This is a genomic window from Sphingobacterium sp. Ag1 (assembly GCF_000988325.1).
In the GTDB taxonomy this organism is placed as follows: domain Bacteria; phylum Bacteroidota; class Bacteroidia; order Sphingobacteriales; family Sphingobacteriaceae; genus Sphingobacterium.
Genome location: NZ_LBGU01000035.1, coordinates 1 through 115,343 on the forward strand (window position 1 = coordinate 1; position 115,343 = coordinate 115,343).

General features: G+C 39.5%; 102 protein-coding genes and 4 tRNA genes (1 of these 106 running past the window's edge). 57 read left to right on the forward strand and 49 right to left on the reverse strand.

The features are described 5' to 3' along the window. Positions 1–234: WG repeat-containing protein (locus tag AAW12_RS09915; protein ID WP_046673470.1), on the forward strand; the 234-nt coding region annotated here is incomplete at its 5' end. A gap of 76 nt (positions 235–310) precedes the next feature. On the opposite strand, the gene AAW12_RS09920 is transcribed toward AAW12_RS09915, so the two are convergent. Continuing rightward, positions 311–1,180: a DUF808 domain-containing protein gene (locus tag AAW12_RS09920; RefSeq protein WP_046673471.1), complete on the reverse strand. Its 870-nt coding sequence runs from the start codon at positions 1,178–1,180 to the stop codon at positions 311–313. A gap of 133 nt (positions 1,181–1,313) precedes the next feature. Between AAW12_RS09920 and AAW12_RS09925 the strand changes: the two genes are divergently transcribed. The 4 genes from AAW12_RS09925 to AAW12_RS09940 all read left to right on the forward strand — a co-directional run bounded on the left by AAW12_RS09925 (position 1,314) and on the right by AAW12_RS09940 (position 4,665). Continuing rightward, the gene (locus AAW12_RS09925; RefSeq protein WP_046673472.1) at positions 1,314–1,871 is read left to right on the forward strand and encodes a DUF4256 domain-containing protein; all 558 of its coding nucleotides are present in this window, start codon (positions 1,314–1,316) and stop codon (positions 1,869–1,871) included. Positions 1,872–1,902: 31 nt separating this feature from the next. Continuing rightward, positions 1,903–2,760, forward strand: a complete 858-nt coding sequence (locus AAW12_RS09930) for a DUF6265 family protein (RefSeq protein WP_046673473.1) — start codon at positions 1,903–1,905, stop codon at positions 2,758–2,760. 61 nt (positions 2,761–2,821) lie between these two features. Continuing rightward, positions 2,822–3,280, forward strand: a complete 459-nt coding sequence (locus tag AAW12_RS09935; protein ID WP_046673474.1) for a GyrI-like domain-containing protein — start codon at positions 2,822–2,824, stop codon at positions 3,278–3,280. 92 nt (positions 3,281–3,372) lie between these two features. After that, entirely contained in the window at positions 3,373–4,665 is a 1,293-nt protein-coding gene (locus tag AAW12_RS09940; RefSeq protein WP_231585246.1) for a chloride channel protein, read from the forward strand. Positions 4,666–4,725: 60 nt separating this feature from the next. On the opposite strand, the gene AAW12_RS09945 is transcribed toward AAW12_RS09940, so the two are convergent. The 3 genes from AAW12_RS09945 to AAW12_RS26245 all read right to left on the reverse strand — a co-directional run bounded on the left by AAW12_RS09945 (position 4,726) and on the right by AAW12_RS26245 (position 7,814). Next, entirely contained in the window at positions 4,726–6,147 is a 1,422-nt protein-coding gene (locus AAW12_RS09945) for an RtcB family protein (RefSeq protein WP_046673475.1), read from the reverse strand. A gap of 103 nt (positions 6,148–6,250) precedes the next feature. Next, positions 6,251–7,345: a slipin family protein gene (locus AAW12_RS09950; protein WP_046673476.1), complete on the reverse strand. Its 1,095-nt coding sequence runs from the start codon at positions 7,343–7,345 to the stop codon at positions 6,251–6,253. 407 nt (positions 7,346–7,752) lie between these two features. Further along, positions 7,753–7,814, reverse strand: a tRNA-OTHER gene (locus tag AAW12_RS26245). 546 nt (positions 7,815–8,360) lie between these two features. Between AAW12_RS26245 and AAW12_RS09960 the strand changes: the two genes are divergently transcribed. Further along, entirely contained in the window at positions 8,361–8,948 is a 588-nt protein-coding gene (locus AAW12_RS09960) for a hypothetical protein (RefSeq protein WP_231585247.1), read from the forward strand. 85 nt (positions 8,949–9,033) lie between these two features. On the opposite strand, the gene AAW12_RS09965 is transcribed toward AAW12_RS09960, so the two are convergent. Both AAW12_RS09965 and AAW12_RS09970 read right to left on the reverse strand, forming a co-directional pair. Then, entirely contained in the window at positions 9,034–10,287 is a 1,254-nt protein-coding gene (locus tag AAW12_RS09965) for an amidohydrolase (RefSeq protein WP_046673478.1), read from the reverse strand. Between the two features lie 76 nt (positions 10,288–10,363). After that, entirely contained in the window at positions 10,364–11,215 is an 852-nt protein-coding gene (locus AAW12_RS09970) for an AraC family transcriptional regulator (protein WP_046673479.1), read from the reverse strand. Positions 11,216–11,603: 388 nt separating this feature from the next. Between AAW12_RS09970 and AAW12_RS09975 the strand changes: the two genes are divergently transcribed. Genes AAW12_RS09975 through AAW12_RS09985 form a run of 3 tightly spaced genes read left to right on the forward strand, consistent with a single transcriptional unit; the run spans position 11,604 to position 13,767 of the window. Next, entirely contained in the window at positions 11,604–12,218 is a 615-nt protein-coding gene (locus AAW12_RS09975) for a hypothetical protein (RefSeq protein WP_046673480.1), read from the forward strand. Positions 12,219–12,232: 14 nt separating this feature from the next. Further along, entirely contained in the window at positions 12,233–12,586 is a 354-nt protein-coding gene (locus AAW12_RS09980) for a hypothetical protein (protein WP_046673481.1), read from the forward strand. Then, positions 12,571–13,767 carry an oxygenase MpaB family protein gene (locus AAW12_RS09985; RefSeq protein WP_231585248.1) on the forward strand — a complete coding sequence of 399 codons (1,197 nt, stop codon included), beginning with the start codon at positions 12,571–12,573 and terminating at the stop codon, positions 13,765–13,767. Before AAW12_RS09980 ends, AAW12_RS09985 begins: the two co-directional genes overlap by 16 nt. On the opposite strand, the gene recR is transcribed toward AAW12_RS09985, so the two are convergent. Next, complete coding sequence (recR, locus tag AAW12_RS09990; RefSeq protein WP_046673482.1) at positions 13,764–14,378, reverse strand: recombination mediator RecR; 615 nt, start codon at positions 14,376–14,378, stop codon at positions 13,764–13,766. The two genes, AAW12_RS09985 and recR, sit on opposite strands and share 4 nt — an antisense overlap. A 114-nt stretch (positions 14,379–14,492) precedes the next feature. Between recR and AAW12_RS09995 the strand changes: the two genes are divergently transcribed. The 6 genes from AAW12_RS09995 to AAW12_RS10020 all read left to right on the forward strand — a co-directional run bounded on the left by AAW12_RS09995 (position 14,493) and on the right by AAW12_RS10020 (position 23,237). Next, on the forward strand, positions 14,493–15,197 hold the full coding sequence (locus tag AAW12_RS09995) for a TIGR00730 family Rossman fold protein (RefSeq protein ID WP_046673602.1): 705 nt from the start codon (positions 14,493–14,495) through the stop codon (positions 15,195–15,197). A 211-nt stretch (positions 15,198–15,408) separates the two neighbouring features. Then, entirely contained in the window at positions 15,409–15,966 is a 558-nt protein-coding gene (locus tag AAW12_RS10000; RefSeq protein WP_046673483.1) for an RNA polymerase sigma-70 factor, read from the forward strand. 66 nt (positions 15,967–16,032) lie between these two features. Beyond that, complete coding sequence (locus AAW12_RS10005) at positions 16,033–17,172, forward strand: FecR family protein (RefSeq protein WP_053003609.1); 1,140 nt, start codon at positions 16,033–16,035, stop codon at positions 17,170–17,172. Positions 17,173–17,207: 35 nt separating this feature from the next. After that, the gene (locus AAW12_RS10010; protein WP_053003610.1) at positions 17,208–20,480 is read left to right on the forward strand and encodes a TonB-dependent receptor; all 3,273 of its coding nucleotides are present in this window, start codon (positions 17,208–17,210) and stop codon (positions 20,478–20,480) included. 18 nt (positions 20,481–20,498) lie between these two features. Continuing rightward, positions 20,499–22,049: a RagB/SusD family nutrient uptake outer membrane protein gene (locus AAW12_RS10015; protein ID WP_046673484.1), complete on the forward strand. Its 1,551-nt coding sequence runs from the start codon at positions 20,499–20,501 to the stop codon at positions 22,047–22,049. A 66-nt stretch (positions 22,050–22,115) separates the two neighbouring features. After that, positions 22,116–23,237 carry an acyltransferase family protein gene (locus AAW12_RS10020; RefSeq protein WP_046673485.1) on the forward strand — a complete coding sequence of 374 codons (1,122 nt, stop codon included), beginning with the start codon at positions 22,116–22,118 and terminating at the stop codon, positions 23,235–23,237. A gap of 558 nt (positions 23,238–23,795) precedes the next feature. On the opposite strand, the gene AAW12_RS10025 is transcribed toward AAW12_RS10020, so the two are convergent. Then, the gene (locus AAW12_RS10025) at positions 23,796–25,256 is read right to left on the reverse strand and encodes an exonuclease domain-containing protein (RefSeq protein ID WP_084823132.1); all 1,461 of its coding nucleotides are present in this window, start codon (positions 25,254–25,256) and stop codon (positions 23,796–23,798) included. 179 nt (positions 25,257–25,435) lie between these two features. Between AAW12_RS10025 and AAW12_RS10030 the strand changes: the two genes are divergently transcribed. Then, entirely contained in the window at positions 25,436–25,717 is a 282-nt protein-coding gene (locus tag AAW12_RS10030) for a GNAT family N-acetyltransferase (RefSeq protein ID WP_046673606.1), read from the forward strand. A gap of 66 nt (positions 25,718–25,783) precedes the next feature. On the opposite strand, the gene hutG is transcribed toward AAW12_RS10030, so the two are convergent. Genes hutG through hutH form a run of 4 tightly spaced genes read right to left on the reverse strand, consistent with a single transcriptional unit; the run spans position 25,784 to position 31,643 of the window. Then, complete coding sequence (gene hutG, locus AAW12_RS10035; protein ID WP_046673486.1) at positions 25,784–26,806, reverse strand: formimidoylglutamase; 1,023 nt, start codon at positions 26,804–26,806, stop codon at positions 25,784–25,786. After that, positions 26,803–28,821, reverse strand: coding sequence for a urocanate hydratase (locus tag AAW12_RS10040; RefSeq protein WP_046673487.1), 2,019 nt, complete (start codon positions 28,819–28,821; stop codon positions 26,803–26,805). Before AAW12_RS10040 ends, hutG begins: the two co-directional genes overlap by 4 nt. Before the next feature lie 4 nt (positions 28,822–28,825). Continuing rightward, complete coding sequence (hutI, locus tag AAW12_RS10045) at positions 28,826–30,025, reverse strand: imidazolonepropionase (protein WP_231585249.1); 1,200 nt, start codon at positions 30,023–30,025, stop codon at positions 28,826–28,828. A gap of 58 nt (positions 30,026–30,083) precedes the next feature. Then, on the reverse strand, positions 30,084–31,643 hold the full coding sequence (gene hutH, locus AAW12_RS10050; RefSeq protein WP_046673489.1) for a histidine ammonia-lyase: 1,560 nt from the start codon (positions 31,641–31,643) through the stop codon (positions 30,084–30,086). Between the two features lie 77 nt (positions 31,644–31,720). On the opposite strand from hutH, the gene AAW12_RS10055 reads away from it, so the two are divergent. The 6 genes from AAW12_RS10055 (at position 31,721) to AAW12_RS10080 (ending at position 38,567) form a co-directional block, all read left to right on the forward strand. After that, a complete protein-coding gene (locus AAW12_RS10055; protein WP_046673490.1) occupies positions 31,721–32,644 on the forward strand; it encodes a LysR family transcriptional regulator in 924 nt (307 codons plus the stop codon). A 122-nt stretch (positions 32,645–32,766) separates the two neighbouring features. After that, on the forward strand, positions 32,767–33,057 hold the full coding sequence (locus AAW12_RS10060) for an antibiotic biosynthesis monooxygenase family protein (RefSeq protein ID WP_046673491.1): 291 nt from the start codon (positions 32,767–32,769) through the stop codon (positions 33,055–33,057). A gap of 110 nt (positions 33,058–33,167) precedes the next feature. Continuing rightward, positions 33,168–33,674 carry an S-ribosylhomocysteine lyase gene (locus tag AAW12_RS10065; RefSeq protein ID WP_046673492.1) on the forward strand — a complete coding sequence of 169 codons (507 nt, stop codon included), beginning with the start codon at positions 33,168–33,170 and terminating at the stop codon, positions 33,672–33,674. After that, on the forward strand, positions 33,675–34,316 hold the full coding sequence (locus AAW12_RS10070; RefSeq protein WP_046673493.1) for a hypothetical protein: 642 nt from the start codon (positions 33,675–33,677) through the stop codon (positions 34,314–34,316). It abuts the gene before it with no gap. A gap of 256 nt (positions 34,317–34,572) precedes the next feature. Next, positions 34,573–36,756 (forward strand): bifunctional alpha,alpha-trehalose-phosphate synthase (UDP-forming)/trehalose-phosphatase, encoded by a 2,184-nt coding sequence (locus AAW12_RS10075; protein WP_046673494.1) that lies wholly within the window; start codon positions 34,573–34,575, stop codon positions 36,754–36,756. Then, on the forward strand, positions 36,756–38,567 hold the full coding sequence (locus AAW12_RS10080) for a glycoside hydrolase family 15 protein (RefSeq protein WP_046673495.1): 1,812 nt from the start codon (positions 36,756–36,758) through the stop codon (positions 38,565–38,567). The genes AAW12_RS10075 and AAW12_RS10080 overlap by 1 nt, the downstream gene beginning before the upstream one ends. Positions 38,568–38,659: 92 nt before the next feature. On the opposite strand, the gene AAW12_RS10085 is transcribed toward AAW12_RS10080, so the two are convergent. Continuing rightward, on the reverse strand, positions 38,660–38,929 hold the full coding sequence (locus AAW12_RS10085) for a hypothetical protein (RefSeq protein ID WP_046673496.1): 270 nt from the start codon (positions 38,927–38,929) through the stop codon (positions 38,660–38,662). Between the two features lie 184 nt (positions 38,930–39,113). Further along, entirely contained in the window at positions 39,114–39,692 is a 579-nt protein-coding gene (locus AAW12_RS10090; protein WP_046673497.1) for a hypothetical protein, read from the reverse strand. Positions 39,693–39,831: 139 nt separating this feature from the next. On the opposite strand from AAW12_RS10090, the gene AAW12_RS10095 reads away from it, so the two are divergent. Next, a complete protein-coding gene (locus tag AAW12_RS10095; protein WP_156167612.1) occupies positions 39,832–40,179 on the forward strand; it encodes a hypothetical protein in 348 nt (115 codons plus the stop codon). Between the two features lie 42 nt (positions 40,180–40,221). Here the strand turns inward: AAW12_RS10095 and AAW12_RS10100 are convergent, their stop codons facing one another. Next, positions 40,222–40,473, reverse strand: coding sequence for a hypothetical protein (locus AAW12_RS10100; RefSeq protein WP_046673499.1), 252 nt, complete (start codon positions 40,471–40,473; stop codon positions 40,222–40,224). A 397-nt stretch (positions 40,474–40,870) separates the two neighbouring features. Here AAW12_RS10100 and AAW12_RS10105 point away from each other — a divergent pair, with 397 nt between their 5' ends. The 4 genes from AAW12_RS10105 to AAW12_RS10120 all read left to right on the forward strand — a co-directional run bounded on the left by AAW12_RS10105 (position 40,871) and on the right by AAW12_RS10120 (position 43,324). Then, positions 40,871–41,371, forward strand: coding sequence for an RNA polymerase sigma factor (locus tag AAW12_RS10105; protein ID WP_046673500.1), 501 nt, complete (start codon positions 40,871–40,873; stop codon positions 41,369–41,371). A 79-nt stretch (positions 41,372–41,450) separates the two neighbouring features. After that, the gene (locus AAW12_RS10110) at positions 41,451–41,639 is read left to right on the forward strand and encodes a hypothetical protein (protein ID WP_046673501.1); all 189 of its coding nucleotides are present in this window, start codon (positions 41,451–41,453) and stop codon (positions 41,637–41,639) included. A gap of 215 nt (positions 41,640–41,854) precedes the next feature. After that, positions 41,855–42,328, forward strand: coding sequence for a PA2169 family four-helix-bundle protein (locus tag AAW12_RS10115; RefSeq protein WP_046673502.1), 474 nt, complete (start codon positions 41,855–41,857; stop codon positions 42,326–42,328). Positions 42,329–42,364: 36 nt separating this feature from the next. Next, complete coding sequence (locus tag AAW12_RS10120) at positions 42,365–43,324, forward strand: DNA topoisomerase IB (protein WP_046673503.1); 960 nt, start codon at positions 42,365–42,367, stop codon at positions 43,322–43,324. Between the two features lie 8 nt (positions 43,325–43,332). On the opposite strand, the gene AAW12_RS10125 is transcribed toward AAW12_RS10120, so the two are convergent. Continuing rightward, positions 43,333–44,538, reverse strand: a complete 1,206-nt coding sequence (locus AAW12_RS10125; protein ID WP_046673504.1) for an NAD(P)/FAD-dependent oxidoreductase — start codon at positions 44,536–44,538, stop codon at positions 43,333–43,335. Positions 44,539–44,663: 125 nt separating this feature from the next. Between AAW12_RS10125 and AAW12_RS10130 the strand changes: the two genes are divergently transcribed. From AAW12_RS10130 to AAW12_RS10145, 4 genes are all read left to right on the forward strand, one after another. Beyond that, the gene (locus AAW12_RS10130) at positions 44,664–45,419 is read left to right on the forward strand and encodes a Ku protein (protein ID WP_046673505.1); all 756 of its coding nucleotides are present in this window, start codon (positions 44,664–44,666) and stop codon (positions 45,417–45,419) included. Positions 45,420–45,516: 97 nt separating this feature from the next. After that, positions 45,517–46,143: a hypothetical protein gene (locus AAW12_RS10135; protein ID WP_046673506.1), complete on the forward strand. Its 627-nt coding sequence runs from the start codon at positions 45,517–45,519 to the stop codon at positions 46,141–46,143. 163 nt (positions 46,144–46,306) lie between these two features. Continuing rightward, on the forward strand, positions 46,307–48,475 hold the full coding sequence (locus tag AAW12_RS10140) for an ATP-binding protein (protein WP_046673507.1): 2,169 nt from the start codon (positions 46,307–46,309) through the stop codon (positions 48,473–48,475). A gap of 113 nt (positions 48,476–48,588) precedes the next feature. Continuing rightward, entirely contained in the window at positions 48,589–48,888 is a 300-nt protein-coding gene (locus AAW12_RS10145) for a hypothetical protein (protein ID WP_046673508.1), read from the forward strand. Positions 48,889–48,896: 8 nt separating this feature from the next. Here AAW12_RS10145 and AAW12_RS26495 read toward each other — a convergent pair whose 3' ends face one another. Then, positions 48,897–50,915, reverse strand: a complete 2,019-nt coding sequence (locus tag AAW12_RS26495; RefSeq protein ID WP_053003611.1) for a glycoside hydrolase family 43 protein — start codon at positions 50,913–50,915, stop codon at positions 48,897–48,899. 314 nt (positions 50,916–51,229) lie between these two features. Here AAW12_RS26495 and AAW12_RS10155 point away from each other — a divergent pair, with 314 nt between their 5' ends. Further along, positions 51,230–51,604 carry a hypothetical protein gene (locus AAW12_RS10155; RefSeq protein WP_139144937.1) on the forward strand — a complete coding sequence of 125 codons (375 nt, stop codon included), beginning with the start codon at positions 51,230–51,232 and terminating at the stop codon, positions 51,602–51,604. 104 nt (positions 51,605–51,708) lie between these two features. Beyond that, the gene (locus AAW12_RS26040; RefSeq protein ID WP_156167613.1) at positions 51,709–51,957 is read left to right on the forward strand and encodes a hypothetical protein; all 249 of its coding nucleotides are present in this window, start codon (positions 51,709–51,711) and stop codon (positions 51,955–51,957) included. Between the two features lie 58 nt (positions 51,958–52,015). Here the strand turns inward: AAW12_RS26040 and AAW12_RS10160 are convergent, their stop codons facing one another. Together AAW12_RS10160 and AAW12_RS10165 are read right to left on the reverse strand one after the other, a co-directional pair. Beyond that, positions 52,016–52,672: a response regulator transcription factor gene (locus AAW12_RS10160; protein ID WP_046673510.1), complete on the reverse strand. Its 657-nt coding sequence runs from the start codon at positions 52,670–52,672 to the stop codon at positions 52,016–52,018. Positions 52,673–52,682: 10 nt separating this feature from the next. Continuing rightward, a complete protein-coding gene (locus tag AAW12_RS10165; RefSeq protein WP_046673511.1) occupies positions 52,683–53,414 on the reverse strand; it encodes a hypothetical protein in 732 nt (243 codons plus the stop codon). A gap of 349 nt (positions 53,415–53,763) precedes the next feature. On the opposite strand from AAW12_RS10165, the gene AAW12_RS10170 reads away from it, so the two are divergent. The 3 genes from AAW12_RS10170 (at position 53,764) to AAW12_RS10180 (ending at position 56,871) form a co-directional block, all read left to right on the forward strand. Continuing rightward, positions 53,764–54,270, forward strand: a complete 507-nt coding sequence (locus AAW12_RS10170; RefSeq protein WP_046673512.1) for an RNA polymerase sigma factor — start codon at positions 53,764–53,766, stop codon at positions 54,268–54,270. A gap of 181 nt (positions 54,271–54,451) precedes the next feature. After that, positions 54,452–55,174 carry an SIMPL domain-containing protein gene (locus tag AAW12_RS10175; protein WP_046673513.1) on the forward strand — a complete coding sequence of 241 codons (723 nt, stop codon included), beginning with the start codon at positions 54,452–54,454 and terminating at the stop codon, positions 55,172–55,174. 362 nt (positions 55,175–55,536) lie between these two features. After that, positions 55,537–56,871 (forward strand): GH1 family beta-glucosidase, encoded by a 1,335-nt coding sequence (locus AAW12_RS10180; RefSeq protein ID WP_046673514.1) that lies wholly within the window; start codon positions 55,537–55,539, stop codon positions 56,869–56,871. A 5-nt stretch (positions 56,872–56,876) separates the two neighbouring features. On the opposite strand, the gene AAW12_RS10185 is transcribed toward AAW12_RS10180, so the two are convergent. Continuing rightward, complete coding sequence (locus AAW12_RS10185) at positions 56,877–57,509, reverse strand: hypothetical protein (protein WP_197084009.1); 633 nt, start codon at positions 57,507–57,509, stop codon at positions 56,877–56,879. A gap of 297 nt (positions 57,510–57,806) precedes the next feature. Here AAW12_RS10185 and AAW12_RS10190 point away from each other — a divergent pair, with 297 nt between their 5' ends. Beyond that, on the forward strand, positions 57,807–58,322 hold the full coding sequence (locus AAW12_RS10190) for a hypothetical protein (RefSeq protein WP_046673516.1): 516 nt from the start codon (positions 57,807–57,809) through the stop codon (positions 58,320–58,322). A gap of 142 nt (positions 58,323–58,464) precedes the next feature. Here the strand turns inward: AAW12_RS10190 and AAW12_RS10195 are convergent, their stop codons facing one another. Beyond that, positions 58,465–58,983 (reverse strand): VOC family protein, encoded by a 519-nt coding sequence (locus AAW12_RS10195; RefSeq protein WP_197084010.1) that lies wholly within the window; start codon positions 58,981–58,983, stop codon positions 58,465–58,467. A gap of 266 nt (positions 58,984–59,249) precedes the next feature. Between AAW12_RS10195 and AAW12_RS10200 the strand changes: the two genes are divergently transcribed. Further along, on the forward strand, positions 59,250–60,275 hold the full coding sequence (locus AAW12_RS10200) for a threonine aldolase family protein (RefSeq protein WP_046673517.1): 1,026 nt from the start codon (positions 59,250–59,252) through the stop codon (positions 60,273–60,275). 93 nt (positions 60,276–60,368) lie between these two features. On the opposite strand, the gene AAW12_RS10205 is transcribed toward AAW12_RS10200, so the two are convergent. The 7 genes from AAW12_RS10205 to AAW12_RS10235 all read right to left on the reverse strand — a co-directional run bounded on the left by AAW12_RS10205 (position 60,369) and on the right by AAW12_RS10235 (position 69,202). After that, complete coding sequence (locus AAW12_RS10205) at positions 60,369–61,085, reverse strand: MIP family channel protein (protein ID WP_046673518.1); 717 nt, start codon at positions 61,083–61,085, stop codon at positions 60,369–60,371. A 129-nt stretch (positions 61,086–61,214) separates the two neighbouring features. Continuing rightward, positions 61,215–63,431 carry a DUF4838 domain-containing protein gene (locus AAW12_RS10210; protein WP_046673519.1) on the reverse strand — a complete coding sequence of 739 codons (2,217 nt, stop codon included), beginning with the start codon at positions 63,429–63,431 and terminating at the stop codon, positions 61,215–61,217. A gap of 1 nt (position 63,432) precedes the next feature. Further along, positions 63,433–64,965, reverse strand: coding sequence for a YaiO family outer membrane beta-barrel protein (locus AAW12_RS10215; protein WP_046673520.1), 1,533 nt, complete (start codon positions 64,963–64,965; stop codon positions 63,433–63,435). Positions 64,966–64,969: 4 nt separating this feature from the next. Then, positions 64,970–66,406 (reverse strand): glycosyltransferase family 2 protein, encoded by a 1,437-nt coding sequence (locus AAW12_RS10220; protein WP_046673521.1) that lies wholly within the window; start codon positions 66,404–66,406, stop codon positions 64,970–64,972. Positions 66,407–66,445: 39 nt separating this feature from the next. Continuing rightward, a complete protein-coding gene (locus tag AAW12_RS10225; RefSeq protein WP_046673522.1) occupies positions 66,446–67,582 on the reverse strand; it encodes a HEAT repeat domain-containing protein in 1,137 nt (378 codons plus the stop codon). Then, positions 67,575–67,955, reverse strand: coding sequence for a PleD family two-component system response regulator (locus AAW12_RS10230; RefSeq protein WP_046673523.1), 381 nt, complete (start codon positions 67,953–67,955; stop codon positions 67,575–67,577). Before AAW12_RS10230 ends, AAW12_RS10225 begins: the two co-directional genes overlap by 8 nt. A 167-nt stretch (positions 67,956–68,122) precedes the next feature. After that, a complete protein-coding gene (locus AAW12_RS10235; RefSeq protein WP_046673524.1) occupies positions 68,123–69,202 on the reverse strand; it encodes an NAD(P)H-dependent flavin oxidoreductase in 1,080 nt (359 codons plus the stop codon). A 175-nt stretch (positions 69,203–69,377) separates the two neighbouring features. On the opposite strand from AAW12_RS10235, the gene AAW12_RS10240 reads away from it, so the two are divergent. Continuing rightward, the gene (locus AAW12_RS10240; protein WP_046673609.1) at positions 69,378–70,370 is read left to right on the forward strand and encodes a 2-hydroxyacid dehydrogenase; all 993 of its coding nucleotides are present in this window, start codon (positions 69,378–69,380) and stop codon (positions 70,368–70,370) included. A gap of 164 nt (positions 70,371–70,534) precedes the next feature. Here the strand turns inward: AAW12_RS10240 and AAW12_RS10245 are convergent, their stop codons facing one another. Next, positions 70,535–70,876, reverse strand: a complete 342-nt coding sequence (locus tag AAW12_RS10245; RefSeq protein ID WP_156167614.1) for a winged helix-turn-helix transcriptional regulator — start codon at positions 70,874–70,876, stop codon at positions 70,535–70,537. A gap of 115 nt (positions 70,877–70,991) precedes the next feature. Between AAW12_RS10245 and AAW12_RS10250 the strand changes: the two genes are divergently transcribed. Beyond that, positions 70,992–72,395, forward strand: coding sequence for an MFS transporter (locus AAW12_RS10250; RefSeq protein ID WP_046673526.1), 1,404 nt, complete (start codon positions 70,992–70,994; stop codon positions 72,393–72,395). 58 nt (positions 72,396–72,453) lie between these two features. On the opposite strand, the gene AAW12_RS25430 is transcribed toward AAW12_RS10250, so the two are convergent. The 6 genes from AAW12_RS25430 to AAW12_RS10280 form a co-directional block, all read right to left on the reverse strand. Then, positions 72,454–73,401 carry a hypothetical protein gene (locus tag AAW12_RS25430; RefSeq protein ID WP_053003612.1) on the reverse strand — a complete coding sequence of 316 codons (948 nt, stop codon included), beginning with the start codon at positions 73,399–73,401 and terminating at the stop codon, positions 72,454–72,456. An 82-nt stretch (positions 73,402–73,483) separates the two neighbouring features. Beyond that, positions 73,484–76,624: an error-prone DNA polymerase gene (locus tag AAW12_RS10260; protein ID WP_046673527.1), complete on the reverse strand. Its 3,141-nt coding sequence runs from the start codon at positions 76,622–76,624 to the stop codon at positions 73,484–73,486. 2 nt (positions 76,625–76,626) lie between these two features. After that, positions 76,627–78,126 carry a Y-family DNA polymerase gene (locus tag AAW12_RS10265; protein WP_046673528.1) on the reverse strand — a complete coding sequence of 500 codons (1,500 nt, stop codon included), beginning with the start codon at positions 78,124–78,126 and terminating at the stop codon, positions 76,627–76,629. A 2-nt stretch (positions 78,127–78,128) separates the two neighbouring features. Continuing rightward, positions 78,129–78,869, reverse strand: a complete 741-nt coding sequence (locus AAW12_RS10270) for an ImuA family protein (protein ID WP_046673529.1) — start codon at positions 78,867–78,869, stop codon at positions 78,129–78,131. A gap of 121 nt (positions 78,870–78,990) precedes the next feature. Continuing rightward, positions 78,991–79,725: a LytR/AlgR family response regulator transcription factor gene (locus tag AAW12_RS10275; RefSeq protein ID WP_046673530.1), complete on the reverse strand. Its 735-nt coding sequence runs from the start codon at positions 79,723–79,725 to the stop codon at positions 78,991–78,993. A gap of 12 nt (positions 79,726–79,737) precedes the next feature. Further along, positions 79,738–81,615, reverse strand: a complete 1,878-nt coding sequence (locus tag AAW12_RS10280) for a sensor histidine kinase (protein ID WP_046673531.1) — start codon at positions 81,613–81,615, stop codon at positions 79,738–79,740. Between the two features lie 502 nt (positions 81,616–82,117). Here AAW12_RS10280 and lgt point away from each other — a divergent pair. Further along, a complete protein-coding gene (gene lgt / locus AAW12_RS10285) occupies positions 82,118–82,936 on the forward strand; it encodes a prolipoprotein diacylglyceryl transferase (RefSeq protein WP_046673532.1) in 819 nt (272 codons plus the stop codon). 64 nt (positions 82,937–83,000) lie between these two features. Here lgt and AAW12_RS10290 read toward each other — a convergent pair whose 3' ends face one another. Beyond that, on the reverse strand, positions 83,001–83,669 hold the full coding sequence (locus tag AAW12_RS10290) for a response regulator transcription factor (protein WP_046673533.1): 669 nt from the start codon (positions 83,667–83,669) through the stop codon (positions 83,001–83,003). 338 nt (positions 83,670–84,007) lie between these two features. Between AAW12_RS10290 and AAW12_RS25435 the strand changes: the two genes are divergently transcribed. Continuing rightward, positions 84,008–86,035 (forward strand): ATP-binding protein, encoded by a 2,028-nt coding sequence (locus tag AAW12_RS25435; RefSeq protein WP_053003614.1) that lies wholly within the window; start codon positions 84,008–84,010, stop codon positions 86,033–86,035. A 99-nt stretch (positions 86,036–86,134) separates the two neighbouring features. On the opposite strand, the gene AAW12_RS10300 is transcribed toward AAW12_RS25435, so the two are convergent. The 6 genes from AAW12_RS10300 to rocD form a co-directional block, all read right to left on the reverse strand. After that, entirely contained in the window at positions 86,135–87,205 is a 1,071-nt protein-coding gene (locus AAW12_RS10300) for a phytase (RefSeq protein WP_084823135.1), read from the reverse strand. 13 nt (positions 87,206–87,218) lie between these two features. Next, positions 87,219–88,481, reverse strand: coding sequence for a right-handed parallel beta-helix repeat-containing protein (locus AAW12_RS10305; RefSeq protein ID WP_046673612.1), 1,263 nt, complete (start codon positions 88,479–88,481; stop codon positions 87,219–87,221). 149 nt (positions 88,482–88,630) lie between these two features. Next, positions 88,631–91,417: a TonB-dependent receptor gene (locus AAW12_RS10310; RefSeq protein ID WP_046673535.1), complete on the reverse strand. Its 2,787-nt coding sequence runs from the start codon at positions 91,415–91,417 to the stop codon at positions 88,631–88,633. Positions 91,418–91,623: 206 nt separating this feature from the next. Continuing rightward, positions 91,624–93,246 (reverse strand): tetratricopeptide repeat protein, encoded by a 1,623-nt coding sequence (locus tag AAW12_RS10315; RefSeq protein WP_046673536.1) that lies wholly within the window; start codon positions 93,244–93,246, stop codon positions 91,624–91,626. Between the two features lie 200 nt (positions 93,247–93,446). Then, entirely contained in the window at positions 93,447–94,412 is a 966-nt protein-coding gene (locus AAW12_RS10320; RefSeq protein WP_046673537.1) for an arginase, read from the reverse strand. 3 nt (positions 94,413–94,415) lie between these two features. After that, positions 94,416–95,675 carry an ornithine--oxo-acid transaminase gene (gene rocD / locus AAW12_RS10325; RefSeq protein ID WP_046673538.1) on the reverse strand — a complete coding sequence of 420 codons (1,260 nt, stop codon included), beginning with the start codon at positions 95,673–95,675 and terminating at the stop codon, positions 94,416–94,418. Positions 95,676–95,796: 121 nt separating this feature from the next. On the opposite strand from rocD, the gene AAW12_RS10330 reads away from it, so the two are divergent. Next, on the forward strand, positions 95,797–96,249 hold the full coding sequence (locus AAW12_RS10330) for an Lrp/AsnC family transcriptional regulator (RefSeq protein WP_046673539.1): 453 nt from the start codon (positions 95,797–95,799) through the stop codon (positions 96,247–96,249). A gap of 51 nt (positions 96,250–96,300) precedes the next feature. On the opposite strand, the gene AAW12_RS10335 is transcribed toward AAW12_RS10330, so the two are convergent. Then, positions 96,301–96,486: a hypothetical protein gene (locus tag AAW12_RS10335; RefSeq protein WP_046673540.1), complete on the reverse strand. Its 186-nt coding sequence runs from the start codon at positions 96,484–96,486 to the stop codon at positions 96,301–96,303. 207 nt (positions 96,487–96,693) lie between these two features. Between AAW12_RS10335 and AAW12_RS10340 the strand changes: the two genes are divergently transcribed. The 3 genes from AAW12_RS10340 to AAW12_RS10350 all read left to right on the forward strand — a co-directional run bounded on the left by AAW12_RS10340 (position 96,694) and on the right by AAW12_RS10350 (position 99,176). Further along, positions 96,694–96,936, forward strand: coding sequence for a hypothetical protein (locus AAW12_RS10340; RefSeq protein ID WP_046673541.1), 243 nt, complete (start codon positions 96,694–96,696; stop codon positions 96,934–96,936). Positions 96,937–97,019: 83 nt separating this feature from the next. After that, the gene (locus AAW12_RS10345) at positions 97,020–97,673 is read left to right on the forward strand and encodes an NAD(P)H-binding protein (RefSeq protein ID WP_053003615.1); all 654 of its coding nucleotides are present in this window, start codon (positions 97,020–97,022) and stop codon (positions 97,671–97,673) included. Positions 97,674–97,763: 90 nt separating this feature from the next. Further along, complete coding sequence (locus tag AAW12_RS10350) at positions 97,764–99,176, forward strand: alkaline phosphatase (RefSeq protein ID WP_046673543.1); 1,413 nt, start codon at positions 97,764–97,766, stop codon at positions 99,174–99,176. Between the two features lie 42 nt (positions 99,177–99,218). Here AAW12_RS10350 and AAW12_RS10355 read toward each other — a convergent pair. The 3 genes from AAW12_RS10355 to AAW12_RS10365 all read right to left on the reverse strand — a co-directional run bounded on the left by AAW12_RS10355 (position 99,219) and on the right by AAW12_RS10365 (position 99,504). After that, positions 99,219–99,291: transfer RNA gene (locus AAW12_RS10355), tRNA-Thr, on the reverse strand. Positions 99,292–99,324: 33 nt separating this feature from the next. Next, positions 99,325–99,397, reverse strand: a tRNA-Thr gene (locus tag AAW12_RS10360). A gap of 34 nt (positions 99,398–99,431) precedes the next feature. After that, positions 99,432–99,504, reverse strand: a tRNA-Thr gene (locus AAW12_RS10365). A 271-nt stretch (positions 99,505–99,775) separates the two neighbouring features. Here AAW12_RS10365 and clpB point away from each other — a divergent pair. Then, on the forward strand, positions 99,776–102,376 hold the full coding sequence (gene clpB, locus AAW12_RS10370; protein WP_046673544.1) for an ATP-dependent chaperone ClpB: 2,601 nt from the start codon (positions 99,776–99,778) through the stop codon (positions 102,374–102,376). A gap of 63 nt (positions 102,377–102,439) precedes the next feature. Here the strand turns inward: clpB and AAW12_RS10375 are convergent, their stop codons facing one another. Further along, on the reverse strand, positions 102,440–102,934 hold the full coding sequence (locus tag AAW12_RS10375) for a TlpA family protein disulfide reductase (protein ID WP_046673545.1): 495 nt from the start codon (positions 102,932–102,934) through the stop codon (positions 102,440–102,442). Between the two features lie 157 nt (positions 102,935–103,091). Here AAW12_RS10375 and purN point away from each other — a divergent pair, with 157 nt between their 5' ends. Further along, entirely contained in the window at positions 103,092–103,664 is a 573-nt protein-coding gene (gene purN, locus AAW12_RS10380) for a phosphoribosylglycinamide formyltransferase (protein ID WP_046673546.1), read from the forward strand. Positions 103,665–103,908: 244 nt separating this feature from the next. On the opposite strand, the gene AAW12_RS10390 is transcribed toward purN, so the two are convergent. Continuing rightward, on the reverse strand, positions 103,909–105,141 hold the full coding sequence (locus AAW12_RS10390) for an MFS transporter (RefSeq protein ID WP_046673613.1): 1,233 nt from the start codon (positions 105,139–105,141) through the stop codon (positions 103,909–103,911). Positions 105,142–105,232: 91 nt separating this feature from the next. On the opposite strand from AAW12_RS10390, the gene AAW12_RS10395 reads away from it, so the two are divergent. From AAW12_RS10395 to AAW12_RS10435, 9 genes are all read left to right on the forward strand, one after another. Beyond that, the gene (locus AAW12_RS10395) at positions 105,233–105,730 is read left to right on the forward strand and encodes a PaaI family thioesterase (RefSeq protein WP_046673548.1); all 498 of its coding nucleotides are present in this window, start codon (positions 105,233–105,235) and stop codon (positions 105,728–105,730) included. A gap of 40 nt (positions 105,731–105,770) precedes the next feature. Continuing rightward, a complete protein-coding gene (locus tag AAW12_RS10400) occupies positions 105,771–106,193 on the forward strand; it encodes a hypothetical protein (protein WP_046673549.1) in 423 nt (140 codons plus the stop codon). Between the two features lie 102 nt (positions 106,194–106,295). After that, positions 106,296–106,943: an SCO family protein gene (locus tag AAW12_RS10405; RefSeq protein WP_046673550.1), complete on the forward strand. Its 648-nt coding sequence runs from the start codon at positions 106,296–106,298 to the stop codon at positions 106,941–106,943. Between the two features lies 1 nt (position 106,944). Then, on the forward strand, positions 106,945–107,364 hold the full coding sequence (locus AAW12_RS10410; protein WP_046673551.1) for a c-type cytochrome: 420 nt from the start codon (positions 106,945–106,947) through the stop codon (positions 107,362–107,364). A gap of 208 nt (positions 107,365–107,572) precedes the next feature. After that, entirely contained in the window at positions 107,573–108,175 is a 603-nt protein-coding gene (locus tag AAW12_RS10415) for a TetR/AcrR family transcriptional regulator (protein ID WP_046673552.1), read from the forward strand. Positions 108,176–108,183: 8 nt separating this feature from the next. Continuing rightward, positions 108,184–109,509: a TolC family protein gene (locus tag AAW12_RS10420; protein WP_046673553.1), complete on the forward strand. Its 1,326-nt coding sequence runs from the start codon at positions 108,184–108,186 to the stop codon at positions 109,507–109,509. A 26-nt stretch (positions 109,510–109,535) separates the two neighbouring features. Beyond that, positions 109,536–110,693, forward strand: a complete 1,158-nt coding sequence (locus AAW12_RS10425; protein ID WP_046673554.1) for an efflux RND transporter periplasmic adaptor subunit — start codon at positions 109,536–109,538, stop codon at positions 110,691–110,693. Between the two features lie 38 nt (positions 110,694–110,731). Next, positions 110,732–113,902, forward strand: coding sequence for an efflux RND transporter permease subunit (locus AAW12_RS10430; protein ID WP_046673555.1), 3,171 nt, complete (start codon positions 110,732–110,734; stop codon positions 113,900–113,902). Between the two features lie 130 nt (positions 113,903–114,032). Continuing rightward, positions 114,033–114,644 carry an HAD family hydrolase gene (locus AAW12_RS10435; RefSeq protein WP_046673556.1) on the forward strand — a complete coding sequence of 204 codons (612 nt, stop codon included), beginning with the start codon at positions 114,033–114,035 and terminating at the stop codon, positions 114,642–114,644. 78 nt (positions 114,645–114,722) lie between these two features. Here AAW12_RS10435 and AAW12_RS10440 read toward each other — a convergent pair whose 3' ends face one another. Continuing rightward, positions 114,723–115,343: the final stretch of a hypothetical protein gene (locus AAW12_RS10440; protein WP_046673557.1), read on the reverse strand. It continues 741 nt past the right edge of the window; the window shows 621 of its 1,362 coding nt (coding positions 742–1,362); the start codon falls outside the window, past its right edge — the gene reads right to left on this strand; its stop codon occupies positions 114,723–114,725.

Genomic DNA, 115,343 nt, shown 5'->3' on the forward strand with positions numbered 1-115,343 from the left:
TTGATTTCAATTACCGAAGAACCCAATCTTTTCCTTGCAAGCAAAGGTGGAAAGTATGGGTATTTAGATGGTCAGGGAAAAGTTGCAATACCATTTATATACAGTGGAGCTACCTCGTTCAGTGATGGCGTGGCTTCTGTTTCATTAGCGGATTCGGACGATGTAATTTTGATTAATACAAAAGGCGAACGTGTGGAAATAGATGCTGCGGCAGAGGCAACAGATATAATTTAAACATCAGCAACCAAACAAGACAACAGATCTATCTGTTGCCTTTTTCGGTTGCTGATCATCAATGATCAGTATAAGGTTATTTTTTCTTTTTAAACAGCATTTTGCCGATCGTAAATAAAACCACCACAATTATGCCTCCACCTAGGCCAAATAACAGCTCTTTTAGCATGCTTGGCAGAGCGGGTAGCGCGTGATGTAAGAAATCAATATAATGCGCAAAAATTCCGCCTGAAACCAAAATTAAAGCAAATGTACCAACCACAGCCAATAACTTGATAACAAAAGGCAGTGCGCGGACTAAAAAACGACCTAGACTCGCTACAGGGCCTTTCTCACGGGAGGTTTTAATCAATTTATAACCAGCATCGTCCATCCGAACGATAAGTGCTACAATACCATAGACTCCAACTGTGGCTAAAAAAGCAACAACCGAAACCGTAATAATTTGTAAGGACAAGCTTTTTCCAAGAACTGTTCCTAAAGCGATAATGACGATCTCCACGGAAAGAATAAAGTCTGTCGTGATAGCCGATTTTACCTTCGCTTTTTCAACAGCAACTGAGTTTTCAGCAACGACAGTCTCTACTTTCGTTTCTTCTGTAGCATGTTTGCGGTGAAACAGGTATTCAATAATCTTTTCAACACCTTCAAAAGCAAGGTAGAAACCGCCCAAAATTAAAATATATTTGATGGCAATTGGAAAAAAGACGTTCAGTAATAAAGCAATAGGTACAATGATCAACTTATTGAGCAGCGAACCCTTTGTAATTGCCCATAAAACTGGGAGCTCACGTGAAGCCAAAAAACCAGTCGCTTTCTCTGCATTTACCGCTAAATCGTCACCTAAGATTCCAGCAGTTTTTTTTGTTGCGATTTTGCTCGCCACTGCTACATCATCCATCAACGCTGCAATATCATCTAGTATTGCAAATATTCCTGAAGCCATATTTATATAAAAATTGAACGTAAAAATATAAATTTAATTCAATTTTGAACTAAAGAATTTAATCCATTTGTAATATTAAGCTACATTACATTTGATTTAAATACGTAATTTTAATACCACAAGGACAACCGTTATGAAAAATTCACTTACACTGCAGGAACAGTCAATCCTACTTGAAACACTAAAACAAAGGTTTCAGAAATTTCCTAAAAGACATCCACAGATCAGTTGGGATGATGTCGCGCATAAATTACTTGAAAATCCCAAGAAATTATGGAGCTTGTTCCAAATGGAAAAGAGCGCTGGCGAACCCGACCTTATTCTGATTGATGCAAACAAAGAACAGTATGCTTTTGTGGATTGTGCTGAAGAAAGTCCCAAAGGAAGAAGAAGCCTCTGTTTTGACCAAAGAGCCATGGATGAAAGGAAAGAAAACAAGCCTATTGGGAATGCTGTGGACGAAGCTAAGAAAATGGGGACTGAGCTACTGAATGAAGAACAATATCGCCAACTTCAACAATTAGGTGAATTTGATTTAAAAACTTCCAGCTGGATACAAACACCAGATGCCATCCGCAAGCTTGGAGGTGCCTTATTCTGTGACCGACGTTACAACCAAGTCTTTACCTATCATAATGGCGCAATCTCCTATTATGCCGCACGTGGATTTCGCTGCATACTTTTTCTTTAAAAGTCCCTAACCTTCAAAATTTAAAACCTATATGAAAACAATTGTAATAGCCACCCTGCTCTTTTTCTGGGGAGCTGCCCAACCGCTTTTTTCACAAGTATCTTTTCCATCGTTCTTGGAAGGGACATGGAAGCTGGACAATAAGGAGCAATACGAACAATGGGATCGTATAAATGAACACGAATTAAAGGGACTTTCCTATACGTTGAAAAATGGGCAAAAGATCGTCAGTGAATACCTAAAATTGACCAAAATAAAGGATAAAGTTGTATACACAGCACTGGTCATCGGACAAAACCATGGAAAAGAAGTCAATTTTGAACTAAGTTATCAGGATAGTACCTATTCGTTTATCAATGAGGCCCATGATTTCCCCAATTACATTCGGTACACACCAGTCGCCACAAACCGACTTCACATTGTAGTGGAAGGAAAATCGGGAAGAGCCAGGTCTTTTTATGCGAGCAGAATTGCACCGACCACGACTGAAGGAAACCCAAATTACGATCAAGAGCTCGCAAAAAAATTGGGGGCTGATGATTATGGAATGAAATCCTACATCTTTGTCCTCCTCAAAACTGGCGAGAATAAAACAACAGACAAACAATTCATTAATGAATGTTTCAAAGGTCACATGGAAAATATCAATCGTCTCGTAAAAAATGGGCAATTGATTGTTGCTGGCCCATTTGGAAAAAATGACGACAACTTTCGGGGCCTTTTTATCTTAAATAACATGGCTTCAACTGATGCGGCAAAGCATATTTTAGAGAACGATCCAGCGGTAAAAAACGGCCTCTTAGAAGCTTCGTTTTACCCCTGGTATGGTTCAGCTGCCTTGGCAGAATATCTGTCCCAAGTAGATAAAATCTGGAAAAAACAACATTAGCTCTTTAGTCATGACATAGGGTTGTCATTGGCCGATCTAACTTTGGGGAAAACTAAGCGAAATGAATAATAAAATAATCCCTTCATTCAGTATAATAGGTCTTGCCATCCGTACAAGCAACCAAAATGGGCAGGCGGCGAAAGACATTCCAGAACTTTGGGCCCGCTTTTTTAAAGAAGATGTGTTGAGCCGTATTCCCAACAAGATATCCAGCGAACTCTATTGTATCTATACCGAATATGAAAAAGATCACACATTGCCTTATACGACTTTATTAGGCTGTAAAGTCAGCAATCTTGAAGAACTACCCGAAGACTTGGACGGTATTCATATCGCTGAAAACCATTACCGACATTTTACAGCAGAAGGAAATTTGGAAGATGGCATCGTTTATGAAACTTGGCAAAGGATATGGCGTTCGGATTTACCAAGAACGTATGCCGCAGACCTCGAAATATATGGCGAAAAAGCCCAAAACCCACACGATGCAAAGGTGGATATATACATAGGCATTCATTAGGGTCTTTATCGTAAAAAAACGTATGTGTTAAGGTATTTATCGTTTATTTTAAACTAAATAACCCTTACCTTTGTGCCGATTTAAAGAAAAACATGATGCAAGGCAATACGACATACAGAAAAAAAGTTGTTCGATATAGCTATCTAAAATTAATTGGAAGTTCAGCGCTCGTCAGTATCGTTTGTTGTGTATTGGCATACAGCCTCAAACACAGCACAGCTTATGTACAGGAAGAATTGTTTGAGAGTGTATCTTCCTGGGATGCCAAACTTTTTATTATTTTACCCAGCATAGGTATTACAGCGATTTACTTCTTACGGAAATACCTTTTTCAAAACAGAAAAAACAAAGGGATCAAAGAAATCTATACGACACTGGAAACAAGAAAAGACCATTTACCTTTTTTTAAGATTCCTTCACATTATATCAATGGTTTTCTAACGGTAGTTTTTGGTGGGTCAACCGGTGTTGAAGTTTCTACAGTTGTTGCATCAGCCACGGTGGGTAACCAAGCGTATAAGCGATTACATCCAGCTTGGGCTTACAAAACCGAGTTGATCTGCGCTGGCGTAATCGCTGGAGTCACCCTGTTGTTTGGAAGTGCATTGGGTGGTTTTCTTTTTGCTTTTGAGGTAATTGCACGCAGATATAACAAGACCTTGCTCATTAGCGGACTAACTTCAATGGCCGTGGCTTCCGTATTTGTTTATTGTCTTGACGCAAGTCCTTTGTTTACATTTGAGGTAAAAGCATGGCGATGGCAGGCGATCCCTTTTGTCGCTATTTTGGGATTGATTGGCGGGATTTTAGCATTATATTTTACTAAAACGGTAATTTATGCGAAGTCTTATTTTGCAGGCATAAAAAGTAATTTTATCCGTGTCAACTTGGGTGCAATCACCGTTGGAACGTTTATCTTTTTCTTACCGGTACTCTATGGCGACAGCTATCATGGTCTTGGAGAGATTCTAAAAAGCAGTCTGCATGATTCTGTCAATTTACTTTACTTTCTTCCGTTGATCCTGCTTGTTCTCTTAAAACCTTTTGTGGCTTCTCTGACGCTAGGTGCTGGTGGTGACGGCGGCGTTTTTGCTCCCAGTATTGTTACAGGTGCATTGTTAGGCGTTTTGTTTGCACAGCTTTGCAACCATTATCTAGGCACACAATTGGTGGTTATTAATTTTGCTCTTTTTGGTGCTGCAGCAATGCTTTCTGCGGCTATACATGCACCTTTCACGGCGATCTTTATTATTGCAAGCCTTGTTCCTTCCGGATATTTATTACTAGCCCCCCTGCTCATCAGCAGTTTTATTGCGAAAGCGCTAGCTAAAAAACTATATCCTTATAACGTATACACCTATAAGGAAGTGGCGACGGCCAGGTAATCAAAAGAAATTAAACACGAAAGCGGCTCAGACATAAATCTGAGCCGCTTTTTCTTGCCATTAGTCTTCTCTGCTCCCATCATCGGCCATACGGACAATCTTGGGCGAAAATTTGGCCACGACATCAACAAGATCTTTTTGTGAAGCCATGACAGTGTGGATGTCTTTATAGGCCATCGGCGCTTCATCCATCCCTGCTCCGAGCAGCATAACACCTTGATCTTTAAGCATCGCATGAAGGTCATGGGAAGATAAGGTTTTAATCGCTTGTGTACGGCTCATCAGTCGACCTGCCCCATGAGATGCCGATTGTATAGCATTCGACTCCCCTTTTCCGCGAACCAAAAACCCTGGTGTCGCCATGGAGCCCGGAATAATCCCCATTACCCCTTTTGCAGCGGGCGTCGCACCCTTTCGGTGTACAATAACATCTTGACCATTCCAAGTTTCCTTCCATGCAAAATTGTGGTGATTTTCAACTTTCGCCAACAATTCAGCTCCTAAAGCCAACGTGATCTTGTCATGGATCACTTCGTGGCAGGCTGACGCATAATCGCCAGCGAGATTCATGGCCAGCCAATACTCCTGTCCCTCATGGCTATCCAGGTCCAAATAAGCCAGATTTTCCGCTTGATAAGGTAACTTACATACGGATTTGGCCAGCTTGGTATAATGTGCTGCTAGGGTAGCGCCCATTCCTCTTGAACCCGAATGTGTCAACAAACCCAAATAACTGCCGCTATCAATGTTTAAAACCTCATCTCTTTCCTCAAATTCGACTATACCAAATTCCACAAAATGATTCCCGCCACCGGAAGAGCCCAATTGGGTCCAGGCTTTATCCTTCAAGGAGGAAAGCAAGCTGTTTTCATTGAATAATTTGTTTTCCAGTACAGCATGATCTACGCGTTCATGTTTCAGGTATCCATTACCAGCCCCAAATTTACTGTTGCGTAGAATAATATCTTTCAGCGTCATTATATTGTGCTCCACAAATGACCCCGGTAGATCAAAGATGGACAAAGCCATACGACAGCCAATATCGACACCAACACCATAAGGGATCACGGCATTATTTGTCGCCAGAACTCCTCCGATTGGCAATCCGTATCCTTGATGGGCGTCTGGCATCAATGCTCCGGCAACCGAAACTGGTAATTTCATGGCGATATTCATCTGTGCTTTCGCCCCTGTTTCAATTTCAGACGAACCGTAAATGGTATAATCCGCCGGGTTTTCGTTCAAGACAATTAATGACTTGTCAATTGCCTCTTGCCCAAGCAGAGCACTCGCTAAAATTCCGAAAACAGCATCATCAGAATAGCTGGTCGGATTTTCCAAAACAGCTTTAAACTTTTCAAGCATTTCTGCCCGCGTAAAACCGTGTCTTTTACTGTTGATCTTCAGCGCTACGCCCAAGCTATGATTTTCTTTATATCCCAAAGCAATTAAGTCATTGCCGTTTATTCTCTTATTTTCCATTTTCTTACTTTCTAATGTTATAGAGTAGCTTTACAACTTCTCCAAAGCAGGTAACAACAGCTCTTTACGTTGCTACCTGCACCTCTTTCAATTTAATAATCTTTTATTTCACAAACAATTGTTTGAGTTGGTCAACAATCTGTCCATTTCCGGAAACCGAAATCGTATTGATCTTTTCTGCGATCTTTTCGACATATTCCATTTCCTTCAACTTAAACAACATACTGTTTTCTTCCATCAGCTTCGCCGTATTCAACAAACTCCGTGTCGAAGCGGTCTCTTCGCGACGCATGATGCTATTTGCCTGCGCCCTCTTCTCTGCAATCAACACCTGGTTCATGATGTCCCGCACATCCCCTGGTAAAATAACATCTTTAACACCGCAGGTCAACAGTGTTAGTCCCAAGCTCGCAACCTGTTGTAATGTATTTTCTAAGATATAGCCTTGTATTTCAGTCTTCCGCTCCATCAGCTCGTCTAACGTCATCTGCCCGATATAGGACCGTAGGGTCAACTGCATCAACGAATACAATTGCTTCTCATAGTCTTTATTATTCAATAGTGCTTTGACAATATCCACAATCTGATATTGCAGCGTGAAATTGATTCTGATCTGTGCCTTATCTTTAGACAAGATCTCCTGTCCTACCACCTCCAAGGTCAAAACCCGCATATCAGCTTTTGAAATCGCTATAGTTTTTGCATTCTTCCACCAATAATACGTTCCCGACTTCAAGATATCCACAAACACACCGTCTACAAAAAGCAGGGCTTTCTCATTTGGTTCAATTTTATACTGACGTACATAATAGCTCAAACTCTGTTTCTCCAACAACTGACGATTTAAAGATGCCGGAACCTCAATCTCCGCAATGTCTTCCAGTTGAAATCTGCGTTCACGCAATTCCTTCCAAAAAACATGTCTGCCAGAGGCTAACGTCTTTTCGAAATTATTATTCAAAAAAACAAGACAAATCTCCGTATCGCCCACCTCAACGATGTCGACCAATTCACTAAAACCTGCCAACTGCAAAAGCACATCGATATTACGATCGGAAGGAAATGGATGAGTAGTTGTATATTTCTCCAGTTTTTCACCAAATCTCAACCAATAGTTACCGGATTTTAAAACACGGACCACCATATTGTTTTTAATAACCAATCCGATTTCTGCTGTAGTTATCTGTACTCTTTTCATTTGTATATTCTTTTAAATTTTCATTATTGCTATTATAAAACCTGCTATTTTTTATCCCTTGACCTCAAGCGGGATTCAAAAGCCCAAGTACCCGCTTTTAAAATCAAAAGTCGGTGAACAAATACCCCATCCTATTGGTCACGACTTTTTAGTATAAATTCAAATACCACATCTTAGGAATCTCAGGCCATCAATCAATTGCATAATCGCATGAAAACAGCGCATAAGCAGGATAAAAAGATAGCAAGCTTCTACCAAATGACCTTTTTAAAGAAGGTCTTAACTTTGAATGTCCGAATGGACAGTTCGGTGCAATACCCTTATGCTATTCCATCCGAAAATGGAAGTGGGATTCGAACCCACACGATTGAGCTGTTGTTCTACCCAGACTGAACTATCCTGATTGCTCAGGAGTAGGAATCGAACCTACGACCCACAACTATCTGCTCTGCTCTACCCTTGAGCTACCTTTTTACGGGAGAGGACTCGAACCTCTAACACGAGCACTTCCTTTCAACTTCTCGTTTTATCAGTATATTGATTCTCATAGAGAACAATACTAACCTGCTATACTGAAACAGGTGACCAGGATGCCACTGAAGAAGAAAGGCTTCTTTAATACTTCATCACAAAGTATATATCTTAAAGCTATTCGCTATAATTTCATCAAAGAACGTTTGTCATTGTTGACATTACAAATATCGTTGGGTTAATGCGCAGGGAATTTGCGTAAGAAAAAAAAGAAGTAAAAAAAAATTAGAGAAAATATAAAATGCTGTTATACAGCAATTAAAAATAAATAATTAGCATCAGAAATAAACAAGGGACTCTTAACTACGCAGATGTATTGCGTTTATACGCCACACGATCGGCACACGGAGCTTTGCTTTATTTCAACAAGAATGGGAAATAGGATTTTTTGGCAAATATGCTGTAGAAATATAGCGGTAATCCGTGATCGTGTTATGGGATTTATATTCTAATTTTACACCCAAATAAAAGACGATATCAAAAGATGAAAAGTTTACATGCAACAATACTGCTGTTTTACATGCTTGCGAGCTGTATAAATCCAACGAGAAACCATAAAAGCACTGCAGTGGAACATCCTGCAAAGCAGGTTTTAATCAACGACGGCACAGGCACAGCGAAGCAAAACACGACAATTGCTCAGCATCAGCAAGCGGAAGATTGGTTAAAAGAGATTTTTAAATGTAAAAGTTCTGCATCCGGAAAATATTGTTACTATCTGGACAAAGAAGATGCCTTATGTACCAAACGCTTTCAGGCGTTCTTAAAAGATGCCAATGAAATTTACGGGCCATCTAACCTCACAGATGAAGAACTGCCCAAAGCTGAAGCAGCTTACAAAGCTAAATGGGAAAAAATCTATCCCTTATATACAGCGGAAACCTGGTTATTTGGAAGAGGTAATGACGACGCATTGGATATCAAGGATGTTAAAATCGACAAAATAACGGAGAGCAAGTTTATCGTATTTATTGATTACGGCGATAATATCCGAACCAAAAACGAGGTTCAATTGGTCCATGAGCAAGGTTCTTATAAAATAGACTACTGCAAGACGACTTTCCTACATTAACCGTCATCCCTCCTAAAAAATGAGCATGCCAATTCCCCAGACGATAAATTGGCATGTCAAATGTTCTTATTATGTGCTATTTTAATCAAGCTTGTGAACTATTGTTCCATTTGACGAGATTTCCCTGATGAATAAGCCCATGGACGGTCGAGATCCGAGAAACTGCTTCTGCTGAACAACTCGCGTCGACAAAAAGAAGGCTAGCATCATCTCCTACTTTCGGCCATACCGAATTCCCGTGGTCATCAAGCGGGATTTTGCCATTGGTCGCATAACAAAGGCAACGAGATAGCTCGAATTCAGTTTCATAACCATATAATTGCGCGGCTAGATTGGCTTTCTGAAGCATATTCCCACTACCAAAAGTACCCCAATGATCCTGAACATTGTCGTTCCCAACAAAAACTTCCACTCCCGCCTTTTTCAATTCCCGAAATGGCATCAACATATTGCGGAAAGGAACCGAACTGCATATACCGACTTTCGCTTCTGCCAGTCGTTCGGCCATGTGTTCTAAGTCTTTTTTCGGCAGGTAGCCTAAGGCGAAAGCATGACTGATAAATGTGCGTCCCTGTAATGCGGGGTTTTCCAATGCTTTATCAATCAAATATTCCATAGTCTTAACACCTGATTCTCCACCTTCATGCAAGTGGATATCGATTCCCTTGTTATTGTCCAATGCAAGTCGAACCGTCAAGTCCATCGGTTTCTCGATACTGCCGTCAATACTAAAGGGATCCAAACCACCGATAAAATCCACCTGTTCCCATTTTGCAACTTCCTCCATTAGCTTAGCGGATTCTGTATAGAATAGACCATGTTGGGGGAATGCGACCAGTTCTGCAGCAAAGGAATACTTTAAATGTTCCAGTGCCTGTAACAGATGTTCCAATGACTTCGTCCCCGATGTTGGGTCTACATTAAAATGTGTACGCGCAAAATTAGTTCCGTAGCCCTGCAATAGCGCAATCAATTTTTCGGCACGTTCGACAGAGGTTTTCAACAATTCAGGGATGATGATCTGTTCCTTGGCAATCATATCTTTTACAGTCCTGTTTTTTGGAAATACCGCCTTCCAGGGCAGGCCGTATAAAGTTTTATCTAAATGAATGTGCATGTCACGGAATGGCGGTAAGGCCAATTTACCTTTCATGTCAAAGCCTTTTCCGTCAATCCCCGATTGCGCTGGCTCTATATTTTTTATTTTATTTGCCTCGATTTGAATATCAAATAATGCCGTTTTCGTAGCAACAATTTCTTCCTTCTCATAAAGAAAGCCTGTTTCTAGTAATACGTTCCTCAACAAATAAGTATCTTGATTTTGATTGATTTCATTCATGCTTAAATCATTTTCACCAAAGCTAAGTGATTTGGGACAATGATCCTTGTACGAATTATCACAGCTTGTGTATAAATTATGGCTGCGCTTTAAACTGACTTGGTGTCATATTTGTATGGCATTTAAAAAACTTGCTGAAGCTTGCATTATCGTAAAATCCTAGATCAAAGACAATAGCTTTGATCGTTTTATCCGAAATTTTAAGCAAGCGCTTTGCTTCCAATAACACGCGTTCCTGAATCAAAAATGAAGCTGACTTGTGTAACACCCGATTACTTAACACATTCAGATAGTTTGCGGATATATTTAGCTTCTCGGCATAAAAAGCAACGGATTTTTCACTTTTATACCATTCATCGATAAGCTGAACAAATTTTGCCACAATCGGATTATCCTGATGTTGTTCATAATCATGATAATTATCCTGAACGATCTTGCTAATCAGAAGGGCAATTACTTTAACGCGCGCGTAAATCAATTCCCATAGGATATGGTCGTCCGCTAGATCAGCTGCAATTGCTTTAAATTCTGCCAATAGCGACTGAAAGTGGATCGCTGAAAGATCAATGACCAAATGCTTTAGATAATAAGAAATAGGAAATCGCAATGCAGGTAATAAGCTTTCGAACCAACGTCTGCTGATCATGAGCTGCAATGCATGGGTCGAGTCGTCCATCTTCCACTGATGTACCTGACCTGGAAAAACGAGATGTAATTGATTACATCCAAGCGTAAAGTGATCGAAGTCTATGGTATGCGTACCTACAGACTCTTCAAATAATAAGAGAATAAAAAAATCATGTTTATGCGGTTCATTAATTTCCCGAGGACCAATAAGTTCGTGAAAAAGCAGGTCACAATCCGCAATAATCCCTTCCTGGAATTTTTGCAGATCTAGTATTGGAAAATGGTCGTTGGGTTGATACATAAACAGTATTCCAAAGATAGTATCTAAATATTAAAACAAAAAACAAAAGCTAGTGAGAGCTGGTAACAATACTAAAAATTACTTCCAACTTATGACCAGCTTCGTACTGTAAACACAGTGAGTCCACAGTAAGTCCACGTTGAGTCCACCTTTTTTATGTGCAATTACCGTGGCTTCATCGTACAGACATATTGCTTACAGTCCGAAGTTGATTACTAATAGGCTATCATTTTTTCTAACGAAGCCCTTAAGCTTGCCCGCAATTATTGACAGAAATTGTTACGATTATCATTATTGATTAATATCAAAAAAACGTTACCTTGAAATAGTTTATAGGGTCTGATTTAGGTCGAATGCCTATGGCTCATTTCCAACTTAAGATCGAAACATGCAAATTGAAATAGGGAGTATATTTTACGAAATAGTACTTTGGAATAAAGATTACATCCAGATTCTAGGTAGTTCATCACCCTATCGTGTATACGCTCCAGCGCATTGCGATGTTGCTTTCCTCAAAGAGTACATTAAGCTAAATCCTCCAGAAAGTAAATCCGAAGATTCATCCTATTCCTATCTGGAAGATCCCTACTACCTATTTGGAAAACCTTATTTGGTCAAGATTTATACGTCCGCAATGCTACCAACTGTTGAATTGACAGCAACGAGTATATGTGTATATCAAAAGAAGAACACAAATACCTTGAACTTACTGTACAAATGGTGCCAGGAATTACTCTTCCATGAAGTCGTCAAGCAAATTGCTTACTGGGAGGAGCAATTGGATATATATGATGTAGCAACAGTAACCATCCGCAAACTACCCAAAAGTGATTTTAGAATCGTTGAAGGTGGATTTCAATTTTCAAATCGACTCATTGATTTTAAAAAAGAACACATCAATCTAATTATTCTAAAGGCTTTCTGTAAATTTGCGGATAAGACCCGGAAGGAAACAGAAGCAATTTTCAATCTATATATCCCAAACTGGAGAGATCTTTATTAGCATATTATAATAAAATGGCAGAAATTAGCATCAGAATAGCGATAGAAAAAGACAGTTTAATCATACCGTTCACCGATCAAGAGCTCCTACCATTCGTCGACAAACATCAGAAAGAAATCAATGATTACGTTATCGATCAATTGGAAGATAAAGATGGCGGCCCGCATTTAAGTGACTTTAGCGTCAGCAGGCTAACTTTTTTTGCTGATCAGACAGGCGGCTCTTTTAGACTTCATTTTAAAATTGACCGTCAATTTTGCTGCAGTGATCTTTTATCTTGTCAAACGGATTATATAGACTTTAAATTCAATAAATCGAACAATACAATCACATTAACAGGAGGTTATATATCTTGGACAACTCAATAAAAGAGAGGCGAATACCCGAGCGTTATCAAGTTAATACAAGTTCATTTTCTTTCTATTGGTCGAGAGGTCTTGGCGTGGAATTGCTTCGCAAATTGCCGACTAAACCTTCGATCGCGGCTGCCGATCAATGTATACCTTTACTCGATCAATTTGACAATAGCTGCGACCAGCTTGTCGAACAGCTCCACCTAAAAATTGGTTTCCCTCAAGGTCAACAACTGCTCAAAGATGCACTTGCAGGAAAGCCTATTGATGCCGCGTACGAACCCCTATTGCAGAATTTTCTACAGACATTGGATCTCAGTCCCTCTTGGTTAGATTGGGATAAAATAGAGCAAGGCATTGGCCTCAGCCAACGTTCGGGCTTATCAGGACTTGTCGTATTACGGGACTATGTCCTCATGGGGGGCTATGAATCCAGTGCCATCAATAAACCCCTAATTTTTACAGGTGCGTTAAAAAAAGGTGCTGTCAAAAGGCTCACCGAAACGGTCACCTTTTGGGTTGACGTCACAGGTAACAATGCACTGAAAAAGGGTAATATCGGCATTGAGGCCATCCTACTTACCCGATGTATCCATTCGTATGCTCGGTTAAATATTCTAAAGCACGGTCAGTGGCAAACAGAAAAATGGGGCGTCCCTTTAAACACTTGGGATATGCTTGCGACCAACCTCGGATTCTCTCTTGTTTATCTAACAGGGCTAAAACGCATGAAATTCAATATATTGAAAAGCGAGGTTGATGGTTTATTCCATGTTTGGAAATTTATCGGGACATTGCTGGGCATTCCCACGCAATTGCTACCCGACACCGAGGAGCAAGCTATTGAAGCGTTGTATTATTGGACGATGACCCAACAATCAGGAGATCAGGATAGTTTAGCCTTAGCAAAAGCGCTCATGGAAGAGCCCATTAAAGCAGCCTACCCCACAAACAAATGGGGACGAAAGCTTATGCGTGAAATTCATCTCTACTACAATCATTATCTATTGGGAGACTATTCGTGTTCATTACTTGGTTTAAGGAAAACGGTACTCGGTAAAATCGCTTATGTGAATATCTTAAAAAATAAAAAAGCAAATCATATGATTACCGACAGCCTATGGCGACAACAACAGATTGACAAAGGAAGAAAGATACACGAGGCTGTGAAACAAATCTATCTGAAATACAATTAACCAACATTGCGCTCGTAAGGCACCCGTGTCGCAATGGACCGTCCTAAGGTCAGTTCATCCACATATTCCAATTCACCACCAAAGGCTATACCGCGGGCAATGGTTGTAATTTTAACATCAAACTCACGCAATTTGCGATATAAATAAAAAATGGTGGTATCCCCTTCCATTGTTGCTGAAAGTGCCAGAATAACTTCTTCCACCTCACCTCTTTGAATTCGATTGAGTAATCCCTCAATTTTTAGATCCGCAGGACCAATACCGTCCATTGGCGAAATTAACCCACCCAATACATGATATACACCTTGATAGGAATTTGTATTTTCAATGGCCATCACATCACGTGTATCTTCCACAACACAAATCAAGCTTTTATCACGTTTAAAGGAGGCACATATCTCACATATACTGTGATCCGAAATATTGAAACATTCCTGGCAATACTGAATATCTTCTTTCAAGCGATCAATAGCGGCTGTAAAACGGGCTACATCCGCATCGGATTGCTTCAGCAGATGCAAAACCAGTCGTAATGCTGTCTTTTGCCCTACGCCTGGTAGTTTTCCAAATTCAGCGACGGCATTCTCAAGAAGTTTAGAAGAAAAATTCATAATGCAAATGTAAGAATAATCAGAAAAAGTAGCTACTATTAAAAAAATAGCTATATTGTATTCCTTTTTGAAAAATTGGAATTTAGAATTAAATGTATAACGTTATATATGGACATTACAAAAGAAGATAAAATTATCCGCGCATTTGAAAACAAAACATGGCAGGAAATTAAAGTTAAGGACTCATGGCAGATTTTTAAAGTGATGTCAGAGTTTGTGGACGGATTTGAGAAATTGGCAAAAATTGGTCCCTGTGTATCGATATTTGGATCAGCACGTACGCCACGTGAACACAAATATTATCAAATGGCGGTCGATATTGCCAGTTTATTGACAGAACGCGGTTATGGTATTATCTCGGGCGGTGGACCTGGAATTATGGAAGCAGCCAATAAAGGTGCTTATGAATCCGGAGGAAAGTCTGTTGGTCTAAATATTGAATTACCATTTGAGCAGTTTCACAACAAATATATTGATCGCGACAAACTACTTGAATTCAAGTACTTTTTCGTCAGAAAAGTGATGTTCATGAAGTATTCTCAGGGTTATATTGTTATGCCAGGAGGCTTTGGAACCATGGATGAGCTTTTTGAAGCAATCACATTGATTCAAACCGGCAAAATTGCACGTTTTCCGATCGTGTTGGTTGGCTCTGAATATTGGAAAGGGTTGATGGACTGGGTTCAGAATACAATGATTCCTAACAAATATATCAGCGAAGAAGATTTGAAACTATACCGTATTGTCGATACTGCCGAAGAGGCTGCGGATCATATTTTCCGATTCTACGACAAATACTTGTTGAAACCAAACTTCTAAGAAGTACCTGTAAAAAAAGAGTACCTGAATCAACAGATACTCTTTTTTTTTGCCTATTTGCCCTCCCCTTGGTCTTTGTAAAATAGGTATTTAGCTGTTCAAAACCAGCTTTTACAGATTAAAGTTGCATTATTGCTAATTTAGTCCCTACATTTATAGCGCGATTCGCATTACACGTCGTTAACCGTAGAAAAACAAATTATTGTCTTGCATGAAAGATTTTGGAGGCCATTCAGATGAAGAGTTGATTGTATTGGTTCAACAAGACGATAGCTTAGCTTTCGAAGCTTTGTATGATCGCTATTGGAAAAAGCTTTATTACCAGGCTGCGCGCAAAACAAATTCGCTGGAAGACGCGCAGGAAATCGTACAAAACATCTTTACTTCGCTTTGGCTGAGACGCCATCAACTCCAAATTGAAAGCAATCTCGCCTCCTACCTCGCTGTGGCCGTTAAATACAAAGTCTTTAAATATCTGGCGCAACAATACAAGCAGGAAGCTTTTAAGTATGACACGGAATGGGTAGATTTTGATAACTCGACGGAAAATTGGCTTCAGTTTGAAGAACTTCGAGTTCGGCTGGATCAGCTTGTTTCGGAACTGCCCGAAAAATGCCAGCTTGTTTTCAAATTATCCCGCGAAGAAGGACTTACTTATAAACAGATCGCTGAGCACATGAACATCTCTGTGAAAACGGTCGAAACCCAATTAGGCCGTGCCTTAAAAAAAATACGCGCTGGTATTCAGCGCTTTCTGATTACTTTGTGATTTTTTTTCTCTTCTTGTCAGGGTATCAACCCAATCTAGGGACTCTATATATAAATAACCCTAAATATGGTTGATCATAATCAATTCCGGATAAAGCAATTGGCTTACAAATGGCTTCAAGGCACATGTACCCCTGAAGAGGAAGCCGAATTGCAAGAGTGGTATGAAACAAGTAATGGCGAACCTCTCCCTATTCCTGAGGGGCTGGCAACCGATGAACAACAACTCAAAGAGCTGTTATTTTCCAATATTAAGCAGGAAATCCAAGCGTCAAAAATCAGGCGAATTCCGCAACGGGTGAAGTTGGGTGGAATAGCTGCTGCTTTGGCACTGTTGTTTATATTACCCCTTTACCTTGTTAAAAGAACATCTGGAGATAGCCAGCAGGTAGCCGTGAAGATGCAACAACAGGTTCACCCGGGCATTAAGGCAGCCGTATTAACTTTAGCCGATGGAACTAAAATTGACCTTTCTGCCCAGCAACAGCGCGTTCTCCATCAGGATGAACAGGTGAAAGTCGTTACCACTGCTTCCGGAACCGTGCAATATCAATTTACAGCCAGCAGGAATACTGCTACAAGCCGTACCAATACCATTGAAACCCCGATTGGAACAGAGTATACGATCATTTTGGCCGATGGCAGTAAGGTGTGGCTAAGTGCTGGATCCGTGCTGACGTTTCCTGAATCTTTTGCGTCGAATAGCCGGGAAGTAAAATTATCTGGGGAGGGCTATTTTGAGGTCAGCCACGATAGCAAGCGCCCCTTCTATGTGCGATCCAATGAACAGACCATTCGTGTATTCGGAACTCATTTTAATGTACGCTCTTATCCAAATGAAAACAATAAAACCACACTTATAGCCGGTTCTGTACAAGTCTCGCAATTCGGTAAGTCAAAAATGCTGAAACCTGGTCAAGCAGCATTTACCACTGGCGGGAATCTTATCGTAGCAGAAGCCAATATCGAAGAAGCAATGGCCTGGAAAAATGGTTTTTTCTATTTCGAATCGACACCCATTAAAGATGCGCTTGCCGCCATAAAACGCTGGTATAATGTGGATATCGTGTATAAAGGAACAAATGAAAAGCGTGAACTGACAGGTAAGATAAAACGCAATTCAACTGCCCAGCAACTGGTTGAGACCCTCAACTTTCTGGATATAAAATGCCGATTGGAAAACAATAAAATTGAAGTTGAACTCTAAATTATCTAATATAAAACAAACTTACCCAACTAATTATGTATAAACTTAAAACCATCCAAGGGGCTGGTAAAAAGGCAAAACTATTTGCTGCTTTACTTGCTATCCAATGCGTTTCCCATGCAAATAATTTGGCGATGGCGAATGTAAACCAATCTAAAATCAAGTTACAAGACAAGGAATACACTTTGGCAAAGTTTGCTAAAGAAATCGAGCGTCAGAGTTCTTATGTGTTTCTGTACGATAACTCACAGATTAATGATAACCAAAAAATCCGCATAAACCATAAAGATGGTTCTATTGTTGAAATTCTGGATGACAACCTGAAAGAGCTGTCGTATTCATACAAAATTGTCAACAACACCATTGTCCTAAAAAAGAAAATAAATGACATACCTTTAAGAAACACGATCAATATACAACAGCTTGTCAAAGGGCGCGTTACCGATGGCGACGGTAAAGCATTAACAGGGGTCACCATCCGCAATATAACAACAGGTAAACAGACGGAAACAGACAGCAAAGGTGAGTTTTCAATTGAAGCGACTCCTACACATCAGCTCAGCTTTAGTTCAATAGGTTATGAGACTATCAGTAGTACGGTAGGTTCCAATAGTTACCTCAATATACAGCTAAAAACTGCCAACAACCAACTGGAACAGATCGTTGTGGTCGGTTTTGGAACACAGAAGAAAAAAGACATCACGGGAGCCATTGCAACCATGAGTACAAAAGGTATTGAAGATCGCCCTGTGACCCAATTAGCGAGTGCTATGGAGGGCAAAATGGCGGGGGTGGAAATTGTAAAATCTTCCGGACAACCTCAAGCTGGCTTCTCTATTCGCGTTCGCGGAACTTCAACAATTACTGCAGGTAGTAATCCATTATACATTGTAGATGGTGTTCCTACTGAAAACATATCGGAGCTCAATCCATCCGATATTCAAAGCATTTCTGTATTAAAGGATGCTGCTTCAGCCGCTGTCTATGGATCTTCTGGCGCAAATGGCGTTGTATTGATTACAACCAAAAGAGGAACAAACGGTAAGACACAGGTAAATTTCGAAACCTATCAAGGATTTTCAGCCATCAGAAAAAAGCCTAGTGTTCTAAATGCGGCACAATATAGAGAATTAATGACTGAGATGGGAGAAGCCTTGGATTGGTCGAAATATACCGCTGATACAAACTGGCCAGATCAGCTATTCCGCACCGGTCACAGCCAAAAATACCAGGCTTCAGTACGCGGTGGAGATGAAAAGACAGGGTTTTACATCTCGGGATCTTATCAAAAAGATAATGGTACGGTAATTACCAATACAGTTAATAAAGTCAATTTCAAGGTTAATTTGGATCATCAGATCAATAAAATCTTTAAGGTGGGGACCAGCTTATCTTACAACCGTTGGTACGACGTGGACATTACCGAGAACTCCCGAAATGGAGTCATCATGAACGCTTATCTAGGCTCTCCAGTAATCGGCATATATGGCGATAAAGGTGCTTTCACAGTGGATCCATTCTATACAGATCTTGACAACCCCGTTGCATTGGCAACAGGTAACGAGCACAGCTATATCAACAACAGATTTACAGGAAATGCCTTTGTGGAAGCCAATGTCCTACCTGGATTAAAATTCAAATCGCTGTTTGGGTATGAGAAATTTAACAACCAGTACCGCAGTTTTGTGGATCCGTTCCGCACGACAGAGGGTAGAAAATATAAAGGAATGGCGACGCTCCAGCAGCAGGACAATCAGTATTGGATGTCCGAAAATACATTAAACTATGACAAAACCTTTAGTGATAAACACCACTTTACAGGCTTATTAGGCTATATTACAACGAAAACACAAACAACAACCTCAAATATTGCTACGCAAAATTTTGCTAATCCAGCAATCCACACGGTCAATGGTGGTTCGATGATCACAGCGATGCCTACGGCAGTAGATGCCGCTGTATCCACTGTATCTGGCATCGCAAAAATTGGTTATGATTATAACGACAAGTACCTATTTACAGCAAATCTGCGGGCTGACGCATCATCTGTATTTGGCCCAAATAACCGCTGGGGCTACTTCCCTTCTTTCTCTGCCGGCTGGCGTTTATCCAATGAAGATTTCTTCAGTTCGCTGAAAAACACCGTAAACGATTTGAAAATCCGTGCGAGCTGGGGTAAAGTTGGAAATAGCCAAATTCCGGCCTTTGCCTATCTCGGTTTAGTCGACGTGACGGGATCATACAACATCGGCGATCAAGTTGTACCCGGTTATACGCCTGCTACCCTGGACAATCCCAATTTAAAATGGGAAACAACAAACCAGACCGATATTGGTGTGGATGCCAGTTTCTTTAATTCGAGATTGATATTTGGTGCAGATTATTATGCAAAAAGGACTGTAGGCCTACTTCTCAACTCAAGAGTTCCGTACAGTTCGGGCTATAGGACTGCGCTGAAAAACCTCGGCGACCTACAAAATAGAGGTTTTGAATTCGAATTGAGTAGCCGAAATTTCGTTCACGATTTCAAATGGAATACAACAGTAACATTCGGACTCAATCGCAATAAAGTCCTGAATATTGATGGCGGAACCTATTATGACGGAAATATCGATGGTCGGGGCAATAGTACGATTGCAAAAGAAGGCGTTGCATTGGGGTCCTTCTGGGGCTATATCGCGAAAGGTATCAATCCAGAGACCGGAGATATGATCTATCAGATGGCTGATCCGGAAGCAGGTCTCCAAACGAGTGATATGGCTATCATTGGTCATGCTACACCAAAATTCTCTTATGGCATGACCAACGATTTCAGCTATAAGAACTTCAACTTTTCCTTTTTCTTACAAGGTGTACAGGGAAATGATATCCTTAATGCGACGCGCATTTATACAGAAGGTATGTGGGAACCGAGAAACCAAAGTGTTGCCGTGTTAAACAGATGGACTGTTGATAACAAAAATAGTACTATGCCACGTCCAGATCTAAACAATACAGATGACAACTACAATTCACAAATTTCCTCCCGTTTTGTAGAGAAAGGTTCCTACCTCAGGGTAAAATCGATGACCTTGGCCTATACGCTACCTAAACAAGTGCTTGAAAGATGGAAGCTCAATAAGGTCCGCTTTTACGTGACGGGCGAGAATCTGTTAACATTCACCAAATACTCGGGTTTGGATCCCGAGGTAAGTATGTATGGTGGAACTAACCAGGAAACCGTGAGTGCCAATATGGCGCCGGGTATCGATTTTGGTACTTCGCCGCAGGCACGCACCTTTATTGTTGGTTTAAACCTAACTTTTTAACCTTTTAGCTTACAAAAAATGAAATCAACTAGATATACGTCATTAGCCATAGCCTTATTGACATCGCTTACTCTAAATTCCTGCAAAAAGTTTTTAGATCTTCAACCTACCTCCACGGTAACGAGCGAAAATGCCTATCTCACCGGAGACAATATTGAGAAAGCATTAAACGGAGCCTATAATTCTTTCATAGGCAATGGCACCCGTCCAGGAAGCAATGCCAATTATTATCAATGGGAAATGATTCTGCAAACAGATATTCGCTCTGATAATGCCCATGCTGCCGGTGGTGGGGAAATAGATTTTGCGCAAATTGACTATAATACCATTACCAATACCAATGAAATGGTACGCAGGGATTGGGAAGAACTGTATGGAGCAATCTCAAAATGCAATATCGTTATTGACAACGTTGATAAAGTCACAGATCCTACTTTTTCGGACGAACGACGCAAACAAATTCTTGGAGAAGCTTCATTTTTAAGGGCCTTCCATTATTATCAATTGGTCAAACTTTATGGTGGTGTGCCCTTGGAAAAACACTCCAACAGTACAGATGCAGAAGTATTACGCATCAAGCGATCAACTGTAGCCGAGGTTTATGATTTTATCGATTCGGATCTGCAAGTTGCTGCAAACAACCTACCCGATGGATTTGGGCAACCTTCCATTGACAAGGTCAGAGCAACAAAAGGGGCTGCAAATGCCTTACTGACCAAGATATGGGCACAACGCCCTGATCGAGATTACAATAAGGTATTGCAATACGCCGATGCAGTGATCGCTGGAAAAGGTGGTTACCAGCTCCTTCAAAACTATGCGGATCTTTTTGACGGCAAACACAACTATAATAGTGAATCTATCATTGAGATTCCCTACATCGCCGGCAGTCCAAATCTAAGCTGCTGGGGTGGCGCGTTCTTTTTCCCGGATCTTGATGAAAATGGCAAAATCAACGAAAACGAATGGCGCCGATATGGAACACCATCGAAAGATCTTGTCGAAGCTTATGACAATGCTGGCGACACCGAACGAAAGAACGCCAACATTTGGTTCTATTCAGTTCCTTGGGCGGATGAATTTTGGAATCCCTGCGGAGATGCTGCGACAGAAATCCCATTTAACGTAAAGCAAAAACATGCCAATAGCTTCCAAAGTGGCGATCATTTTTACCTTTTACGACTTGCGGACATCATTCTGCTCAAAGCAGAAGCTCAAAACGCACTGGGAAATACTTCAGGAGCAATAAATACCCTTAATGTCGTCCGTCATCGCGCAGGGCTCGCCGATTTATCCGGTATCAGCTCCAGTGCCCTAAAGGCCATCATTCTCAACGAGCGCCGATTAGAACTAGCTTTCGAAGGGCAACGGTGGGATGATTTAAACCGTTATGGTGTCACAGTAGATGTGATGAATAAATTAAATGAAATCAAATTTACATGCGATGACGGCAAACAGAGCAATGCCACGTTGATTAAGTATAATTTTAACCAAAATAGCCTGCTCCTTCCAATACCATTATTGGAACTGCAGGCAAACCCTAGCCTAACTCAAAATCCAGGCTATTAATTAGACCAAACATAGGCTGTTCAAAGGAGTATCCTTGAACAGCCTTTTTTACCAATACACTTTATTATGACTCGTTTTAAATCACTGGATATTTTCCGTGGGTTTACACTCGCGGCTATGATTCTCGTCAATAATCCTGGCAACTATCATCATGTATTTCCTCCACTTGAACATTCCATTTGGCATGGATGTACGTTTACAGATCTTATATTTCCATTTTTCCTATTTGCTGTCGGAAACGCTATGGCATTTTCCTTAAAAAACAGCGACCAGTTAGCACCCACACGATATTGGAATAAAATTCTCAAGAGAACAATCATCCTTTTTCTACTTGGTCTGTTTTTAAATATCTTCCCCTTTGCGGAATGGAATAGTCTTCACCAGCTCGAGTGGATTCCCTTTGCCAAGTACAGGTATTTTGGGGTGCTGCAGCGTATTGCAATCTGCTATTTCAGCACGGCAATGATACTATACTATTTTAGGGATAAAGGTGCTGCAGTTATTAGTATCTTCCTTCTACTCCTCTATTGGCTAATTTGCTATTACGGTAATCCAGCAGATCCTTATAGTCTGGATGGTTGGTTTGGAACGACACTAGATATCCGAATCTTTGGTGCTTCCCACCTCTATCACGGCGAAGGAACAGCATTTGATCCAGAGGATGTCTGGAGCGTATTTCCGGCCATCAGTCAAACGATATTCGGGTATATCACAGGAAAATACATTATTCAAAAACTGACCGGCAAAAGTGAGCTGATGAACCTATTTGTCGTAGGCCTGGTCTTTATTTTAGTGGGCTATCTATGGTCATTTGCTTTTCCTATTAATAAGAAAATCTGGACCAGCAGTTACTGCGTATTCACAACGGGTATTGCCATCTCTTTTCTTGGTATATTAATCTATCTCATCGAATTTCAAAACATCAGAGGGATATTTTATACTGTCTTTGACGACTTCGGCAGGAATACACTATTTATCTATTGTCTTAGCGGACTACTCCCTACGATTTGTTCATTTATTCTCATTGGGGATAAACATCAAAACCTTTGGAACTTTAGCTATCATTTCCTGTTTGATGATTGGCAAAATCAACAATTATCCTCCGCCCTATTTGCATTGCTATTTGTCGCTTTGAATTGGTTGATCGCATATTATTTACGAAAGAAAAAGATCTATATCAAAATCTAGGTCAAGGTATCTTTGGGTTAAAATAAGTGAATCTGAATTAGGAATAAAAAAAAGGGCCAAAGGCCCTTTATATATAAAGATATGGATAAGATATACCGCAGCTACTTTTAGAAAACGCCCCATCTTTGTTTTACTAATTCCGCTATTACAGTACGCTGACACTAAAGTAACTTAAACTAACTATAGAGAGAAAAAACTTAGGGGGACAAAAGGGGGACAAATATTAATCAATTGAAAACCAATAAATTGAAACATACACTTCAAATAAAAAAAACACTGATTTATTTTGAATAATCAAAATAAAAGTAATACTTCACCTAAAATTCTTGTTCGGAAATATAAAAAAAAGAAAACCTGAGGTTGGGAGCCCCAGGTTTTTAACTAACCAATTATTAACCTAAATTATGAAAAGTCTTTTTTAATATTCTACACAAAGAATATTTCAACTATTGGACCAAAATCGCGCGCGATTTGCGATTTCACATTTCTTTAACAGATTACTGAGATTGAAATGACTAAACGGAAAAAATTCCCAAAATATAAATTAAAAATATGCTGTTAATAGAAATTAAAAAGACTATTCGGGGCCAATTTCTCGTAAGAGAAAGTAGGCTCTGCCGCAACGTCAGGTAAAATCTTTGATTTTGTTAAGAAATGTACTTTAGCGGGATGTCTTTCTGCTGCCATTTTGACCAATTCCATCATGTAGTGATTACTCTGATATCTTTTAACTTGTCCTTTTATGTCTTCAAACCCGTTGTACTGGCCGTATTGATCTATATATCCCATTCCATAAAAAACACCATTTTCAATAACAATGCAACTTTTTTCATCGGAATTACGTCCTTTATCGATCAATATAAAGGATGGTTGCTGTTTGAGCCAATCCTCAATACAACGTTCCACCCGGGTATTGTGTAGGTCTCGATCGGGCAATTCGGTCTTCTTGATGGATTTCGTAGACAAACTGGCGTGCCCAAACTGACAAAATTGCGGATTAATAGCGTCATGCTGAATAAAGCTTTGCAGCAACTGAATAGCGTCATATTCACGCTGAAACAGCTGAATACATGCTTGTCCCCTTGTCGTCTTCCCTATAGCCAGATGGAGATAGCCATTTTGGTCCTCATAAGAAAATAAACCGAATTTAGGCTCATACCGTTTAAGTGCCCTATTATATTTTGGCCAGAACTTTTTAATTTCCGCACATTCCAATAACAATGACATTAGCTCAGTTCCGCAGCACTCATAACTTATATGATGAATTTCTTTTAAGAAATGTTGCCTTTGTGCTTGAATACTATTTCCTGTAAAATGGGACAATACTCTTTTTTTTATATTTACAGCCTTACCGACATAAATTACTTTTCCAGCTTTGTCGTGAAAATAATAGACCCCGGGCTCATTGGGCAATTGTTCATATTCCAAGGGATTTAAATGCGGTGGAAAACGTTGATCTAGCGCTTTATGTTTAATCATATCCTGAAATACCTGTTCGGTATCTAGCACTTTCAAATAAGCAAAGAGAATGGCTGTCGCATCGGCGTCGCCACCCGCACGGTGCCTATTTTCAATCGGTATATCTAAATAATCACATAGACGTCCCAAACTATAGGACAATAATCCGGGCTTGATTTTTCGGGCATAGCGTACTGTACATAATTTTATTGCTGACCACTCGAAGCCCGATTCCTGAAGCTGAAACCGAATGAATGAATAATCAAAGTTTACATTATGCGCAACAAAAATACGGTCTTTGAGCATTCCATAAATGTGTTCGGCAACTTGATCAAATAATGGAGCATCCTTCACCATGTCATTGTCTATGCCCGTAAGCGCAAAAATTGAATTCGGAATTTCTTTCCCTGGATTAACCAAGGTCTCCCAACGTTCCAAAACCTGGTTACCATCATGAATAACAATGGCAACTTCGGTGATCCGGCTCGATTTTGCATGGCCACCTGTAGTCTCTATGTCCACAATGGCAAATTCTTGTCTTTTGCTTTGATTTACACTCATAACGCAAAGCAAACATACTAAAAATATTAGCTATCTAAAAGAATCACTGCAATTTTACAAAACACAAAGGCCAATTATGCCATCTAACTGATAAAATAGCTGTTTTTCTAAACTACTGTTCATGTTATATATTGCAGGATTTTGTTTATTTTGTACTTTTCATTCATTAAATCATGCTCATGGAAGTAATACAAAAAAATGACGATAAACATGGTAGCTTCGAGGTTATCGATCAGGAAAAGTCGGTTGCCCAAATGACTTATACCTGGGCTGGCCCCACAAAATTCATTATAGACCATACAGAAGTAAGTTCTGAATATGCAGGAAAAGGGCTAGGCAAACAGCTATTGATGGCAGCAGTGACTTATGCACGTCAAGAAAATTTAAAAATTATGCCTTTATGTCCTTTTGCAAAATCAGTTTTTGATAAGGATCCGACATTAGCCGATGTGCTTTTTTAAGGCCTCGACCAATATGCAAAAAGGTGGTTAGATTGCTGTCGCAATCTAACCATCTTTTTTTCATGTTTACTTGCTGGACAGTTGCTGATCAAATTTAATGGCAAGTTTGTTTATCAACTTAAAGATCAGATCAGCTGTTAATTTCGCCGTTCTAGAATCGATATCAAAATGGGGGGTACATTCAGCAAAATCGACAGATTTTAAGTTGGGCAGATCCAGTAGAATATCGTAGATCGTAAAGAACAAATGATCGGGGACTATACCGTTAAATGCCAATGCACTTACTCCCGGCGCATAAGCTGCAGCGAAAGCATCAAGATCAACCGTCAAATACACATAATCTACTGATTTGGCAAAACGTACAATTTTGTCGCGAATGAAATCAAGTTTCTCAACGACCAGACTCTCTCGCGCTATAATCTGGACTTTCTTCGCTTTGGCATAGTCGAGCAATCCTTTGGTATTACTAATTTCTTGAATACCAATTGCCAAGTAATGAAATGGCAAACCTGCATTGGACTGGTCCTGCTCGATTTGATAGAAACCCGTTCCCGAGTTCCCTTTGCCGTCCTGCAATGGGCGGATGTCTAAATGAGCATCCAAATTAATAATGCCTAGGCTTTGATTACGGCTCTTAAGAAATTCTTTAACACCCAAATAATGTCCATAGGTTATTTCATGGCCGCCACCCAAGATGACCGGAAATCCTTCTTGTTCAAGAATACAATTTAAGGCACAACCTAAACCCTGCTGCGACAACTCTAAATCACTGTCTTTTATCAATATATCACCACAATCTTTAAGTTGTAGTTTATCTGAAAAATGTACAGGAAGGTTTGTTAAAATATTCCGAAGTGCTGTGGGGCCGTCCTTGGCTCCTACACGACCTTGATTGCGTCCAACACCCTCATCGCTACAGAATCCCAGAAAAGCGACGGACTGTCTTAAATCGGGCTGCTCGAGAAGATCAACACAATCCATTAATTGATGCCAACGCATCCATTCACGATCCTGGCCATCGGTACGTCCCTTCCATACCGCTTGGTCACCTTTACTGTATATTTCGGGATTATGTAACAAAAAGTTCATTCGCTCTGATCAAATAATTGTTCAATAATATCATCATCTACAAGTTGAGCACGCGTGACTTGCAATGTCGTATTTCCTTCCAATGCACGATCTAATGCTTGGTTGGCCTCCTTATTTCTAGCCCAAGCGCGCCTAGCAATCCCATTATTGACATCAAAATACAACATCTTTTCCAATTTAACAGCTGCTTCTCCTGAACCATCGAGTAGTAGACCAAAGCCTCCGTTGATAACCTCACCCCAACCGACTCCACCGCCGTTGTGGATAGAGACCCAGGTGGCCCCCCGGAAACTGTCTCCGATGACATTATGAATTGCCATATCGGCGGTATATTGACTTCCATCATAAATATTACTGGTCTCCCGATAAGGTGAATCGGTACCGCTAACATCATGGTGGTCTCTTCCCAATACAATGGGTGCTTCAAACAGGCCACTCTTTACAGCTTCATTAAAAGCCTTTGCTATCGCAATACGTCCATTGGAGTCTGCATAAAGAATACGCGCCTGAGAGCCTACCACAAGTCTATTTTTTCCAGCTTCTTTAATCCATTGTATATTATCTTGCATCTGCTGCTGAATTTCCATTGGGGCTTCTGTTCGGAGATTTTCCAAAACTGTCATGGCTATTTCGTCTGATTTTTGAAGATCCGAAGCTTTTCCAGACGTACAAACCCACCGAAAAGGTCCAAAACCATAGTCGAAACACATTGGGCCAAGAATATCTTGTACATAAGATGGGTAGCGGAATTGATCCTTATCGTCATTCCATACCGCTGCACCAGCGCGACTGCTTTCCAATAGAAATGCATTACCGTAATCAAAGAAATAGGTTCCCTTGGATACATGCTTATTGATGGCATCGACATGCCGTATCAAGCTTTCTTGTACGCATTGCTTAAATCGATCAGGATCACTCGCCAATAAAGCATTCGATTCTGCAAAGGTCAGCCCCATCGGATAATAGCCTCCAGACCAAGGATTATGTAAAGATGTCTGATCAGATCCTACAGTGACGTGGATATTTTCGCGATCAAAAGCCTCCCACACTTCGACAATATTACCGATATAGGCAAAAGATATCGTTTCTTTTTGATCCATCGCCGACTGTACCTGTTCAACGAGCTCATCGATGTTTTCAATCAATCGGTCTACCCAACCTTGTTCATGCCGCTTTTTTGCTGCAGCGGGATTTATTTCAGCGCATACGGTGATACATCCGGCAATATTACCTGCTTTGGGTTGTGCGCCACTCATTCCCCCCAAGCCAGAAGTTAAAAATACTTTACCTTGAATTGTATCATTTGCTGTTAAATGTTTTCGGAAAGCATTCATGACCGTAATTGTAGTACCATGCACAATACCCTGCGGACCAATATACATATAGGAACCTGCAGTCATCTGTCCATATTGCGTAACGCCTAAAGCATTAAAACGCTCCCAGTCATCCGGTTTTGAATAGTTTGGAATCATCATTCCATTCGTTACAACGACACGTGGTGCATGTTGTGACGACGGGAAAAGACCCATGGGATGACCACTGTAGAGATGTAAAGTTTGTTCATCTGACATCTGCGAAAGATACTGCATGGTGAGGCGATATTGAGCCCAATTTTGGAAAACAGCTCCATTCCCACCATACGTAATCAGTTCATGGGGATGTTGGGCTACAGCCGGATCAAGGTTATTTTGAATCATCAGCATAATCGCTGCCGCTTGCTTACTCCCTGCTGGATAGTCAGCTATCGGTCGAGCGTGCATCGCATATTGGGGCCTAAAGCGGTACATGTAGATTCGGCCGTAACTACGGAGCTCCTCTAAAAATTCAGGTGCTAAAACGGTATGCCATTGTTTGGGGAAATAGCGTAATGCATTCCGTAAAGCCAGCTTCTCTTCCGACCTGGTGAGAATATCCTTTCGTCGGGGGGCATGGCTTATGGTATGATCTCGCTCTACTTTTGGGGGCAATACGGTCGGAATACCTTCCGCCACCTCGTTCTTAAATGTATCTTCCATGTTGTTATAGTGAGAATACTTCCTGACCATTTTTCCATACTGCTGTAGGTTGTAAGCTTCCTTGGTAGTAAGTAATATCCTGATAATTAGCTGTTTTAAATATAGTAAAATCTGCTTTCATGCCCTTGGCTAACACGCCGCGATCCGACAGGTTTAAAGCTTTGGCGGCACGGTAGGTTAATGCAGCAAGCAACTCAGCGTTCGTCAACTTCTCTGCTGTTGCCAAAATACTCGCACTCGTCAATAATTGTCCCATGGGTGCAGAACCCGGATTCCAATCACTTCCTATGGCCAAACATGCACCTGCATCCAACAGCTTTCTAGCTGGCGTAAAACCACATCCAAGTCCGATGGAAGCCGCAGGTAGCGCCACCGCAACAGTATCTGAATGGGCAATAAGGTCAATTTCAATTGCTGTTGATGCCTCAAGATGATCCGCGGATTGAGCACCGAGTTCAACTGCAATCTGACTTCCCGAAGTTGTGAACTGATCGGCATGAATAGTCAGGTCAAAACCCATCGCTTTTGCTTTTTGTAAATATGCCACAATGTCTTCCCCTTGAAACGCTGTTTTTTCTATAAATGCGTCAATCCGGTTTGACAGCCCTTCTGATTTCAATAGCGGAAAAAGATCTGTTGTAATTCGATGAAGATAATCATTTGCCGATCCGCTGAAGTCTCGCGGGAGCATATGTGCCGCCAAACAAGTTGGAACAAGGTCTGATGCCGTACGACGATCCGACTCCTGAATGACACGTAATATCTTCAGCTCTTCTTCAACATTAAGACCGTAACCGCTTTTAACTTCAATTGTTGTGATTCCTTGCCTTAACAGAAAATTTGCACGCTGGATCGTGAGATCAATCAATTCTGCTGCATCACAATCCCTTGTGTGTGATACCGTGCTCCAAATCCCTCCCCCAGCTGCCGCAATCTCCAGGTAGCTTGAGCCTGCATTTCGAAGGGCGAAATCATTCGCTCGATTACCGGCAAAAGCAATATGCGTATGGCAATCAATAAAGCCTGGCAAGGCGACCTGATCTTCCTCTACATGTACAAGTGCCACTTGCTTTCCCCATTGCAGTTGTAATCCCTCAAAGTCCGCCACTTCCATGATATCGTTATCTGCTATTAAAATACCTCCATCTTTAATAATAACTAATTGTTTATCATGGAGCGCCCCATTAACGGGCATATTTGACATGGTTAATATCTGCCTAAAAGGTCCAACTAATTTTAGCTCTTTTTCCATCCTTCTTCGTCTAAAACTCTTCAAATCTTTGTTTCAAATCCGCAGCAATTTCGCCCGTCGCATATTGACGATGCAATGTGATCAGTTCGCCCGATTTTACGAGCTTTAATGCTTCAGTCAACAGCTCTTCCATCGGTTGATCGGATTCGATATGCGGAATGGACTGACGAATTCTCGCATGAATAGCTTCCAATGCTGCAGTCGATTTTAATGGCTGATGATAATCCTTTGCCTGTGCCGCACATAACAGTTCAATGCTTAATATTTTATCAACATTGTCAATGACCTGTAGTAATTTTCGGCCGGAAATAGATCCCATACTGACATGGTCCTCTTGGCCTAAAGAGGTAGGAATACTATCTGCACTTGCAGGAAAACAAAGCCCTTTATTCTCACTTGCAATCGCGGCTGTGCTATATTGTAAGATCATAAATCCTGAATTGAGACCGGTTGATTTCATTAACAATTTTGGGACACCGTTGGTTTGACCTTCTAAAGACAAGTAAACCCTTCGATCCGAAATATTGCCGATTTCCGATGCAGCAAGTGTGGCATAATCCAAAGGCAAAGCGATTGACTGTCCGTGAAAGCTACCGCCACTAATGGTTAGTTCGTCATTAATGATCACAGGATTATCGGTCACTGCATTTATTTCGATTTCTATGGTCTCCTTCAAATGAAGCCAAGCATTGCGTGATGCTCCGTGGACTTGAGGGATACAGCGCAAAGAATAAGGATCTTGTACGCGGGAACAGTCTTTGTGGCTTTCCAAAATGGCTGAGCCATGAAGCATGTTAAAAATGCTTGCAGCGACATAACGGTTTCCGGCATGCGGGCGTAATTGATGTAATTCAGTAAAAAATGGTTTTATTGAGCCATTTAAACCTTCAATCATTAAGGTCGCAATAATATCAGCATTCTGAAGTACACGATTTAACTCAGCAACAGCCATCACAGCATGGGCTGCCATAAATTGAGTTCCATTGATCAAAGCCAGACCTTCTTTTGCGCCCAAGTGCACCGGAGCCATACCATATTTTTCCAAAACGGTAGCTGTTTCCATAATTTCCCCTTCTACGTTGACTTTTCCTAAGCCAATCAAGGGTAAAAATAAATGTGACAATGGCGCCAAATCACCCGATGCGCCGACAGAGCCTTGCTTAGGTACCACAGGAATGATATCGTTTTCAATATGCCAAATAATCCGTTCAATTGTCGCATACTGGACACCCGAAAATCCTTGAGAAAGCGCGTGAACTTTAAGAATAAGCATCAATTTGGCCAAATCATTGGCGATAGGTTCGCCCATACCGACGGCATGACTTTTCAGAATATTTTCCTGTAACAGTTGCGTTTGATTTGCGTCAATAAGTGTGGTACACAAGGGACCAAAACCGGTATTAATCCCATAGACAATCTCACCACGCTCGACTATTTTACGGACATAACTGGCGCTCTGCTCGATCTTATTCTTGACTTCGGGTGATATTTCCCCGGTAACCGTTCCTTTTACTATGGCTAAGGCTATGGAGCATGTTAGCTGCCCACTGCCGTATAAAAATTTTTCCATCTTCCTATCTGCTTTACTCAAATGTACTTGCTATATTTGATAATTAGAAATACCATTTTTATCATCAATTGATAACCATGAATTATCAAATAGAACTAAGACACTTACTGTATTTTAAAGTATTGGCAGAAGAGCTGCATTTTAGAAGGGCTGCCGAAAAATTGTTTATTGCGCAGCCGGGCTTGAGCAGACAAATTAAGCAGCTGGAGGAATCCTATGGTGTAGCACTTTTTGAGCGTAATAAACGAAATGTTCAAATGACGGAAGCTGGGATATATCTCTTTGAGGAGGTGAAAGAACTCTTTAGGCACTTGGATCAGATTGAAACTCAACTTCAAAGCTTTGCCAACGGTAAAATAAGCACCTTAAAGCTGGGGTTTATCGGGTCGGCCGTTCAGACCATCTTGCCGGAACTACTGCTCAATTTAAAACAGCAGCAGCCAGATATTGAGTTAGCACTTCACGAACTAGCGAATGAAACCCAGCTGGATCTGCTGGAGAAAAAAGAATTGGATTTAGGCTTTGTTCGTCTTTCGGAAACGCCACCTGGCTTATGTAGCCTGCCTATACATACCGAGCATTTTAGTCTCGTTTTACCCAACGATCATCTCCTATTGAAGTCACCGAAACCACGTCTTGACGCCTTAAAAGATGAATCATTTATCTTATTTTCCAAAAACTATAGCCACTCTTATTATGATCTCGTTATGAGTATCTTTAGTGATCATAAGTTTATCCCCAAAGTTACTTTGCGCACTGTGAATGCTTTGACCATTTTCAATATGGTTGCTCAGGGATTGGGTGTTGCCATTGTTCCTTCGTCTTTAAAGAACGGATACCATGTTGATGTCACCTTCCTTGAATTGAACGGTTTACCACAACGAACAACGCTCTCTCTAGTTTGGAATGCACAAAATCGCAACCCGGGTATTCCATTGGTCACCCAGATCATCACTTCACAACTAAAATACGGATATAATACGTCAAAGCGGGATAATTAAGGTCTAAGTCCATATTAAAACAATAAAGAATAAATTGTTCGGTAAGCTTGTTCTTGTATTGCATATCAGAAACAAATTTTCTAAGTTTGAGTTATTTACTAAACTTGATAAAAAAACAAATTATGATTTTAGAAGTAGCTGTATTGCAAATTATTGAAGGACAACAATCCAATTTTGAAAGAGACTATAAAACAGCTTGCCAGTATATTAGTGCGAGTAAAGGCTATATAACGCATTCACTACGTAAATGTATTGAGAAAGACAACCAGTACATTCTATTGGTCGAATGGGAAACTTTGGAAGACCATACCATCGGTTTCAGAGAATCGGCATTATTTAAGGAATGGGAAAAACTTTTACATCATTACTACGATCCGTTTCCAACAGTCGAACATTATGAAGTGTTAAAATAGTAGTTTTATCGTCCTTTTTCTATAATAATCTAGTATCTTTGTAGAAATTTTTGATATTCAACTTTTAACCCCTGTAGCGTCGCAAGCGTTACAGCTTTGAACAGAACAAGATGTACACAAAAGAAAAAGCAAAAGTAAATAGTTTTACGGTAGATCATACCAAATTAAAACAAGGGATCTACGCTAAAGCTTCTACCACCAATAACAGCAATGTTGAAAGTTATACAACTTACGACATTCGCATGATCAGACCGAATTCTCCTGAGCGTATGCTATCGCCTGAAGTCATGCATACCTTAGAGCATTGTTTTGCAACAGAAATTAGAACCATCTTAGGTGATGAGGTTATTTATGTTGGACCAATGGGCTGTTGCACGGGATTTTATGTTGTATTGGCTGGAACAGCGAAAACTCCTCAGAATGTGGCGGAATTGATGAAAGAAGTATTAGAGACTATTCTTACAGAAGGATACGAAGTACCTTTCCAAAACCCGATTAGCTGCGGAAACTACACATTTATGGATTTTCCCACCTCAAAGCAGGCTTGTGTTAACTTCTTAAATCTGATAACTGCCGGAGAATTGGCTTTTGAGTATCCATATATTGAAGAAAACTAAATGATCCTGAATAAAGATATTGAAACGATTATCTTGGTAGCAAATAAAAATGAGCTATCTTTTAATCCGACCAGTGAATCGACTTTTGTCTACGAAATTGGTGTAGGTAAAGTAAATGCTCTCCTAGCCGTTGCTACGCTTTATGAAGACATCAAAGCTTTAGGGATCAATCCTGTTCTTCTCAATGTGGGCACTGTGGGCTGTACAAGACATCCGATAGGACATGTCCTTTATCCGGCATACTATGCGCAAGGAGACGCGTATACAGATGGTTTTTTTCTGGAAAACACCTTGTTTTTTAAAGGGCAAGGGATCTTGGAATCCATTTCACGCGATGAGTTTCGTTACGAAGATGCACTTTTGACATCGGATCGTTTTATCAATGTAAATACGGCTTTTTATCAGGATATCAAACATTTTAATCCTCTGGCATTTGATATGGAATCTTATGCCCTAGCGAATTTCTGTTTTCAAAAAAATCTCACCTTTCATAGCATTAAAATTGTTTCAGACAATTGTGATGGTACCGTTAAAGATTGGGAAAGCATTTTAGGGGAAATTTCGGGGAGATTGGGAGACATCCTCGATCAATTTATGAAAAAATTGAATCACGAAAAAGCTGCTGCTGTCCCTATATCGTAAGCGAATGAGATCACAAAAAGACCTGTAGAAATAGAGGTCTTTTTTGTTGCTATTTGGGATGTACCGCTGCCCATATTCCCCAGTTCTATTCCAATAAACTACCTTTTTCTTTCTTCAACAGCTGCCCCTACCGTCCTTCTAATTTGAATTTATCGAAACTATTCTTCGCCGAGGTTGTTCAGATAGTGGATGACAAGCCCATCGTTATAGTCAATATAACTCTTCCACACTGCAAATAAATCGATCTAATATTCTTATGAAGAAAAAGAAGAAAATAATAATTTCAAATAGACTGCCGATACAAATAGAACGAAAAAAAGAAAAATTAATCATCAAGCCGAGTGCGGGTGGACTTGCAACTGGGTTAAACTCCGCTTTTGATAGCGACGAAATACTCTGGGTTGGCTGGCCGGGAATCGTTCCGAAAGATGAAGAGGAAAAAGAAAAGATTGTTGAGCTTCTCGAACCGATGAGCTTACTTCCTGTCTTCTTATCAAAAGATGAAATCCGCAATTTCTACGAAGGTTATTCCAATGAGGTCCTCTGGCCTATCTGTCACTATCAGCCTAGCTACATTCATTTTGATCGCGAATATTGGTCTACGTATGTCACAGTGAATAAAAAATTTTGTGAAGCCGCTCTTTCCATCGATCAACTTTCGGATTTTATCTGGGTGCAGGATTATCAGCTTATGCTGCTCCCGCAACTGCTGCGTGCAGCAAACCAAACACTCAACATCGGATATTTTCACCATATCCCCTTTCCTTCTGAAGAGCTCTTTATGAACATTCCGCAACGTAAAGAATTGGTCGAAGGTTTATTGGGTGCGGATCTCATCGGATTTCATACGTTCGCTGATAGCCAGAACTTTCTAAACGCCTGCAAAAAAATACTGCATGTATCATCTGGTTATAATCAGCTGAAATATAAAGATCGCCATATCTTTGTGGAATCCTTTCCGATGGGCATTGATTTTGATAAATTCGTCCAAGTCAGCCATCAACCAAAAATTCAATCTATTGCAAGCCAATTTCGAAGCCACTTTCCCGACCAGAAGATTATTATATCGGTCGACAGGCTCGATTATAGCAAAGGGATATTAGAGCGATTACGTGCTTTTCTCACCTTCCTTGAAAAATACCCCGAATGGCATACAAAAGTTGTCTTATATATGCTTATCGTGCCCTCCAGGGATAAAGTGTCGCAATATAAGAAGCTGAAAGACGAGATTAACCGAAAGGTGAGTGAAATCAATTCCATTTATGGAAATTTAAGCTGGACGCCAGTATTATATTTTTACAAATCACTTCCATTCGAAGAGCTGGTTGGATTATATGTTGCATCTGATATCTGTATGATTACATCGACGCGCGATGGGATGAATCTTGTCAGTAAAGAATACATCGCCAGTAAAACGTTATCAAAAGGTGTGTTGATTTTAAGTGAGTTTGCGGGCGCTTCCAAAGAACTTGTTGACGCCTTGATTATTAACCCCTATAATCGAACGGAAACTGCCGACAGTATTTACCAAGCGCTTAAAATGCCGCCCGAAGAAATTCAGGAACGTACCGATGCCAATATTCAGATTATACAGAAGTTTAATGTACAGCATTGGGTGCAACTATTTACCAATCGCCTGGCTGAAACCAAAGCCATCCAGCGTGATGAATGGGCAAGGCGGATTTCAGATAAAGTGTTCAGTAGTATTTCGGAACGATACAGTAAAAGCAGCAACAGGCTCTTTTTCCTGGATTATGACGGCACTTTGGTCAAATTCCAGAACCATGCCCAAAAAGCAACTCCGACGACCTTATTGTACAACCTCTTGGATAATATCATTTCAGACCCACTTAATACCTTGGTCATCATAAGCGGGCGCTCGCAAGAAAGCTTATCGTCTTGGTTTGACGGTCGGTCTTACTATTTGGTTGCCGAACATGGCATTTGGTCAAATTTCCCAAATTTCAACTGGTCATATAAAAAAGGACTGGCACTTCACTGGATGCCCGAAGTAAAAAAATTGATGGAAAAATTGGCCGACCAAACTCCCGGCGCATTTATTGAGGTCAAGCCTTATTCGTTGGCCTGGCATTATAGAAAAGTAGAATTAGGCTTGGGCGAACTTAAAGCCACTGAATTAAAAGAGATTTTAAACCCGATGCTGAATGATTATGGCTTACAGTTACTTGACGGAAATGCCGTTATTGAGGTTAAAAATACGGAAGTTAACAAAGGTAAAGCAGCATTGGAAATCGCAGGTCATATAAAAGCAGATTTTATGTTGGCCATTGGCGACGACATTACCGATGAAGACCTATTCCGCTATCTTCCTCAATCGACAATAAGTATCAAAGTTGGTGGCAATAAATCTGCGGCAAAATATTATCTGGATGAACAAGAAGATGTTCTTCAATTTTTGAATCAACTTATCATAAAATAATGAACGAAAATACAATGGAAAAAAGACATACCTATCAATCTGGAATCATTGGCAATTGTTCCTATATAGCGCATGTCGGTATGGATACCAATATATCTTGGCTGTGCTGGCCCTCTTTCGAAGATAGCTTTGTATTTGGCAGTATGCTCGACAAACAGCAAGGCGGGCGCTTCGAGATCAGCTCAGAGGAACCTATTGTCGAAACCAAGCAATATTACATCAAAAACTCCAACGTGCTCTGCACGGAAATCCACACAGCGTCCTATGCCTATCGTGTTACGGATTTTGCCCCTCGATTTGAACAATTCGGACGATATTTTAAACCTTTGATGTTGGTCCGGAAGATCGAACCTTTATATGGGGCCCCCAGTGTAAACGTTAGGTGTCAGCCTACTGGCGACTATGGCCGATTGGCACTTAAACCGACCCGCGGAAGCAATCATATCCTGTATAGTAACGACCAGATCGGGGAACGAATTCGCCTTACTACGGATCTGCCCATTTCTCATTTCTTTCAAGAGGAGAGCTGGACCATCATCAGTGAGAATAAATACCTTGTACTGACCTATGATGCTGCTTTCGAATCGGCTATTGCAAGTACGTGCGAAGATTTCCTCCATAAGACAATTAGCTATTGGCAGCGATGGATTAAAAGATGTAGTATTCCCAACATCTATCAAACAGAAGTTATTCGATCCGCTTTGGTGCTAAAGCTCCATCAATATGAGGACACGGGAGCAATTATCGCAGCTTCAACAACAAGCTTGCCCGAGTACCCTGGTTCTGGCAGAAATTGGGATTACCGCTATTGCTGGGTACGGGATAGCTACTATGTATTAACGGCACTGACGCATATCGGTCAATTTGAAGAAATGGAAAGCTTTGCAAATTATATTGCCGGCATCACACATCGTAATCCGGGAAGGCTTCAACCATTGTACGGTATTCTCGGCAATTCCGAACTTACGGAACATATTTTACCCTATCTAAAAGGATATCAGGAGAGCGGTCCAGTGCGGATCGGGAACCAGGCGTTTGAACATATCCAAAATGACGTCTATGGTCAGGCCATGATTGCATTGTTGCCTCTATTCACTGATCAGCGTTTTAAAATCCATGAAAACAAAAATGTCTTAGGTTGGGTGAATTTTATTCTGGAAAAAATAGAAGCCACAATCGAGGAGAAAGATGCCGGCATTTGGGAGTTCCGGAACTTTGCCAACCATCACTGTTATTCGAATCTTTTCCAATGGGTTGGATGCAAAGCTGCCCTATTAATTGCACGCCAAAATGGTTATCAGGATATGGAGGATCGCGCGAATGTTCTTCTAAAAAAGGCAGAAGCTTACATTGAAGCCTGTTATGATGAAGAGCGAAAAGTTTATCAAAACGCATTAGACAGCCGAAATTTAGATGCAAGCACCTTACAGCTTATTGTTATGGATTATCTTGACCCAAAGTCGGACCGTGCACGTGATCACCTCGAGATGCTGGAAAAAGAATTAAAAGGCGAAAATGGACTTTTTTATCGGTATAAGCATCAGGATGATTTTGGCCGCCCCAAATCCACGTTCTTGGTCTGTGCATTTTGGTATGTAGAAGCCTTGGCCTGCGTAGGGCGTGTGGAAGAAGCGAAAGAGATCCTCGAACGTTTGCTGACCTATAGCAATCACTTAGGTCTGTTCAGCGAAGATGTGACGGAAGATAACGGCAGCCAATGGGGAAATTTCCCGCAAGCCTATAGTCACGTTGGATTGATGAATGCTGTTTACCGCCTAGCGATAAAATTGGATAAACCAATTTTTCATTAACATAAAAACAAACATGAAGGTGTTAAAAAGTAAGGTTAACACCTTCGGTTTGAGCATTCGAAAGCGCTATCGGTGCTTATATTTACAGGCGCTTATATTAAGGTCTGTTTGTAGCGATCAAAATGCTCACAGATTTCTTCCACGCCAATTTGCTTACCCATTAAATCTATAAAGCGATTTTTATACAATGAGAAGATATATAATCCTGTTGCCAAGCTTCCCACCACAAAAATACCTTCCTGCTCGTTGCTTTTAACCAGTTTATTATTTAGATGACATTCCTTAAGCAATGGTATATCATAAGAAGACCACTTCCCCATTTTATCTTTTAGTACCAACCCAATATTTTTTGTTCCAGTCATCGTAATTTGCTCCTTTCTTAAAAAGGGAACATCGCTAATTGTCTAAATGTTTGAGTGATTTGCTGATTCCAGCAAAAATGCGTCTTTTATACACAGTATCAAGTATAAACACGTTATATAAAAAAAGCATGTTTTACCATTATGGTTTGAAAACATGCTTTTATTAAGTCTGTACGAGATTAATCTATCTTTTGCCAGGTAGATAGATCTGAAAACCCAAACCTACCCCCAATCCACTCGCTCCACTACCCGTATTGATATTGGCTTTACTGTAGTTATAACCGAAGGTGGCTTCCAAAGCCACTGTCCTGGTAATAAAATGTGCATAACCCACATTCGCTCCTACGGCCAGCGCAACATCCTTCCCTTTCGAGCTACCCGAAATCCCGATGTCTCCCTGCCCAAAGAATCTCCCTGTAGTTGAACCTGCATTTGGGAAATAATAGCGTACAAAAGGTGCAACCCCATATGTCCATTCATTATCAGCATCCTTTACCGTGGCCAAGCCTAAGTTGGCTTGCGCTCCGATGGCCAGACCATCCGAAACAAAATAGCCCGCTCTCGGTTGAAGTGCAATGTTAAACGATTTTGCTTCAAAGCTGTAGCCTAGATTACCGATCGATCCACCGACCATCCAGTTTCCTTGTTTTATAGGTTCGATGCCTACCTCCGATGACATCTGTGGCGTGGTCTCAATTTTCTGCGCATGGGCCTGATACCCAATACCTGCTGTTATTAATAAAAGAAGTGTCGATTTTTTCATATAAGTGTATGTTCTAAATTACTATAATTTAATAACAAGGTCGATAAATGAAAAGTTTTAAATTTATCATTAAAATATAGGTGTCACCTTTTAAAAAAAAACAACCATTCAGTTTTAATTGCTGTTCTCTATTAAAAAGATGATGAATACAGCAATTCAATTTGGTGATTCTATTTCACATTCATATTGGAGAAACTCCATGTACATGAACGAAATAGACCCTTTAGACAACGATCCAAGTACCGACGATGGCACTTCTGTACGTCAGCAGCCTCAAGTCCCTTCACAAGAAGATGTAACCCCTGATCTGTACTATCCTGAAAATGCAGAGGGGCCAGATCCAAGTGAAGAAGAACAACGCGATCGTAGTAATAAAGAAAAGATTAATACGGAAGAGGATCAACATAAAGAACAACCGGACCATTCGGAAGAAAATATTTATGGTGCTGATCCGGATCAAAAGAGCAAAAAAAACTCCCTTAATTAAGGGAGTTTTTTTATCAGATATATTGATAGGTCGACGAAATGGTTACGGTTTTGATTTACTATTATTGATACTGTCTTTCCTAAGTGTGTCTGCTAAACTCGTATCTTTCTGCATGGTCATTTTTTGCTGTTCGCTTAAATTATAGCGGGTTTCGTCGGCATCAGTAGGTGCAATGTTATCTGACTGACCGCTTCCTTCAGTTTGATTTTTGGTCGAGTTTTGGCACGAAAAGGATAGTGCAGCGCAACATAATAATGTTCCTAAAGTTAAGGTGAATCTTTTGCTCTTTTTCATAGTCTATTTTATTTTGCGTTAATCTTTTTCGATAAGAACCACATTCAAAGCTTATTAGTTCAATAAAAGCTGATAAAAACAAGAAATTTAAAACTTGCTTGAAAAAATGGACACTGGCATAAATCATTAAAACAGGTAATACCCGTAATAAAGACATTTTTTTTAGGAACAAATACCCAATTAAAAAAAACTATTCATGGCAGTAAATTTTATTGCGACACGTTTAATCCCGCTTTTTTGTAGTGTTTCTACTACAAAATCAAGGATACGCAGTCTTACGTATTTTTCCCATATACCTGTTTAAACAAGGTTTGGATGACCTCTAAATCGCAAAACTAGCACTTTAATTGTACCTCTGTTTATCGAATACACATCAGTCAATTTAACAAAAGGTACTATGAACAATTCCAATTTAAATTTGTTAGTCGAAGAAAAAAGAAGTCTTTTGAAACATTTCGCGGGAAAATTCACCAATGATCCTGATGAAAAAGAGGATTTGATTCAAGAAACACTTATCCGAGCATTAAAATCGATCGATGATTTTATCCGTCACCCCAAGTTAATGTCTTGGCTTTACGTTATTATGAAAAATGTATACATCAATCAATACCGCAAAGCGAAGCGTACGAATGATATCCACGAAACCTACATCGGTCTGGAAAGTACCAATACAATAGAAACAAATAAAAGTGACAACAAATTCATCGCGGATGATATTGAAAAAGCGATGTGCAGTTTGTCGGAAGAAAATTATCAATTGTTTCAATTATTTCTCGAAGGATATAAATATCATGAGATAGCCTCTTATTTTGATATGCCCGAAGGCACTATAAAAACCAGGATCCACATGACAAGAAAGAAACTTCAAAAGCAACTTAAAATTTACAGGCTCAAATAAAAAACAAAAAGGTGGTTCTAGGGTTATCTATCTAGAAGCAGCTAACCGACATCACAACAATTCGTTAAATGGTAAACATATGAAATCAGGAGTTAAAATAAAGAATCAGCAAGCTATGATCATTGCGCTAATTATCTGCGGCGGTCCGATAGGAAAAGGAAATAGCAAAACCATTGTTCAACCAGAAGTTTCGGAATCAGTAGACAAGAAACAGATTAAGGTCGATACGGAAAAAGCTAAAAAAACTTCTTATTTGAATAAAAAATAAAGATAGCAATTACCGTCAAACGGCTGCTTTAGCAATCTAAAGCGGTCGTTTTTTTTTGCGTTTCGCTCTATCTTTCGTGCAACAATCTACTGATGGTACGCTGTATAAAATCGTCTTCATGGATGAAATTATACTTATCCTGTTCTTTCACAAAACTGCAGGGCTACTTGAGGCGTTCTTAAGTGAAAAATAGAAATTCACAAAGCCGACATTAAATGGAAAACAATACGGTAAATGATCGTACATTAATCAGCGACCTTATACAGATCAACAACGATCGGATTGCAGGCTATCAAAAAGCTGTAGAAATAGCCACACGCCTCCATCTTGAACATTTAAATAACACCTTTGTTGAGTTTATGAACCAATCCGAGGTATTTATTGAAGAATTAAAACCCTACCTAGCTCCGCGGGAAGAAGACTCAATCGGAGGAACGATGATCAGTGGCAAGCTATTCAGAATTTGGATGGAGATAAAATCCGCCATTTCAGGAAATGATGAAAGGAGTTTACTATGCAGCTGTGAGCAAGGTGAAGATGCCTTTACACATACCTATAAGGATGTTGTTGACCATGAAGGCTGGGAAATCAGCCATGATCTGCTCCTGCTCATCGAAAAACAACTTGGTATACAGCTCGAAGCTCACGAATATATTAAAACGTTACGAGACAAGGCCACAACGTCTTAACCTATTATCAACATATTTTACAAGGGAAAATGCACTATGAAAGCAAGAACGGGGTATACAAGAAGAAAAGTAGGTAAGTCTTTTAAATATTTCGACGCTTCGGAAAAGGAAGTGTCCGATAAAAAGGTTTTAGAGCGGATCGCAAAACTCGTTATTCCACCAAATTGGACAGATGTTTGGATCGCTAAAAGCTCAAAAAGCGATTTACAGGCTTTTGGCTTCGACCAAAAAGGACGCAAACAATATATCTATCATTCCAAATTTGTCGGCCAACGGCAAGCTGCAAAGTTTAGTAATATCCTCTATATGGGTAAATACTTACAAGAGTTGAGAAACATCAGTTCCAAACACCTCAAACACGAATTTTGGGACATGGATAAACTTTGTGCAGTTGCTTTTAAAATAATGGACAGTACATTGATTCGTATTGGCAATAAGCGTTATACACTGACAAATAAATCGTATGGGCTGAGTACTTTGGAAAAAAGACACGTCAGCATTGAAGGCAATCGGATATCGCTAGCCTATAAAGGTAAAAAGGGGGTTTTCCAGCAGAAATCCTGGACCAACAAACAACAAGCTAAACTTTTGGAAGAATTACTAAAAATGAAAGGCAAAAGGATATTCCAAATGGATAGTGCAAGTTGCGAAAGCACTTTCTGTGGCTCCGCTTTTAATCAGTATCTGCGGAAGAATTGTACGGGTGAGATCAGCTGCAAGAGTATTCGCATTTGGGGAGCCAGTCGTGAAGCCTTTTATCAGCTTGCGCAAACAAAACAGGCGGAATCACTCAGTGCACGGAAAAGACAATTAAATAGCGTCATCAAGAAGGTTGCAGAGCAACTTGGTAATACGAAGTCTGTTTCGCAGACTTATTATATCCATCCGGCCATACAACAGGTATTTATGGAAGCAAAGTTCCCCTTTATAAAAGATAAATTACCACTAGCGAAGCTTGAAGAGAGAGTATTCCGATTTTTACGTAAGCATGGCTAAGCAGGAAATTACCGGCCAAATCTAAACCATTCTTCCAATGGATGGTTTAGGTTATGAAGCCAGCTCGCAACCATATCCATTGCTGCAACAGAAAAGGTTATACCATTTCCGCCGAAGCCACATACAAAATATGAATTTTTAAACTTTCTATGTTCTCCGATATAAGGTAATCCATCTTTGGTCGTCCCAAATGTACCTGCCCAAGTAAAATCAGTGCGGAAGGTTTTATTGACAAAAATTTTATTAAATGACTGCGCTAACTTATGTGACTTCTTTGCAATGAGCTCATCTCGCTTGATGGGATCTCTAAAGGTCTCATCTTCTCCTCCAATCAGGAACCTATCGTCGTCTGTTGTTCGCATATACAAATAGGGCGTGGCCGTATTCCAGAGGAGAAGGTCGTGATATAGCTGATTATGTTCTTTATCAGCTTCCGATACAATAGCAAATGTGCTTAGCAGGTCAACAAATTTTTCGGAAATGAGATTTGTTGTTTCGTATCCTGTACAATAGATAATCTTTTCCGCTTTGATTTTAGCCCCTGTTGAAGTAATCGCTGAATTATAACCAGACTTATAAAACACTTTTTCTAACGCTGTTTTGTCAAAAATCGATAACCCTCGGTTAACATTATATGCCAATAGTTCGTGTGTGAAACAAAAGGCGTCAATGCTTGCCCCTAGATCCGAAAGTATACCCCCATAAGCACCGCTCATTGCATAACGTTCCCTGATATCCCGCTCCGTTAGCCACTTGACGTCGAAGCCAGCTTCTTGCCTTGCTTCGAACTCCACCTTTAGCCAAGCTATATCCTTTTTCTTTGCCGCATAGTAGAGTGACTGTTTGCTTCTAAAACCAGCTTTCGATCGGATTTTCTTGGCAAGTCTACCTAATTTATCAATAGCTTCTCCACAGGCTCGGTAGCTCGCAATTGCCCCCTGAATGCCGATTAATTCCTTTAATCTATATAAGGGAATATCAATCTCATATTGTAACATGGAAGTTGTTGCCGCCGAACTCCCATTCACAATTTCCCGCTTATCTATAAGAACACATTTCTTTCCATCAGCCATACATTGATGCGCAATCAAGGCTCCGGTGATCCCCCCTCCTACAATAAGTACATCACAGCTTATATCTTTTTGTAAGGAAGGATAGGTATTTAAGAGACCATTCTTCACCAACCAAAATGGCTCATTTGACTTTAAATCCATGATAATAATAGCAGCTTTACAGTATATAACCGATTCCTTTAGGAATAGTTTGCCAGCTATTTTATTAAATTTCAAACCATTCCTCCATAGCGAAGGTTATCGTATTAGCAATAAATGGACAACATATGCGTGCAATTTGGACAGGGGCTATTGGTTTTGGCTTAGTTAATATTCCCATAAAATTATATAGTGCAACTGAAAATGCAAGTCTCGATTTGGACATGCTTGATCGTAAAGATTTATCCAATATTAAATTCAAACGGGTAAATGAACAGACTGGTAAAGAGGTAAAGTGGGACAATATTGTTAAAGGATACTTTATGAAAGACCACTATGTAGTTTTGGAAGACGCCGATTTTGAAGATGCAAGTCCGGAGAAATCAAAACTTATCAATCTGCATGCATTTGTAAAACTGATGGATGTTGACAGTATTTATTTTGAAACACCTTATTACCTAGAGCCACAGAAGGGCGGTGAGAAAGCTTATCAGCTGCTTGTCAAAGCTTTAGAAAAAACAAAAATGGCGGGTTTAGGAGCATTTGTGATGCGAAATGTCGAACATCTAGCCCTTATAAAACCCTATCGTAATGCATTGGTATTGAATAAAATTCGCTATCAGCAGGAGATTAGGGCCTTGGATGACCTTAAATTGCCCACTACAATAAAAATTCAAAAGGTGGAAATGGATATGGCGACACAGCTGATTGAGCAGCACAGTAAGTCCTTTGATATTAGTAAATATAAAAATGAATACATGGACGAGCTCCTAAAAATTATCAAGCAAAAAGACAAGGGAAAACGCCCAACCATCCGAAAAATGAAAGTTGAGCATACAAAAGCAGACGATCTCCTTGCCAAACTAAAAGCGAGCTTGGGTTAAGACGCACCGACATAAAAACCTAGGGGCTTAGCTACCTTCAAGGAAGCTAAAAAGCAGGAATAAGAAATCCAGTATTTTAAGCATAAATAGAAAAACGATGAAAAATATCATACCGGAACAGAAAGAAGGGAAAAGACTTGATTGTTTTGAATCACTTGAATTTGCAAGTGAAGATATCGCTAACTTCGCATTTGAATTGGGCGTAGAGAACCTGAGAAAGGTCAACCATTGGTACACGTTAGCCCAATTACCCGCTACCACATTCCAATTGACAGGCGGTTATGGTACACCGATAGATCGCTTACTCGAATTACATGATTATATCAGACTGGATATCCCCGGACCGGGACTTCCAAGTAGCGGTGGTTATGACTGGGTACATGTCGTTAACCTCACGCTGGACAAAACCGATGATTATAAAGTTTTTGCCCTAACCTTAAAGCCTTGTCCCGATCCAAGCCATCCCGGCGATAAAAATACAGCTCATTTTTTCGAAGGAATTTCATCGTCAACTTTCCTGATCGAACAGCGTAGAAACAGTATATTGTTTCAATATGCTGGCAGAAACGAGATCATAAACGTTGACAATGAAAATTTTAGCGATAATGTTCGGAACTATCTCGTCGGTTTGGCGGCGAAAATAGGAGCCTCCTATCCGCAGTGGAAATCATTAATCAAAGGAATGGCGAATGCTGTTGCCAAAGAATTTAATGCCCGTTTATAGTATGTTGCATGTGAGAAATTGGTGTCATTTTTAATTCCAAAGTAAAAAGAAGCCAATAAGGCAATTTTATCTACTTTCTAACGTTCTAATATTAAAGATTCGATCTATGTTGTCGTAATTTTTTTTCGTATATTTATGTGTACATTAGGAGTTTTGGGGTACTATGAATCATACAATCCAATCGAGTAATCAAACCGTTATTAAGCTTCAATCTTTTGGCAGCCTGGTCATTTTAGATCGGCATTTTACGATCGTCGGAGTGACGGAGTCTGTCGTAAATGAACATTATACCAGTGAAGCTCTATTAGGAACCCATTTTTTTCATAGCTTTGGCCATACCTTCGGCGAAGCCCTGTTGAAAGTGAGGAATGCTGTGATGGAACTTCTTGAAAACGGACAGTCGCGCCATATTTTACCCATTAAAATTAAAAACGACCGGGTTTATGTTAAACTACGTAGACATGATGAATATCTTTACATTGAATGGGAACAACAGCATAAAAAATATATTGCTGCTAAAAAAATAAACGAACTCAATTTTTTGTTGGATACCATTCAGCCAAATAATTGGAATCGCGTTTGTTCGGCTATTAACAAGATATTGAATTATGATCGGGTTTTCGTTTTGCAGATTCAAGAAACAGGGTACAGTTCGGTGATTGCAGAGCATACGGCCAATGGACGGTCTTCTTTCAAAGGCAAGGAATTCTCCAAAGATTTTATGCCCGAGGAAGTCTTGTCTTATTATCGCGGTTATTCGTATCGATACGCTCCCAACATGGACGATCAGGGACAAGAATTCTATTATAAAGATGAGTCCATCGATCCCCTTTCGAGCCTATTATCTCCTCTGCCTGAACTCCATCAACTTTTTTTGAAAGAAATAAATGTTCAAAGTGCCCTTTTTTTTCGAATCTGCATTGATGATGATTTTTGGGGACTTGTGGTTGCGCAGCATGACGAAAAGCGTGTGGTCGACCTACAACAACGAAAACTATGCACGTTTGCCATCCAGGCGGCAACCAGCAAATATGAAAGTCATGTCAAACAGAATCTCTTGGAAAGAACAGAGCTTCTAAAGCTCGCAGAAGAAGAATTAAAGAAAAGTCTCTCTGAAAATAAGATGGTAAATTGTGCCTTGATACAACATATGGACATCCTAACTCAGCTTGTGGATGCAGATGGTTTGGCAATTTTCAATCAGGGCGACGTTTTTAACTATGGGCAGTCTCCTCCTAAAGCACAGTTTTATGAACTCATTCAATTCCTGCAGAAACATACCGACAAAGCCCTCTTTAAAGACTACAACTTTCGTCTAAATCATCAAGAAAACTTTAAAGATAAGCTCGGTTTTGCGGGGCTAATGTATTTAAAGGTAGGCTTGGAGAACGATTATTACATCGTTTGGTTTAGAAGAGAAAATAGCAGTCAGGTCATGCAAATGGAGTTAAAAGAAGAACAGGATGATAAAAAGCAGCTCAAAATCTGGGAAGATACGCGTTATGATGTTGCCAAGCCATGGAATGATGCTGAAATTAACTTTGTGCTTCGCTTAAATCAAATCATCAAAGAATCCATCTTTGCGAAATTGAAAGAACGCCAGCTCCTCAATGACGAACTTCTCAGCTTAAACAATGAATTGGAAATGTTTACCCATACGCTTTCCCACGATTTGAAAAACCCGCTGTCCATCTTAAAAATGGGTATACAATTTCTTCAGCAACACCCCGACAATATCGATTTTAAAAAAATCAATAAATGGTATCAGAATTTCAGCCGAAGTGTCACCAACATTGAGGATATTATCAACAATATGGTACAATTAAGTCAACACCGATCCAGCATTTTAGACAAAGAGCCACTTCCAATGGCCTACACCATTCAGCGTATATTCCAAGAAAACAGTATTCTATATAACGTCAATAATTGTCGGCCCACTTTTGGTACATTATTGCCTATTTGGGGCGAGAAAAGTGCCGCTTATCAAATTTTTTCCAATTTAATTATCAACGCTATAAAATATTCAGCCCAGTCGGACAGTCCTGTGGTATCCATAGATAGTTCGCATGAAGATGATTATACCCATTATCAAATCAAGGATAATGGAATTGGCATACCCAGTGAACACCTACCGCACATATACGAAATGTTTACAAGGGCGGATAACGTGGGCTCCATACCCGGTACGGGCATTGGTCTTTCACTCGTAAAGCGCATTATGGAGCGGTTGGGAGGAAATATAAAAATTGAATCGGAAGTCGGTTTGGGTACAACAGTTCATCTTTACTTTCCAATTGTTAAGCCATTTCCCGAACAAATGTTGCTCAATTAACCTGATGCAGCATCCTGAAATCTCGCAAACTATTTCCTTGCTGATATTGTTCATTATTCGAGAGAATACAACGCGAATAAAGAGGGTTGTACCACTTAAACGAAATCGAAAACATGGAAGAGATATTGCAACATGCAGTAGTAAAACGAGGTTTGATTATTGCCTATTACTTTAGTAACATATGGTATCGTAAAGGATTATTCGGGCAACATACTATTCCGGATCCCAATGATACTGATCCAATTGAGCGTCCTGAACCGGACGTGGATGAAACCGATCCTGAAGAAGAAGAAAATGTCAATTATGCCCATAAAAAGACACAAACAAGCGACGGAACAAGTGCTAGAGCGGCCTCGTCCGCTGCTTGGGATGAAAATGTCGAAAATCCGGCAATACCCAAAAAGACAGATTGACCCGTGGGTCAATCTGTAACGATATGCAATTGGCCATTTTCATTAAAGAAAACGTCGCTGATAAACACCATGCGTTTATCACCCGTTTTTATAGTACGTCCGTGATACACACAGCGGAGCTTTCCTTCTCTATCGCTAAATAGGCTATTGTGTCCGGTACCCGAAATTACTCCCCCGCTATGGGTATTTTTTTCAATGATTGGGTTAGCAGGTGACTTTTCATAGCTTCCCAATGGGGCAGTTGCCGTTCCATAGCCTACCGCATAATTGGCTCCAGCAAAATAGTTGGCGGAATACATCATATAATATTGTCCGTTTTTTTTCATTAGAAAAGAACCTTCTGTCCATCGTCTATTTATCTCACCCGAAGTGACTGACCTACTCTCCCATTCAGCCTGTGCGTCATTCATCGAAACTGGAGGTCGCATTAAAAGGACTGGGTCCCCGATCGTTTTAGTCATACTGCTGTCCAATTCAACACCATACACCCAGCTCTCTTCGATCCTGCTATAGCCATACTTCTGCTTCGCCCAATCCGCAACCTCCGACTCCACCGGATGCTCGTAGCAACAACGCGAATAAAACAGATAATTCCTATTGTCGGTATCTCTAAAAACGTTCGCATCAATAATTGGATATCCCGGATCAAAAATAGGTTTTCCAGTAAGGTCTTTGAATGGCCCTAAGGGACTATCCGCCACAGCTACCCCTATGCGATAGTTTTCAATATGTTGTTTTGGATTATCTTTCCAATGGGCGCTATAATACATATAGTATTTGTTATTGACCCGGTAAACTTCAGGCGCCCAAAAATCTTTTTCTCCCCAGCCATTAGGCTGGTTGGCATCATATACTTTCCTTTCCTTCGTCCATGTTTTCAGATCTTTGGAACTATAAGCAATAAAGCCGTTTTCAGTTCCACCTGTGCCATATAAATAATATCGATCGGTAGGCGGATCAAATACAATAAAGGGATCGCCAAAGGCTACATCCGTTTGATAGGATTTTCCATTCCGGGTCAATCCCTGATCTGTAGCCAGGAAGCGAAACTTTGCGGTATCAAACCGAGGAACCGGAATACCGTCACTAGTTGATGCAAAATTAAACGGTATGATAGCGGTTCTCCGAGGTGCCACTTTTTCATCTGAAAAGTGTGTGTGACAGACATAATACCATTGCTTTCCTTTTTTGAAAACGTCGCCATGTCCAGTTCCGGCAAAACCGCTATTTTTTCGGCTTAATGCCGGCTGACCTTCTAGTTTTTTCCAAGGCCCATAGACATTATCCGCGATTGCCACGCCGACAGCATAGTCTTTATTTCGAAAATCATTTGCCGAATAAAACATATAATAATACTGGCCTTGCTGGATAACAGTAGGACCTTCGGTAACCGTCCACTCTGCATTTGCTGTATTTTCCCAGGGTAATTCCGCATGGACACATTCTTTTAGCGTCTCTCCTTTTATTCCCGAATAATCGGACTTTAATTCGGCGACAAAAATTCTATTTCCTTGCGTTAATCTGACATGAAACAGGTATTTCCTCCCATTGCGATCGCTGAATACAAATGGATCTATCTGCTTTTGCCCGACTTCAAGTGGTGCTTTGGAAGTTTGCTTAAAAGGACCTACAGGGCTATCACTAACTGCAATTGCTATATGCTCATCTGCTGTATAAGCCATATAAAATTTACCCTTTTCAAACCATACCTGTGGCGCCCAAAATCCCGTCGATCCAAAAGCATCTCCTTTTAAAAGGGCAAAACCTGAAGTTGTGCCTGCCGGGACCTTCCAATGTTTCAAATCTGTAGATTGATACACTTTAAACCCCTGCTGTTCTTCAGAATCTCCATTCGTACCGTACAGATAATAATATCCCCCGTAAAAGAATACGGTTGGATCAGCCTGAAAAATCCCGTCTATTGGAATATTCGCCTTTCCTATCGATACTGCTGTGGTATGCTGTGCGATTGTCGTCTGTACAAAAGACAGAAAAAGGGCACTAATTAAAAGGTATATTTTGTTCATTGAATTGAATAGCTATTTGGTATACAGATATCTAAAATTCAATAATTAATCGCTCAATTGCCGGTAATATTGTATCAATTGAACATCATTTTGTATCATAAAACCATTTCTCTAACCAAGTTTAGTTAAATGCAACTGTTTCATTTAATTGACAAACCATTTACTTCTGAGACCCGTTCTATTTAAAATAATCAAATACTTATTTAAGAGCGTAGGTCATGATATGTAATAACATCTTTTTCTTTTCCTTAATAACCAGTCTGCTGTTGATATCGTGTAATCATCAAACTCCTCAGGAAAAAGCTTCCCGTCATATGGAGGAGGCCGAAAATAAAGCAGCGGCAGCCAGTGAACAGGCTATAGCGAGAGCTGAAGCTGCGGCAGCAAAGAATACCGAAGCAGTCATTTATGCAAATATAGCTGCTGCTAACGAGGCTGTTGCTGGGATTCCAGCTCCAGCGTTGTCCAATAAGGAAGCTGAAAGGATATACAACAAACTCGGCAAAATCATTGTCGATCGAATCAATGCAAAGACAGCAGTAGAAGCGATGGAGAAAGAACAGGCCATCGCTCGAATTAAAAAAGATGTTTTGGAAAATTTAAGGAATGGCAAAATTACCCAAGCTGATCATGACGGTATAATGGGCTATTTAGAAGATAGCATCAAAGCTGCCAAGTCAGTTATGTAAGGCGCAATCAGCGAGACAAAACGACAAACTTATGATAAATTCAATCGAACAATCGTGTATAGAAGCCTGTTGGCAATGTGTTACTGCTTGCCATACCTGTGCGAATGCTTGCACAAAAGAAAGTGACCTTCAAGCCATGGCAAAATGTATTGCATTGGATATGGAATGCGCAGTCGTTTGTAAAGCAGTGGCCGAACTTCTTGCTATGGAAAGTTACTATAGCCGACGACTTATCAAGACTTGCGCTGAATTATGTACACTCTGTGCAGAGGAGTGCTTTATGCATCCCCATGAACATTGCCAGCACTGTGCTAAATTATGTGAACTTTGCGCAATTGCGTGCAACAAACTAACTGCATAAAATATAGTGGTGTAGATTTCAAATTTCCTGATGGGGCTATCAGGAAATTTTTAATTCAAAATGCCTCTTTCAAATGCAAATTTGACCAAATGAGCTGTATTTTTTACGCCCGCTTTATCGATTAAGTTTTGACGGTGTCCTTCAACTGTACGCTTGCTTAAAAATATCTTATCGGCAATTTCAATATTTGTGTATCCTTCTGCAATTAATTTGAGTACTTCAAGCTCTCTATCGGAGATATCAAAATCTGTCTGTAGCTCGCCTGATACCTGTGCATAGCTTTGTCCAGAGCGAACTTGGTCCAATAGTATCATTGCGATTTCCTCGCTCATGTATCGTCCCCCATTTGCGATATGATTTAATCCAAAAAGCAATTCGTTATAGCCAACGTTTTTAACCAAATATCCGGCAAGACCAGATTCAAATGCTTCAACAACGTAATTGATCTGATTCAACATGGACAGTATTACTACTTTAATGGACGGATACTGTTTTTTTAATTCATGTAATAGTTCAATACCATCCATTTCCTCCATGCTGATGTCTGTTAAGACGATATCAGGAACAGGATTAGAATTTAAGAACTGAAGAGCCTCCTTTCCATTCGACGCCTCTCCAACAACTTCAAATCCATCTTGCGATTCTAATAGTAATTTTATTCCGTTACGTACAACCATGTGGTCTTCAACCAATAGGATTTTTATCATTATTCTTTTTTTAAATAGTTAATTTAAGTAAAATACCTGTTGCCGGCGTATGATTCATAATCCGTGCATTATAGAGTTCAGCAATCTTCATCAAACGCATTAGACTATGTTCATGTTTTATTGTTGACAGCGATCTCCCCTGGCTAAAAAAAGGTGACACTTTAACTAAAATCTCAAATTCAATCACCTGTACCGAAACTGAAATAGCCTGTGAAGGAATCTCATCATTTAAATACTGGAATATAGCAGTAAGTAACTTAAACAGCTGAAGTTGTGCCTCATGATGCAATTCTCTTAAATGCGGATCTAGCAAGGTGTCAATTGTAAAACCCGATCGTTTTCTATAACTCGCCACAGCCTCATCAACTGCATGAAAAATGCCAAGATCATTCAGTATCGGATTGTAGAGCAATACAGCTTTATTACGAATCTCCATAACCAACGTGCTTAATGAATCACGTAAGCAGCGTAATTCTTCAAAATCACCATAGCGATTTGTAAAATTCTGAAGAGATATACGCATTCCGTAAAGTTCCTGAGCCAATTCATCGCGGAAATACCGTCCTATTTTTCCAATATCATCTTGTTGATTCCTAATAATCGATTTATAAAAATCTTCTTGACTACCATCCCATACCTGCTTTAATTCCGAAGGCTCTTTGAGGTTCTCCAACCGTCCCACAGGCTCTTCTGATAGATCAAAATATAGTTTTTTGTTTTCGTCCCCCATATTGTTTTTCATTACATGTCATAACTAATAACCATTTAAAGGTATCAACAGTTTTAAATATTCACATCTATTTAGCCATTAAAAATGTACCAATTAAAACACTACGTATAAATACGTGCGACAAAAAGAAAAAAGGGGGAAATTAAACAGGAAAACACTTGTTATTAATGCAGAATAACGCTTAGCATCAGCCTGATAGCTGAATAGTTATTCTACATAAAACATTGACTAACTGATTGTTAAAATATAACAAGTAATAAATCAGCTTGATCCATTCAGCGTCAACGCATTTCCTCTTAATTATTTTCTAGCACCTTAATTGTAGTGATATAGGCAAGATAGACACTTAAAACTTGATAATATGGAAAATTTAACAATCGATCAACTGTTTAAGGAAAAAAGACCTACATTAAAATATTTGGCAGCGCAATTTACAAACGATCCGGATGAACGAGAGGATCTGGTTCAGGAGACCATGGTAAGGTCATTGGGATCTATTGAAAAATTCCTGAAACATCCAAAGTTGATGTCCTGGCTCTATATCATCATGAAAAATACATATATTAACCAATATACTCGAAATAAAAGATTGGAGAATTACCGCAATGAATATGTAAGTATAGGTTATCATAATGAAATAACAACCAATCGCGGTGAAAATAATTTTATAGCCTCTGATATACAACACGCACTCAATAGTTTATCAAAAGATTACTATAACGCCTTTGCAATGTTTTTGGAAGGATTTAAATATTATGAAATTGCAGAGCATCTGCAAATCCCGGAGGGTACGGTCAAAACACGTATACATATGGCCAGGAAAGCACTGCAAAAACAGCTAAAGATTTATTCAAAAAGTATCGATTAAAAAATGGTCGCTTTTCAAGATAAAAAAGCAGGTAATTAGCCTGCTTTTTTATCTTATTTCCCATTACTTAGACCTTCCTATGCTTCAACTGCATTTTACCCTAGCGGATATCCTAGTTATTCATTATATTTAGATATTTAGGGAACAACTTATTGATTTAATAGATTGAACATCAAAAAGTATGAAAAAACAGTTAGTCACTTTATTTTTTATATGCTTGAGTGGCATTATGGTCGTATTGTCCTGTGATCGGGCAGCAAAAGAAGGTGAAAATAGAATTCGTGTCAGTGGTGAAGGAAAGATTAGGATAATGCCCGATCAAGTCACGTTGACAATCAATACGGCATTCACAAAACCGAGGATGGTAGACGCGGTTAGAGAGACTCAAGCAACTGTCGATACGGTCATTGCATTGCTCCAAAAATACGGCAATAAAAAGGAAGACATTAAAACAAGCAGCGTATCAGCAAATAAGGATTATCAATACATCGGAAATACCAATAAATTTATTGGGTATCAAGCACAACAAACAATCGATTTTGTTTTACATGATTTATCGAAATTTACAGAATTAACAGGCAAGTTGTTAGAGACCAAAATAAGCGGAATAGGCTCCATCTCATTCGATCATTCCAAAGCAGACAGTATTTTAAGAGAAGCGGATCTTATTGCTTATGATGATGCATTAAAATCTGCAAAAAAACTTGCATCTCGGGCTGATGTCGAAATTGGCAAACTGCTTTTTTTGTCGAACGACGGAAGCGCATCCAACCAATCGACGCAGTTTAGAACAGGGATGGCGTTAGAAACATTCAACAAGGGTTACGGCGGCGAAGGATTTAAAGTAGCCCCCGAAGTTTTAGAATTTAAAAGGACAATATATACGGAATTTGAAATTAGATAGCTCAAAAATTGGGATTAAGAATCTACGCCACCTAGACATTCCGGTAAGATCGTACTTACAAATAAAACTTGCTTAGAATTAGCATACGGCTAAGCATAATACCATGATTCATCCCGGTGTTTTTTCGTATATTTAACATATAGTTTATATACAGTTCATTTGCGTTTCGTAACTTTATCATACAATAGTTCAATGTAATCAACGGAGTAATGTATCTATTATGAAAACTATAAACTATTTTTTCCAGCGAATTATATTTAGGATCTTTCTAGGTCGATTCAGTTCATTCTATTCACCCTTGAGATTCCACAAGACCTAATTGTTTTTAAACGGCATTGAGGTCCGATAATTTTATTTTATAAATGCTTTTAACCAAAGATGCTTTTGGCAAAGATTTTATTTGGGGAGTGTCTACAGCTGCCTATCAGATCGAGGGTGCGCATGATTTACATGGCAAAGGTCCTTCTATTTGGGATATCTTTGTACAAAAAAGGAACCGTATATTTCAAAATCAACATGGTAATGAGGCTTGCGATTTTTACAATCGCTACGTCCAGGATCTCCATCTAATGAAAGGAATGCATATTCCTAATTATAGATTCTCCTTATCATGGAGCCGTATTTTCCCGGGTGGAATCGGTGAAGTAAATCAATCAGGTTTGGATTTTTATGATCGATTGATCGACCTATCGCTCGAACTAGGGATCACCCCTTGGGTTACCTTATACCATTGGGATCTTCCCCATGCATTAGAAAAAAAAGGTGGCTGGGTGAACCGTGATGTAAAAGATTGGTTTGGCGAATTTGTTTCCAAATGTGTGCATACCTACGGTGATCGTGTTAAAAACTGGATGGTTCTCAATGAGCCTACCGTATTCACTGCCGCAGGTTATTTCTTTGGCGTGCATGCACCGGAACGAAAAGGTCTGGGTAATTTTTTGGCCGCCGCGCATCATGCGGCATTGGCACAAGCACAGGGAGGTCGAATCATCAAATCGATCCAGCCCGACAGTCAGGTTGGAACTACATTTTCATGTTCTCATGTCGAACCATTCACATCGAGAGACAAGGACATTAAAGCAGCAAAAAAAGCAGACGTATTACTCAATCGTCTGTTTATAGAACCTCTCTTAGGGATGGGCTATCCTACTCAGGAGATTAAAATACTGAATAGAATTGAAAAGTATATTAAATCGAATGATGAAAGAGACCTGAAATTTGATATGGATTTCATTGGGATACAGAATTATACGCGGGAGGTTATACGATACGCCATGTTCGTTCCTTATCTCCAAGCAAAAATAGTATCCGCAAAAGAGCGTAAAGTTGATTTAACTGAAATGAACTGGGAGGTTTACCCAGCGTCCATCTATCATATGCTCCAAAAATTCAGTACCTACCAAAACATGCCGCCTTTAATTGTTACCGAAAACGGCGCCGCGTTTCCCGATAAAGCCGAGAATGGTATAGTACATGATCCTAAAAGAGTTTCCTATTTACAGGAAGCGTTACAACAAGTTTATCGTGCGAAACAGGAAGGTGTAAATGTCAAGGGCTATTTTGTATGGACTTTTCTTGACAACTTCGAATGGGCTGAAGGATATCGGCCAAGATTTGGACTGGTGTATGTTGATTTCAAAAATCAACAACGTATTATCAAATCCTCTGGGCATTGGTATGCAGACTTCTTAAAATAAAAAAATTACTTTTTCTTACCATGATGATAAACCAAATTCGTAATCTTTAATAAAATTACCGCTAGAAGTATTGCCCCAATAATGATACATACGCTGATTAATGAATTTCGCCCGTTATCAGCAAAAATATAGATTGCGCATACCGCCAACAGACAGGGCAAAGCAAAAACAATCAGCTTGATCCAATAGACACGATCCTCTTCCTGGAGGATCCTTTCGGTGGTTACCGCATGAATAAGATCGGCCTTATTTTTTCTAAAATACGTAAGAATGAGCTCTATCTCTTCCTGTCTAAGTTCGCGGGGGCGGACGATCTGTTCTTTTAATACGATAAGTAGATTTTTGCGATCGCGTTGTATAGAGCGAATATCTGCCATTTGAAATCGCTTTTTATAGCCCAAGGGATTTATTGCATAGCCCTTATAATCGCTGTTTTCGGGACATAGACAAGAGAACTCAATGGCATTTAAAGAGAAGATAATATCAGTGTGATCTTGACCAATCTCTCTAAATTTTGATATGGCAAGTTTAACGGTTGCAAATAATGCACACTGAAGCACAAACAGACCAAAAGACAGATGAAAAATCCAGGACAAAAGCAATGCAACAGCAATAAATCCAAAAATAAACCAGCTCATATTAGACAAAATGTCAACCTTACGTCGTATTATTAACACAAAAATTGTACACATTAAAGCTGGGATACTTGCTTTCCAATCCCAAAATATACTGACAACACCCAGCATTGAGCATAGCATATACATCAGCAGTTGAAAATAATCTGATTTCCGTTGGAAGTTGGTTCTCTTAATTTCAATGCTGTTTTCCACTACCTGCTCGAACAAAATGAAAAAATGTTTAACATAATATCTCTCTGATTGCATAAATATAAATATCTTTAATTAATATATATGTAAAAAATCAAAGCGTATCGTATGAAGACTTTTCAATTTAAATCACATCAGGTTAAAAAGGGCTTAATCTTTGGATTAATTTATTTAGTTGTTGTATTTATACTATGTTATATGATCTTCGGTGGTATAAATGGGATGGCCGATGCGGCAAATAATTTTGGTTCGGCGAAGGGCTTGGGGATATTGGTTGCGGTTGTTATCATTGGTCCACTCGTCGTCATCTTGCAATTGATCAATCCCAAGATTGAAGTACAAGTTGACAACACGAACTTATCCATCAGGCAGCCGAAAAAAGAGGATAGGATTATTCCACTGAAAGAGATCCACATCATGGAAATAAACCATGCTTTGGTCAACCAGCTTCAGCTGTTCGATCAAAACAGACAGCTACTCGCTACAATACACCCCCAAAACGACGCAAATGTCATTTTCTCTATCGCTAGTACAATAGCACAACAGGATAGATTTGTGAAGACAAAAGGAAACAAAAAGATTTTTGGAAATCCTGTTGAAACAATTTCCTATTCCAGACAATAAATTTGGTATCGATATACGGAATGAAAAGCGCGGCAAAAATTCAGTATTTGGTCCTAATGGTGACAACTCTACTCTTGGGTTTAATCTCACGTAAAATATCTGTCATACCGCCTATGTGTGGCGATGTGCTTTATGCTATGACCTACTTTGTCGTTTTGGCCCCCATATCGATGCCCATCTTTTCATAAGCAAGATCGTTCGGCTGCCAAAGCTCTATTTTATTTCCTTCAATATCCATGATATGAACAAATTTGCCATAGTCAAAGGACTCGATCTTGTCAAGTACCGTAACTCCCTCCTTCTTCAATTGATCGATTAGGAGTTCAATATCGGCAACCCGATAATTGATCATAAAGTCTTTTTCCGAGGGGCCAAAATAGCTTGTACTCTCTTTAAAAGGGCTCCATTGCGTAAATCCTTTTTTCGTACTATCAGCACCCTGATACCACTCAAATACAGCGCCGTAAGAATTTGTTGCCAGTCCCAGATGATCGGCATACCAGGCTCTTAATTTTTTAGGATCTTTGCACTTGAAGAAAATTCCGCCTATACCAGTTACTCTTTTTAACTCGACAGGTCGGTTCAAATGGCTCATGGTATTAAAGGCGTACCCCATTCCAAATGCCAGCGAAATACTCGCAACAAATACGACTCTTTTCATAATTTGATAAGGATAAATATTTATTTCTACCTCCTCTCCCAAATTTAATCATAAGTTTTGAAAAAACATTTACAGTGCAAAACAACATATTCTTTTCTTATACGCTCAGAATGTTATATTCATAGCTTTTATCCCATTTTTTTCCTGCTCAGATTGTTAAAAAACGATATTGTATTTATACATTTGACTCGGTCAAGATTCATTTATCATCCTGGTAATGCGTTTGACGTACTTAGTAAAGAGCATCTGAAGTAAAAAACAGCATTATGTATAATTTTAAAAACGATTATTCCGAAGGGGCGCACCCCCGCATTTTAGATAAACTTATCGAAACAAATCTGATACAACAAGCCGGCTATGGCGAAGATGAATATGCTAAAGCAGCAAAAAGCATTTTGAAGAAAAAGATAGCGAACGAGCAAGCTGTTGTTTACTTTTTATCTGGCGGAACACAGACAAATCTACTTGTGCTATCCTTTCTCTTACGTATCCATGAAGCCGTAATTAGCGCAAAAACTGGGCACATATCGGCCAATGAAACTGGCGCTATCGAAGCAACTGGACACAAAGTCATTACTGTCGAAACACTTGATGGAAAACTAACGCCGAATGATATTACAAAAACGTTAAAGGAACATGCACTGGCGCCACATGTCGTAAAGCCAAGAATAGTGTATATTTCCAATTCGACTGAAATTGGCACGATCTATACGCTGACAGAATTGGAAGCACTTTATGTATGTTGTCAAGAACATCATCTTTTACTTTATCTGGATGGAGCTCGGTTGGGGCATGCTTTGATGGCTGAAAACAACGATCTAACACTGAAAGACATTGGAAATTATGCTGACGTATTCTATATTGGTGGGACGAAAAACGGTGCGCTTTTAGGTGAAGCCGTAGTGTTTAATAAACCCGAATTGGCACTGGATTTTGACTATGCAATCAAGCAGAAGGGCGCTTTGCTTGCCAAGGGCCGGGTTTTATCCATTCAGTTTCTCGAGCTCTTTAAAGATGATTTATATTTTGAACTAGCGCAAAAAGCAAATTCCTACGCTATGCGGATCGCTCAGGTGATCAAAGAAAAAGGCCATTCATTTTTGACAGACTCAACCACTAATCAAATTTTCCCGATTTTACCCAAATCTGTCATAGAGACATTGAGTCAGAAATACCAGTTTTATATTTGGAAGGAAATAGATAATGATTATGCTGCTATTCGCCTGATTACCTCCTGGGCCACCGACGAGGAACAGGTTGCAAGTTTTATGGAGGCCATATTGAAATCTTAGTGATCCTGCCTCTAGGCTTATCAATCACTCCTAAATGAAAGCGTCCAATAGGTATGTTGTACCCATTGGACGCATCCGATAAAATGAAAAAAATTAGTCTTTAGGTTCCAACGCTTTCCAAACAACTGCTGCAACTGCAGCACCCACGAGCGGCGCAACGATAAATAACCATAGCTGAGACAAAGCTTGCCCCCCCGCTAAAATGGCAGGACCAAATGAACGTGCTGGGTTAACGGATGTACCCGTTACAGGGATAGCAACGAGGTGGATTAATAGCAGTGTAAAACCGATTGCAAGTCCAGCCATTGTACTGTTACCTACTTTAGAGGTTGTCGCTAATATCACAAATAGAAAAAGAAACGTTAACACTGCTTCAATCAGAAAGGCAGAAGCAGTACCATACTCGTTTTGATAACCCTTTCCCCATCCGTTGGAGCCATAGGCCCATTCACCTGCAGTAAAGCCGGCCAGCTGTCCACTCAAAATCTGCTGAAGAACAAATGCTCCCAAAAGTGCGCCAATAAATTGAGCAATGATATACACAATTGCATCCTTGGCAGACATTTTACCCGCCAGTAATACACCAACCGTAACGGCAGGATTGATATGACAACCTGAGATTCCTCCGATCGCATAAGCAAAAACCACGACCGAAAGGCCGAAGGCGACTGCAATACCCAACAGCCCAAGGCCAGAAAGTCCAGCTGTGGTATTGGCCCCTGCAATAGCGGCAGCTCCACAACCAAAAAGTACCAAACCAAATGTTCCAATTAGTTCGGCAACAAATTTTGAAGATGTTTTAATTTCCATATGAATCTGTTTATAACTTAGTTAACTCTAATTTAATCATTTTCCGTATTAAATTAAAGTACTAAAAAATTTATTGTAGAACAATATCCACACACCATTAAAATCAGTTCTATAGATACATCTTCAACATCAGTTTATCCATATTTCATCACAGGCTATAAGCGCGTTCCGTTTCGGATGATACCTCCATTCAGGTAATTTTGCTAAGGGCTCAGCATAGACTCGGATGACCTTAACACGGTCGTTTATCAAAGCTCGATAGCGAACCTTCTCCACTGTAAAATCTTCCTCCTGGGATTCAAGTTTCCTCAGCAGCACATCTTGAAAATCTTCTCCATTTTGGGATACCGAAATGCGGACTTCCTTTGGTGAAAATATCCAATGTCGGGCATCCTTTAGAAAATTAAGCTCTATCGTATCGATGTGTTTTTCCTGTTCAAAATCAAACGTAATATCCATCGGCTCCCCATTCCATAGCAACCAGTTGTAGCTATAATCCATGTATCCTGGGACACTATCGGAGAGGGTTTCCAGACCATTGGCAGGGAAGGAAGGATCGAATGGATTTTTCAGTTTTATACTTGCTTGTGAAGCTTTGTTCGTTCTGACTCCAGCATTGAATATTTCGCTCCATTCTTTTGCATAAGCATCAGGTGACGCCCCCCCTTCGGCAAGTTCTATTACCCCTAGCCTTTTGGCGTCTTTAATAAATTGAGTCACTTTACGGCTTACATTAGGCCTCACAACCCAATGTTCGCCGTCTTGCTCAAAGATACCATGCTGATGAGGACCATAGAACCGTGCTTGTTGCAAGTAGGTGTAATCCAAGCCTAAACCGACACGTCTAATACGCGATTCTAATAAAGGATTTCCTTCACTTGCAATTTCAGCTTTTTCTAACAATGTACTGTATTGATCCATAGCTTCGGGACTCAAAAAATCCTTTCTATTATCGATTGGATTTCCATAAATCGACAAAGCGGAGGAAGCTCCAGGCAAGTGATTTCTTCGCAGATCGAGATATTTTTTAATAAATGGCGCTGCCTTACCATAATATCCCTCAATAAATTCATCTGTCAATTGCTCTTCTGAACGACCATCTGTATCCCAGGCAAGGTTAGCCAAAATATAAGCATTTAACTCCGCCATATCACTATAGGTCGCTCCGCCACCTTGTAAGAATACCCCTTCTACCCCTTGTCCTTTCAGATATTGCATGCTTTTCTGCATTGTTCCTTGAATGGGGAATGGGGCAAGATAATTGGTAAACTGAGTCAAATAATCCCATACAAACACATGTTTCGCTTTCGATTTCCAAGCGCCCAATTGTCTACGGAAAGTTGCTGCAGAATATTCACTACTGATATCATTTTTCCGAAAAGCATCGATATTACTTAATATAACCGAAACATTATCTGCGACGCGAAGATGCGCTGGAGCATTAGCCGATTCGAGATACGCCAGTGTCGTAAATTTCTTGTCTGGAAATTTTCCCGCCACCCTATTCACAAAGTGAATCAAGGAGCCCTGTGCTCCTCCTTCGCGCTTATCAATGGCTTGGCAAAGATCGCAAGTACAGCTTCCAATGTCGTCATTGGCTGCTATGGACCAATAGATAGCCGTTGGATTTTCAAGCATCCTTTTCTTAAAGTAAGCGACTGTATGATTAAAAACTTCTTCATTGGAAAGACAGAGCTGAATCGGTTGACGCTTCCCATCATACAGCGCGTAATATTCCGGATGATCTTTAAAGTAAATCGATGGTGGCAATATTTTACTGAAGGTATGGCCCCAGTCACCCCATCTATCTTCCAAATTATGTAGGCCATACCAGTCCATGTACTCCTGATCCAATTCCACAGGGAAATAAACTTCTCTAAACTGAAAATTAGGCTTTGAAAAGATTTTTAAATCGGCATCCACATATAACGCAGTACACTTTGGAACATCGGTATTTTCTTTACCTGTATACCACTTTCGTCCACCAATAACATCCCTGACATAACGGTACGCCGCAAATAATACGCCTTTACCACTTCCCTTGATGTAAATATTTTTTCCGACGGCTTCAATTGAATAACTGTCTTCAGGAGAAGCATTCGTTATTGGGCTTCTTTCCAAAATAATGGCATGTGTACCATCAACTTTAGCTTGTATTGCAAAATCTACACCTGTGCTTTCTTTTGTAAAAGTGTTTATCACCGCAGCAGCTTTTTGCACAACAGGATCATTTGCATCCGCCTGAATGACATAATCCGTTTTCCCGTTCTCCACCAATACCAATCTTTCCTTACCCTGAACTATCGTTACCAAAGACAATAGACCTAACATAAACTTCCACATCATATTAAAAATATCTCCTTAATGATAGATTTAGATCATACTGGTTCATAAATCTATTTTCAGCAACTTTGTAATAGCTCCATCCGCCCATGAGCGTAAAACCCCAAGCATCTATGCGATGTTGCCAGCCTGCATTAATTGATCGGGATAAAAAATTGAAACGGTTGTTTAGGAATTGATAACGCGATGGATCATCTGGCGAAGTCCCTACATTACCGATTAGTGTGACATAGGAATCCGGTTTTTCACTGTTATAATAATGTCGGATCGCGAGGGAGTAGGCTTGGTTCCATCGCTGTTCATCATGTAACAAAAATCCCCTTAAATAGACAAAAGTTGGCCCAAAATATCGCCCTGCAGAAGCGACAAGCCCGTAATTATTTGTATTGTCATTTGCACGAACATACCTTCCTCCGAAATCGAAGAGCCACAATCCCGCTTCCCGATATAGGCTATAAGATGCGCGCCATGTTGGAAAAACACTACCATCAGCCCAAGCTATCTGATGATAGGCATATATATTTTTACTGTAGTTAAGCCAAGCATCCAAACCGACCTGATAACCTTTCTCACCACGTCTATTCCCGTAATTAAACTGTCCGATAAGCGTATTTTTCTCCCCTAATCTTTGGCCATATTCCAGACCTGAAATAAAGAAATGTCCATTTGGCCGATCTTGCGAACTTTGCATATGATTTGCTCCAATATAAAACTTATAAGGCATATTCTCGCGGTAAACTTTGGTCAAATGCTGATATTGTAAATTTTCTGGCATCTTCGCTACCAGCTGATTCATATAACCCAATGCCGTTGAATAATCTTTGTTTAGTGCGGCAATGTTTGCTAATTGTTCGGTAACAAAAATCGAACTGTCACCTCTGCTCCATAAAGTTTCGAAATCAGTCTTCGCTTTCCCGTATTCTCTATTCGTCATAAAAGCACTTGATCGCAGGTATAAGAAACGATTGTCTGCAGGATCAGCGTGTTGTATACTGTCCGAATAGGCCAATGCTTGAAATACATCTCCCTTTTCGACGAAGTTCCGTCCCCTTTTATACCAGATATCGATGCACGCATCACGGTCACGTGTTAACTTCCGATGTTCAAATTCGCTATACAACCTGATGATTTCAGCGTCCATCGGAAACCGTTTACGTGCGGATTGCCAGGTAATCGTTGCTTTTTCAGGCTGATTAGAAGACTCATATAGTGCAGCTAATGAAAGATACGCATCTCTGTAGCTGGGCTCGCTCGAAACCACTGCTTCAAAATAGGGAATCGCCCAGTCGGCTCGCCCCATCTTCTGATAGCTCAATCCCAAGATATACCTAAAATCCGTGTATTTAGGATATTTTGATAATACGGTTTGGCTCAATGCAATGGATTCCCCCACCCTTCCTGCTCGCAGGTAGCCAGCGGCTTTTGGAACCAAGCTGTCAACGTCGTATGTTTTATTTTGCCAGTTAACCTGCGCATGTACAACTTGCGACAAAAATAGCAAACAAAAAATTAGCGCAGATAGGATTAATTTTTTCATTTTTCTACTTTTTAATGTGATCAGAGGGCAAAGGAGTTAAGGTGCCTTTTCGCGTCATTTCCCCCCAGGCATGCTTTTTCCCAAAAAGTTCTTGGACATAGCCCTTAATCGAGCTATAAACGATAATGGGATGATAAACAAATGGTTCTATAAATGCGGTGAGGCATAACCTTATAATATCTTTTCGCCGTTTGTAATATTTATAGACATAATTGTCCAGTAAAATGGAAAAACTTGTCAGAAAGACCGAAAACATATAGACGAAGATCAATAAAAGAATAGCCATTGGCCAATTAATGCCATGTGTTAGGATGAGGTAGATATAAAAGAAAATACCTAAAATCTCCATAATAGGGGCAAAAAATTCGAAAATGGCATTGTATGGAAAAACGATGAGTCCAAACCTTTTGTACTTTGGATTAAAAAAGGCCTTACGATGTGTGCGCATAATTTGCATCAAACCCCGCGCCCAGCGTACACGTTGACGCGTTAACATCTTGAGGCTGTCAGGCCCCTCAGTCCAACAGAGCGTCTGCGGAATATACTTGACCTCGTATTTTTGGTTATTGTCACACATGGTCATACACATTCTGGTTACCATCTCCATATCCTCGCCCAAGGAATTAGAATCATATCCGCCCGCAGCAATGAGAATCTCTTTATCAAACAATCCCAATCCCCCAGAAACATTAGGAATACAGTTAAGGTAATTCCAGCCCATTTTACCCAACAGGTATGATCGAATGTATTCCATTTCCTGAAAACGTGCCAATATGGGTTTGGGTAATGCAGCTTCCACCAACATACCGGAATCCACATAACTGGAGTTTGACATCCGTAGTGTTGCGCCCACAGCGATTACACGTTCCTTCGAATCCAGTACAGCTTCGATTAATTGAACCAGGGTGTCATTGGCGAGCACACAATCCACATCGGTATTTAAAATATAAGGAAAGGAAGCTACATTAATTCCAGCATTTACCGCATCGGCCTTACTGCCCCCGTTTATTTTATCAACGATCGTTAGTCGTTTATGAGAGATGTCCCTGGATTTGTAGATTGCTTTAATCTCCTTACATGGCACCAAATAGTCAACCAAAAAGTCTACCTGGACCAGATCAAACTCTTTAATGAGCTTCTCCAATGTATCATCTTTACTGCCATCATTCACAATAACGACCTCGTATCTGGAGTAAAACAGTGTCATCAGCGAACGTACATTGTTCACGATTGTAACCGATTCATTATATGCTGGTGCGACAATACTTACCCCTGGAGCAATTTCAGACTCCATTAATGTCTGCACACGTCGGGAATTTCTCTTCCGAAGATTCTTCCTGATCGATATGGATGACATCCGAAACAACATGACGTATACAATCAACAGCAAGAGACAATAAAATCCGAAAACAAATTCTATTGAAAATATAAAATGTTTCATATGCAATACTTTTGTGTTATGGAAACAATACCTAGCAATCTATATATAGTGAACCATAGGGTGACTAACATAACGTATAAGCTTATAATCGTCCAAATTTTCAGCAGTTTCAATTTTACGTAAACTTGATGCACTGTAAGGCTTTTGCGCGAGCAGGGAACGATAAGCGTGTTTTCGTAGTGCCAATACTGTACTTTTATCGTTGAAGATGTTCTCTAAAAGATCGATCGATTTTCCTTGACCAAGACGCCCCAATGCTTTTACAATCTCTATCTTGACATTTAAGGGCTGCTCGATGGTGTAAAAATCCACTAACCGACTTTCGCTATCTCTCGCCAGGAGTTTGCCCAATGAGTTGATCGCTTTGTGTAGCGTTTTAGCATCCTGAGCTGAAACGATGAGCTGCCATAATTTTTCTTCATCTAATTGCTGGTAATAGACCATGAGGTCCATCATAAGGCTATTGATTGAAAAAGATTGAGCGCCGTCCAGCCATTGAGAGAACACGTAAGATCCCACATAGTCGGTTGAGACAATTGTTTGATAGATATCAAGTGCATCCAGGTCAGTAATTCCTGCAATACCAGAAAAAACCTGATCGAAGGATATTTCACCCCGCACCTGCAAAAGATATTTAAAGGCCGCTACCCGAATTTCAATGCGTGGGCTACTCATCAGCTGCGTCAAAACCGCATCCTGGATTTCGACCTTCATCAATGCTAAATCGGCCAAAGATCTTACTGTGGCTGCCACATGGTGGCTCTCGTGTCTTATTTCGTATTGCGCTTCTCTATCGAAGCCCAATTCATTAAATAAACTCCGCATATTTTTTCCTTTCTCTCCACCGATAGTAAAAATATATTCATGCAATATTTGACGGACCACTTTCTGAATGATCGGCTTATGAAGATCCAACGCTAGTTTATCCACCGGATAATGGCTATTCCTATTATCAATCAAAATGTGTTCATAGATAAAATCTCGCAATACAGGATATATTTTAGCATGATATAGGCGGTACCGATAGTCGCGATAATAAAAGATAGCAATACCGACAAGACAGCTTACCCAAAATAGAAAGCTCAACACAAGCGCTATCGTAACCAAAATAGGCCAACCCTCACCCTCAAAAAAGGATCGGATGCTATGAATCGTATGTTCTATTTTACTAAGCATGACCTATTCTTAATCGTACACGGGATATCAGTTCAGACGGCGAAATAGGTTTTTTGATATAATCGTTGGCTCCTACTTCGAAACCTTCAACAATGCTGTTGTCATCTCGATAGCCTGAAATAATAATAACTGGCACCTGATTATTCGTACTGCTTTTCCGAATGCGATCGATTATTTCGTAGCCATTAGCAAAGGGTAATGCCAGATCTGTTATGACCAAATCAATGGTTTCGTCCGAAACCAACGAAAGGGCTTCTTTACCGGACTTTGCCAGTAAGAGGTCATACCCTTCTCTTACAAGAACAAACTGCATTGTGCTCAATAGAATTTCATTATCTTCGATAACAAGAATTCTCTTTTTTTCGTTCTCCATAGCGGTAGATTTTTAGTTTTTCACGGTGAGACAAAGTTTCGAAAAAAAAAGAAAATGTCTTGTAGATTAACAACTACAGGTCGATTTAAATAATTTAAACGCAGGTTTTAAAGATTGTTATCCCTTAAAATGACAATGTATTGACATAGTTTATTTCGTGTTTATTGTTAAACAACTAAACTAGTATGTAAAATTTCAACTTCTTTGATCAAGGAACGTATAATATCTGCAGTAGAAAGTTCACTGTAAGAATGCATCGATTGTCCGGTCCAAATGTTGACAAAATCAGCATTTCTATTTATCCTTGCTACTCTTCTTAATTCGCCTGTGAGTTTATTTTGATAAGGATAGGGCAAAATCTTTTGAGCGGCGTCTAAAGCTTCAATGAATTTATTTTTTATACCTCTGGCGTAGCGCCCTGAAAAGCTCCTCGTTAATACGATCTCTGATTCCTTAACGCTTGAAAGACGCGCTTTTTCAAAGTCCAGGAGCGCGCTCTCCTTAGATTTGAGTAATAAACTACCCACCTGGAAGCCACTGGCACCTAAGAGCTTTGCAGCATGCAACGTACTAGCATTGTATAAACCACCGGCATAAATAAGGGGAACATGGACATGCTCTTTTACCTGCGGTAGAAGTGAAAGTCCGCCAATCGCCGGTATTGGAGTCTCGTCAAAACTTCCGCGATGTCCTCCTGCTTCTAGTCCCTGTACACAGATGATGTCAATGCCAGATTCTTCCAAAGCGATTGCTTCTGCCACCGAGGTGCATGTACCAATAAGAGTAACATCATTGTCTTTCAATCGTTTTATACTTTCTGTATCCAAATTTCCAAACGTAAAACTCACAACTTTACACCGATGGGTGATGATTACGTCAATCTGTTCCCTGTAATCGGTCAAATGGATACTATCAAGCTCGGGTAAGGTTACTTTCAAGTCGTGCTGCGCGGCTAATTGCTCCACGAAAGTTTTTGTTTCACTATACTGTTTCCTTAAATCGACTGAAACCTTGGGAATATTATTGACAAAAATATTGACCGCGAAAGGCCGCTTTAGATTTTCGGCAGTCAAACGAATAAGTTCGCTGCAACGTTCTGGAGGCAGATCACCCAAAGATAACGAACCGAGCGCTCCAGCACGCGAGGCTGCAATGACCATTTCTGGTGTCGTAACACCAAACATTGGAGCTTGGATAATCGGATATTCAATACCTATTGATTTTGTGAGTTGATTTGACCACTGCATATCGGGACAATTTAATAGTCTTAAAATTTGTATAACGATCGATGTAATGCGTCTAATTTAGCTTATTTTTTGTTAAATGATGTGATAACTATTGGGAAACATCCTACAACGGAAGTTCCAAATAAGCTATTTATACTGTATATTTATGGTATTCTATTACGTAACAAACAATTTTATGAAAATTGCCTTCTTTTCGACTAAACCCTACGACAAATTATTCTTTGAACAGGAAAACAGCGCTTACGGATTTCAGTTTAATTTTTTTGAAACGCATTTAGGTCCACATATTGTCAATGCTATTGAAGATGAGAAAGTGGTCTGCGCATTTGTCAATGATAAACTAAACCGACAAGTGATTGAAGTACTTGCTCAAAAAGGTGTCGAACTGATTGCGTTACGCTGTGCTGGTTTTAACAATGTTGACCTGGAGGCGGCAAAGGAGTTTGGCATTCAGGTATGTCGGGTCCCGGCTTATTCCCCAGAAGCAGTTGCAGAGCATACAATGGCAATGTTATTGACATTGAATCGTAAAACCCATAAAGCCTATAACCGCGTAAGGGAGCAAAATTTTGCATTGAATGGCCTTTTAGGATTTAATCTTCATCAGAAAAAAATTGGCGTTATTGGAACGGGGAAAATTGGAAAGGCCTTTATCAAAATTGCATTGGGATTTGGGGCAGAAATAATTGCCTATGACTTATATCCCGATCAGCAGCTTACAACACAGGGTGTCAATTACAAATCATTGGATGAGCTCTTCAAAGAATCAGATATCATTTCACTTCATTGTCCCCTAACCTCCGAGAACCACTACCTCATCAATAGCGAGTCATTGGGGAAAATGAAAGACGGCGTTACTATTATTAATACAAGCAGAGGCAATCTGATCAACACCCAAGATGTCATTAAAGCACTCAAAGAACGAAAAATTGGTTTACTGGGTATTGATGTCTATGAACAAGAGGAAAAGTTGTTTTTTAAAGACTTATCGACAACAATTATTGAAGATGAAACAATACAATTATTGATGAGTTATCCGAATGTCTTAGTGACGGCACACCAAGCTTTTTTCACCACAGAAGCATTAACCGAAATTTCGCAAAGAACACTAAGGAGCATCTCAGACCTATCAACCAAAGGAATCACTGACGCCGAGGTCATGCTTTAACAAGACTTCCCATCAAATTTATTTTGAGGTACCGCTATTAGCAATGTGTGACTAAATGCACCTTTTAAAGAAACAGAATGGATGCAAACTGTTGTATCATCGGTACAATTGTCTCATTAGGCATCAGCAAAAATGAGTAGCGAAAGGGAATATAAACTAAATGCCTATCCCCTTTCGCGTTTGTAATCAGACCACCACTCATCAAGTCTTTCAATGACCGGCAGTAAAGTTTTACCTAATTCGCTAAGTTTATACTCCACACGTGGTGGAGATTCAGCATAAATCTGTCTACATAAAATACCATCACGTTCGAGCTCACGGAGTTGAACGGTCAAGGTCGTTTGTGCCAGATCTTCCATTTCCCGCCGTAGTTCTCCAAATCTTTTGGGGCATTGTTTGGCAACAGCCTTAATGAGCAAAACTTTCCATTTTCCGCCAATTATCTTAAAAATTCCGTTGACATCACAACAGGCTCCAAAATTTTCACTTTTTTTTTCCTTTATAATCTCCTCATACTGACCATTAGTTCATAAAAACATACCAAGTACATCATTTATAACTACTTGATTGCAAAAAATATCCAAACTATTTTTAATCGTAAAATTATTAAAAACTTTCTATATGCGCTTTCAAATTAAGGATCTACTTCATATTTTCCTCCTTTCAACGGGTATATTTCTTTTCGTCATCGATCTTTTTATCATTAATGTTTCTCTTCCCACGGTTCAACATGCGCTACATCTACGCAATAGTGATACGCAATGGATCATAATACTATATATCATTGGTTACACAAGTCTTCTAATCAATGCAGGGAATGCCGGAAATCATTATGGAAAGAAGAAATTATATTTAATTGGCATGGCTGGTTTTACAGTAGCCTCTCTTTTATGTGGCTTAGCCGATAATCTTTACATTTTATTGGCCGGAAGATTGATCCAAGGGATTAGTTCTGGATTGATGGTTCCACAGGGTATCGCATTGATCACTTTACGTTTTGAAAATCCCGAGAAGAGATCAATGGCATTGGGTATTTATGGGAGTATAGCAGGCATCGCTTCTGTCATCGGTCAATTATTGGGCGGAATACTTCCCGACCAGACCTGGATACATGAAAGCTGGCGTCTTATCTTTTTAATTAATGTTCCCATTGGGGCGGTCGCCTGCTTTGCTGTCTATCGTTATACAGCTAACGATCAAGTCTACGTTAAATCCGCTGTTTCTTTTAAACCAATGGTAACATTATTTACGCTTTTAATGGGAATAATTTTTCCATTAATCATGGGGCCTGACTTGAAATGGCCAATATGGTCACTGCTGGTCCTGGGAACAACGCTTGTTTTTGTCCAGCTATTTCTAAAAAAACAGCGTAAATTAGAAAAGATGGGCTATCCTAGCGTACTCAATTTCGCCTTATTCAATAATCGGGTTTTCAATTTGGGTCTACTGGCCGCATTAGCCTACTATATGGTACAGGACGCTTATTTTATCATAAATTCCAATTACCTTCAAAATCAAAAGAATTATACAGCAACAATGACCGGAATTGCCTTTGTTTATCAAGGCATAGGTTATGTATTGGCAAGCGTTATGGTAAGCAAGTTGATACAGCGTCATGGAAAAATTGTGGTGCTTTATGGATTAGGCATTATGATTTTGGGATTGGTTGCACATCTTTTCATTTTTAATACGATGCTTTTAAATAACTACCAGATACATACCCTGTTCTTTTTTTACGGCATTGGTTGCGGTAGTGTACTACCTGCATTAATGACTCTTGCCTTAAAAGACCTCAATGAAAAATTAATTTCCGTCGGATCTGCCATCTATCTTACGATACAACAATTATCAATATGCCTGGGAATCACATTTATCGTCGGTGTATTTCTACATCAAAAAGAAAATAAATTTTTCATTTGGCAGCATATTTCATCAGCTTATGGCTACTCGGTCGCACTATCGGTCATATTGCTCTTATTTGTCCTAGGTGCAATAGCTTATTTACCTTCACAAAAGATAAAATAGCAGGTAATTTGTATAGGGTTTAGCTGTTTTATCTTATTTTATATAAGGGTTAAGGCCGCTAATTTGCTGCCTTATATTTGTGCACTAAAGCATAATCATAGGGTATGCGCATACTCAAGGGACTAGCTTCCCACAAATCTGAATCAGGGGACAAGTAAAAGTCATAAGCATTACGCAGGAAATTTTCCCCATCGGGTGCTTCTTGCCATTTTTTCTGCGCTCTATTATAAAGTAGTATCATGCAACTCACGCAAGTTCCCTTATCTTTCATGGCCAGGTTTTCATAACACTTCCCTATTTTTACACTTAATTTTTGTTGAATAATAAGGTCCGTCAACCGTCCTTTGGTAAGGTGAATTAAAGCAAGCTGTGCATCTTCATCCGTTGGCGAATGTTTTGCGGGGTTCAATCGGTCGAATTGAGCCTGATATATTCGTGCTATTTCGGCCTGCCTCACATCCATTGGTAAGAGATCTGTATCTACGGGATGGAGGTCTTCAACATCGTCCACCTGGGTGGCTCCAACACTTAAGGCGATATTTTGTTTGGATGTGTCAGCATCTGCAGCAGCTGAGCCTTCATTTTTATCGAATAACTGCGTAAGTTCTGAAATATGATGTCCTATTTGATTAAAACCAACAACGTAATTTAAGATAACAAAAGCAAATAGTGCAAGGACAGAAAAAATAAAAAGTGCCTTCCAAATACTGGTCCGGCCATGCTCATTTGTTTCCACTTCCAAAAATGTAGATCTTTTGTGATCTGCTCTGTCAGCATCGTCACGATGTTCAACCCGGTCATAATCACCTAAAAATAAGTCTTTACCATCAAAAAGATCAATATGATCTTCCTGAAACATTTGCACTATATCCCGGGCAGCTTTATACTTTACATTTGCTGCTGTGGCAACCAGATCAATTGCGGCATTGACATCGCCCTGTTTAATTAATTCACGAATAGTTGCTTTATCAATTTCGATTGTATTTACGAGAATATTTTTAGTCATACCGTTTAATTTCTATGGATTGCTTCGCTATCGATTAGCACTGAACCATTTTAGATCAAAAATCAGATTAATAAATGAAAGATCAATGAAAATTTCTTCCCTTATGAAAAATACCTGCAGCATTGTCGCCATCTGTTGTCAGATCTTTTAACAAACCTGACATATCAAAGCATCGTTCTGCTATTACATGAATAACCTCTCCTTCAACTTGAATTTTACCCGCGACCATCAGGAGTTTTGCGCGAAGAATTTCTTTTCGATATTTTTCAAATACAGTACTCCAAACGACAATATTTGCAAAACCGGTATCATCTTCAATGGTGATAAATAAAACACCTTTAGAGGTTCCTGGTCGTTGTCTAACCGTAATCAATCCGCATATTTTCACGAGTATATTATTTTTGATCAGACCTAATTTTGCTGTGGGCACGACATGGAGTAGATCAAGCTTACCGCGCAAGAAACTCACGGGATGTGCTTTAATGGATAGCGAGGTTCTTGCATAGTCGGCCACTACATGTTGGCTTTTCGTGAGCAATGGCAGTTCGATCTGTCCTTCTACTATACTTTCAGAGGGTTGACCTTCAAATAATGCAATCGGACGATCCGCCAATGCTGTAATTTCCCAAAGTGCTTGCCGACGATCAATACCTAATGATGTAAAGGCATCTGCATCAGCTAACTTCTCCAACGCAGTAAGAGATAGTCCAACATCCATCATACCAGTAATGGATGCATAAGCAGACTGCCGACCTTGTGTCAGCACAGCAGCCTCTTCCATTGAAAATCCTTTGATCTGACGTAAGCCTAATCGAAGGTCATGTGGTTTTCCAATTTCTCCTTCTAAGGTATTGTCCCACAAGGAATGATTTATATCAATAGGACGTACTTTTACCCCGTGTTTCTGTGCATCAATAACAATTTGAGCGGGCTGATAAAAACCCATAGGTTGGCTATTGAGTAAGGATGCCGCAAAAATATCGGGATAGTAATACTTGAGCCATGAGGACACATACACCAGTAACGCAAAAGACGCTGCGTGACTCTCTGGAAAACCGTAACTGCCAAAACCTTCCAATTGCTTAAAAACTCGATTTGCAAATTCTTCCGTATAGTTTTTCTTTACCATACCATCGACCATCTTTTTGTGAAAAGTTGACACCTGCCCTTTGGCTTTGAATGTAGCCATGCTTCGGCGCAATTCGTCGGCCTCTGCAGGTGTAAATCCCGCAGCAACAATGGCAATTTCCATGGCCTGCTCCTGAAAAAGAGGGACGCCCAAGGTTTTTTCAAGAATGGTTTGGATCTCTGTGCTTGGATAATCGACAGCTTCCTCTTTATTTCGCCGACGCAAATAAGGATGCACCATATCGCCTTGTATTGGTCCAGGCCGTACGATAGCCACCTCAATAACCAGGTCATAAAATTTGCGCGGTCTTAATCGCGGCAACATCGACATTTGGGCCCTGCTTTCGATCTGGAACACACCTAAGGTATCCGCATGACAGATCATATCGTAAACCTTTGGATCGTCTTTTGCCCCAATATCAGCCAGGGTAAGCTCTTTTCCATAATGCTTTTTAGCGAGGTCAAAAGCTTTGCGTATACAGGTCAACATCCCCAAAGCAAGTACATCAACCTTTAGAAAACCCAGTGCCTCAAGATCATCTTTATTCCATTCGAGATTTGTCCGATTATCCATGCGGGCATTTATTAAGGGACAAAGCTCATGCAAATTACCTTGCGTAATAACAAAGCCGCCCGTATGCTGCCCCAATTGACGTGGAAAGCCAATATATTGGTGCGTCAATTCGAGAACTTTTCGCAAATGTTGATCTTCGGGATTAAAGCCCTGTTCAACCAAACGTTCCAAATTGATATCGTCGTCCCAATGGCTACTCACTACCCCTGCTAAACGCCCTACAGCATCCATGGAAAGCCCCATCGCCTTGCCAACATCACGTATTGCGCCTTTGGATCGTACCTGTGTGACAGTTGCTACGATAGCAGCACGATTTCGACCATATTTCTCATAAATATACTGGATCACTTCTTCTCGACGCTCATGTTCAAAGTCGACGTCTATGTCCGGCGGTTCATCGCGTGCATCGGACATAAATCGTGCAAATAAAAGCCTGTATTTTGATGGGTCAACAGAAGTAATGCCCAAACAGTAACAGACCGTAGAATTTGCTGCCGATCCACGTCCCTGGCATAAAATTCCTTTTTCCTTTGCAAACCGGACATAATCGTATACAGTTAAAAAATAAGAAGCATAATTTTTGCGTTCGATAAAATCAAGTTCCATTTGAATCGTTTCACGAACTGTTGCTGGAATAGCTCCGTCAAATCGTTTTTTTGCCCCTTCCCAGGTTAAATAAGTTAATTCCTCCTGCGTCGTTCGACCATGGGATGATAATTCATCTGGATAGATGTACTTCAAATCATCTAGGGCAAAACGACAAGCATTGGCTATTTTTACACTCTGTGCTACGGCCTCAGGATACAGCCTAAACAAGCGTTCAACTTCAGGTATTGATTTGAGATAACGCTCCGCATTAGGATGTAAATGAAATCCAGCCGTATGTATCGTACATTTTTCACGAATGCAGGTTAAAATATCCTGCAATTCACGCCTTTCAGGGACATGATAATATACATCACCAAGTACCACCCTCGGGAGATCCAATTGTTCGCCCAGCTGATTTATCCGAAACAATAATTTAGCATCATCCCCACGATAGAGTTTTTTTATTCCTAGATTAAGATAGCCCTGGAGATGCTGTTGACATTCCTGAACAAACTCAATAAATGAATGTTCAAGCTCAAACCCCACGACCAATTTTTCAGGTGGACAAATAATGAATATAATCCCTTCAGCGTATTGAAATACATCGTTTTTATATAACTCGCATTTTCCTTTTTCGGTCCTTAAATTTCCAACAGTTAACAATGTTGAGAGTCGGCCATAAGCCTCTTTATCTGTTGGGTAGGCCAATAAACTTGGGCCATCCTGTAAATCTAAACGACAGGCAGGAATAAGTCGTATACCTACTTTCTTAGCCGCGATATGCGCACGAACGATCCCAGCAAGGCTATTACGGTCGGTTACTGCAACAGCATGATACCCTAATTGAGCAGCCCTTTCGATCAGTTCCTCAGGGTGTGAAGCACCTTCGAGAAAACTAAAATTACTTGTTATCTGTAATTCACAATAGCCCATGCTTAAGCAAAAAAACCATGTATAAACCATTGATCCGTATGCCCGTCATAATGCCCCGAACGATACAGCCAAAAACGCCGGCCTTGCAGATCTTCTACCGCATAGTAATCCCGATGTTCGCCTGGATCAATCCACCATTCACGCTCAATACGTTCGGGGCCATCTGCTTTTCTGATCGTATAGATGTCTCCCTTATAACGGAACAAGATGGGGGGATAATCGGGTATGGGAGCTGTAACAATAATACGTTCCGGAACCTTCAATAATCGTGTCGGACGTGGTCTTGCCATTTGCCAGTCAACAGTTGCAACCTCATCTAGTGTAGTCGCTATTTTCATGGATCGCTCGGGCCAGTAATGTGCAGACGGAACATAGCGTGAAATCTCACAATTGGCGTCCCTACTTTTCAAGCGATCTAACAGTTCGGTAACTGTCGGGTTTTTGAGGCCAATTCTATTGTTCCAAAGATTTTCCTGAATAGGATCTGCGATTTCAACTTTAGAAACCTCCAAAGTAAATAATTCAATCCCCAATGCCGGTTCAATCTGTGGAATCTTTATGGCAAATAATTGAAGGATATGTTTGACCTGGGCAGTAGCACGATTAGTCTCAATGCTGATTGTCTCTAATTTCCCATCCACGCGGTGGCAATTCAATTCAGCTGCACGTAATCCTTTCCCCTCTCCCGACAAACGTTTACACAACTTGTTTAATAACTCTTCCAGCGCCAGTTCAATACCATGTGCTGTACAGATGGGTTCGAGACAAGGTAATCGCTCTTCATATGGTAAATTAGCTTTTATAGGAAGAACAAATTCATCTTCCAGCCCCATGGCCTGATCCAGTCGAAGTAATAGGCTGTCACCAAATCTTCTACGCAAGACTGAACGCGGCATTTTTGCAAAACTTCCTATTGACTGTAGTCCAAGCGATTGCAACCTTTTCAATTGAACCTCTTCCAATCGTAGTGCTGCAGGGTGCAAGGGAAAAAGTACCTCTGACTGCGCCTGTTCATTTATAATCGTATTTTCAGAACCAAAATGTGTGATAGCCCATGCGGCCCCAATGGTATCAGCAATGCCCATGCGCACAGTATAACCATGTTGTTTAAATTGAGAAACAATACTTGTTAAGTAAGTTGCCTCTCCACCCCAAAGATGTGCACAACCACTTATATCGAGCATAATTCCATCGGGCTCATCCAATGAAACCCATGGTGTATACCTTATGCACCAATCTGCTATGGAATGGAGTAATTTTTCAGCCAATCCAGCTTGCTCTTTGATGATTTTAAGTGATGGAATAAATGCCCGTGCATCTGCTATAGCCATACCTGCGTGTATCCCCGCTTGCTCTGCAAATGCGTTACACGCACTGACGATTAATTTTCCTTGCACAGCGACAGACAAAACAACAGGAACATCCTGCAAATGTGGCTTACAGACAGTAAGCCAATCTGTTTTTAAGTAACGAAACCAAAGGGACGCAAATCTTTTTTTCATGGCTAGCCTAAATTTTGATAATTATAGGTCCAATCTGTGATCTGCACATCTTTTTTGAGGAATGTTCTAAATCCTTGTGGAGACCAGATAATTTGTCCTTTGGCTGGATTACCATTTCTTACCTTAAGCAGCTCTACTTCCCAACAGGGGTAACCAATACCAGGTAATCCATCATCCGATTGACTAGGTAAAGAAGTAACCTTCCAACGTGCAGCACAACTCGTCGCCAACAAGGTCTTGGGGTTATGTTGAAGTATAAATCCTGTCACCCGGCTTTTTTCTACGGCAAGTTGAAGGCGCCTTGACTGAATAAAATCCAGCTGATGTATTTCAGCCAATACGGCTGTTATGCCATGGCATTTCAACGCTTCTTCCATTGCCCATAAAACATCTCTTTCCCGTTTCATGGAGACAAAAACAATTGAGGCCGGATCAACTCCAAATGATTTGATAGCAGCAGGAAATACCGTTTGAATAGAGCCTATCCAAATACAAATCCCATCATTTTGCATCAGTTTTCCAAGCAAAGCTCCAATAAATCCACAGGAAGCAGCACTATCCATGCGGCTAAAGCTAACAAATTCATGTATAACACCTTTGGGAAAGATTCCATTTGGAAAAGCTTTTTCCAAAGGCCCCAAATCTATAGCGCATTCATCATTCAAACTTTGAACTACTCCCTGCCACGACAGTAAGTCTTTTTTAAGTTTGCTAATCAAAGCTTGTTTATCATCTAACATCATAGCCCCTCCTATTTAATAGTACACACAAATGTAATACTAAATATTTTAGTATTAAAGACGAAAGCTATATTTTTTAGCAAATAAACACAGTGCTAAAACGGAATCTTTACTATTTCAATTCTTATATATCATTCAAGAACTGTTGGATGACATCTTTTTTTCTGGTCGCAACAGGAATCATTTTACCATCAGACATTTCTATTTGGCCATCCTTGAAATATTTTTTAATATAATTGGCATTGATTAAATAAGATTGATGACAACGAATAAATTCAGATTCAGGAAGCATCGTTTCAAAATGTTTAAGGACTTTTGAAACCATCATCGGTTTATTGTCTTTGATATAAAATGTAGTATATCCTTTATCTCCATGACAATAAAGAATATCATCAATATTCACGATCTGGGTATATTCAAATGTACGAAGCGCTATCTTACGAGGTCTACTTGGAGATTTCAGATAACTTTCGGCCATGCTTAATTGCATGCTATTGAACTTAAATTCCGTATTTTTTTTATAACATTTTTCAATAGCTTCCATAAATTGTTCTGGGACTAATGGCTTTAATAAATACGCAATGGCACCTATATTTAGGGCTTCTATGGCATACTGGTTAAATGCTGTTATAAAGATGGTATTAATGTCCAATTTCAGTTCTGAAAGGAAGGATAAACTGGATCCATCTTTCAATTGAATATCGGCTAAAATAAGATCTGGATTAGATTCAAGCAATTCACGTTCTGCCTGGGCAATAGAGGGACTATAACCTACTATCTGAACATAGGGTATCGCATCTAACAGAGACTTAATATACAGATAGATGTTATGCTCGTCTTCAAGAATATAAACTTTCATAATTTCACGTATTTAATTAAAATATAAAACAAGTGGGATATAAATTTCTACACGATATCCACTTTTATCTTCTTTATAATTGGGTTTTATTTCAATCTTTGCTTTTTGCTTTGGATCAGTAAATAAGAGTTCAAGACGCTCTTTGGTAATCACCTGTGAAAGAGATGTCTTGTGCGCATTCTCTTTTTTATCCGTGCGCATTCCCCAACCATTATCACTGATAACAATATGCAATTGATCTGCTTGCTGATTAAAAAAAATTTGTAACTGTCCGCGATAATTTAAATTTTTGAAAGCATGTTCAATAGCGTTTTCAACAAACGGCTGAATCAACATGGGGGGAATCATGACATCGTCCACATCCAAATTACCGCTCTCAATTTCAAAATCAAATACATCTTGATAGCGCATCTGCTGTAAAAGTATATAATTCTTTAATGATTTAATTTCTTGATCCAAAGAAATATACTCCTCCCTATTTAATTCGAGTATATCACGAATTTGACGGGACAACAGGATGAGATATTGATTTGCTTTTGCTTTTTGTTCACTACTGATCAAACCTTGCAAATTAGCTATAGCATTATAAATAAAATGGGGATTAAGCTGGTTTTGTCGTGTCTTTTGCTCTAAAATTAATTGTCTGTTTTCGGCAACTATACGCTGATTAATATTTTTCAACAGCTTTTGTTTATTCCGATAATAAATGAAGAATGCAATACTAAAGATCAGCGCAAATAAAATAACAAAAATCCAACGCTGTTGGACCATAATCTGATGGTTGAAGGCATTTGTTGTTTTTAAAAGCTGAATAGCCTGGTCCTTTTTTTCAGTTTCATATCGTGTATTGATCTCGTTTATTCGCTCATTTTCGATATTTTTTTTACTATTTTTATAATCCTGAAAAGCCGAATCCAACGTAAAATAGGCCCGTTCATAATCTCCTTTAAGCGCATGTGCTAATTGTAGATTTTGATAATAAAACAATTTATTTTGCTTGCCTTTATGCGTTTTGATAAACTGTAATCCCGCATTAAAATAATAGATGGCCGAGTCCACTTGATGAGCATTCAAAAAGTTTTTCGCCAAATTCGCATAAGCATAAGCGTTCAGTGTTTTTTTTGAAGATAAATAATTAAAATACTTTTGGGATGCCTCTACTGCTTTTCGACTATTACCTATGCTAAAAAAATACTGCGCCTGTAAATTATACATGCGCATAATAATAGCAGAATCAGCCGTTTTATTTGCGTAATATTTGCAGCTATCTAATGTTAATTTTAATTTCTCAAAATCATGCAATTCAATATACTGTATAAATTTAATCTCCTGATGGGCCTGTGCAACATGTGGGTCGGATCTATTGGGATGATAATGATACCACGACTCGTTATCTTTGAGTGCCTGGTTATAATCAGCGCGGCGATAATTTGCATTGGCCAATAGATTAAAAAAAAGAAAACTAAACCTACTTTTATTTGCTAATGCATATTCTTTCGCATCGATAATTTGTTCCATGATGCCAATATTAGTCACATCATTAAAACTAAAATTAGCTCTTATTTTAAAGTAATCCTTCAGAACAAGCAAATCCGGAGACAATTTTTTCCCATCAAGGTTTTTCAGCGCAATTTCTATTGAATCAATTTTATCATCCAACAAGTAGTTATACGCCAAAAAAATCCAATTATAGCCAGAAATATTAAAATATCTATCCTGTGCAAACTCCGTTGTCTTCTTTGCTATAATAGATTGATCCCTAAAATCCTGTAGAGCGAGAAATTTTAATAATGTGTCCTGATAGGTTAAATCAAGTGCCTTATCTTCAGTATGCGCATTATTTCTAGACGTCTGACGGCCACTTTGATGACAAGAGAGTAACTGTGCCATTAGCACGAGAGATAAAAAACAAAAAGTAAATCTTGTCATATTTCGTATCATCAGAATATAACTATCTGTTTAAATTTACATGAAGGTTTTATATTTTTCCATTACCTCCTCCATTAACTATAATAAGCTTTCACAAGATATCAACAGCTATAAAAAATAGGCAAGGCACTACTATCCATATCATGTTATCTATTGTCGAATATCGGAATATTATCAAAAAAACCAATATATACTTTTAAAAGTATTTAACCCCACTGATACTTATGTTAATATTCTTCCTCAGTAAAAACACCGAGTGCAATTATTGATCGCAGATAGAGTTAATTTTCTTTTACTCCCCACAAACATACAAATTGGTCAACAATAAAAACTTCCTATTTAATAATCGCAATATATGACTCAATATTTGCATCGATAAAGAGAATTTCGTTTTTTATCAAAACGTGTAACGAAATAGCCATACCACATACTTATATCATATAGCATCACGCTAAAACGTAATATGGTAAATAATCTAATCTTTACTTACATAAACTGGACTATAGATAGTGATATCTTTGTTATTCCACTTATTGAACACCCTATTCGCTGGTACGGACTATTTTGGTTATTGGGTATTGTATTATGTTATAAGATATTAGGATCATTATTTAAGAAAGAAGGTCGGCCACCCGAGTTTTTAGATCAACTAACCATTTATATTGTTTTTGGCACTGTCATTGGCGCTAGACTAGGGCATGTATTATTTTACGATCCCGGTTATTACCTCAATAATCCCTTAAAAATATTAGCCATATGGGAAGGTGGGCTGGCAAGCCACGGTGGCGGTATAGGCATACTAATCGCTATCTATTTATTTGCAAAAAAACAGCAACTTCCTTTTCTCTGGGTTGCAGATCGGATTGCTTTGGTCGTCCCTTTAGCTGGTGTTTGCATTCGACTGGGCAACTTAATGAACTCTGAAATGATTGGCACAGCAAGTAGCTTACCTTGGGCCTTTGTGTTTACCCATATCGATACTATCCCCCGGCATCCGGCACAGCTTTATGAAGCCTTATTTTGTCTCCTATTATTCGTATTGTTATATCGTTTGTGGAAGGAAAACAATCTTCGACGTAACAATGGAAACTATTTCGCCTTGCTGTTGGTTTTGCTGTTTTCGTTCAGATTTTTAGATGAGTTTTTGAAAATCAATCAAGAGCATTTTGAAGACTCCTTATTCATCAATATGGGACAGCTGCTTAGTATACCCTTCATTCTTATTGGAGCTGGTGTATTTATCTTCAACCGTTTTCAGGAAAAGAATACCAAATTAAAGTAATGGGATGCGTAGTACTTCCAATAATAGCCCGCTACGTCATGCTCACCAAATACAGAAATGGTTATCATGATTTTTTTAATAAGCCATGTTGAAAAGCATATTTTACTAATTCCGCGGTATTTTTTACCCTTGTTTTATCTATCAAGCTCTGCCGATATCCTTCAACAGTACGCTTACTCAAAAAGATTTTATCTGCAATTTCTAAATTTGTAAAACCGTCAGCGATTAACTCCAATACTTCTAGCTCGCGATCGTTTATTTCCAGATCGAGGATGATATTTGAGCCCGCATCCCTATAAACTTGACCGGAAGAAACTAGTTCAAGCAGGGCTATACTAATTTCTTCGCTCATATAGCGTCCGCCTTCAGCGACATGCTTTAATCCAAAAAGTAATTCATTGTAACCTATATTTTTCAACAGGTAGCCTGAAAGACCATGTTCAAAACCTTCAACAACATAATGAATTTGATTTAGCATAGACAATATCACAACTTTGACCAATGGATATTTTTGACTGATGATTTTTAAAAGCTCCATCCCGTCCATATGCTCCATGTTTATATCAGTTAAAATAATATCAGGAGCTAAACCATTCGCCAATATAGACAGCGCTTCTGCACCATCAGATGCCTCGCCTATCACCGTAAATTCTCCCTGGGATTCTAAAAGTAGTTTAATACCATTCCGTACGACCATGTGATCTTCAACCAATAGTATCTTAACCGTATTCATCTTCTATGGCATTTAAATAAAAACTTTCAATTCTATTTTATTCCAAACTTATGCTGCAACGATAATTTATAATATTCGCTATTTGAAATAAAAAAGAAACAGACTGCATAAACAAAATAAAGATACAACTTTCTATCCAGTCTACTGTCGACATGATGAGTTCACATGAAACAGCCCACAGGATCAACTGGCAAATAAAATAGTGGATTTCATCCCGTACGACAACTCCGGTCATTTATGGATAGAGCGAAAACTCATGAGAAAGGAACAATATTTGTATGCTATTAAATCAAGCTATAGCGATATCGCTTTAATCAATACTTAATTTTTGCTATGTTATGATATGTTCAGATAAAGATATTTTAGCCGTTCTCACCTCTTCATTGGATGCCTGCGCAATTTATGATAGTGCAGAACTCCATATTTCTTATGCAAGCACTAACATGTTAAAACTTTGGGGTTGTGATCAGCGTATTATTGGGCAGTGTCTTGAAAATTGTCTTCAACGAGAAGATTTAACACCCTATATCCCCCTCCTGAAAAATGTCTGGATAAACGGAAAAACTGCGGTCATTGAAAAGATAAGGATTAAACTCAAAACGGAAAAACAGTCTTCACTAGGTTATACGCACACTTTTGAATATCATCCGCTCATCGATGAAAAAGGTGAAATTTATGGCATATTTAATCAAATTAGACTGATACCTGAAAATGAAGACAAGTACCCACAAACACAGGAAAAAAATACCATTGAACGAAAATTGCTACAAGATTTATTAACTCAAAAATATCTTATAGCAGGAAAACACTATAAGAGCCCAACGAATAATTACACCTTGTCATCTAAACATACTGAAGATCTAAATGAAAAACTTAAGGGGGCACTCAAGAAAATCATTGAGAGTGAAGAACATTATCATTTTGCTTTACAGTCGGCCGAGATGGGAACATGGAACTTAAATTGTAAAAATTACTTAGTGAATTGGGATGAACGGACTCGGGAACTCTTTGGGTTTGCGAAAGGTGAGTATGTTCCATACAATGAAGTCCTTAAATATATTCATCCAGAAGATAGGAATAGAATCGATCAAGAAGTCAAAAAATCACTGACTTATCAAAACAAAGGTGTTTATGACGTACAGTTTAGAACCATTGGAGCACAAGATCTTCAGTTACGGTGGTTGCACTGTAAAGGAAGAGTATACTTTGACCAAGACCAACAACCCGAATGGTTTGCAGGTACCGCTATAGATATTACCACCCAGCATCAAGAACACGAAAAGCTTGAAGCAATTCATCAACTTATCGCCAAAAGAGATCAACAGTTTAGAATGATCGTAGAAGCCGCCGGTATCGGTATATTTTCTATTGACATGGAAACCAAAACAATGGAACTCAATGATCGCTGCCGTGAATTATTTGGCTTCGATCAGCAAGACAACATCAAAGAAGCTGACTTTTTTGACCAAATCCTGCCTCAGTACAGAACTATCATCCATGATGTTTTTCTGGAAGTAACACATAAACAATCTCCTTTCGATTGTCAATGTGAAATAAAAGATAAAAAAACAGGTAAGATAAAATGGTTAAGGTCAATAGGTGGAAGTCAATTGGAATCGGATACAACAAGACATATGATCTACGGCGCTATAATAGACAGCACCAATGACAAGGAAGAAGAAAGGAAAAAACTAGACTTTATTAGTATCGCAAGTCACGAACTTAAAACACCGTTGACCTCACTAATTGCCTATATCCAATTACTTCAGGCCAAAGAAGGTACACTGAGCACCGAAAAGCGCATGCAATATCTCCACCAATCGAATGAGCAAGCAACGCGTATGCGCGGTTTAATTGACGGCTTTTTAAATGTTACTCAATTAAATGAGGGTAAGCTAGTGCTTCGCAAAAAGACATTTAACGTTTGCTCTTTAATCGATTATATTCAAAATATCTATTCTTTAAAATCGGTAAAGCACTTCATCCATTATACAGGAGCAATAGATTCGAATTTGGAGATTATTGCCGATCGTGATAAAATCGAACAAGTGCTAATCAACTTCATGGACAATGCCATTAAATATTCACCCAGTAATTCAACAATTACCCTGCATGTGGCAATACAATCAGGTTATTTTGAAGTCGAGATCAAAGACCAAGGAAAAGGCATCAATCACAAGGACCAGAAACAAATATTCAACAAATTCTATCGTGTAAATGACGATGCAGATTGTTACGCGTCGGGATTTGGCATTGGGCTGTTTATTTGCAAAGAAATTATTCAAAAACATCAAGGAGAAATTGGTGTCAACAGCCAGATTGGTCAAGGATCAACCTTTTGGTTTAAAATTCCGCTCAGTGCATAAAGCATAACGCGAGGTATTTTAAACAAATATTACCAATAGCAAAAAAAAGCAACAGCTGTAATCAAATAACAACTGTTGCTCTAGCACTTATTCTATAACCTATTTCTTTTTCAAATCCGCTCCGGCAATATCTTCCCATCGATAGTAATGGAATGTTTTATCGTCGCTCATAGTAACAAACAAGCCATGTTTAAAGGTTTCATTTAAATTAAAGGAGGTCGTTTCTGAACCATCACTTTGTGTTGCCATAACCGGTACAGTCTTCAGATATTTGTGTTCGAAAGGATTGCTTTGGGTTCCTTCCCGACTAAAGACCTGAAAACGATTTGCACCCTGGTCCGACACCAAGATATATCCGGTACTATCGGTCAATTTATAAATCGAAATACCTTCATGATCTTCTTTAAAACCTGTTGTAGCAAATAATGCCAACTGTTGGTTTCCCTTTGCTGGATCGGCATAGTATTGTTTTACGCCAACTTGTTCGTCCGAATAGTAAATATATCCAAGCTCATTGTCCACCGCTATCGCCTCGATCTCTTTTTTTCCACTAAATGAACCAAATTTGCGAACCAATGTAGCTTTTACCGTACCAGAACCATTATCCTCCAATAAATATTGACCCAAATAGCCTTCTTTTGGTCCATTTTTCCGTCCAACAATAGCATAGATCTCTCCTTTTGGGGAAGTATATAGGGCAATCCCCATCAGATCCCTAAATTCCGGTTCAGTTTCGCTAACAAACATATCCAGTCCCCCTTGATCGATCGGTTTCATATCGGGTAATGAAAAGACACGCAATTTATGGGTCATACGCTCTGTTGTGACGGCGATATCGACAGGTTTCCCCCCCAATACCAAACCGTAGGCTACATCAACATTGTTTGGTCGTTTTAAATTGGAAACCACTTTTTCTTTGACCGTTTTACCCTGTAAATCGTACACGAATAAAGCTCCATCGGCATCTTTATCCGTTGCTATAATCAAACTCTTGCTCGGATCGCTCTTATTGATCCAAATTGCGGGATCATCCGAATCATAACGTACAGCATCAGTCACAATAACGGGCTTAACTGATTCTATATTATTTGTTTGCGCATTTTCGCATGCCATTTGAAGCAGGGTTGATGCTCCCAAAGTTAGTGTTAGTATTGTTTTTAAATTTGTCATTATATGAAGTAAATTAGAATTTGGAACCGAATGCCCCAACATATGCTGCTGGCTGGGGAGAACTATAGATTAGACCGTTTGACATCACCAGGCCACTCGTAAAATGAGGTTTAAAAGCAAGGGTACCAGCCTTTAATGCAGGTGAATTCCCTTGGAGATGAAAATCCCAGGTGGCGTCAAACAGATAGTTGTCGACTGAGGTTTCCAAAGGATAGGCTATAAATTTAGGATTATTATCTCCTGCCACTTTACCTCTAATATCATTACTACCGCCTACAATATCATTTTTGCCGACCTGAAACTGATCTACATTCAATTGGCTGTAACCATAGTACCAGTTATTACTTGACACAGAACGGTTATCTTCTGGCTTTTTCGGGTCGCGCTTGACTCCAAACCGCGTATTAGCAAAAAGATTATTGTAAATCTCGGCTCTGACAGATGCTTCTAACCAAATCGAACCTCCTTTGGCTGTCGGTCTGCGCCATCCAGTGTTGAGCATGGTATTATTGTAAACAATAATATAAGCCTGGGGTGTACGGTCTCCTGAATTGGACAGTTTTAATGCATTGGTATTTACACTATACACTAGGTTATAAGCAACATCTGCAAGACATCCGGATTTGAAATTCATCGCTTCGCCACCTGTCACCCCATTGGAAAAGAAACGGTTGTTAGCAAAAATGATTTTTCCTCCTTCAATATACGTGCAGTCTTCGTGAAAATGACTTACCGTACTATTTTGAACCACTAGTTTTCCATTTGGATTAGAAAACCATAGCGCTGGTAAAGCTTCACCAGACACCTTTTTATACAAGCCCATCTTTACGGAAGTTGACGCGTCTGATGTAATTGCCCCCCCATACTCTATGATGGTATTGTCCAAAACAAGTTCCTGACAGCTTGGAGCGGCTAAAATTCCTCCCCATAATTTGCCAAATTCATTCGTCTTCGTCTTATACCCATCTTCAACCGTAAACTTGACAGGATTTTCAGCTGTACCTAACGCATATAAATTACCCAAAACAACAATTTCAGGCTTATTGACAGAATCCATCAATACAGTTACGCCTTCCTCAATCGTTAGTGTCTTACCTTCGGGAATAATAATATCCCCCTTAATATGCTGCACACTCCCCTTATTCCACACACCGGAGACCTCGCCGATAGCACTTCCATCGGCATCAGAAGTATCAACATCAATATTTGCTTTTTCACAGGCGCTTAACACCACGATAAAAAATGCTAGAAACGATAAAATACATTTATTTTTCATCTGTATATATTTAATTTTAATGATGAAGCGAATCATACTTGTTCAAAACTTGATCGTTCCAAAAAAGGGAAAGCTTCACCGAAACAAACTGTTGTTATTTCACACCGTACATGTTCAGATTAAAACATGTTGTGTTTTACGCGGGTCTATTATTTACTAAACGAATAACGTAAACCAAGGATATAGTTCTGTCCATACAAATCCTTTCTAATCAATGTATTTCCGCCTTCAATAAGCTTTTCGGCAATCTTCTCATTTTCGGGATTTGTTCCTTTCACATACAATTCCATGGGTGTATTCAAGATGTTGTTGGCTTTGGCAAAAACGGCCCAACCTGCTTTAAATTTTTTCTCAATAGAAGCATCTAACTGAACAAATCCCTTTTGCCATAAATCATCGTTCAAAAATTGCGATACTGTATTGATCCGTGAGCCGGTATAAGATCCAGCCAACTGTCCTTCCCAGCCATTATTAGCATCTTTGTAAAGCAATGATAGATTGGCCACATGTGCAGCTTGCCCATATAATGGTCTAGTTTGATCCACGATTATCGCTTCTGGGTCCTGTGTGGTTTCATTGATTCGACGTGACATCTTAGCGGTCGTTATACGTGAATGTGTATAGGTATAATTGGCCTTAACACCAAATTTCTGGATATACTTGATGTAATCAACCTCGACACCAAAGTTGTTGGCATTACCAAAATTACCTGGAGTGTAGTATACATCTTGCTTACGAACCTCATCCGGTTGAAAGGTATATTCAATTGGGTTTTTGATTTTCTTATAAAACATACCGACAAGAAATTGTGAGGAAGCTTCAGGGAATAACTCATACCTTAAATCGAAATTATCTGCTATGGCATGTTTTAAATCTGGGTTTCCTTTTTCTAAAAACTCTTCATTAACCACACTTGAGGGTACAATTTCATAAAATCCAGGTCGGTTTAACGCGCGATAATAAGCCGCATGAAGCTGTTGTTTTTCGTCCAAATGATATTTCATGGTCAAACTTGGCAGCCATTCTGTATAAATTTGTGATCCCTCCGGTCTTTTTTCTCCTGCAGGAAACAATAATTTATAATTCTGATTGCTGTGTTCCATCCGGATTCCACCGATCATCTGCCATTTGTCATTCTCATAATTGAACATGCCATACAATGCTGTGGTCTTCTCACCAGCGTCGTAAGTTAGTGGATTTGCGACAGCTCCAGTAGGATTGGTGACAGTCAGATTGAGATCGGTATAGCGCTGAAAATCCACACCGTATTTATACTTTGCCTCTTCTGCAGAAGCTGGTGATAAGTTGTAGTTATTGTAAAAACTACTACGCTGTTTATCACGATACAGACCTCCGGTCGATAGCTCCAGCTTACTGTTTTCCATTGGAACTTTATAAGCTACATCCCAATAACCTGCATGATCATTATCCGTATTCCGTTCCCAGCGATGGGTTACAGGAGATTTATTGACGAGAGAAGTTCTTTTACGTTCAAAATTTTCTTCTACGCCATCCAAACTGATCATCGTATTTTGTGGCAATTGATTGCGCGCTGAAGAAAGCACACCTGACCAACGGACATTCAGCCGATTATCTAAAAAATGATGATCCCCCTGTAGGGTACCATTGTAGATCTGTTGCTGTGTTTTTCGACTTCTTGTCACATAGGTCAGTTCGGCTTTACCAATACTGGGATCATACTGGCCATTATATATCGTATTCACAGCATCACGCAATTGCATGTTATTTAAATTCACATACATTTGATAGAAGCTAATCCGATGATTCAGATTAAATCGATAGTCGATCTTGTTATGCAAACCTAAGCGTTGTTGCTGTTCATCATATTGACGATCACTCTGCTCAGTAATTACCGCATTGGGATTTACGCCAACGACAGCCGATTTGTAGAAAATAGAACGACTGCCACGATGTAAATTTTGATAACTCGCACCCAAAATAACGCCCAATTTATCATCCAAATACCGATTGCCTATTGTCAAATTGCCGACAAGGTCTGGAAGGGGCTTTTTATAAGTATAATCTAATGCACCTTTATTAAAATCAGCTGCGGTTGCATTGTAATTCTTCCCATGCTGTTCATATGGCGATTTTGCCGAGGTTCCGCTTGTTGAAAAGCTTCCAAAATCCCGATTAAAATAACGTTGGCTATAACCCGTTGCCAAATTTGCTTGAAGCAATAGCTTTGTCGGCGCCGATTTCATAACCATATTGACAACCCCACCCACTGCATCGGCTTCCATATTTGGTGTTAGCGACTTGTAGACTTCTAAGCGTTCCAACATATCTGAAGGAAATAAATCCAAAGGCACATAACGGTATTTATTATCTGGACTCGGAACTTTTACGCCATTCACCAAAGTCGTGTTGTAACGTTTATCCATCCCTCTCAGAATTGCGTATTGCCCCTCGCCATTCGAATTTCTTTCTATGGATACACCCGAAACACGCTGTATAACATTTGCGACGGTGATATCGGGAGAAATCTCTATTGCGCGTGCCGAAACAACATTCATAATTTGTGACGCATTCTTCTCCAAACGCCGCGCGCTAGGATCGTCATCCCCACCGTTTCGACGTCCTTTTATAGTTACTTCCATTAATGTTTGTTCGGTCGATGTCAGCTGAAAAATAAAATGAGGGGTATTTTCTTTTTGAATCTCGATTTCTTTAATTAGTTCGGCGTAAGCCATATGCTTGATATGGACCTTATCCACACCTGCAGATAATCCTTTGAATTCAAACGAACCATCCAATTGTGTTTTGGTCGATAGCCCACTTTGTTCCAAGAAAACTGTTGCACCAGCAATAGCTTCACCAGTCTGACCATCCAATACCTTACCTTTGATTTTGGTCGCATAAGCAGCGCTGACCGAAATACTGGAGGCAAGTAATACTGTTAAAAAGTTTTTCATTTTGCTTAGATTATTATGAATCTTTGATTGTTGTCGCAAAGATGGAAGCCAATTTTAATCACACAAAATATCGAGCGTTACAACAAGGAAACAAGGCAGAAAATGGGTTATACAGCGAGGAAACAAACACTACTAAACAACTAATAAACAACAGTTTAAATACTATTTAAGCGCCATTAACATTCTATTACTCCTGTGTTAAAAAATTATGAAATCCCAACAAGATAGCCCGCGAGGTCCTCTCCTTGTTCCAATCTTAATTTTTTTCGCAATCGATGTCTGGCAACACGAAGGCTATCTTGTGATATGCCCAATAAGACGGCAATATCGATATTATTCAAATTTATTTTAAGCAATGCGATTAACCGCATATCCGCGGCCGTCAAATCTGGAAATTGTTGAATAAGTTTTTCAAAAAAGCTGTGATGTACCTTTTCGAAAGTTCCCATAAACTCTTTCCAATGAATACCCTGTGTGATATTTTCATTGATCTGCAACACCAACTTCTGCATCTGTCGTTTTTGATCCCGGCGTTCGTCCTTAACCATTCCTTTTAATTCATCACGAAGTTCTTCCAAAAATTGATTGTTACGGATTAAATTTAAGGTATGGGATGTCAATTCCTTTTGCTTGAGCGACAGTTCCTGTTTGAGCTGCTTATCTTCAAGCAACTGGTTTTTAAGTGCAATTTCGGTCAACTCGCGTTCGGCCTCCTGTTTTCGGGAATCGGAGATCTGGTTTTTGATCTTAATTTTCTGGCGACTATGCAATACATAGGATAATACAATTAACAAAATTAAAACCACGATTGTTCCCCAGAGCATGATTAAGTTGATTCTTTTGGTTACTTGTAATTTCTCGATCTCTTCGGCTTGTTGATTCATATCGTAGAGTGCCTGAAAAAAAGCAGTATGGCGAGCACCATCCACACTATAAAGTTCAAGCACCAACTTACGGCTCTTTTCTGCATAAAAATAGGCGCTATCCATCTGCTCACGCAAGGCGTAGGTTCTACTCAAATCTTTTGTCGTAGCAGCCATTTGATACACATCACCCAAATTTTCCGCCATCTGATAAGCCAATTGCGTGAGTTTAATACTTTCTGGATATTTATTGGTCTTCCTAAAAATATCGCCCATATTATTTATGACCACAATTTTTCCATAATTGTCTTTTGTTTCCGTATAGAGGGTACGTGCTTTTTCAAAATGAAAAAAAGCGCTGTCATACCTTGCAAGATCTTCATAAATACTGCCTAAATTTTCATGGATCTTGGCTTCTCCATTTTTATTACCAATACTGCTATAAATGGACAAAGCAAGATTCTGGTAGACAAAGGCGGAGTCGTAGTTCGCTTCCTTTTCAAATAAATGACCTATATTCCCTAATGTACCTGCCTCTCCATTTTTATCCCCTTCTGTTCGGAAAGAATGTAGCGCCTTGTTAAAATAAACTTTCGCTAGATCATGTTGTTTGTTGAAAATATTGAGCTCCCCGATATCACTCCAATTCGAAGCAAGATGCTGTTTTGAATCTAATTGCGTATAAATTCGATCTGCCTGAAAATAGTAATCTTGTGCCTGTCCATAATGCCCCTGATTAACACATAACCATCCAATTGCCTGCAAACAATTGCCCTGTAATACGAGGTCCTTATCACTAACAGCTTTTGCATAGCGTTTTTTGACCAACATAATTGCCGAATCCGGATGTTTTTGACTTAACGCCCTGATATCTTTAAAGGATTTAACCTGCGCAGTAACTGGATGCCACGAAAAAAGTTGTATAAAAAAAAGTAGAAACAAAATAATTCTCTCAGAAATCCTCATATTTCATGTAAATAATCGAATTGCAAATTTACATGAAGCATGTTAACACAATATTAAATCACCTAAAGCAACGCAAGTTTTAACATCAGGAAGACTGACTTATTTTATCCAACAAGCAAAACGATGAGCAATTAAAAAAGCCCTTTCATTGCCAATATCGAGCAATAAAAGGGCTTCAAAACAGGCAATTTGAAAGCCGGTTAGTTAGCCGATTTCAATTCAATGAGCGGAGTGATCCGTTCTAATATATCAAATGCCACCTCTGCCATTTTGTTACCCTTATTGTCCAATAGTGGATTAACTTCAACAATTTCAAAACAAATCACCTTACCCGATCGGATGATCTCTTCTAAAATCGACACAATCTCCCTTGGCAAAAACCCCTTCGGTACTGGTGTTCCGGTGCCATCCGAGATCAATTCACTATCCATGCTATCCACATCAAAAGAGATATAAATCATATCACATGCTTCTAGGATTTTCAATGCTTCAGCCACACAATTGGTTATTCCCCGCTGTCTGGTATCTTCCACACGATAGTTCTTAATGCCAAGTCGTTCAATGACCAGATCTTCCGGTTCTTCCGTATCCCTTACACCAAAATAAATCAAATGATTGGATAGTATTTTACCTACTGGGCCAGCTATTCGTTTTAGTTTGTTCCAAAATTCTTGTGTCGATTCGTCTATTTCATTGATTTTACATGGAATATTATCCTCATTCAGCATCGCCGCTAAAGGCATTCCATGCATATTACCAGAAGGTGTTGTGTGCGGAGAATGAATATCGGCATGCGCATCTACCCAGATCACACCGAGTTGTTTATCAGGATAAGCGGACTTTATACCACTGATCGTCCCCATTGCGGAGGAATGATCCCCTGAAAACACCAATGGAAAATTGCCGGAAGATAAGCTATCTTCAACGGTGGAAGCTACTTGTTTGCATTGTTCATAAACCTGCTGAATATGTTTCGCAAAAGGATGATTATCATTCTGATAAATGGAGCTATTTCGAGTCGGCACATCAACAAATGGATAGTTAATGAAATATTGACTCCCTTTATTAATTGCAGCTATCTCGATGGCGTCGATGCCCAGATCTGACCCCCTAGTCCCTGCTCCTATATCCGATCTGTTTTTGATCAATTCAATCATTTTCTCCATACACTATTTCAAATTAGTCAACGATCGCTCAATGATCCCTAAGCAAGTCTCGATTTGCTCTTTTGTAATAACCAGCGGCGGAGCCAATCGAATTTTGTTACCATGTGTAGGCTTCGCTAAAAGTCCATTTTCTTTAAATTTGAGACAGATATTCCAGGCCAAATCACTTTCTTCATCCGCATCAATTACAATGGCAGTCAAGAGCCCCTTTCCTCGCACTTCTGTAATTAACGTACACTTAGCAGCAATCTGACGCAATCCATCCAAAAACAAGGCCCCCATCTCAAGCGCCCGTTGCGTCAAATTTTCATCCCGCACAACATTTAGCGCTTCCATAGCTACTGCACAGGCTAAGGGATTACCACCATAAGTCGAACCATGTTCTCCCGGTTTAATACACAACATAATGGAATCATTTGCCAACACTGCCGATACCGGCAATACACCGCCCGATAAAGCTTTCCCTAAAATCAGAACATCTGGTTTGCTTTGACTCTGCGCATCATCAATAGCATAGGATGCCAACATGCTTCCCGTCCGAGCAATACCAGTTTGAATTTCGTCTGCAATAAACAATACATTGTATTTTGTACATAATTGTCTCACGCGCATCAGATAATCCTCATCAGGAACGACAATACCCGCTTCGCCCTGAATTGGCTCAACGATAAAACCGGCGATATTTTCATCTGCTTTGAATAACTGTTCTAGTGCATCAACATCATTATAGGGAACGAGTACTATGCCATCTAAAAAGGGCCCAAATTCGTGTGTTGCAGTACGATCATTGGATGCCGATATCACAGAGATTGTCCTACCATGGAAATTGTCCTTGGCAAAGACAATTTTCGCTTGATTGGCTGCTACACCTTTCACCTGATAGGCCCATTTACGACAAAGCTTCATTGCTGTTTCCACAGCTTCAACGCCCGAATTCATGACCAAAGCCTTATCAAATCCAAAAAGATGACAAAGCATTTCTTCAAAATCACCCAGTTTATTATTATAAAATGCCCTGGATGTTAATGTTAATTTCTCGGCTTGCTCTTTTAAAGCGTGTACAATACGTGGATGGCAGTGTCCTTGATTGACAGCTGAATATGCAGATAAGAAATCAAAATAAGACTTTCCATCAACATCCCACACCATAACTCCTTCAGCTCGTTCCAAGACGACCGGAAGAGGATGATAATTGTGCGCTCCATATTTTTCTTCTTTGGCAATGAACATCTCGCCCTTACCTTGTTTAACTACTGTACTCATAATTCAGTTTTTTCTAATAAGAACAAATATACAATATTTACTTTTTTATTGACTGAAAAATAAAATTTAACACTAAATTAGCATATAAATATTAAAATTAACTTTTAAACCACTTTCTACAATGAATAATATCGATGACTTTGATCTACAGATTTTAAAATATTTAGACGAAGATGGACGGATGGCCTACTCTGCAATAGCAACAGCCATGGGCGTATCCAATACCATGATCCATCAACGAATCAACCGTTTGACGGAACAAGGGATACTGACAGGTATAAAGCCCGTATTGAATGAAAAGAAGCTAGGCTATGATTGGGGTGCTTTTACAGGGCTAAGTTTAGAAAAAGATCATGATTCGAGCAGAATTATTGAAGAGCTCAAAAAAATACCAGAAGTTACAGAATGCTACTATATTACGGGCAACTACACATTATATGTGAAAATTATTGCTAAAAATCACGAACATATGCGACAACTACTTTATGAAAAAATCGATAGCATTCCAGGCATTGCGAAGACAGACTCCCTTATCGAATTAGGCTGTGCTTTCAAACGTAATATTATTTTCTAGCACAAGAAACAACCGAAGGGATCCTGAACACGGATTTTCAGGATCTCAACGCTATTTACCAATATTTGCCAACTCTTCTTCCGTCCAATAGATTAATTCTCGTAAAACATACACATTTTCATAACTTCCCAATCCATCGATGTAATCCCACAAATCACCTTCAACCTTCACTGGTCGTCCATGATGAAGTATATCATACCCATTATCTAACCAATTTTGTATCTGCTCTTTATCCATCGTTATTAAAACTTATTGTTAATTATCTTTAAAATGACTATATCAAATATAATGTATTTTACACTGGCTGCCCACAACTGGATAAAAGAAAGTCAAATTTCAACAACTTTTTGACATAGTGTCTATCACTCTTCAAGAAGTTCTCACGCTATTTGACAAATTTTAAAAATAAAAAAGTATATTCGTATAACATCAAATTTCAATATTATGGCAGATTTTTTCTACGTTGGATACGAAGGTGAAGACGAATTACTCGAACTGGTGGCAGTATCTACAATTCAATCCCTACTCTATTTCCAAGATGCCGATCAAGAGGACTTTACAACAATAAAAACCGCTATTGATCAAAATTTTATTGTCGAAGAAGATCTAATCACTGTAGCAGACACCCTCCGATTGGATCAATCTATTGTTCGCTTTACTCCTGGCAAGCCTAATTATAAAGATTAATTTCATACTCAATCATCTGGGCGATAACTCTCCGTGAAGCAATTCATTCAAGATAATTAGTAAAGAAAATAAGTAAGGAAATAATGAAGGTAGTTTTAATTGGCGGTTCTGGTGCTACAGGAAGGGCGCTCATTCAATTGATGTTGAAATCTAAGGAAGTTACGGAAATCGTTGTTCTTTTAAGACGTGTGTCGTTTGATGAGCACATTAAATTGAAACAGGTTATCGTAGATTTTGAAAATCTAACGGATTTTGAGCGCGAGATCCAAGGCGACATCGCTATTTCCTGCCTTGGCACCACATTAAAGGACGCTGGCAGTAAAGATGCACAATGGAAAATAGATCATGATCTTAATTTGCAATTTGCGGCATTGGCCAAGAAAAATGGTTTTCCTACCTTTCTCTTATTATCGGCTCTTCTTGCGGATCCTGCATCAAAAATTTTTTATAACCGCATGAAAGGAACCCTTGAACAGGATGTTAAAGCACTAAATTTCAATCGGCTTATCATTTTCCAGCCGGGAGGATTAATTCGACCAAACACAGATCGCTTCGGTGAAAAGACAGCCATTACTGCCCTTCGTATCCTTAATACGATAGGATTATTCAAATCCTATAAGCCACTGTCTGTAGCACAAGTTGCTTCCGCAATTTTACAGGCGATCAATCACTACACAATAGGTATCCACACCGTAAACGTTAAAGATATCCAGAAATTAGCAACAGAAACCAGTTGAATCGCCTAAATAGTAATTCATAATATTGAATTAACAATAAACTAATCCTAAGGCTGTAATTTGTGTTTTTTTAAAATAACAACCATTCAAATGAAAAAACACGTTTTATTTCTATTCCTCCTCGTTTTTGCACATATTTTCCCCTCTTTTGGTCAAGAAGCAAAATACATCTTTTACTTAATTGGCGATGGCATGGGCCTCAACCAGGTTAATATCACCGAAATCCATCAAGCTGAAGTACAGCATAAAGATAACCCAATCCCACTTGTGTTTACCCAATTTCCTCATGTTGGATTTGCCTCCACACATTCACTCTCCAACGGCGTAACGGACTCAGGCGCTGGTGGTACCGCATTAGCCGTTGGAAAAAAAACCAAAAATGGCGTTATCGGTATGGACAGTACGGGAACAGTCCCCTATAAGAGCATAGCTTATGCCGCAAAGCAAAAAGGAAAGAAAGTCGGTATTATTACTAGCGTCAGCATAGACCACGCTACCCCGGCTTCATTTTATGCGCACCAAGCAGACCGCGACATGTATTATGAAATCGGTCAAGAAATTGTCACTTCCAATTTTGATTTTTTTGGCGGGTCCAATTTCCTCAAACCCGAAACAACATTTGATCATAAAAAGGCGCCATCGCTTTTCCCCATATTAGAAAAAGCCGGCTATAACGTGCTTAAAGGAAAAGATGCTTATGCAAAACTACCCAATAAATCAGATAAGATCATATTGATGAATTCAGATGGCAGTCCCATAGATGCTCTTAAATATGCCATAGACCAAAAGCCAAATGATTTAAAATTGGCAGATATCACATCTGCAGCTATCACTTCACTGCATAAAAACAATACAAATGGTTTCTTTTTAATGATTGAAGGTGGAAAAATTGATTGGGCATGCCATGCAAATGATGCGGCTACGACGATTCAGGAAGTATTGGATTTCAATTCCTCCGTACAACTCGCCTATGATTTTTATAAAAAATTCCCAAATGAAACACTTATAGTCGTTACAGCGGACCATGAAACAGGAGGATTAGGTGTCGGTAATGGAAGTTCTTCGCTGAAAACAAAATTCTTGTCCCACCAAAAAACCTCGCATGCAGAACTTTCGAACGCAATTGGCAACCTTCGTAAGAATAATCCAAATGCAACATGGGACGATCTCAAGAATCTCATTGCTGCTCAAACTGGTTTATTTTCCAAAATTACAATCCATGAAACTGATCGTAGTGCTTTAGAAGCTGCCTACCAAAAAAGCTTTGTCGATCATCAAAATGAAACCGCAAAAAGCCTTTACGCAAGCGACGACAAAATAGCCGCATTGAGTATTTCAATCTTAAATCGGATGGGATCAATAAGCTGGGCCTCTAACAACCATTCGGCCGCTTATGCACCGGTATACGCCATCGGAGTTGGCTCCGAACAATTCAATCAGAAAATGGATAACACAGATATACCAAAAAAAATTGCTAAAGCAGCAAAACTTAGCTTAGACTAAACAAAAAAAGATCTCCAAGAAATCTTGGAGATCTTTTTTATGAGCCTCTTATCGGAATCGAACCAATGACCTACTGATTACAAGTCAGTTGCTCTACCAGCTGAGCTAAAGAGGCTTTCAAATGAATTTTAATGAGTGTCGCTCAAAGAGCCTCTTATCGGAATCGAACCAATGACCTACTGATTACAAGTCAGTTGCTCTACCAGCTGAGCTAAAGAGGCTTTTTAAAGAAGTTTAATGCATGTTGCTTAAAAGAGCCTCTTATCGGAATCGAACCAATGACCTACTGATTACAAGTCAGTTGCTCTACCAGCTGAGCTAAAGAGGCGTTACTTCTTTTCAATCTTATAACGTCTGACCGTTTTAAGATGCTGCAAATATCGAAAGCTTAAACCAAAAATGCAAGTCGATTTCAAGAATTTTCTACCCCACTTAGCCAATTATTTAAAAATCAAGCGCATTATTTTTAATAACTGAAAATTTGTCATGATTCAATAAAAATTATTGCCATTTTTTCCGAAGTGTGGCTTAAAACCCGAATGGCACTTCAATTGTTATACCCCATATGTATCAACGAAACTTTAAATAAGAGAATAAAAATGAATTTTAACAACTATACAATTAAAGCCCAAGAGGCTATACAAAAAGCTTCGGAAATTGCGGCGGGCCATCAACAACAGGCGATTGAGACAGCGCATATTTTAAAAGCTTTACTCACAGTGGATGAAAATGTTGTCAGCCACTTATTAAAAAAATTAAATGTCAACATCAGCTATCTCGGAACGGAACTAGACAAACAAATTGAAGGTTTTCCGAAGGTCAGTGGCAGCAATATTTATTTAAGTAGTGATGCCAACAATGCGCTTCAGAAAGCACAGGCCTATCTCAAAGAATTCAATGATGAATTTGTCTCGGTAGAGCACTTATTATTGGGAATTCTAGCGACTTCTGATAAGACCTCCACATTACTTAAATCACAGGGTGTTACTGAAAAAGACTTAAAAACCGCCATAAAAGAATTGCGCGGAAATAGTCGAGTAACCGATCAAAATGCGGAAGCCACTTATAATGCTTTGGGGAAATATGCCCGAAACTTAAATGAATATGCCGAATCCGGCAAATTGGATCCGGTAATTGGCCGCGATGAAGAAATTCGACGCGTCATGCAAATACTCTCTCGCCGTACCAAAAACAACCCGATTCTAGTCGGTGAACCTGGGGTTGGTAAAACGGCTATTGCAGAAGGTATTGCTTACAGAATTATAAAAGGCGACGCACCTGAAAACTTAAAATCTAAGATTGTATTTTCCTTAGATATGGGCGCTTTGGTTGCCGGAGCTAAATATAAAGGTGAATTTGAAGAACGTTTGAAAGCGGTTGTAAAAGAAGTTACCGATTCCAATGGAGACATTATACTCTTTATCGACGAAATCCATACACTGGTAGGTGCTGGAGGTGGTGAAGGCGCCATGGATGCTGCTAATATCCTCAAACCAGCTTTAGCTAGAGGTGAACTACGTGCAATTGGAGCAACGACCTTAAACGAGTACCAAAAATACTTTGAGAAAGATAAAGCATTAGAGCGTAGATTCCAGAAAGTCATGGTTGAAGAACCCGACACACAAGATGCTATTTCTATTCTCCGTGGATTAAAAGAACGCTACGAAACACACCATAAGGTACGCATTCTGGATGAATCTATCATTGCGGCAGTAGAATTGTCACAGCGCTATATCGCCGACCGCTTTCTACCAGACAAAGCGATTGATTTAATTGATGAGGCAGCATCCAAATTACGACTTGAAATGGATTCTGTGCCAGAAGCAGTCGATGAGCTTGAACGTCGTATCATGCAATTGGAAATCGAGCGTGAAGCTTTGAAACGGGAAAATGACGATAAAAAAGTCGCAGAACTATCGGAAAGTATTGCTAATCTATCTGCAGAGAGAGATACTTTAAGAGCATCATGGCAAGAAGAAAAGAGTCTTGTCGACAATGTTAATCAAGAGATCGAAAATATCGAAAATTATAAACTCGAAGCTGAGCAGGCCGAACGTTCCGGAGATTATGGAAAGGTAGCAGAGCTTCGCTACGGACGGATTAAAGAAGCGCAAGAAAAAGTTGACAAACTAAAGGCTGAACTCGCTGAAAAACAAGAAAGCAAGCGTATGCTCAAAGAAGAAGTTACTTCAGAAGACATTGCTGATGTTGTCGCAAAATGGACAGGAATACCTGTGAGCAAGATGATTCAATCTGAACGCGAAAAATTATTGAATCTGGAGGAAGAGCTTCATAAACGTGTCGCCGGTCAGGATGAAGCAATAGAAGCTATTTCCGATGCCATTCGTCGATCACGTGCTGGATTAAATGATGCGAAACGACCAATAGGATCGTTCATATTTTTGGGGACTACCGGAGTCGGAAAAACCGAACTTGCAAAAGCACTTGCCGAGTTCTTATTTGACGACGAACAATCCATGGTCCGTATTGATATGTCGGAATATCAAGAACGACACGCCGTGTCTCGTTTAATCGGAGCGCCTCCGGGATATGTCGGCTATGATGAAGGCGGACAGTTGACTGAGGCAGTTCGAAGAAGACCCTATTCTGTTGTTTTGTTAGATGAAATTGAAAAAGCTCATCCTGATGTATTCAACATCCTATTGCAGGTATTGGACGATGGACACCTTACAGACAACAAAGGCCGTACGGTAAACTTCAAGAATACCATTATCATCATGACCTCCAATACAGGGTCGACCATTATACAAGAGAATTTCAGTCATCTGACCGATGATAATAGGGATGAGATTATCGCCAAAACACGCAATGAGGTGTTCGATCTTTTGAAACAATCAATTCGTCCCGAATTTTTGAACCGTATTGATGAAGTAATTATGTTTACGCCATTAAGTAGAGACGAGATTGGAGATATTGTTCGTTTACAATTTGCGCATGTTCAGAAACAGTTGGCCGAACAAAATATATTTATTACGGCTTCTGACGAGGCTATGGATTGGTTAGCACAACTTGGTTACGATCCTATTTTTGGAGCGAGACCCTTAAAACGCGTCATTCAAAAGCGAATTCTAAATGAACTTTCAAAGGAAATTCTATCCGGAAAAGTCAATCGCGACTCGATTATTCGTCTGGATGTATTCGACGGTAAATTTGTTTTCATCAATAAACAAGAACAATAAAAAAGCTAAACGTCCGATAGTATTATCGGACGTTCTTTTTTTATTGTTAAAAGCTTTAGATATTTAACCTGCAATACCTAAAGCTTTTAACAACTTGTTTACATCGTCTTCTCCGTCCAAATGCTGTACCAATACTTTGGTTTTTGCATCATAGATATAGAGCGAAGGGTAATTGCTAGGCTTAAATTTTTCGATAAATTGAGTTCCAGCATCAAACAAGAATTTGACATTTGGGGCACTTTTCAATGCCTTCGCATGCATATTAATAAATCCATCAACATAAGGCTTGTCATTCATGGAGATAAAATAGAAGGATACATTCTTGAATTTGGACAAATTGCGTGCGATACCAGCCCCCATTTTCTGACAATGGCCACAACCTGGGTCATAAAAATCCAACACAATATATCCCGATTTTGGAAGTTTGTCCGAATTAAACTTGCTGGCCTGATAGACCTCATCAAAAGTAAACGAAGGAAGCGTTTTGGGTGCCTGTGCAAAAACAGATTGACATAAGAAAAATACACTTACAAAAAATAGAGAATAAAGGAACTTCATGTTAAAGAAATTTAAAGCAACAGTGACTATTCAATTAATTTTAATCAATAATACTTAAAAATGTGGTTCAATCGTCTATTATTTTAGTTTTTTTACAAAAAATCCGTAAGTTTGGGCTAATTTTTAAATCGATCAAATCTATTAATACTTATTAATCGTGAAAAAACGAATTGCTATTTTTGCTTCAGGTTCAGGGTCCAATGCGCAAAAAATAATGGAACATTTCAAGTATTCAGATGAAGCTGAGGTTGCTTTGATTTTATCCAATAACCCTGATGCTTACGTTATTCAGCGAGCTGACAATTTTGAAATACCTGCACATATATTTGATCGTGATGAATTTTACAAAACCGACAACGTTGTCAATATTCTTAAAAACTTAAATATTGACCTGATCGTTTTGGCAGGTTTTCTCTGGCTTGTTCCCAATAACCTGCTGAAAGCTTTTCCAAATCAAATTATAAATATACATCCTGCTCTCCTACCAAAATATGGTGGCAAAGGTATGTATGGTGATCATGTCCACAAAGCTGTCCTAGCAAATAAAGAAGAGGAACATGGCATTACGATCCACTTCGCAAATGAACATTTCGATGAAGGGGAAATCATATATCAAGCACGATTCAAAGTGGATCCCAATGATACTTTAGATGTTATTAAATTTAAAGGGCAGCAACTTGAACACCAATACTTCCCTAAAATAATTGAAAATCTGATCAAAAAAATGTAAAAACAATTCTATTATTTAGAATTGTTTTAAACAAATTGTAACTTTGCGTCATGAACGAAGTTATTGAATCTTTATTGGAGCTAGATGAGTCAGAAAACAAAGCCGGGGTGTTTCAGTTTCGAAATACGGCTATGAACCCTTTTTCTGACTTTTCCTGTGCCTGCTTTAAAAAATGTTGTAAAAAATACAAAGAGGGCAAACGCTGTAAAAAATGTCCAGGTCGAAAAAAATAGGCCTATATTGATTACTCCTCCAGGTAGTCCAAATCCTTATCAAAGCTTTCTTCCAACTGGGTCAACGAATAAATTGCTATACCGGAAAGAACTAAAACCATTATAATTGCCGCTGGCACGATTCCAAATGCATTTACTAGAAGTCCATATAGCATCGTTGACGGAATAAGCGCACCCCGCACGAAATTGGGAGCCGTCGTTGCAACAGTGGCTCTAAGATTTGTACCAAATTGTTCGGCAGAAATAGTTACAAAAGTTGCCCAATATCCCACTCCCAAGCCCATGACAAAAGCGAGTACCAAAAACTTAGTACTTGTAATACCATCACTTAACAAATACCACAGTGAACTTCCAATAATAATTAACTGACAAATAAATACAACTTTTTTACGTGACTTCAACACTTGTGCAAAAATACCGGCCAGCACATCTCCGAGCGAAATTCCAATATAAGCAAACATCACTCCTTTTCCAGCACTCAGAGTATCTGAAGCCCCTAACGCCTTTCCAATTTCCGGCGCCTGCGTAACCAATACACCGACGACAAACCAAATGGGCAGACCGATACAAAGGCAATTGATATAACGTTTTAATCGATTTCGATTGGTAAAAAGCATCCGAATATCCCCTTTCACAACATTCGATTTATCTTGCTCCTTAAATAGCCCTGACTCAAAAGAACCTACTCGCAGCAATAATAATAATATACCCATTCCACCACCAACAAAATAGGCCGTCCGCCAATCAAATTCTTCTGAAACAAAATAGGCTAATATCGCTCCTAAAACACCAACTCCTGCAACCAACATAGTCCCATAACCCCGTTTTGACTTATGCATACTTTCAGAAACTAAGGTAATTCCCGCACCCAGCTCTCCAGCTAAACCAATACCCGCTATAAAACGAATAATGCTATACATAAGCACATCATGTACAAAACCATTTGCAATATTCGCCAAAGAATATAGAAGAATCGATCCAAAGAGCACTTTTAAACGTCCGTATTTATCACCAATAATCCCCCAGATGATTCCACCCAGTAGCAGACCACCCATTTGCATATTGAGCACAAATTCGCCTTTTACCCGCATCTCTGCAGCGGGAACACCAATATCAGTAAAAGACTGAATACGGACGATGGAGAAAATAATCAAATCGTAGATATCGACGAAATAGCCCAACGAAGCAATCATAATCAGTAACCATACTTTTTTATGGGGTTGTTTTTCTTTTACTCTTGACATTTTAGGTTGTTTGAATTGTAAAAATACCATAGTGAAGCTACAAAACCAAGATTTCAAAAAATATTCCGACACATTCTTTTATTTTTGCATTATGAGATATAGTCCACTTGCCTTAACATGGCTATTGCGTATTTACCCGCCCTTTCTATTTCAAGGAATCTGGGTAAAAAAAATTAGTCCTGGCTTCCAAGGTGCCAAAGTAAAAATATATAAGACACCATTCAATATCAATACCAACAAAACACTCTTTGGTGGAACAATCTTTTCTGCAGCAGACCCCATCTTCCCTATCCTAATCGACCAATACCTTCAAAAAATTGGCTTTAAGAAAACCGTTGCTTGGTTAAAATCATCACAGATCATTTTTAAGAAACCGGGCAAAACCAGCGTGGAGTATACTGTGGAGCTTTCCGAAGAAATTCTTGAAGAATGTGCCCATATTATTCGAACAAAAGGCAAGGTCGTAAGGGATTTTTCACTCGAAATTAAAGATAAGTCTGGCGATCTCTGTGCTACAGTGCGTTGTGAAACCTATATTCGTGACTTGAATTTTACATTCCCTTCCAGAAATCGAAATATTGAGCCATAAGAAATTAATATATTTGTCAAATTACCAAAAAACAAGAAACATGAATAAAATCGCGTTTGTCGCTATCGCATCCTTGGCAATAGCAGCATGTGGAACTCAGGAAAATGGTGCAACAGGTGTAAAAGCGTTGCAAGATTCAACAATTAAGATACATGACGAGATCATGCCTCAAATCGCTCATTTCGACCGCGATGCTGTAAAGATAGATTCCATTTTGGCAAATTTAAAAAACATAAAAACAGCGAAGGCTGACTTAGATACAAGTTCCACACGAAAAGACCTGAGCATTTTGAAAGCTAATTTGGAGAGCGCCACAGACCATATGATGGACTGGATGAAAGGGTATAACCCAGATTCAACAGATGTTAAATATTTTGAAACAGAGCTGCAAAAAGTAAGTGATATGAAAAAGATATTTGACAATGTTGCTAAAGAAAGCCAAGACAAATTAAAGAATTTTTAAATCGAAAAATTCGAATAACTAAGCCCGCCAATTTTGCATCCAGCATTAAATTGTTAATCAAAAAGATGAAATCAGGCTTTGACAAACAAAACTATTAAACACATGAGATCCATAACTAAATTTTACTGCGCCACTTGCCTTTTACTCGGTTTATTTTCTTGTAAAAACAATAGCCAGCCAAGCTTACCCATCTATGGCGAAAGAGAAGCTGTAGAAAAAACAGTTGATGGAAAACAAATCGTAGATACAGTCTATCATACTATTCCACCTTTTAAACTGCTCAATCAGGATAGTACAATGATTTCAGACAAAGATTTTGAGGGTAAAGTATATATTGCCAACTTCTTCTTTACCCATTGCCCAAGTATCTGTCCGACCATGAACCGCAACTTATTAAAGATATACCAACAATACAAAGACAATGAAGAAGTTCGTTTCCTGTCCCATAGTATAGACTTTAAATACGACCAGCCTTATGTATTGAAAGATTATGCCAATAAATTAGGTGTAACGAATAAGCACTGGCAATTTGTTTCGGGAACAAAAGCGGAAATCTATGGCCTTGCTAATCAATACTTGGTTTATACCGCTGAAGATAAAAATGCACCTGGAGGTTACGACCATCAGGGGTACCTTGTCTTAATAGATAAAGATAAGCGAATTCGGGGCGCCTACGACGGTACAAATGATGAGCAAGTAAAAAAACTGATGAACGACTTACCTTTACTCTTGAGCAAGGATAAAAAATAACATGCACATTCTCTTAAAAACAGGTGTAACAATTGGGGCTATTTTAGCGGTTTTGATAAGCTGTCAGCATGAAGTTGATATCAAAACTGCGCAATATGCGGTCAATGGTCAAAAGGTATACCGGACACATTGTCAAAATTGCCATGGAGAGAAAGGTGAAGGATTGGGCAATCTCTATCCGCCCCTAACCGATACCACCTTTCTGCAAACTCATCGCCAAGATCTTGCTTGCATCATCAAGCACGGAACTTCTGGGGAACTTGAAGTTGCGGGTAAAAAGTTTAATAATACCATGCCCGCTTCAAATCTTTCCGCAATTGATATCGCTTATGTATTAACCTATATCAATACCAAGATCAACAAAGGAAAAAATTTATATCCTTTGGAAGATGTTGAGAAAAGTTTAAAAGGTTGCAAATAGAAAAGCGGTGATTTAATCAAATCACCGCTTTTCTATTTGCAATCCCTCACCTCTACCTCCCCGCCACCGATCAAAAAAAATAAAAATACGAAAACAATTTCATCTCTTTTTCCTTATTGTATTATTGGTTCAAGTCGTTTTATATTTATTGATTTATAACAATATTCTGACATTTTGGATCCAAATTAATCGTTAATTTTGCAACCGAATGAACGTTCGATTGATGAATTCCAATGAAAAAATTGCGGCAGTATTTGCCAGCACACTAAAACTTATACAAACAAACGGCTTCCATGGAACGCCGATGAGCAAAATCGCACAAGAGTCTGATGTAGCAATTGGGACTATCTACCATTATTTCCCGTCAAAAGACGATCTAATTTTTGGTTTGTTCAAACATTGTAGAACACTACTCAATGAGTATATTTTTGATGGTATAAAAGATGATTTCGACTATAAAGACTCATTTTTTCATATTTGGCGCAACTTTGTCAAGTTCTATCTAGAGAACGGGCACATCTTTAGTTTTTTTGAGCAGTTTTTTTCCTCCCCTTATTACGAGAAGAATAAAGCTGAGATACAAGAACCTGTGGGGGGGCAAAACAAAGTTGTCGATTTTTTACAGGAAGGCATTGATCGAAAAATTTTGAAGCAGGTAGATGTCCATCTTTTGGTGGCAAGTTACATCGGTGTGGCACTATCAACTGTTCACAGCATCAAATTTAAAGATCTCAAGTTTTCCGAACAAAATGTGGAGGACTTAATGGGGATTATTTGGGATGGGGCTATTAATAGAGAAAAAAATAATTAATTACATATATGAAGTTTAATAAAATCGTTTATTCCTTAGCGGCCCTGTCGCTTCTGAGTAATACAGGATTTGCACAACAGCAATCTGAAAACTTGCCGGCAAATGCAACACTTCAGCAGCTGATTGATTACGCCCTACGTAATCAAATCGCTGTAAAACAAGCTCAATTGGACGAGACCATCGGTGAAAAGGATATTGACATCTCACTTTCAGGTTGGTATCCACAATTGGGTCTAAAAGGAAGTTATAATTATAATGTCATTGTTCCACTAGCAAATATTGGCGGAAATAATATCAAAATGGGGCAGAACAATGCAAGTGCATTAACGCTTCAAGCAGATCAACAAATCCTAAATCCAGAGCTAATGCAGGCGAAGAAAGCGGCAGAATTAGTACGTCTTGGCAATAAACAAAATACGGAGAACAAAAAGATCACCGCTGTTGTAGAGGTCAGCAAAGCTTATTATGATATCCTAACTTCGGAAGAACAGATCAAGATTGTACGAGAAAATATCGCTCGCCTCCAAAAACAATTGAAAGATGCAAAGTCTCAATACGATGTGGGCTTAGTCGATAAGACCGACTATAAGCGAGCACAAATTGCTTTGGCAAATTCGAATGCAGACGAGAAAAGAACGGTTGAGCTTCGCAAATATAAATACGAATACCTCAAACAACTGCTAGCTTTGGATAAAAGCAAAAATTTGACGCTATCCTTTGACAATAGCAATATGGAATCAGAAATTTTGTTAGACACAACTGCTGGAATAAATGTCTCTAATCGAATTGAATTCCAACAATTGGAAACATCCAAAAAAATCCAACAGTTGAGCACGCAATACTATAAATGGACATATTTGCCAAGTGTAAGTGCTTTCTACAATTACGCTTTCAACTATCGAAATGATAAATTCAGTAAACTTTACTCCGATAATTTCCCGGGGTCAGTTGCCGGCCTAAATGTTTCTTTTTCAATTTTCGACGGATTTAAACGTAAAAAACAAATCAATAAGTCCAGATTGCAGGAAGAAAGAATTGACTGGGACATCAAAAATTTAGAAAATAGCATTAACACAGAGTATTCGCTGGCAAGAGCAACCTATAATGCTAACTTAAATGATTGGAAAACAGCTAAAGAAAATGTGGAACTCTCCAAAGAAGTATACGAGACCATCAAACTTCAATATGACGAAGGTATCAAAACTTACCTCGATCTAATGACAGCAGAAACTGATCTCAAAACAACGCAACTTAATTATTTGAACTCCCTCTATGCACTGTTATCAAGTAAATTAGATGTTCAGAAAGCAGTTGGGGCAATCCACACAAATTAATCAATAAACGGAAACTAATACAAATCATGAATAAAAGACAATTATTATTCGCTTTCTTCCTTGGGACGGCATTAGTATGGACCTCTTGTGGAAATAAGGATGCAAAAAAGCAAGGTGCAGCACAAGCTCAGGCTGAAAAAGTTGTTCCTGTCAGCTTTGGTGTAGCATCACATGAGATTGTTACAGGTACAATCAGCTATCCAGCAACAGTCAAACCGTTGAACGAAGCAGATCTATATGCGGAAGTAAGCGGCTATATCACCAAAATATATGTTTCTGACGGCGCAGTAGTTTCCGCAGGACAAGCGCTTTATGAAATTGATGGAACGCGTTACAATGCGGCTGTCCAACAAGCTAAAGCAAGCTTACAGGTAGCACAAACGGATTTGGACCGACAAAAAAGAGATCTAGCACGCTACCAAACATTGGCCGATAAAGATGCAATTGCGAAGCAGGTATTTGACAATGCTGTATCGAATGTAGCCGCTTCTCAAGCACAGGTAGAGTCTGCTCGTGCAGCATTGGTCACCGCGAATACAAATTTATCGCGTTCGACCATTCGGGCTCCTTTTAGTGGTACCGTAGGGATATCACAGGTACGTTTGGGCGCCTTGGTCAATCCAGGTACGACCCTATTGAATACCTTGTCTTCAACTAGCCCAATTGCTGTTGAATTTCAGGTAAATGAAAAGGATATTACCAAATTTACCCAACTGCAAAGTAGCCATTCATCATCGGATCTTTCTCTTGTATTGCCAAATGGAAGTACATATGAAGGTAAAGGAACGATCACAACCATCGACCGCGCAGTTGACCCTGCAACCGGAACGATCAAAGTGCGCGCTACTTTCCCCAACAATGCCAACGAATTGCGGGCCGGGATGAATATTACGATGAATGTATCGACAACCTCAGCTACGGAAGAAGTTGTGGTTCCTTACAAAGCCGTTTTCGAGCAGCTTGGCGTATTTAACCTCTATACCGTAAATGATAGCAGTAAAGCTGAAATTCGCCAAGTAAAATTAGGTATTAAAGCCGGTGACAAAATTGTGATCAAAGAAGGTGTTAAAGACGGTGAGAAAATCGTTGTCGATGGTGCCATGAACGTCCAAAATGGAGTTAAAGTAGTTGATGCTGCTGTCGCTGCCCAACAGGCTGCAAAAGGCGCTCCTCAAGGAAAATAACACCATTAATTTTTTAAAGAGAATCTAAAAGATATAGAATGATTTCAGAAGTATTTATTAAGAGGCCAGTTACCGCAATCGTTATTTCGATATTGATTTCAATTATCGGGATCATTGCAGTATCTACATTGCCAATTAGCCAGTATCCTTCTATTGCACCTCCTACAGTAACGGTTACGGCCAATTATACGGGAGCAGATGCACAGACGGTTGAACAAACCGTGACTACTCTTATTGAGAGTCAGATCAATGGTACACCTGGCATGATTTATATGTCGTCCAATAGTACGTCAAATGGTCAAGCAACAATTACCGTGACCTTTGAAGTAGGAACAGATATTGATATAGCGACCTTAGACGTCCAAAACCGCGTAGGAATTGCTGAACCAGCCCTTCCGGAAGCGGTAAGACGTTTGGGAATTACAACCCGTAAAGCCAATAACGATATCTTGATGTTGGTTGCTTTAACTTCACCAAAAGGAACTAGAAGTGAAAATTTCTTGGCCAATTACAACAACTTATACGTTAAAGATGCACTTTTGCGTGTGAAAGGCGTCGGTGATGTAACGGCTTTCGGGCAACCATTCTCGATGCGCGTGTGGCTTGACGCAAATAAATTAGCCAATCTGAGCATGACTCCTGCTGATGTATCCACAGCAATTGCCGAACAAAACTCCCGTATACCTGGTGGTAGCGTTGGTGGACGTCCACAAGAGTCTTCGACGGTATTTGAATATCCGATCATTACCGATAGTGACCTTTCAAATCCCGAGGACTTTGAAAACATCGTTGTAAAAACCAATAAAGATGGATCTATCGTACTCTTAAAGGATGTTGCGCGTGTTGAATTGGGTCAATTTAATTATGGTACATCATCTACCGTAAATGGTATGACTTCATCTGCGATGATGATCAATCAAACCCCAGGAGGAAATGCCGTAGAATCCGCAAAAGGTATTGTCGATGCTTTGGAAAAATTAAAGAAATCTTTTCCAACGGATGTAGATTATACGATCAGTTATGAGACGGTGTCGGTTGTGAATGCCTCTATTTCTTCGGTTATCCACACCTTGGTTGAAGCATTGATTCTGGTAACGGTCGTGGTATTTTTCTTCCTTCAAAGCTGGAGAGCAACATTAATTCCCGTACTGGCAATCCCCGTATCCATCATCGGTACTTTCATCTTCTTCCTGATGTTTGGCTTTTCGGTCAACAACCTGACCATGCTTGCCTTTGTATTGGCCATCGGTATTGTGGTGGATGATGCCATCGTTGTGGTGGAAGCCGTCCAGCACTATATTGACCATTATAAACTGGATGCAAAAGAAGCGACACGTCGTGCCATGGGCGATATCACTGCTCCGGTTATTGCAATTGCATTAATATTGGCTGCAGTATTCGTTCCGGTTGGTTTTATCCCTGGAATGGTTGGTAAATTATATCAACAGTTTGCAATCACCATTGCAGTATCCGTTATGCTGTCTGCATTTATCGCACTTTCGTTAACCCCAGCTTTATGTTCAATTTTATTAAAGCCGACCGCAGTACATGAAGGCGCTAAAGGTTTGAATAAATTCTTCTACAAATTTAACATTTGGTTTGAAAAAGTGACCATCAGGTACTCAAACGGTGTAAAACAGGCTATCAAAAAAGCACCACTGGTATTGATCATTCTGCTATGTATTTTTATCGGAACAGGCTGGATGTTTACAACCAAACCAACTGGATTTATTCCTTCAGAGGATGGTGGTGCATTTTTCGCCGGTATTACATTGCCAGAAGGTTCTTCTTCTGCGCGTACAAATGAAGTTCTTAAAGAGATTGAAGCCGACCTACATAAGACATTTCCAGAAATCAAGTATGTTACCGCAATCTCCGGTATTAATATCCTAAACCGTGCGTTTAAATCCAATGGTGCAACAGTGTTCGTTTCGCTTAAACCTTGGGAAACCCGTACACGCACGGCAAACGATATCGCTGGTATGATTATGGGCAAATACCAAGGCTATACCAAGGCAAGGGTGTTGGCGGTAACGCCACCGGCAATTCCGGGTCTAGGTACATCTGGCGGTTTCTCTATGCAGGTACAGGATTTACAGACTGTAAATATCAAAGATTTTGAAGCAACAGTAGGTAAGTTCTTGATGGCTGCCAACCAACGTCCAGAAATTGGCATGGCCTATACCCTATTTAATACCAACTCTCCCAACTACAAATTGGAAGTTAACCGCGAACAGGCAAAACGCATGGGCGTGCCTATCTCCAGTATTTATTCGACGATATCATCCTATTTGGGTAGTAGCTATGTGAATGATTTTACAAAGTATGGTCGTAGTTACCGTGTCGTTACACAAGCTGATATCCCGTACCGTATGAATATTGAAGACATCAACAAATTGTATGTCAATAATGTGTCGGGAAACCCTGTGCCTATGGGTACGCTGGTTAAGTATGAATTGATGACTATGCCTTCGATCATCAATCACTACAATATCTTTAGAAGTGTAGAGATCAATGGTAGTTCGGCCCCTGGTTACTCATCAGGAGATGCTTTGAAAGCCTTACAAGAAGTAGCTGCACAAACATTACCAGAAGGCTTTGACTATCAGTTCTCCGGTCTGTCGCTGCAAGAGATGCAATCGGGATCAAAAACTGTTCAAATTTTTGCGCTGTGTATCCTATTTGTATTCTTGCTGTTAGCCGCATTATACGAAAGTTGGTCTGTACCATTCTCTATTTTATTATCTGTTCCTTTAGGTGTATTTGGGGCCATATTAACCCTAACATTAATCCCTACATTGGATAATAACATCTATGCGCAGATTGGTCTGGTCACCATCATTGGACTTGCTGCTAAAAATGCAATTCTAATTGTGGAGTTTGCTAAGGAACGGGTTGATATTGGGATGAACCTTTATGAGGCCACGTTGGATGCTGTAAAATTGCGTTTACGTCCAATTATTATGACTTCCTTTGCTTTCATTTTGGGGATTATTCCGTTGATGTTATCCCATGGCGCTGGTGCGATTTCTCGCCAAACAATCGGTTGGACGGTATTTGGTGGTATGACTGCAGCCACACTCCTAGCCATCTTTATCGTTCCAGTGTTATTCGTTGTGATTACACGTATGGCCTATGGTAAGAAAAAATTGGCTGAATTAGAAGCTAATTTCGATGAAGAGAAAGCGAAAAATTTAAGTTCACACTAAATATAGGCTGCCGCCGTGAAGAATTCACACGGCGCTAACAGTAAGAAGCCTTTCCTTGTAACACAGGAAGGGCTTCTTTTTTGCTCGTCCAATTATATTTTTCTATTTTTACTGCTCATTATAAAAATATATGTCACCTGAATCACAACGAAAATTTGAATTACTAAACCTTCTCGCCGAATCCTATGACGCCTTATTATTTGATGTCGATGGTACTTTGGCTGATAATATGGACGCACACAAACAATCGTATAAGGCTGCAGCTCAACAATACGGGGTCGAGTTAGACGTCAATTTGATTGATGAAACCGCCGGCTGGCCCACGGTTGCTGTCGCTGAGGAAATCAGCAAACGCTATGGGGTAGATTTCGATTATCAAGAATTTTCCACCCTCAAGTCTACCATTTTTCGAGACGAATATGTTTTCAAGACGAAACCTGTAGATTACGTTGTTGAACATCTAAAATATCAGAAAGGAAAAAAACATATCGCTGCCGTTTCAGGGGGAACCAGAACAACCTTATCCATGACATTAACCACCATTGGTGTATGGGATGATTTGGAAACACTGGTTTGTGCTGGAGATACACCTGAGGGCAAGCCATCACCACAACCTTTTCTTTTGGCAGCTGCGCAATTGAATATTTCTCCAGAAAGATGCCTAGTTTACGAAGACGGAATCCCTGGAGTTGAAGGTGCGAAAGCCGCAGGAATGGGTTGGGTTCGCGTTGATGAAATTTAATAAATCCCGATTTGCAGCCGAAAAAAAAGCCGCAGCAAACTTCAAGTTTACTGCGGCCTTTTTTTCGCATTGTGCTATTTAAAAACTAGTCATTATTTTCACTCCCCCGTTGCTATAATTCAAATCGGATGATTTCAAATTTCCGATTGGAGCTTTATAATAAGGCTCTACAGAAATCGATAATTTTCCAACTTTCTGTTTCCGACCAACTGAAAAGTTAATAAAGCCATTCACACCTTTATCATCAACATTTTTGTCTTGGGATTTTTGTCTGTACTCCGTATTATTTGTTTCATAGATCGTTGCCCGCTCCTGATCCAATACACCAACATAGGATACACCGACTGAGGTATAGAAATTCTTGCTGATCGCATACCTAACATCCAATGGGATATCAACTGTTAAGATTTTACCCGAAACCCGTTCATTACTCTTTGCATCTTTTGCATCTGCCGCCCGCATCGCAAATGAATTATTCAAATTCGATTGAGAAATATAATTTGGCGCATCTGCATTGAGGGAATTTGACCCCATCGCAGGAGTGATGGGTGAATTCCCCGAAATAGCCCCATAATGTTGAATGGAAGCTCCCGAACGAAGACTTACCTTGCTCGAAATATTATAGGCTAGCGCGACCCCACCACCGAGCGTTATACTTTCCGATGTAGAGGCTGGGGATACAAAAGCGCCCATTTCCCA

Bases quoted from the DNA above. Each gene is read 5' to 3' on its own strand.
- AAW12_RS10105 (WP_046673500.1), top strand. From the start codon at position 40,871: ATGAACAATTCCAATTTAAATTTGTTAGTCGAAGAAAAAAGAAGTCTT.
- AAW12_RS10000 (WP_046673483.1), top strand. From the start codon at position 15,409: ATGAAAGATTTTGGAGGCCATTCAGATGAAGAGTTGATTGTATTGGTT.
- AAW12_RS10075 (WP_046673494.1), top strand. From the start codon at position 34,573: ATGAAGAAAAAGAAGAAAATAATAATTTCAAATAGACTGCCGATACAA.
- AAW12_RS09975 (WP_046673480.1), top strand. From the start codon at position 11,604: ATGCAAATTGAAATAGGGAGTATATTTTACGAAATAGTACTTTGGAAT.
- recR (WP_046673482.1), bottom strand. From the start codon at position 14,378: ATGAATTTTTCTTCTAAACTTCTTGAGAATGCCGTCGCTGAATTTGGA.
- AAW12_RS10395 (WP_046673548.1), top strand. From the start codon at position 105,233: ATGAGATATAGTCCACTTGCCTTAACATGGCTATTGCGTATTTACCCG.
- AAW12_RS10180 (WP_046673514.1), top strand. From the start codon at position 55,537: ATGCTTTTAACCAAAGATGCTTTTGGCAAAGATTTTATTTGGGGAGTG.
- AAW12_RS09970 (WP_046673479.1), bottom strand. From the start codon at position 11,215: ATGTATCAACCCAACGACCATTTTCCAATACTAGATCTGCAAAAATTC.
- AAW12_RS10185 (WP_197084009.1), bottom strand. From the start codon at position 57,509: ATGAGCTGGTTTATTTTTGGATTTATTGCTGTTGCATTGCTTTTGTCC.
- AAW12_RS10125 (WP_046673504.1), bottom strand. From the start codon at position 44,538: ATGGATTTAAAGTCAAATGAGCCATTTTGGTTGGTGAAGAATGGTCTC.
- AAW12_RS09920 (WP_046673471.1), bottom strand. From the start codon at position 1,180: ATGGCTTCAGGAATATTTGCAATACTAGATGATATTGCAGCGTTGATG.
- rocD (WP_046673538.1), bottom strand. From the start codon at position 95,675: ATGAGTACAGTAGTTAAACAAGGTAAGGGCGAGATGTTCATTGCCAAA.
- AAW12_RS10315 (WP_046673536.1), bottom strand. From the start codon at position 93,246: ATGAGGATTTCTGAGAGAATTATTTTGTTTCTACTTTTTTTTATACAA.
- AAW12_RS10165 (WP_046673511.1), bottom strand. From the start codon at position 53,414: ATGAAAAACAATATGGGGGACGAAAACAAAAAACTATATTTTGATCTA.
- AAW12_RS09945 (WP_046673475.1), bottom strand. From the start codon at position 6,147: ATGGAAAATAAGAGAATAAACGGCAATGACTTAATTGCTTTGGGATAT.
- AAW12_RS10290 (WP_046673533.1), bottom strand. From the start codon at position 83,669: ATGAATACGGTTAAGATACTATTGGTTGAAGATCACATGGTCGTACGG.
- AAW12_RS10145 (WP_046673508.1), top strand. From the start codon at position 48,589: ATGGAAGAGATATTGCAACATGCAGTAGTAAAACGAGGTTTGATTATT.
- AAW12_RS10310 (WP_046673535.1), bottom strand. From the start codon at position 91,417: ATGAAAAACTTTTTAACAGTATTACTTGCCTCCAGTATTTCGGTCAGC.
- AAW12_RS09935 (WP_046673474.1), top strand. From the start codon at position 2,822: ATGAATAATAAAATAATCCCTTCATTCAGTATAATAGGTCTTGCCATC.
- AAW12_RS10005 (WP_053003609.1), top strand. From the start codon at position 16,033: ATGGTTGATCATAATCAATTCCGGATAAAGCAATTGGCTTACAAATGG.
- AAW12_RS10240 (WP_046673609.1), top strand. From the start codon at position 69,378: ATGAAAATTGCCTTCTTTTCGACTAAACCCTACGACAAATTATTCTTT.
- AAW12_RS10275 (WP_046673530.1), bottom strand. From the start codon at position 79,725: ATGAAAGTTTATATTCTTGAAGACGAGCATAACATCTATCTGTATATT.
- AAW12_RS09980 (WP_046673481.1), top strand. From the start codon at position 12,233: ATGGCAGAAATTAGCATCAGAATAGCGATAGAAAAAGACAGTTTAATC.
- AAW12_RS10160 (WP_046673510.1), bottom strand. From the start codon at position 52,672: ATGATAAAAATCCTATTGGTTGAAGACCACATGGTTGTACGTAACGGA.
- AAW12_RS10220 (WP_046673521.1), bottom strand. From the start codon at position 66,406: ATGAAACATTTTATATTTTCAATAGAATTTGTTTTCGGATTTTATTGT.
- hutG (WP_046673486.1), bottom strand. From the start codon at position 26,806: ATGAACTTTTTGTTACATAATCCCGAAATATACAGTAAAGGTGACCAA.
- AAW12_RS10020 (WP_046673485.1), top strand. From the start codon at position 22,116: ATGACTCGTTTTAAATCACTGGATATTTTCCGTGGGTTTACACTCGCG.
- AAW12_RS10025 (WP_084823132.1), bottom strand. From the start codon at position 25,256: ATGAGTGTAAATCAAAGCAAAAGACAAGAATTTGCCATTGTGGACATA.
- AAW12_RS10225 (WP_046673522.1), bottom strand. From the start codon at position 67,582: ATGCTTAGTAAAATAGAACATACGATTCATAGCATCCGATCCTTTTTT.
- AAW12_RS10030 (WP_046673606.1), top strand. From the start codon at position 25,436: ATGGAAGTAATACAAAAAAATGACGATAAACATGGTAGCTTCGAGGTT.
- AAW12_RS10265 (WP_046673528.1), bottom strand. From the start codon at position 78,126: ATGAAAAAAAGATTTGCGTCCCTTTGGTTTCGTTACTTAAAAACAGAT.
- AAW12_RS10040 (WP_046673487.1), bottom strand. From the start codon at position 28,821: ATGGAAGATACATTTAAGAACGAGGTGGCGGAAGGTATTCCGACCGTA.
- AAW12_RS10280 (WP_046673531.1), bottom strand. From the start codon at position 81,615: ATGGCACAGTTACTCTCTTGTCATCAAAGTGGCCGTCAGACGTCTAGA.
- AAW12_RS25435 (WP_053003614.1), top strand. From the start codon at position 84,008: ATGATATGTTCAGATAAAGATATTTTAGCCGTTCTCACCTCTTCATTG.
- AAW12_RS10140 (WP_046673507.1), top strand. From the start codon at position 46,307: ATGAATCATACAATCCAATCGAGTAATCAAACCGTTATTAAGCTTCAA.
- AAW12_RS10270 (WP_046673529.1), bottom strand. From the start codon at position 78,869: ATGATGTTAGATGATAAACAAGCTTTGATTAGCAAACTTAAAAAAGAC.
- AAW12_RS10250 (WP_046673526.1), top strand. From the start codon at position 70,992: ATGCGCTTTCAAATTAAGGATCTACTTCATATTTTCCTCCTTTCAACG.
- AAW12_RS10205 (WP_046673518.1), bottom strand. From the start codon at position 61,085: ATGGAAATTAAAACATCTTCAAAATTTGTTGCCGAACTAATTGGAACA.
- AAW12_RS10405 (WP_046673550.1), top strand. From the start codon at position 106,296: ATGAGATCCATAACTAAATTTTACTGCGCCACTTGCCTTTTACTCGGT.
- AAW12_RS10400 (WP_046673549.1), top strand. From the start codon at position 105,771: ATGAATAAAATCGCGTTTGTCGCTATCGCATCCTTGGCAATAGCAGCA.
- AAW12_RS10305 (WP_046673612.1), bottom strand. From the start codon at position 88,481: ATGAAAAATAAATGTATTTTATCGTTTCTAGCATTTTTTATCGTGGTG.
- AAW12_RS10300 (WP_084823135.1), bottom strand. From the start codon at position 87,205: ATGACAAATTTAAAAACAATACTAACACTAACTTTGGGAGCATCAACC.
- AAW12_RS10330 (WP_046673539.1), top strand. From the start codon at position 95,797: ATGAATAATATCGATGACTTTGATCTACAGATTTTAAAATATTTAGAC.
- AAW12_RS10235 (WP_046673524.1), bottom strand. From the start codon at position 69,202: ATGCAGTGGTCAAATCAACTCACAAAATCAATAGGTATTGAATATCCG.
- AAW12_RS10200 (WP_046673517.1), top strand. From the start codon at position 59,250: ATGTATAATTTTAAAAACGATTATTCCGAAGGGGCGCACCCCCGCATT.
- AAW12_RS10375 (WP_046673545.1), bottom strand. From the start codon at position 102,934: ATGAAGTTCCTTTATTCTCTATTTTTTGTAAGTGTATTTTTCTTATGT.
- AAW12_RS10010 (WP_053003610.1), top strand. From the start codon at position 17,208: ATGTATAAACTTAAAACCATCCAAGGGGCTGGTAAAAAGGCAAAACTA.
- AAW12_RS10130 (WP_046673505.1), top strand. From the start codon at position 44,664: ATGCGTGCAATTTGGACAGGGGCTATTGGTTTTGGCTTAGTTAATATT.
- AAW12_RS10345 (WP_053003615.1), top strand. From the start codon at position 97,020: ATGAAGGTAGTTTTAATTGGCGGTTCTGGTGCTACAGGAAGGGCGCTC.
- lgt (WP_046673532.1), top strand. From the start codon at position 82,118: ATGGTAAATAATCTAATCTTTACTTACATAAACTGGACTATAGATAGT.
- AAW12_RS10085 (WP_046673496.1), bottom strand. From the start codon at position 38,929: ATGACTGGAACAAAAAATATTGGGTTGGTACTAAAAGATAAAATGGGG.
- AAW12_RS10390 (WP_046673613.1), bottom strand. From the start codon at position 105,141: ATGTCAAGAGTAAAAGAAAAACAACCCCATAAAAAAGTATGGTTACTG.
- AAW12_RS09925 (WP_046673472.1), top strand. From the start codon at position 1,314: ATGAAAAATTCACTTACACTGCAGGAACAGTCAATCCTACTTGAAACA.
- AAW12_RS10410 (WP_046673551.1), top strand. From the start codon at position 106,945: ATGCACATTCTCTTAAAAACAGGTGTAACAATTGGGGCTATTTTAGCG.
- AAW12_RS10350 (WP_046673543.1), top strand. From the start codon at position 97,764: ATGAAAAAACACGTTTTATTTCTATTCCTCCTCGTTTTTGCACATATT.
- AAW12_RS10095 (WP_156167612.1), top strand. From the start codon at position 39,832: ATGATGAATACAGCAATTCAATTTGGTGATTCTATTTCACATTCATAT.
- AAW12_RS26495 (WP_053003611.1), bottom strand. From the start codon at position 50,915: ATGAACAAAATATACCTTTTAATTAGTGCCCTTTTTCTGTCTTTTGTA.
- AAW12_RS10135 (WP_046673506.1), top strand. From the start codon at position 45,517: ATGAAAAATATCATACCGGAACAGAAAGAAGGGAAAAGACTTGATTGT.
- AAW12_RS10415 (WP_046673552.1), top strand. From the start codon at position 107,573: ATGAACGTTCGATTGATGAATTCCAATGAAAAAATTGCGGCAGTATTT.
- AAW12_RS10435 (WP_046673556.1), top strand. From the start codon at position 114,033: ATGTCACCTGAATCACAACGAAAATTTGAATTACTAAACCTTCTCGCC.
- AAW12_RS10320 (WP_046673537.1), bottom strand. From the start codon at position 94,412: ATGGAGAAAATGATTGAATTGATCAAAAACAGATCGGATATAGGAGCA.
- AAW12_RS10190 (WP_046673516.1), top strand. From the start codon at position 57,807: ATGAAGACTTTTCAATTTAAATCACATCAGGTTAAAAAGGGCTTAATC.
- hutH (WP_046673489.1), bottom strand. From the start codon at position 31,643: ATGGAAAAATTTTTATACGGCAGTGGGCAGCTAACATGCTCCATAGCC.
- AAW12_RS09960 (WP_231585247.1), top strand. From the start codon at position 8,361: ATGAAAAGTTTACATGCAACAATACTGCTGTTTTACATGCTTGCGAGC.
- AAW12_RS10055 (WP_046673490.1), top strand. From the start codon at position 31,721: ATGAATTATCAAATAGAACTAAGACACTTACTGTATTTTAAAGTATTG.
- AAW12_RS26040 (WP_156167613.1), top strand. From the start codon at position 51,709: ATGCTTGCACAAAAGAAAGTGACCTTCAAGCCATGGCAAAATGTATTG.
- AAW12_RS10215 (WP_046673520.1), bottom strand. From the start codon at position 64,965: ATGAAAAAATTAATCCTATCTGCGCTAATTTTTTGTTTGCTATTTTTG.
- AAW12_RS09930 (WP_046673473.1), top strand. From the start codon at position 1,903: ATGAAAACAATTGTAATAGCCACCCTGCTCTTTTTCTGGGGAGCTGCC.
- AAW12_RS10335 (WP_046673540.1), bottom strand. From the start codon at position 96,486: ATGGATAAAGAGCAGATACAAAATTGGTTAGATAATGGGTATGATATA.
- hutI (WP_231585249.1), bottom strand. From the start codon at position 30,025: ATGTCAAATATGCCCGTTAATGGGGCGCTCCATGATAAACAATTAGTT.
- AAW12_RS09940 (WP_231585246.1), top strand. From the start codon at position 3,373: ATGATGCAAGGCAATACGACATACAGAAAAAAAGTTGTTCGATATAGC.
- AAW12_RS10155 (WP_139144937.1), top strand. From the start codon at position 51,230: ATGGAGGAGGCCGAAAATAAAGCAGCGGCAGCCAGTGAACAGGCTATA.
- AAW12_RS10340 (WP_046673541.1), top strand. From the start codon at position 96,694: ATGGCAGATTTTTTCTACGTTGGATACGAAGGTGAAGACGAATTACTC.
- AAW12_RS10210 (WP_046673519.1), bottom strand. From the start codon at position 63,431: ATGATGTGGAAGTTTATGTTAGGTCTATTGTCTTTGGTAACGATAGTT.
- AAW12_RS10070 (WP_046673493.1), top strand. From the start codon at position 33,675: ATGATCCTGAATAAAGATATTGAAACGATTATCTTGGTAGCAAATAAA.
- AAW12_RS10080 (WP_046673495.1), top strand. From the start codon at position 36,756: ATGAACGAAAATACAATGGAAAAAAGACATACCTATCAATCTGGAATC.
- clpB (WP_046673544.1), top strand. From the start codon at position 99,776: ATGAATTTTAACAACTATACAATTAAAGCCCAAGAGGCTATACAAAAA.
- AAW12_RS10115 (WP_046673502.1), top strand. From the start codon at position 41,855: ATGGAAAACAATACGGTAAATGATCGTACATTAATCAGCGACCTTATA.
- AAW12_RS10195 (WP_197084010.1), bottom strand. From the start codon at position 58,983: ATGAAAAGAGTCGTATTTGTTGCGAGTATTTCGCTGGCATTTGGAATG.
- AAW12_RS10230 (WP_046673523.1), bottom strand. From the start codon at position 67,955: ATGGAGAACGAAAAAAAGAGAATTCTTGTTATCGAAGATAATGAAATT.
- AAW12_RS10175 (WP_046673513.1), top strand. From the start codon at position 54,452: ATGAAAAAACAGTTAGTCACTTTATTTTTTATATGCTTGAGTGGCATT.
- AAW12_RS10420 (WP_046673553.1), top strand. From the start codon at position 108,184: ATGAAGTTTAATAAAATCGTTTATTCCTTAGCGGCCCTGTCGCTTCTG.
- AAW12_RS10260 (WP_046673527.1), bottom strand. From the start codon at position 76,624: ATGGGCTATTGTGAATTACAGATAACAAGTAATTTTAGTTTTCTCGAA.
- AAW12_RS10425 (WP_046673554.1), top strand. From the start codon at position 109,536: ATGAATAAAAGACAATTATTATTCGCTTTCTTCCTTGGGACGGCATTA.
- AAW12_RS10015 (WP_046673484.1), top strand. From the start codon at position 20,499: ATGAAATCAACTAGATATACGTCATTAGCCATAGCCTTATTGACATCG.
- AAW12_RS10120 (WP_046673503.1), top strand. From the start codon at position 42,365: ATGAAAGCAAGAACGGGGTATACAAGAAGAAAAGTAGGTAAGTCTTTT.
- AAW12_RS10065 (WP_046673492.1), top strand. From the start codon at position 33,168: ATGTACACAAAAGAAAAAGCAAAAGTAAATAGTTTTACGGTAGATCAT.
- AAW12_RS09965 (WP_046673478.1), bottom strand. From the start codon at position 10,287: ATGAATGAAATCAATCAAAATCAAGATACTTATTTGTTGAGGAACGTA.
- AAW12_RS10060 (WP_046673491.1), top strand. From the start codon at position 32,767: ATGATTTTAGAAGTAGCTGTATTGCAAATTATTGAAGGACAACAATCC.
- AAW12_RS25430 (WP_053003612.1), bottom strand. From the start codon at position 73,401: ATGACTAAAAATATTCTCGTAAATACAATCGAAATTGATAAAGCAACT.
- AAW12_RS10110 (WP_046673501.1), top strand. From the start codon at position 41,451: ATGAAATCAGGAGTTAAAATAAAGAATCAGCAAGCTATGATCATTGCG.
- AAW12_RS10090 (WP_046673497.1), bottom strand. From the start codon at position 39,692: ATGAAAAAATCGACACTTCTTTTATTAATAACAGCAGGTATTGGGTAT.
- AAW12_RS10430 (WP_046673555.1), top strand. From the start codon at position 110,732: ATGATTTCAGAAGTATTTATTAAGAGGCCAGTTACCGCAATCGTTATT.
- AAW12_RS10100 (WP_046673499.1), bottom strand. From the start codon at position 40,473: ATGAAAAAGAGCAAAAGATTCACCTTAACTTTAGGAACATTATTATGT.
- AAW12_RS09950 (WP_046673476.1), bottom strand. From the start codon at position 7,345: ATGAAAAGAGTACAGATAACTACAGCAGAAATCGGATTGGTTATTAAA.
- AAW12_RS10170 (WP_046673512.1), top strand. From the start codon at position 53,764: ATGGAAAATTTAACAATCGATCAACTGTTTAAGGAAAAAAGACCTACA.